Annotated in this window: 105 protein-coding genes, 1 other RNA gene and 5 pseudogenes (2 of these 111 running past the window's edge); 55 read left to right on the plus strand and 56 right to left on the minus strand. The window is 70.6% G+C overall.

Annotated elements, in window-relative coordinates; translation table 11 throughout:
* Together QF037_RS32905 and QF037_RS32910 are read left to right on the plus strand one after the other, a co-directional pair.
* A protein-coding gene (locus QF037_RS32905; RefSeq protein ID WP_266893136.1) for a steroid 3-ketoacyl-CoA thiolase crosses the window boundary here: on the plus strand, positions 1-782 show its 3' portion. It extends 388 nt beyond the left edge of the window; the window shows 782 of its 1,170 coding nt (coding positions 389-1,170); its start codon lies beyond the left edge, outside the window; its stop codon occupies positions 780-782.
* Positions 783-820: 38 nt separating this feature from the next.
* On the plus strand, positions 821-1,045 hold the full coding sequence (locus tag QF037_RS32910) for a hypothetical protein (RefSeq protein ID WP_307031531.1): 225 nt from the start codon (positions 821-823) through the stop codon (positions 1,043-1,045).
* On the opposite strand, the gene QF037_RS32915 is transcribed toward QF037_RS32910, so the two are convergent.
* Both QF037_RS32915 and QF037_RS32920 read right to left on the minus strand, forming a co-directional pair.
* Entirely contained in the window at positions 1,046-1,306 is a 261-nt protein-coding gene (locus tag QF037_RS32915; protein WP_307031533.1) for a DUF397 domain-containing protein, read from the minus strand. It lies immediately after the preceding gene.
* Positions 1,284-2,114: a helix-turn-helix domain-containing protein gene (locus QF037_RS32920; RefSeq protein ID WP_307031535.1), complete on the minus strand. Its 831-nt coding sequence runs from the start codon at positions 2,112-2,114 to the stop codon at positions 1,284-1,286. Before QF037_RS32920 ends, QF037_RS32915 begins: the two co-directional genes overlap by 23 nt.
* Before the next feature lie 74 nt (positions 2,115-2,188).
* Here QF037_RS32920 and QF037_RS32925 point away from each other — a divergent pair, with 74 nt between their 5' ends.
* From QF037_RS32925 to QF037_RS32940, 4 genes are all read left to right on the plus strand, one after another.
* Positions 2,189-2,620: an ATP-binding protein gene (locus QF037_RS32925; protein ID WP_307031537.1), complete on the plus strand. Its 432-nt coding sequence runs from the start codon at positions 2,189-2,191 to the stop codon at positions 2,618-2,620.
* A gap of 16 nt (positions 2,621-2,636) precedes the next feature.
* Positions 2,637-3,056 carry a hypothetical protein gene (locus QF037_RS32930; protein WP_307031540.1) on the plus strand — a complete coding sequence of 140 codons (420 nt, stop codon included), beginning with the start codon at positions 2,637-2,639 and terminating at the stop codon, positions 3,054-3,056.
* A 69-nt stretch (positions 3,057-3,125) separates the two neighbouring features.
* A complete protein-coding gene (locus tag QF037_RS32935) occupies positions 3,126-3,578 on the plus strand; it encodes a hypothetical protein (protein WP_307031541.1) in 453 nt (150 codons plus the stop codon).
* Positions 3,575-4,045, plus strand: coding sequence for a pyridoxamine 5'-phosphate oxidase family protein (locus QF037_RS32940; RefSeq protein ID WP_307031543.1), 471 nt, complete (start codon positions 3,575-3,577; stop codon positions 4,043-4,045). Before QF037_RS32935 ends, QF037_RS32940 begins: the two co-directional genes overlap by 4 nt.
* Here the strand turns inward: QF037_RS32940 and QF037_RS32945 are convergent.
* Entirely contained in the window at positions 3,951-4,664 is a 714-nt protein-coding gene (locus QF037_RS32945) for a Fic family protein (protein ID WP_307031545.1), read from the minus strand. The genes QF037_RS32940 and QF037_RS32945 overlap by 95 nt on opposite strands.
* An 83-nt stretch (positions 4,665-4,747) precedes the next feature.
* Positions 4,748-5,551, minus strand: coding sequence for a hypothetical protein (locus tag QF037_RS32950; protein WP_307031547.1), 804 nt, complete (start codon positions 5,549-5,551; stop codon positions 4,748-4,750).
* An 81-nt stretch (positions 5,552-5,632) separates the two neighbouring features.
* On the opposite strand from QF037_RS32950, the gene QF037_RS32955 reads away from it, so the two are divergent.
* Complete coding sequence (locus QF037_RS32955; RefSeq protein ID WP_307031549.1) at positions 5,633-5,905, plus strand: hypothetical protein; 273 nt, start codon at positions 5,633-5,635, stop codon at positions 5,903-5,905.
* Positions 5,906-5,933: 28 nt separating this feature from the next.
* Here the strand turns inward: QF037_RS32955 and QF037_RS32960 are convergent, their stop codons facing one another.
* The 7 genes from QF037_RS32960 to QF037_RS32990 all read right to left on the minus strand — a co-directional run bounded on the left by QF037_RS32960 (position 5,934) and on the right by QF037_RS32990 (position 13,022).
* Positions 5,934-6,626, minus strand: coding sequence for a YoaK family protein (locus QF037_RS32960; RefSeq protein ID WP_307031550.1), 693 nt, complete (start codon positions 6,624-6,626; stop codon positions 5,934-5,936).
* Between the two features lie 96 nt (positions 6,627-6,722).
* A complete protein-coding gene (locus QF037_RS32965; RefSeq protein ID WP_307031552.1) occupies positions 6,723-7,142 on the minus strand; it encodes a transglycosylase SLT domain-containing protein in 420 nt (139 codons plus the stop codon).
* Positions 7,143-7,450: 308 nt separating this feature from the next.
* Positions 7,451-8,254 (minus strand): ECF transporter S component, encoded by an 804-nt coding sequence (locus QF037_RS32970; protein ID WP_307031554.1) that lies wholly within the window; start codon positions 8,252-8,254, stop codon positions 7,451-7,453.
* Positions 8,251-10,020, minus strand: a complete 1,770-nt coding sequence (locus QF037_RS32975; RefSeq protein ID WP_307031556.1) for an ABC transporter ATP-binding protein — start codon at positions 10,018-10,020, stop codon at positions 8,251-8,253. Before QF037_RS32975 ends, QF037_RS32970 begins: the two co-directional genes overlap by 4 nt.
* Complete coding sequence (locus QF037_RS32980) at positions 10,017-11,108, minus strand: energy-coupling factor transporter transmembrane component T (RefSeq protein ID WP_307031558.1); 1,092 nt, start codon at positions 11,106-11,108, stop codon at positions 10,017-10,019. Before QF037_RS32980 ends, QF037_RS32975 begins: the two co-directional genes overlap by 4 nt.
* Positions 11,098-11,781: an SCO2322 family protein gene (locus QF037_RS32985; RefSeq protein ID WP_373463848.1), complete on the minus strand. Its 684-nt coding sequence runs from the start codon at positions 11,779-11,781 to the stop codon at positions 11,098-11,100. Before QF037_RS32985 ends, QF037_RS32980 begins: the two co-directional genes overlap by 11 nt.
* Positions 11,778-13,022 (minus strand): prenyltransferase/squalene oxidase repeat-containing protein, encoded by a 1,245-nt coding sequence (locus QF037_RS32990; RefSeq protein WP_307031560.1) that lies wholly within the window; start codon positions 13,020-13,022, stop codon positions 11,778-11,780. The genes QF037_RS32985 and QF037_RS32990 overlap by 4 nt, the downstream gene beginning before the upstream one ends.
* Positions 13,023-13,320: 298 nt before the next feature.
* Between QF037_RS32990 and QF037_RS32995 the strand changes: the two genes are divergently transcribed.
* The gene (locus tag QF037_RS32995) at positions 13,321-13,965 is read left to right on the plus strand and encodes a phosphotransferase (RefSeq protein WP_307031562.1); all 645 of its coding nucleotides are present in this window, start codon (positions 13,321-13,323) and stop codon (positions 13,963-13,965) included.
* Between the two features lie 105 nt (positions 13,966-14,070).
* Positions 14,071-16,143 carry an ATP-binding protein gene (locus QF037_RS33000; RefSeq protein WP_307031565.1) on the plus strand — a complete coding sequence of 691 codons (2,073 nt, stop codon included), beginning with the start codon at positions 14,071-14,073 and terminating at the stop codon, positions 16,141-16,143.
* Here QF037_RS33000 and QF037_RS33005 read toward each other — a convergent pair.
* Positions 16,128-16,583 carry a nuclear transport factor 2 family protein gene (locus tag QF037_RS33005; protein ID WP_307031567.1) on the minus strand — a complete coding sequence of 152 codons (456 nt, stop codon included), beginning with the start codon at positions 16,581-16,583 and terminating at the stop codon, positions 16,128-16,130. The two genes, QF037_RS33000 and QF037_RS33005, sit on opposite strands and share 16 nt — an antisense overlap.
* Before the next feature lie 42 nt (positions 16,584-16,625).
* A complete protein-coding gene (locus QF037_RS33010) occupies positions 16,626-17,651 on the minus strand; it encodes an MBL fold metallo-hydrolase (protein ID WP_307037498.1) in 1,026 nt (341 codons plus the stop codon).
* A gap of 186 nt (positions 17,652-17,837) precedes the next feature.
* Between QF037_RS33010 and QF037_RS33015 the strand changes: the two genes are divergently transcribed.
* From QF037_RS33015 to QF037_RS33025, 3 genes are read left to right on the plus strand one after another with little or no spacing between them, the layout of a single operon-like run.
* Complete coding sequence (locus QF037_RS33015; RefSeq protein ID WP_307031569.1) at positions 17,838-19,295, plus strand: aldehyde dehydrogenase; 1,458 nt, start codon at positions 17,838-17,840, stop codon at positions 19,293-19,295.
* Between the two features lie 6 nt (positions 19,296-19,301).
* Positions 19,302-19,535, plus strand: a complete 234-nt coding sequence (locus QF037_RS33020; RefSeq protein ID WP_307031571.1) for a ferredoxin — start codon at positions 19,302-19,304, stop codon at positions 19,533-19,535.
* A gap of 48 nt (positions 19,536-19,583) precedes the next feature.
* The gene (locus QF037_RS33025) at positions 19,584-20,357 is read left to right on the plus strand and encodes a tetratricopeptide repeat protein (protein ID WP_307031573.1); all 774 of its coding nucleotides are present in this window, start codon (positions 19,584-19,586) and stop codon (positions 20,355-20,357) included.
* A gap of 300 nt (positions 20,358-20,657) precedes the next feature.
* Here QF037_RS33025 and QF037_RS33030 read toward each other — a convergent pair whose 3' ends face one another.
* Positions 20,658-21,275 (minus strand): TetR family transcriptional regulator, encoded by a 618-nt coding sequence (locus QF037_RS33030; protein ID WP_307031575.1) that lies wholly within the window; start codon positions 21,273-21,275, stop codon positions 20,658-20,660.
* A gap of 208 nt (positions 21,276-21,483) precedes the next feature.
* Here QF037_RS33030 and QF037_RS33035 point away from each other — a divergent pair, with 208 nt between their 5' ends.
* From QF037_RS33035 to QF037_RS33045, 3 genes are read left to right on the plus strand one after another with little or no spacing between them, the layout of a single operon-like run.
* A complete protein-coding gene (locus QF037_RS33035) occupies positions 21,484-22,881 on the plus strand; it encodes a glycosyltransferase family 4 protein (RefSeq protein WP_307031577.1) in 1,398 nt (465 codons plus the stop codon).
* Positions 22,875-23,609, plus strand: a complete 735-nt coding sequence (locus tag QF037_RS33040) for a class I SAM-dependent methyltransferase (protein ID WP_046260928.1) — start codon at positions 22,875-22,877, stop codon at positions 23,607-23,609. Before QF037_RS33035 ends, QF037_RS33040 begins: the two co-directional genes overlap by 7 nt.
* A complete protein-coding gene (locus QF037_RS33045; protein WP_307031580.1) occupies positions 23,606-24,676 on the plus strand; it encodes a prenyltransferase/squalene oxidase repeat-containing protein in 1,071 nt (356 codons plus the stop codon). The genes QF037_RS33040 and QF037_RS33045 overlap by 4 nt, the downstream gene beginning before the upstream one ends.
* Positions 24,677-24,690: 14 nt before the next feature.
* Here the strand turns inward: QF037_RS33045 and QF037_RS33050 are convergent, their stop codons facing one another.
* From QF037_RS33050 to QF037_RS33070, 5 genes are all read right to left on the minus strand, one after another.
* A complete protein-coding gene (locus QF037_RS33050; protein WP_307031582.1) occupies positions 24,691-24,981 on the minus strand; it encodes a hypothetical protein in 291 nt (96 codons plus the stop codon).
* Positions 24,982-25,076: 95 nt separating this feature from the next.
* The gene (locus tag QF037_RS33055) at positions 25,077-27,689 is read right to left on the minus strand and encodes a DUF6185 family protein (RefSeq protein WP_307031584.1); all 2,613 of its coding nucleotides are present in this window, start codon (positions 27,687-27,689) and stop codon (positions 25,077-25,079) included.
* A gap of 170 nt (positions 27,690-27,859) precedes the next feature.
* Positions 27,860-28,870, minus strand: a complete 1,011-nt coding sequence (locus QF037_RS33060) for an LLM class F420-dependent oxidoreductase (RefSeq protein WP_307031585.1) — start codon at positions 28,868-28,870, stop codon at positions 27,860-27,862.
* Between the two features lie 107 nt (positions 28,871-28,977).
* A complete protein-coding gene (locus QF037_RS33065) occupies positions 28,978-29,784 on the minus strand; it encodes a DUF5336 domain-containing protein (protein WP_307031587.1) in 807 nt (268 codons plus the stop codon).
* Between the two features lie 167 nt (positions 29,785-29,951).
* Positions 29,952-30,923 (minus strand): N-acetylmuramoyl-L-alanine amidase, encoded by a 972-nt coding sequence (locus QF037_RS33070; RefSeq protein WP_307031589.1) that lies wholly within the window; start codon positions 30,921-30,923, stop codon positions 29,952-29,954.
* Positions 30,924-31,140: 217 nt separating this feature from the next.
* Here QF037_RS33070 and QF037_RS33075 point away from each other — a divergent pair, with 217 nt between their 5' ends.
* The gene (locus QF037_RS33075) at positions 31,141-31,251 is read left to right on the plus strand and encodes a chaplin family protein (RefSeq protein WP_307031591.1); all 111 of its coding nucleotides are present in this window, start codon (positions 31,141-31,143) and stop codon (positions 31,249-31,251) included.
* A gap of 13 nt (positions 31,252-31,264) precedes the next feature.
* Here QF037_RS33075 and QF037_RS33080 read toward each other — a convergent pair whose 3' ends face one another.
* Positions 31,265-31,915: a class I SAM-dependent methyltransferase gene (locus tag QF037_RS33080; RefSeq protein ID WP_307031594.1), complete on the minus strand. Its 651-nt coding sequence runs from the start codon at positions 31,913-31,915 to the stop codon at positions 31,265-31,267.
* A gap of 119 nt (positions 31,916-32,034) precedes the next feature.
* The gene (locus QF037_RS33085) at positions 32,035-33,771 is read right to left on the minus strand and encodes an MFS transporter (RefSeq protein ID WP_307031596.1); all 1,737 of its coding nucleotides are present in this window, start codon (positions 33,769-33,771) and stop codon (positions 32,035-32,037) included.
* Positions 33,772-33,985: 214 nt separating this feature from the next.
* Here QF037_RS33085 and QF037_RS33090 point away from each other — a divergent pair.
* The 3 genes and pseudogenes from QF037_RS33090 to QF037_RS33100 form a co-directional block, all read left to right on the plus strand.
* Positions 33,986-34,193: pseudogene (locus QF037_RS33090) on the plus strand (MFS transporter); the annotation flags it as partial.
* Between the two features lie 57 nt (positions 34,194-34,250).
* The gene (locus QF037_RS33095; RefSeq protein ID WP_307031600.1) at positions 34,251-34,790 is read left to right on the plus strand and encodes a SigE family RNA polymerase sigma factor; all 540 of its coding nucleotides are present in this window, start codon (positions 34,251-34,253) and stop codon (positions 34,788-34,790) included.
* On the plus strand, positions 34,790-35,608 hold the full coding sequence (locus QF037_RS33100; RefSeq protein ID WP_307031602.1) for a hypothetical protein: 819 nt from the start codon (positions 34,790-34,792) through the stop codon (positions 35,606-35,608). The genes QF037_RS33095 and QF037_RS33100 overlap by 1 nt, the downstream gene beginning before the upstream one ends.
* Positions 35,609-35,852: 244 nt before the next feature.
* On the opposite strand, the pseudogene QF037_RS33105 reads toward QF037_RS33100, so the two are convergent.
* A pseudogene (locus QF037_RS33105) lies at positions 35,853-36,486 on the minus strand (response regulator).
* A 91-nt stretch (positions 36,487-36,577) separates the two neighbouring features.
* On the opposite strand from QF037_RS33105, the gene QF037_RS33110 reads away from it, so the two are divergent.
* On the plus strand, positions 36,578-37,069 hold the full coding sequence (locus QF037_RS33110) for a nucleotidyltransferase domain-containing protein (protein WP_307031604.1): 492 nt from the start codon (positions 36,578-36,580) through the stop codon (positions 37,067-37,069).
* Between the two features lie 571 nt (positions 37,070-37,640).
* Here QF037_RS33110 and QF037_RS33115 read toward each other — a convergent pair.
* A complete protein-coding gene (locus QF037_RS33115) occupies positions 37,641-38,948 on the minus strand; it encodes a sensor histidine kinase (RefSeq protein WP_307031606.1) in 1,308 nt (435 codons plus the stop codon).
* Positions 38,949-39,201: 253 nt separating this feature from the next.
* Here QF037_RS33115 and QF037_RS33120 point away from each other — a divergent pair, with 253 nt between their 5' ends.
* Genes QF037_RS33120 through QF037_RS33130 form a run of 3 tightly spaced genes read left to right on the plus strand, consistent with a single transcriptional unit; the run spans position 39,202 to position 42,116 of the window.
* Entirely contained in the window at positions 39,202-40,059 is an 858-nt protein-coding gene (locus QF037_RS33120; protein ID WP_307031608.1) for a MaoC/PaaZ C-terminal domain-containing protein, read from the plus strand.
* 29 nt (positions 40,060-40,088) lie between these two features.
* A complete protein-coding gene (locus tag QF037_RS33125; protein ID WP_307031610.1) occupies positions 40,089-41,165 on the plus strand; it encodes a Zn-dependent alcohol dehydrogenase in 1,077 nt (358 codons plus the stop codon).
* Positions 41,166-41,177: 12 nt separating this feature from the next.
* A complete protein-coding gene (locus tag QF037_RS33130; RefSeq protein ID WP_307031612.1) occupies positions 41,178-42,116 on the plus strand; it encodes a 3-oxoacyl-ACP reductase in 939 nt (312 codons plus the stop codon).
* Between the two features lie 334 nt (positions 42,117-42,450).
* Here the strand turns inward: QF037_RS33130 and QF037_RS33135 are convergent, their stop codons facing one another.
* Positions 42,451-43,707: a hypothetical protein gene (locus QF037_RS33135; RefSeq protein ID WP_307031614.1), complete on the minus strand. Its 1,257-nt coding sequence runs from the start codon at positions 43,705-43,707 to the stop codon at positions 42,451-42,453.
* Positions 43,708-43,895: 188 nt separating this feature from the next.
* Here QF037_RS33135 and QF037_RS33140 point away from each other — a divergent pair, with 188 nt between their 5' ends.
* From QF037_RS33140 to QF037_RS33150, 3 genes are read left to right on the plus strand one after another with little or no spacing between them, the layout of a single operon-like run.
* Positions 43,896-44,756, plus strand: a complete 861-nt coding sequence (locus QF037_RS33140) for a Nif3-like dinuclear metal center hexameric protein (RefSeq protein ID WP_307031616.1) — start codon at positions 43,896-43,898, stop codon at positions 44,754-44,756.
* Positions 44,753-45,496, plus strand: a complete 744-nt coding sequence (locus tag QF037_RS33145) for a zinc ribbon domain-containing protein (RefSeq protein WP_307037500.1) — start codon at positions 44,753-44,755, stop codon at positions 45,494-45,496. The genes QF037_RS33140 and QF037_RS33145 overlap by 4 nt, the downstream gene beginning before the upstream one ends.
* A gap of 12 nt (positions 45,497-45,508) precedes the next feature.
* Positions 45,509-46,861, plus strand: coding sequence for a bifunctional RNase H/acid phosphatase (locus tag QF037_RS33150; protein ID WP_307031618.1), 1,353 nt, complete (start codon positions 45,509-45,511; stop codon positions 46,859-46,861).
* Here QF037_RS33150 and QF037_RS33155 read toward each other — a convergent pair.
* Both QF037_RS33155 and yaaA read right to left on the minus strand, forming a co-directional pair.
* Positions 46,833-47,495, minus strand: a complete 663-nt coding sequence (locus tag QF037_RS33155) for a bifunctional 4-hydroxy-2-oxoglutarate aldolase/2-dehydro-3-deoxy-phosphogluconate aldolase (RefSeq protein WP_307031620.1) — start codon at positions 47,493-47,495, stop codon at positions 46,833-46,835. The genes QF037_RS33150 and QF037_RS33155 overlap by 29 nt on opposite strands.
* Positions 47,496-47,554: 59 nt before the next feature.
* Complete coding sequence (gene yaaA, locus QF037_RS33160; RefSeq protein ID WP_307031622.1) at positions 47,555-48,337, minus strand: peroxide stress protein YaaA; 783 nt, start codon at positions 48,335-48,337, stop codon at positions 47,555-47,557.
* Between the two features lie 102 nt (positions 48,338-48,439).
* Between yaaA and QF037_RS33165 the strand changes: the two genes are divergently transcribed.
* Positions 48,440-49,867 carry an RNB domain-containing ribonuclease gene (locus QF037_RS33165; RefSeq protein WP_307031624.1) on the plus strand — a complete coding sequence of 476 codons (1,428 nt, stop codon included), beginning with the start codon at positions 48,440-48,442 and terminating at the stop codon, positions 49,865-49,867.
* Here the strand turns inward: QF037_RS33165 and QF037_RS33170 are convergent.
* Together QF037_RS33170 and QF037_RS33175 are read right to left on the minus strand one after the other, a co-directional pair.
* Positions 49,815-50,423, minus strand: coding sequence for a hypothetical protein (locus QF037_RS33170; protein WP_307031626.1), 609 nt, complete (start codon positions 50,421-50,423; stop codon positions 49,815-49,817). The genes QF037_RS33165 and QF037_RS33170 overlap by 53 nt on opposite strands.
* Positions 50,420-51,169 (minus strand): MerR family transcriptional regulator, encoded by a 750-nt coding sequence (locus QF037_RS33175; RefSeq protein WP_307031628.1) that lies wholly within the window; start codon positions 51,167-51,169, stop codon positions 50,420-50,422. Before QF037_RS33175 ends, QF037_RS33170 begins: the two co-directional genes overlap by 4 nt.
* Before the next feature lie 195 nt (positions 51,170-51,364).
* Here QF037_RS33175 and QF037_RS33180 point away from each other — a divergent pair, with 195 nt between their 5' ends.
* The 8 genes and pseudogenes from QF037_RS33180 to QF037_RS33220 all read left to right on the plus strand — a co-directional run bounded on the left by QF037_RS33180 (position 51,365) and on the right by QF037_RS33220 (position 58,421).
* Positions 51,365-51,808: a DUF4260 family protein gene (locus QF037_RS33180; RefSeq protein ID WP_307031630.1), complete on the plus strand. Its 444-nt coding sequence runs from the start codon at positions 51,365-51,367 to the stop codon at positions 51,806-51,808.
* Positions 51,801-52,322 (plus strand): TetR/AcrR family transcriptional regulator, encoded by a 522-nt coding sequence (locus tag QF037_RS33185; protein WP_307031632.1) that lies wholly within the window; start codon positions 51,801-51,803, stop codon positions 52,320-52,322. Before QF037_RS33180 ends, QF037_RS33185 begins: the two co-directional genes overlap by 8 nt.
* A gap of 84 nt (positions 52,323-52,406) precedes the next feature.
* Positions 52,407-53,231, plus strand: a complete 825-nt coding sequence (locus QF037_RS33190; protein ID WP_307031634.1) for an AraC family transcriptional regulator — start codon at positions 52,407-52,409, stop codon at positions 53,229-53,231.
* 82 nt (positions 53,232-53,313) lie between these two features.
* Positions 53,314-54,027, plus strand: a pseudogene (locus QF037_RS51070) (DMT family transporter); the annotation flags it as partial.
* Positions 54,028-54,142: 115 nt separating this feature from the next.
* An RNA gene (rnpB, locus tag QF037_RS33205) (RNase P RNA component class A) lies at positions 54,143-54,549 on the plus strand.
* A 1,326-nt stretch (positions 54,550-55,875) separates the two neighbouring features.
* Positions 55,876-56,404, plus strand: a pseudogene (locus QF037_RS33210) (NUDIX domain-containing protein).
* Positions 56,405-56,507: 103 nt separating this feature from the next.
* On the plus strand, positions 56,508-57,575 hold the full coding sequence (locus QF037_RS33215) for a DNA adenine methylase (RefSeq protein ID WP_307031640.1): 1,068 nt from the start codon (positions 56,508-56,510) through the stop codon (positions 57,573-57,575).
* Between the two features lie 6 nt (positions 57,576-57,581).
* Positions 57,582-58,421, plus strand: coding sequence for a hypothetical protein (locus QF037_RS33220; protein WP_307031642.1), 840 nt, complete (start codon positions 57,582-57,584; stop codon positions 58,419-58,421).
* 265 nt (positions 58,422-58,686) lie between these two features.
* Here the strand turns inward: QF037_RS33220 and QF037_RS33225 are convergent, their stop codons facing one another.
* From QF037_RS33225 to QF037_RS33250, 7 genes and pseudogenes are all read right to left on the minus strand, one after another.
* Entirely contained in the window at positions 58,687-60,357 is a 1,671-nt protein-coding gene (locus QF037_RS33225; protein ID WP_307031644.1) for an AIPR family protein, read from the minus strand.
* Positions 60,358-60,508: 151 nt separating this feature from the next.
* Positions 60,509-60,670, minus strand: coding sequence for a hypothetical protein (locus QF037_RS33230; protein ID WP_307031646.1), 162 nt, complete (start codon positions 60,668-60,670; stop codon positions 60,509-60,511).
* Between the two features lie 478 nt (positions 60,671-61,148).
* Positions 61,149-62,405 carry a TIGR02679 family protein gene (locus tag QF037_RS33235; protein WP_307031648.1) on the minus strand — a complete coding sequence of 419 codons (1,257 nt, stop codon included), beginning with the start codon at positions 62,403-62,405 and terminating at the stop codon, positions 61,149-61,151.
* Positions 62,402-66,547 (minus strand): TIGR02680 family protein, encoded by a 4,146-nt coding sequence (locus QF037_RS33240; RefSeq protein ID WP_307031650.1) that lies wholly within the window; start codon positions 66,545-66,547, stop codon positions 62,402-62,404. Before QF037_RS33240 ends, QF037_RS33235 begins: the two co-directional genes overlap by 4 nt.
* Positions 66,547-67,041 (minus strand): TIGR02678 family protein, encoded by a 495-nt coding sequence (locus tag QF037_RS51075; protein ID WP_373463849.1) that lies wholly within the window; start codon positions 67,039-67,041, stop codon positions 66,547-66,549. The genes QF037_RS33240 and QF037_RS51075 overlap by 1 nt, the downstream gene beginning before the upstream one ends.
* A 106-nt stretch (positions 67,042-67,147) precedes the next feature.
* Positions 67,148-67,777 (minus strand): annotated as a pseudogene (locus tag QF037_RS51080) (TIGR02678 family protein); the annotation flags it as partial.
* On the minus strand, positions 67,774-69,369 hold the full coding sequence (locus tag QF037_RS33250; RefSeq protein WP_307031652.1) for a TIGR02677 family protein: 1,596 nt from the start codon (positions 69,367-69,369) through the stop codon (positions 67,774-67,776). The pseudogene QF037_RS51080 and the gene QF037_RS33250, both read right to left, overlap by 4 nt.
* A gap of 239 nt (positions 69,370-69,608) precedes the next feature.
* Here QF037_RS33250 and QF037_RS33255 point away from each other — a divergent pair, with 239 nt between their 5' ends.
* A complete protein-coding gene (locus QF037_RS33255) occupies positions 69,609-71,285 on the plus strand; it encodes an SWIM zinc finger family protein (RefSeq protein ID WP_307031654.1) in 1,677 nt (558 codons plus the stop codon).
* A gap of 210 nt (positions 71,286-71,495) precedes the next feature.
* On the opposite strand, the gene QF037_RS33260 is transcribed toward QF037_RS33255, so the two are convergent.
* From QF037_RS33260 to QF037_RS33275, 4 genes are all read right to left on the minus strand, one after another.
* Positions 71,496-71,840: a MazG-like family protein gene (locus tag QF037_RS33260; protein WP_307031657.1), complete on the minus strand. Its 345-nt coding sequence runs from the start codon at positions 71,838-71,840 to the stop codon at positions 71,496-71,498.
* Between the two features lie 65 nt (positions 71,841-71,905).
* Positions 71,906-72,538, minus strand: coding sequence for a DUF305 domain-containing protein (locus tag QF037_RS33265; protein WP_307031658.1), 633 nt, complete (start codon positions 72,536-72,538; stop codon positions 71,906-71,908).
* Positions 72,539-72,608: 70 nt separating this feature from the next.
* On the minus strand, positions 72,609-73,016 hold the full coding sequence (locus QF037_RS33270) for a DUF6153 family protein (RefSeq protein WP_373463850.1): 408 nt from the start codon (positions 73,014-73,016) through the stop codon (positions 72,609-72,611).
* Positions 73,017-73,056: 40 nt separating this feature from the next.
* Positions 73,057-73,665, minus strand: a complete 609-nt coding sequence (locus QF037_RS33275) for a DoxX family membrane protein (RefSeq protein ID WP_373463851.1) — start codon at positions 73,663-73,665, stop codon at positions 73,057-73,059.
* Between the two features lie 100 nt (positions 73,666-73,765).
* Here QF037_RS33275 and QF037_RS33280 point away from each other — a divergent pair, with 100 nt between their 5' ends.
* Together QF037_RS33280 and QF037_RS33285 are read left to right on the plus strand one after the other, a co-directional pair.
* Positions 73,766-74,089, plus strand: a complete 324-nt coding sequence (locus tag QF037_RS33280; protein WP_307031664.1) for a nuclear transport factor 2 family protein — start codon at positions 73,766-73,768, stop codon at positions 74,087-74,089.
* Between the two features lie 71 nt (positions 74,090-74,160).
* A complete protein-coding gene (locus tag QF037_RS33285; RefSeq protein ID WP_307031666.1) occupies positions 74,161-75,141 on the plus strand; it encodes an aldo/keto reductase in 981 nt (326 codons plus the stop codon).
* A gap of 294 nt (positions 75,142-75,435) precedes the next feature.
* Here QF037_RS33285 and QF037_RS33290 read toward each other — a convergent pair whose 3' ends face one another.
* The 4 genes from QF037_RS33290 to QF037_RS33305 form a co-directional block, all read right to left on the minus strand.
* Positions 75,436-76,149: an ABC transporter ATP-binding protein gene (locus tag QF037_RS33290; protein ID WP_307031668.1), complete on the minus strand. Its 714-nt coding sequence runs from the start codon at positions 76,147-76,149 to the stop codon at positions 75,436-75,438.
* A gap of 88 nt (positions 76,150-76,237) precedes the next feature.
* A complete protein-coding gene (locus tag QF037_RS33295) occupies positions 76,238-77,710 on the minus strand; it encodes an ABC transporter permease (protein ID WP_307031670.1) in 1,473 nt (490 codons plus the stop codon).
* Positions 77,711-78,054: 344 nt separating this feature from the next.
* Entirely contained in the window at positions 78,055-78,813 is a 759-nt protein-coding gene (locus QF037_RS33300) for an SDR family oxidoreductase (protein ID WP_307031673.1), read from the minus strand.
* Positions 78,814-78,873: 60 nt separating this feature from the next.
* A complete protein-coding gene (locus QF037_RS33305; RefSeq protein ID WP_307031675.1) occupies positions 78,874-79,863 on the minus strand; it encodes a Gfo/Idh/MocA family protein in 990 nt (329 codons plus the stop codon).
* An 88-nt stretch (positions 79,864-79,951) separates the two neighbouring features.
* Between QF037_RS33305 and QF037_RS33310 the strand changes: the two genes are divergently transcribed.
* The 4 genes from QF037_RS33310 (at position 79,952) to QF037_RS33325 (ending at position 84,433) form a co-directional block, all read left to right on the plus strand.
* A complete protein-coding gene (locus tag QF037_RS33310; RefSeq protein ID WP_307031677.1) occupies positions 79,952-81,247 on the plus strand; it encodes a multidrug effflux MFS transporter in 1,296 nt (431 codons plus the stop codon).
* Positions 81,199-82,389, plus strand: coding sequence for a serine hydrolase domain-containing protein (locus QF037_RS33315; RefSeq protein WP_307031680.1), 1,191 nt, complete (start codon positions 81,199-81,201; stop codon positions 82,387-82,389). Before QF037_RS33310 ends, QF037_RS33315 begins: the two co-directional genes overlap by 49 nt.
* A 52-nt stretch (positions 82,390-82,441) precedes the next feature.
* Positions 82,442-83,428: a small ribosomal subunit Rsm22 family protein gene (locus QF037_RS33320; RefSeq protein ID WP_307031682.1), complete on the plus strand. Its 987-nt coding sequence runs from the start codon at positions 82,442-82,444 to the stop codon at positions 83,426-83,428.
* 390 nt (positions 83,429-83,818) lie between these two features.
* Positions 83,819-84,433 carry a TetR/AcrR family transcriptional regulator gene (locus QF037_RS33325; protein WP_307031684.1) on the plus strand — a complete coding sequence of 205 codons (615 nt, stop codon included), beginning with the start codon at positions 83,819-83,821 and terminating at the stop codon, positions 84,431-84,433.
* Here QF037_RS33325 and QF037_RS33330 read toward each other — a convergent pair.
* On the minus strand, positions 84,412-85,275 hold the full coding sequence (locus tag QF037_RS33330) for a glycerophosphodiester phosphodiesterase (RefSeq protein WP_307031685.1): 864 nt from the start codon (positions 85,273-85,275) through the stop codon (positions 84,412-84,414). The two genes, QF037_RS33325 and QF037_RS33330, sit on opposite strands and share 22 nt — an antisense overlap.
* Positions 85,276-85,453: 178 nt before the next feature.
* Between QF037_RS33330 and QF037_RS33335 the strand changes: the two genes are divergently transcribed.
* Positions 85,454-86,182, plus strand: coding sequence for a bifunctional DNA primase/polymerase (locus QF037_RS33335; RefSeq protein ID WP_307031687.1), 729 nt, complete (start codon positions 85,454-85,456; stop codon positions 86,180-86,182).
* A 48-nt stretch (positions 86,183-86,230) separates the two neighbouring features.
* Here the strand turns inward: QF037_RS33335 and QF037_RS33340 are convergent, their stop codons facing one another.
* The 4 genes from QF037_RS33340 to efeO are packed head-to-tail and all read right to left on the minus strand — an operon-like array spanning position 86,231 to position 90,515.
* Complete coding sequence (locus tag QF037_RS33340) at positions 86,231-87,235, minus strand: hypothetical protein (protein ID WP_307031689.1); 1,005 nt, start codon at positions 87,233-87,235, stop codon at positions 86,231-86,233.
* The gene (efeU, locus tag QF037_RS33345) at positions 87,195-88,067 is read right to left on the minus strand and encodes an iron uptake transporter permease EfeU (protein ID WP_307031691.1); all 873 of its coding nucleotides are present in this window, start codon (positions 88,065-88,067) and stop codon (positions 87,195-87,197) included. The genes QF037_RS33340 and efeU overlap by 41 nt, the downstream gene beginning before the upstream one ends.
* A 2-nt stretch (positions 88,068-88,069) precedes the next feature.
* On the minus strand, positions 88,070-89,344 hold the full coding sequence (gene efeB, locus QF037_RS33350) for an iron uptake transporter deferrochelatase/peroxidase subunit (protein ID WP_307031694.1): 1,275 nt from the start codon (positions 89,342-89,344) through the stop codon (positions 88,070-88,072).
* Between the two features lie 16 nt (positions 89,345-89,360).
* On the minus strand, positions 89,361-90,515 hold the full coding sequence (gene efeO / locus QF037_RS33355) for an iron uptake system protein EfeO (RefSeq protein ID WP_307031697.1): 1,155 nt from the start codon (positions 90,513-90,515) through the stop codon (positions 89,361-89,363).
* Between the two features lie 322 nt (positions 90,516-90,837).
* Here efeO and QF037_RS33360 point away from each other — a divergent pair, with 322 nt between their 5' ends.
* The gene (locus tag QF037_RS33360; RefSeq protein WP_307031699.1) at positions 90,838-91,725 is read left to right on the plus strand and encodes a hypothetical protein; all 888 of its coding nucleotides are present in this window, start codon (positions 90,838-90,840) and stop codon (positions 91,723-91,725) included.
* Entirely contained in the window at positions 91,718-92,362 is a 645-nt protein-coding gene (locus tag QF037_RS33365) for a PhzF family phenazine biosynthesis protein (RefSeq protein ID WP_307031701.1), read from the plus strand. Before QF037_RS33360 ends, QF037_RS33365 begins: the two co-directional genes overlap by 8 nt.
* Here QF037_RS33365 and QF037_RS33370 read toward each other — a convergent pair.
* The gene (locus QF037_RS33370) at positions 92,359-93,006 is read right to left on the minus strand and encodes a biliverdin-producing heme oxygenase (RefSeq protein WP_307031703.1); all 648 of its coding nucleotides are present in this window, start codon (positions 93,004-93,006) and stop codon (positions 92,359-92,361) included. The two genes, QF037_RS33365 and QF037_RS33370, sit on opposite strands and share 4 nt — an antisense overlap.
* A gap of 114 nt (positions 93,007-93,120) precedes the next feature.
* Positions 93,121-93,978 carry a type I methionyl aminopeptidase gene (map, locus tag QF037_RS33375; RefSeq protein WP_307031706.1) on the minus strand — a complete coding sequence of 286 codons (858 nt, stop codon included), beginning with the start codon at positions 93,976-93,978 and terminating at the stop codon, positions 93,121-93,123.
* 58 nt (positions 93,979-94,036) lie between these two features.
* On the opposite strand from map, the gene QF037_RS33380 reads away from it, so the two are divergent.
* Positions 94,037-94,267, plus strand: coding sequence for a hypothetical protein (locus tag QF037_RS33380; RefSeq protein ID WP_307031708.1), 231 nt, complete (start codon positions 94,037-94,039; stop codon positions 94,265-94,267).
* Here the strand turns inward: QF037_RS33380 and QF037_RS33385 are convergent, their stop codons facing one another.
* Both QF037_RS33385 and QF037_RS33390 read right to left on the minus strand, forming a co-directional pair.
* Entirely contained in the window at positions 94,268-95,578 is a 1,311-nt protein-coding gene (locus QF037_RS33385) for an MFS transporter (protein WP_307031710.1), read from the minus strand.
* Positions 95,579-95,913: 335 nt separating this feature from the next.
* A complete protein-coding gene (locus QF037_RS33390) occupies positions 95,914-96,516 on the minus strand; it encodes a hypothetical protein (RefSeq protein ID WP_307031711.1) in 603 nt (200 codons plus the stop codon).
* 392 nt (positions 96,517-96,908) lie between these two features.
* On the opposite strand from QF037_RS33390, the gene npdG reads away from it, so the two are divergent.
* On the plus strand, positions 96,909-97,613 hold the full coding sequence (npdG, locus tag QF037_RS33395; RefSeq protein WP_307031713.1) for an NADPH-dependent F420 reductase: 705 nt from the start codon (positions 96,909-96,911) through the stop codon (positions 97,611-97,613).
* Positions 97,614-97,673: 60 nt separating this feature from the next.
* On the plus strand, positions 97,674-97,853 hold the full coding sequence (locus tag QF037_RS33400) for a hypothetical protein (protein WP_307031715.1): 180 nt from the start codon (positions 97,674-97,676) through the stop codon (positions 97,851-97,853).
* On the opposite strand, the gene QF037_RS33405 is transcribed toward QF037_RS33400, so the two are convergent.
* Positions 97,843-98,640 carry a site-2 protease family protein gene (locus QF037_RS33405; RefSeq protein ID WP_307031717.1) on the minus strand — a complete coding sequence of 266 codons (798 nt, stop codon included), beginning with the start codon at positions 98,638-98,640 and terminating at the stop codon, positions 97,843-97,845. The two genes, QF037_RS33400 and QF037_RS33405, sit on opposite strands and share 11 nt — an antisense overlap.
* A gap of 104 nt (positions 98,641-98,744) precedes the next feature.
* Between QF037_RS33405 and QF037_RS51085 the strand changes: the two genes are divergently transcribed.
* Positions 98,745-98,831, plus strand: coding sequence for a DUF6578 domain-containing protein (locus QF037_RS51085; protein WP_373463980.1), 87 nt, complete (start codon positions 98,745-98,747; stop codon positions 98,829-98,831).
* 110 nt (positions 98,832-98,941) lie between these two features.
* Positions 98,942-102,286, plus strand: coding sequence for an AfsR/SARP family transcriptional regulator (locus QF037_RS33415; protein WP_307031720.1), 3,345 nt, complete (start codon positions 98,942-98,944; stop codon positions 102,284-102,286).
* A 21-nt stretch (positions 102,287-102,307) separates the two neighbouring features.
* Here QF037_RS33415 and QF037_RS33420 read toward each other — a convergent pair whose 3' ends face one another.
* The 3 genes from QF037_RS33420 to panB form a co-directional block, all read right to left on the minus strand.
* Complete coding sequence (locus QF037_RS33420; protein WP_307031722.1) at positions 102,308-103,138, minus strand: ABC transporter permease; 831 nt, start codon at positions 103,136-103,138, stop codon at positions 102,308-102,310.
* Positions 103,135-104,160: an ATP-binding cassette domain-containing protein gene (locus QF037_RS33425; RefSeq protein WP_307031724.1), complete on the minus strand. Its 1,026-nt coding sequence runs from the start codon at positions 104,158-104,160 to the stop codon at positions 103,135-103,137. The genes QF037_RS33420 and QF037_RS33425 overlap by 4 nt, the downstream gene beginning before the upstream one ends.
* 304 nt (positions 104,161-104,464) lie before the next feature.
* The gene (gene panB / locus QF037_RS33430) at positions 104,465-105,331 is read right to left on the minus strand and encodes a 3-methyl-2-oxobutanoate hydroxymethyltransferase (protein WP_307031726.1); all 867 of its coding nucleotides are present in this window, start codon (positions 105,329-105,331) and stop codon (positions 104,465-104,467) included.
* A gap of 217 nt (positions 105,332-105,548) precedes the next feature.
* On the opposite strand from panB, the gene QF037_RS33435 reads away from it, so the two are divergent.
* The 5 genes from QF037_RS33435 to QF037_RS33455 all read left to right on the plus strand — a co-directional run.
* Entirely contained in the window at positions 105,549-107,144 is a 1,596-nt protein-coding gene (locus QF037_RS33435) for an MFS transporter (protein ID WP_307031728.1), read from the plus strand.
* 559 nt (positions 107,145-107,703) lie between these two features.
* Complete coding sequence (locus QF037_RS33440) at positions 107,704-108,375, plus strand: TetR/AcrR family transcriptional regulator (protein ID WP_307031730.1); 672 nt, start codon at positions 107,704-107,706, stop codon at positions 108,373-108,375.
* A 187-nt stretch (positions 108,376-108,562) separates the two neighbouring features.
* Positions 108,563-109,612: an endonuclease/exonuclease/phosphatase family protein gene (locus QF037_RS33445; protein ID WP_307031732.1), complete on the plus strand. Its 1,050-nt coding sequence runs from the start codon at positions 108,563-108,565 to the stop codon at positions 109,610-109,612.
* A gap of 86 nt (positions 109,613-109,698) precedes the next feature.
* Positions 109,699-110,925, plus strand: a complete 1,227-nt coding sequence (locus QF037_RS33450) for an MFS transporter (RefSeq protein ID WP_307031734.1) — start codon at positions 109,699-109,701, stop codon at positions 110,923-110,925.
* Between the two features lie 579 nt (positions 110,926-111,504).
* Positions 111,505-111,900 carry the beginning of an ABC transporter substrate-binding protein gene (locus tag QF037_RS33455; RefSeq protein WP_307031736.1) on the plus strand. The gene runs 1,119 nt beyond the window's last position, so 396 of the gene's 1,515 nt are visible here — the first part of the coding sequence; it begins with the start codon at positions 111,505-111,507; the stop codon falls past the right edge of the window.

A 111,900-nucleotide genomic window follows, 5' to 3' on the forward strand; every position in this document is an offset into this window, starting at 1 on the left:
AGCACGGACCGGGCAAGCCGTTCCCCGACGAGTGGAACGTCGACCTCCCCAACCAGTTCGAGGCGGCGGAACGGATCGCCCGCCACCGGGGGCTGACGAGGGAGAACGTCGACTCGCTGGGCCTCATCTCGCAGGAGCGGGCCGCTGTCGCCTGGAGCGAGGAACGCTTCAAGCGCGAGACGTTCGCCGTTCAGGTGCCGACGACGGAGGACGAGCAGCACGCCGGGCAGGGCATGTGGCGGCTGGTGGACCGGGACGAGGGGCTGCGCGACACCTCCATGGAGGCGCTGGCGGGCCTGAAGTCCGTCATGCCCACCGCCATCCATACGGCGGGCAACTCGTCCCAGATCAGCGACGGCGCGGCGGCGATCATGTGGGCCTCGAAGCGGATGGCGCGGGCACTGAAGCTGCGTCCGCGCGCCCGGATCGTCGCCCAGGCGCTGGTCGGCGCCGACCCGCACTTCCACCTCGACGGACCGATCGACGCGACCAAGGCGGTGCTCGGGAAGGCCGGGATGTCCCTCAAGGACATCGACCTCGTCGAGATCAACGAGGCCTTCGCGTCCGTGGTGTTGAGCTGGGCGCAGGTCTTCGAGCAGGACCTGGAGAAGGTGAACGTGAACGGCGGCGCGATCGCGCTCGGGCACCCGGTGGGGGCGACCGGGGCCCGGCTCATCGCCACCGCACTTCATGAACTGGAGCGTGTGGACAAGGAGTTCGCGCTGGTGACGATGTGTGCGGGGGGTGGCCTCGCCACCGGCACGATCATCCAGCGGATATAAGCTCGACAGAGGTTGACGTGGCCTGATCAACTTGCCCGATGTTTCTCAACCTCATCCTCCGCGTCCTGCCCTTCTACCTCCGCGAACCGCTGGTCATCGGCATCTGCCTCACCATGGCCGGCGCGTGCTTCTACTGGTTCGTCCAGGTAGGGGGCTTGGGCAGGGGCGGCTTCGGGCTGCTGTTCCTGGCGATCGCCGTCCTGCGTGCGTATCTCTTCCGCAAGGAGTGGAGAGCGCACCAGGCGGCGAAGGCGGCGGTGTAGTCACACCGCAGGTGTAGCGCCGCTCCAGGAGACGAAGTGGTGGAAGGCGGCGGGGGCGATGGTGAGGATCGGTCCCGCCGGGTTCTTTGAGTCGCGGATGGCGATGGTGGGGGGTGCTTCGGCGATCTCTACGCAGTTGCCGCCCTGATCGCTGCTGTGCGTGGACTTGCGCCAGGCGAGTTGGCCGCGCGGCGCGCATTCAATGCAGTTGCCGCCCTGGTCACCGCTGTAGCTGGACTTACGCCAGTTGCTGATCTCCATAGCGTTCCTCCATCACACGCCGGATCATTGCCACCGACTCTTTGAGGGAGAGTGCGGCAGCCTGCAGATGATCGTAACGGAGTGTGCAGTCATTGACCGTGTCCGGATTCGCGGTCGGATGCGCGCTGTTGTAGCCCTCGGTGTAGACGATGTTCGGGTCGCTGGCGAAACGGTAGACGTCGAACGAGCCTTGCATGCCTGCGTGAGCTCCGGCTGTGAACGGCAGGATTTGGATGTTGATCCGGGGGTTGGCCTCGAAGGCCAACAGGTGGGCCAGTTGGTTCCGCATGGTGTCCGGGCCGCCCATGTTCTGGTACAGCGCGGACTCGCTCAGCACCGCCCAGAAGACGGGCGGCTTCTCCTTCTCGAAGATACGCCGACGTGCGAGCCGTACGGCGGTGCGGTCGTCGAGGTTGGTGGCGTCCAACGCGCTGAGCACGGCACGGGCGTAGCCCTTGGTCTGAAGGAGTCCGTGGATCATGTGCGTCTCGAAGGAGTAGATCTCGATGGCCCGTGCTTGAAGTTCGGCCACCTGCTGGAACCAGGCCGGGAGTTGGCTCCGCAGCACCAAGTCGACCAGCCGGGACAGTAGACCGTCCGTCCCCAGCGCCACATCCACCCGCTCGCTGAACTCCGGTGTCGGAACCTTCCTCGCCGTCTCGATCTGCCCCACCAGTGACGCGGTGTAGTTGACGATGTCCCCGAGCTGCTTCTGCGTCAGCCCAGCCGCCTCCCGTAGCCGCCGCAACTCGAAGCCGTAGTAATCGAGCGGCGAGGCCCCCGGGTCGAGGACGTTGATGTGCGTCACGAACTGCCCCCACTACAGAGCTGGTTGTGTTCGGCCTGTAGCCCAGCGTAGTTGCGCCAGTTCAGGCTCGTACCGTGAACGCATACTTTCCCCCCATCCTCCTGGGTCCCCTCTCCACCCAGTACCGCATGCGCCTCACCGTGGGCGAACACTCGGTCCGGTACATCCGCCGTATCGTCCGCTCGCTGCTCACCGACTGGGAACTGGCCGGGCTGACCGACGCCGTGGAGCTCGGGGTGACGGAGCTGGTCGCCAATGTCGTACGGCATGTCCCGGGCCGGCGGTGTGAGGTGGTGGTGCTGCGTCAGGTGGCCGGGGTACGGGTGGAGGTGGCGGACGGGTGTGCTCAACGGCCGGTACCGCGAGGTGAGTTGTCGCCGGACGCGGAAGGGGGGCGTGGGCTGCTGCTCCTGGAGGCGATCGTGGATAAATGGGGTGTGACGGGGGTGCCCGGGGGTGGCAAGGTCGTGTGGTTCGAATGCGGGGCGTCCGCGACTGTGTGCTGAAGGACGGGGTGGGGGAGTGATCCGGTCGGCGGAGGAGTTCATCGCTCTGCGCTACAGCGATGACCTTGATGAGCAGAGACGGGCGAGCGTGGAGTCGGCCTCCCTGGAGGTGTGGACGGAGGTCATCGAGCGCTACCCGGATGCTCGGGTCTGGGTGGCGCACAACAAGACGGTTCCGCTGGAGATCCTGCGCGTGCTGGCGAGCGACCCCGACTCCGCTGTGCGACACACGGTGTCCATGAAGCGCAAACTGACTCCCGACATCCTGGAGGGCTTGGCAGCCGATTCGCACGAGTCCGTCAGATTGCAGGTCGCCCGCCACCGGCGGACTCCACGATCCGTGCTGGAGAGGCTCCTGGCGGACGACTGGAGCGAGGTGCGCGACCTCGCGCGCGGTCGGATCGAGAACGACGACCGATCCGCAACCTCGGACTGACCCGGCCGATGAGTTTCCTCCGCCGCCGCGGTCATCACTGTCGTCAGAGGCGACGAGGAGGTGTCCGCGATGGGCGGATCGGCGGGGCAGGAAGCGTTGGAGCGGCTGGGGGTGCTGGTCGGGGAGTGGGCGGTGGAGGCCGATCTTCCCGGGGCGGACGGGCCGCCCGCGCGGTGTGTGTTCGCGTGGGATCTGGACGGGCGGTTTCTGGTGCAGCGGACCGAGATCCCGGTCGAGGGGGCGCCGGACAGTATGGCGATCATCGCCGTCGATCCGGAGTCGGGGGCGTACACGTACCACTACTTCGACACGCGCGGTGTCGTACGGACGTACGCAATGAGCTTCGACGGCGAGGAGTGGCGGCTGCTGCGCGAGACGCCGGACTTCTCGGCGCTGTCCTTCCGGCAGCGGTTCTTCGGGCGGGTGGAAGGCGATGTCATCCGGGGTGCCTGGGAGCTGGCCAAGGGTGAATCGGAGCCGTGGGAACGGGACTTCGGGCTCGTCTACCGGAGGACTCGGTGACGGGGCGCGGTGAGATCGCGCGGGGGATCGTCGACGGGAACCGGTACATGGTGCTGGCCACCGCCGACGCGGACGGGCGGCCGTGGGGTTCGCCCGTCTACTTCGCGCACGAGAGGTACCGGGAGTTCTTCTGGGTGTCCTCGCCGGAGGTCACGCATTCACGGAACATCGCGGTACGGCCCCAGGTGGGGATCTCGGTCTTCGACTCGTCGGTGCCGATCAGTACCGGGCAGGCGGTGTACATGGCCGGTGCGGCCGAGGAGGTCGTGGACGAGGCGGCGGCCGAGCATGCGCTGGAGGTCTTCTCCCGGCGTTCCGTGGAGCACGGGGGGCGGGTCTGGACCCTCGACGACGTGCGGGGCGGCTCCGGGATCAGGCTGTACCGCGCGGTGGCCGACGGTCACTCGATGCTGGCGAAGGACGGCAAGCCGGATCACCGGGTGTCCGTCGACCCGCTGCGGCCGTGATGAGGACGGCGAGCAGGTCGGCGAGTGCGAGGGCGCCCTCGGGGTCGTCGGCGCGGCGGCGGATCCGGCGTACGGGGCCGACCTGGTCCAGGGAGACGCCGGCCCGGGCCAGGACGAAGGTCAGGGTGAGGAACGCGGAGCGGGCGTTCCCGTCGTCGAATGGGTGGAAGAAGCAGACGTCGAGGTAGGCGCGGGCGGCCCGGGCGGTGGGGGGGAGTACCGGACCGTCGGCCCGGTCCTGGGTTTCGGCGAGGCATGCGTCGAGGAGGGCGGGGAGGTCCGGTCCGGTGCCGTAGCGCTCACGGCCGGACTTGGCGTGGGCAGGGTCGCCGCGGAAGGGCGGGGGCTCGGGGGTGCCCAGGACGTGGCGCTGCCAGCCGGCGAGCAGGGCGAAATCCAGGGGTGCCGCGGAGGCCGCGTCGGCGCGGGCCCGGGTGAGGGCGGCGAGGAGGCGTTCGGCGCGCTGGGGGGAGCGGGCGTGGTCGTGGGTGCGGATGTCGTGGGCGGCGCCGTCCCGGGTGGGGGTGACGGGGTGGGGGGCCGTGCGGGCTCGGTGCCAGGGGATGGTGGCGCGGAGGGTGAGCCAGGTGCGGAGGTGGTCGGGGGCGGGGGTGCTCATACGGCGGTCATCCGTCCACGGCGTTCGTTCGGCTTCGGCGGCTGTTTCGCTACGGCGGCTGTTTCGCTACGGCGGCTGTTCGGCTACGTCAGGCGTTCGTCGAGGTACGTCTGGAGGTGGGCGGACGTGTACCGGTACGTCTCGACGTCGGCCGGGGGCTCGGTGCCCGGCTCCAGTGCGCCGGCGAGTTGCTGCGCCACGTCGGTCACCAGCTTCCCCTCCGGTGCGGTCCAGCTCTCGAAGCGGCCGCCGATCGCCTCCTCGACCAGGGTGTCGGCGGTGTCCGGGGGCACCTCCCAGCGGGTGAGGAACCAGGTCAGGACCTGACGGCAGTGGCCGTACCAGGCGTCTCCGGAGCCGGTGCGGTCCAGGACCTGGATGATCAGGTGGTGGGTGGCGCGCTCCCAGGCGTCCCGGCGGTCCTCGGCGGAGAGGCCGGCCAGGGGATGGGCGTCGAAGCGACGGTCCAGGTACTCCAGCCAGTCCCGCCACTCGCACAGCGAGGCGGCGACCCGTTCCAGGGTCTCCTCGGGGGTGGTGATCGAGTGCAGGGTGCAGCACCAGGCGCCGACCGGCCCGCCGCCGAGGTCGCCCTCGTCGACGGCCCAGCGCCAGCCGGTGCTCCAGCGGCCGTAGCGCGCGACGAGATCCTCGGTCATGGCTTTCGCCCAGTCCGCGCCTTCGGTGTTGGACCAGTGGCAGAGCCTGGCGTACTCCGCGGAGGCCTCGTCCGGATGGGACGTGGGCTTCCTGGCCGGGCGGACGGGGGTCCGGCTCGCGGCGCCCAGGGTGCGGACGGCATCGAGTGCGTCGCCGCTGTCGAAGGGGTGGCGCCGGGGGTCGACGTCGGGCCAGGTGAGGTCGTAAGGGAGGAGTTCGCGGGACACCGTACGAATGCTCTGTCACCCGGGGTTCCGCCTCAACCAAATATCGTCGCCCGGATATGGGCTCCCGCATAGGGTCTTCGCATGGAGAACGAGACGGAGACCGTCTGCCGGGTCTGTGGCCATGACGGCTACGAGGTGTTCTGGGAGGACGGCTGGCCCACGGCGGAGATCTGCTCGTGCTGCGGCAACGAGTCCGACGTCGGGGACAACGGTGTCCTGGGTGTGCGGGGCTACCGCGGCTACTGGGTGGGGCAGGGCGCCCCGTGGCGCAGTCCGTCGGCGGAGCGCAAGCGCAAGAGCGAGGGCTGGGACCTGCTGCGGCAGCTGGCGAACATTCCGCCGCGGTGGCGCTGAGCCGGTCCCCGAACGCGACGGCCCCTTTCTACTCCCGCCCTGACGCCACCACCGCCAGTACCCCCACCAGTACGGCCGTGACCAGCAGCGGGATGCCCAGTCCGTGGTGGAGCACCAGCCACGCCCCGAGTGCGGCGCCCACCACCATCGCGACGACCGCGGCCGAACGGCGGGGAGAGCGTGTCCCCGGTCCGCCGCCCGCGCGGGAGTCGGCGGCGAGGCCGGTCAGGGTCATGGTGAGGACGGTGGTCGTGATGTCGGGGACGCCGAGTCGGCGGACCGTGGCGTTGCGCAGCCCCATCGCGAAGGCCGTGACCGCGATGAGGGTGTAGACGGTGGCCGTGTCGTCGGGCGCGACGAAGGCGACCACCGCGGACGCGGCCAGCAGGGCCGCCTCCGCGGCGAGGGTGAGCCGGGCCCACCTGCGGCGGGAGCCACGGCCGAGACGTACGGCGGTCCGGCCGCCCACCACCGCGCCCGCCAGGAACGAGGCGAGCGAGGTCACGGTGTGCGGTACCGAGAAGCCGGGAGCGCCGGCCGCGGCGAAGCCCAGCACCACCACGTTGCCGGTCATGTTCGCGGTGAAGACGTGCCCGAGGCCGAGATAGCTGACGGCGTCGATCAGACCGCTGACCAGGGTCAGCGCGAGCAGTACCGGCACCAGGCGGAGTCCGCGGTCCTCGGGGGCGGACTCCGTGGGCTCCTCAGTCTTTGTGCTCACCGGCCCAGTGGACCATGAGCGCTCCCTGAACGACGAAGGCGGCGGCCCCCTCGGAGGGGGCCGCCGCCTTCGTACGTCAGTCTGCTGTCAGCCGGCTCAGTACCAGCCGTTGGCCTGCCAGAACGCCCAGGCGCCGGTCGGGCTGCCGTAGCGCTCGTTCATGTACTTCAGGCCCCACTCGATCTGGGTCTCGGCGCTGGTCTTCCAGTCGGAGCCGGCGGAGGCCATCTTGGAGCCCGGCAGGGCCTGGACCAGGCCGTAGGCGCCGGAGGAGGCGTTGGTGGCGTCGACGTCCCAGCCGCTCTCGTGCTCGACGATCTTGCTGAACGCGTTGTACTGGGCGGCGTTCGGGATCATCTGATGCGCGATGGACTTGGCCTCGGCGGCCGAGGAGGTCGTGGCCGCCTGAGCGGGCGCCGCGGTCAGCACCAGACCGGCGGTGGCGGCGGCCATCGCGACGGTGGTGATGGCCTTCTTCGGGGAAGCGATGCGGCGAACGATGCGGGAGACGGACACGGAGAACCTTTTCTTCGGGGACAGGGAGTCGCGGGTATGTCGTGACCGTGTTGAGCGGCTCTGACATGCGTTGGCGCCGAGGCCCGTGGGGCGGGTCGGCGCCGTGCGACGTTGTCCAGATAAACAGGCTCGGCGCCCGTCCGCAATGACCCCTTTTGCTAGTTGTGGTCGTATGTGCGGCGAGAGGGGGTGGTGTGATCTGGCTCTCAAAGCGCAGGTCAGAGGCTGTTATGGCGTGAACATGGCGTCCGAAATGTACTACTAAGGCGGTTAGTTCGTGATGTGGGTCATGTGGGGTGCTTCACCGCTCAACGAGGTTCGAATGTGACCGCGCTCTCGAAGGCCGCGCGCCGGGTGGCTCTGCGTAGCGCCCTGAGCACGGCAGGACCGAGCAGGAACGTCAGGGCGACCGTGCACACCGCCCGGCCCAGGTCCCAGCCGAGGGACGTGGCCAGGCAGTAGGCGAGGAAACGGGCCAGGTTCTCGGGGACCGGGTCCCCGGGGACGAAGGCGATGTTCGACGCCAGCGCGCCCATGAAGGGCCAGCCCGCGAGGTTCATCGCCGTGCCGTAGGCGAAGGCCGCCAGGAAGCCGTACAGAGCGAGCAGCCGCAGCTCCGCCCGACCGCGGACCCGGCCCGGCAGCAGGCCCGCGCCCATCGTGAACCAGCCCATCGCCATCATCTGGAACGGCATCCACGGGCCCACCCCGCCCGTCAGCAGCGCCGAGGCGAACATCGTCGTCGAGCCGAGCGCGAACCCGAACCCGGGGCCGAGCACCCGGCCGCTCAGCACCATCAGGAAGAACATCGGCTCGATCCCGGCGGTCCCGGCACCGATCGGCCGCAGCGCGGCGCCGGTCGCGGCCAGCACGCCCATCATCGCCACCGCCTTCGGCCCCAGCCCCGCCTCCGAGATCGCCGCCCCGACCACGGCCACCAGCAGCAGCAACAGCCCCGCGAACAGCCACGGCGCGTCCTGCGTATGCGTCCCGACCCGCGAGGTCGGCGGCGCGAGAAACGGCCACCCGAAGGCGACGACACCGACCGCCCCGGCGAGGCCGAGGGCGGCGAGGGAGAAGGGACCGAGACGGATGGCCTTCACGGTCTTCACGCGAGGCCCCCCTCGACGCCCGCCTCGAGTGCCTCCCGTACCTGTGTCACCGTGAGCCACTTCTGTGGGGCCAGGATTTTGCTGACCTGGGGGGCGAAGGAGGGGGAGGCGACGATGACGTCCGCTGCGCGGCCGTCCGCGATCACCTCGCCGTCGGCGAGGAGGATGACCCGGTGGGCGATCTCCGCGGCCAGTTCCACGTCGTGCGTGGCCAGCACGATGGCGTGGCCGTCGGCGGCGAGCGCGCTGAGGAGGGTGGCCAGCCGGGCCTTCGCCGCGTAGTCCAGTCCGCGGGTCGGCTCGTCGAGGAGGAGCAGGGGAGGGCGGGCGGTGAGCACGACGGCCAGGGCGAGCGCGAGCCGCTGGCCCTCGGAGAGGTCGCGCGGGTGGGTGTCGTCGCTCACGCCCGGGAGGAGCTCGGAGACGAGGGAGCGGCAGGTGCGGGGTGCTGCGCCGGCGTCGGTGTCGGCGGCCTCGCATTCCGCGGCGACGGTGTCGGTGTAGAGGAGGTCGCGTGGTTCCTGGGGGACGAGGCCCACGCGGCGTATGAGGTCCTTGGGAGCCGTGCGGTGCGGTACGGCTCCGCCTACCCGCACGGAACCGGAGGAGGGTTCGACGAGGCCGACGAGGGTGTTGAGCAGCGTGGACTTGCCGGCGCCGTTGCGGCCCATGAGGGCGATGGTCTCGCCGGGGGTGACGGTGAGGGTGATGTGGCAGAGGGCCTGGACGTGAGCGCGGCGGACGGAGACGTCGTGGACTTCGGCGGTGTGGGGGGACGGGGGGCGTGGGGTGGAGGTGGTGCGGGTGAACCAGCGGCGGCGGGTGGGGGCGCCCAAGAGCTCGGGGGGTGTGGGTTGTTGGCGGGTGCGGGCTGTTTGTGGCTGATCGCGCCCCGCGGCGGAGCCGCTGATGGATGCAGCCCCGCGCCCCTTGGCGGCGTCGGCCGACCCCGCGTTCAGACGTTCGCGCAGGTCTCCTGCCCGCCGGCGCGCATCCCTCACCGTCAGGGGCAAGGGGGACCAGCCCGCCAGGCGCCCCAGGTCCACCACCGGCGGGTACACCGGGGAGACGGCCATGATCTCGGCCGGGTCGCCCAGCACCGGGGGTGCTCCCTGGCCTGGCAGAAGGGCGACCTGGTCGGCGTACTGGATGACCCGCTCCAGGCGGTGCTCGGCCATCAGGACCGTCGTCCCCAGATCGTGGACCAGACGCTGGATGACCGCGAGGACCTCCTCCGCGGCGGCCGGGTCCAGCGCGGAGGTCGGTTCGTCGAGGACGAGGACCTTCGGGTGCGGAGTGAGGACCGAGCCGATCGCCACGCGCTGCTGCTGGCCGCCGGAGAGGGTGGTGATGGGCCGGTCCCGGAGGTCGGTCAGACCCAGGAGGTCCAGGGTCTCCTCCACCCGGCGGCGCATCACGTCCGGTGCGAGGCCCAACGACTCCATGCCGTAGGCGAGTTCGTCCTCGACCGTGTCCGTCACGAAGTGGGACAGCGGGTCCTGGCCCACCGTCCCCACCACGTCGGCGAGTTCACGCGGCTTGTGGGTACGGGTGTCACGGCCGGCCACCGTGACGCGGCCGCGTAGGGTGCCGCCGGTGAAGTGCGGGACGAGACCGCAGACGGAGTTGAGGACGGTCGACTTGCCGGTGCCGGACGGCCCCACGAGCAGGACGAGTTCACCCTCGGGGACCTCGAAGTCGACGCCCCGGACGGTCGGTTCGGCCGTCCCGTCGTACGTCACGGAGACATCCTCGAAGCGGATCACGACGGCTCCTTGTGGGGGACGTTCGGGGCGATGAAGGCCGGGAGCAGCCCGACGAGGATCGCCGCCGCGGGCCAGAGGGGCAGGGTGGGGGCGACCGGCGGGATCACACCGGGGCGCAGGGCGGCGGGGTCCGCCTTGGCCGCGAGGAACAGTGCCACCGCCGCCACCGCGCCGGAACCGGCGACGAGGAACGCGCGCGCGTTCCAGCGGTCCGGCCGGTAGCGGGTGCGCGGGGTGCGCCGCCCGCCGAGGCGCAGGCCCGCGAGGGCGGCGGCCGCTCCGCCGAGGAGCACGGGCAGGCCGTACGTGCCGCCTTCGGCGGTGAGCAGGCCGTACGTACCGGCGCAGATGCCGAGCAGACCGCCGAGGGTGAGCGCGGTCGTCGTACGGCGGACCCGGGGCGGGACGTCGGCGGTACGGCCGTACCCGCGCGCGTCCATCGCGGCGGCGAGGGCGACGGAACGCTCGAGGGCGCCCTCCAGGACCGGGAGTCCCACGTGCAGCAGGCCCCGCATGCCCTTGTCCGGACGGCCGCGCAACCGGCGGGCGGCGCGCACGCGCTGGACGTCGGCGATGAAGTGCGGCGCGAAGGTGAGGGCGACGACGGCCGCCACGCCGATCTCGTAGAGGGCGCCCGGCAGGGACTTGAGGAGCCGGCTCGGGTTCGCGAGGGCGTTCGCCGCGCCCACGCAGATGAGGAGGGTCGCCAGCTTCAGCCCGTCGTAGAACGCGAAGAGGAGCGTCTCGCCGGTGACCTTGCCGCCGAGCCGGATGCCCTGCGCCCAGTCGGGGAGGGGGAGTTCGGGGAGGGTGACGATCACATGGGTGCCGGGGAGCGGGGAGCCGAGGGTGACGGCGAAGACGAGGCGGATGAGGAGAACGGCGAGAGCGAGCTTGACGAAGGCGGAGTAGGAGCGGGACCAGGGGGCGTCGGGGCGGCAGGTCACCACGACGTAGGCGGACGTGGCGATGAGGAGGGCGTGCAGGAGGGGGTTGGTGGTGCGGGTGGCCGCGACACCGAGGGAGAGGGCCCAGAGCCACCAGGCGGCGGCGTGCAGGTTCCGTGGCCGCGGAAGGTCAGCGCGCATTCCCGCGCCGCCTCGCCTGCCACACCGCCGCCGCGCCCAGGGCCGCCACGGCGGCCGCCCCCGCGAACAGGCCCACCGAGGGACCGCCGGAGTCCTTCTTCTCTGCGGACGGCTTCTCTGCGGACGGCTTCTGTGCGGCCGTCTTCTGCGGGGACGTCGGTTCCTTCCCTCCCGCCACCTGCTCCCCGCACCCCGCCTCCGGGTACCCGGCGATGGCGCACAGCAGCGCGTTCGTGCCGTACCGCAACGGCTTCGCCACCGTCGCCAGCGCCTCCGCCGTCGTCGCGTCCTGCGACACCACCGCGCAGGCCGTGCGGGTCGCGGGTGGGGTCTCGCCGGAGGGCGCGTCCTGTGCCGTACCGAAGTCGATGACCAGCGCCACGCGCTTCCTGCCCTCCGCCGCCGGGGTCCGCGCGCAGACCGTCGCGAAGGACGCCGTGCCACGGGGCTTCGTCGCGTCCGCGGAGTCCTCACTGACGGCGAAACGGAACCCCTGCACATCGCCGTCGGCGGGGACGGCGGTGGCGGGGCCCTGCGTGGCGTAGGTCCAGGTCGTGCCCGTGCGGTCCCAGAAGGACCAGTAGCGGTAGCCGGCGGCGTGGGCGGCCTGGGTCGCGAACCCGAGGAGGAGGAACGCGGCCAGCATCAGGGGGAAGGTGCGACGGCGGGTCACTGGCCGCGCTTCCGGCCGCGGAACATCAGGGCGGAGCCGATGAGGGCGCCGAGGAGGAGACCACCGCCGACGGTCCAGGCGACGGTGAGGGCGCCGTCGTTGTCGTCGGAGGCTTCGGTGGTGCTCGCGGAGGCGGTGGGCATCGTGTTGACGCGCTCGGGGGTCGGGCCGGTCGCGTTCAGCAGGGTGACCAGGTCCTTGCCGCCGAAGTCGTGGACGTCACCGCCCTTGACGACGTCCGCCGCGAGGATCAGCTGGGCGTAGGCGGCCGGGCCGCTCTGCTCGGCCCACTTCAGAGCGTGGCCCTCCAGCCAGCGCAGGGACGCGACGGCCTGGTCGTTGAAGCCGGCGGAGGACAGGGCGACGACCGCGTCGGCCGTGTTGCCGTAGTCGGGCTGGTCCTCGGCACCGGGCAGCGCCGACTTCAGGTACCCGTCCTTCGCGAGGGTCTTGGCGAGCCAGGCGGCGCCATTGTCGCCGGCTTCGTCGGCCAGGCCGTCGTCGTTGGCCGGCTCGCAGTCCGCGGGGGACCCGGCGTCGTCCTCGGGGCTCCCCACGAGGGTCTCGCCGTACGCCCCGAGCACGGCGGCGGCGGTCGCGTCCGCGTTGGCGGTCAGCTTCCCCTTCTTGTCCGGCTGGTAGGCGAAGGCACCCGCGTCCGGGCCGTCACAGGGCAGCGCGAGTTTCAGCAGTCCGTCGAGCGGGGTCTTGCCCTCCTTGTTGTGGAGGTTCGGGATCGTCACACCGGCCTCCGAGAGCGCGCCGATGACGACGGAGGTGGAGTTCGCGTCGCTGGCCCCGCCGGGCAGGTATCCCCAGCCGCCGTCCTTGTTCTGGACGGACTTCAACCAGGTGACAGCCTTCTTCACCTGGGCGTCGTAGGAGGTGGTGAGCGTCGAGAGCGCCTGGACGGCGACCGCGGTGCTGTTGGTGTCGACCATCACCTTGGCGTCGCAGGCCTTGGAGGTGTCCGCGCGGAAGGCGGGGAAGGCGCCGTTCGCGCACTGCTGCCCGACCAGCCAGGTCAGCGCCTTCTCGGCGGGGTCCACACCCACGGTGTGCTGTGCCAGCAACGCCAGCGACTGCCGCCACACCCCGTCGTACGCCGGATCCCCGTCCCCGTACAGCCCCTCCGGTATCGCCACCGACGGCGACGGAGAGGGACTCGCGGCGACGGCCGGGGCGGCCGTACCGATCACTGCGGTGGCGGCCAGGACCGCGGCCCTGCGGCGGACGTTCATGATCGGCGGGTGCCTCTCCCTGCGGGGGAGCCTGGCAGCACGGGACACCCCGGCGGCTCGGCTCCGTATACCTCGACGGTGCCGTGCACCGGCCGGTTGCCGGTGCACGTGAGCCGGTCACAAGTACCGACACGGGGCGATCCGGCTCGCCGCTCCCGGCGGGAGACGGCTCACGGTTGCGGGTCAGCGCCGGAATTGCACCGGCTTCCCCCCGTACGGGTGTGATGACGACCCGGCCACTCTACCGGCCCGTAGGAAAGCCCCCGAGGGGTGCCTGTGAGCCCGGTAGGTTCCCGGCATGGGGATCATCACGGGGAGACTGATCGGCTCGGGGCGGGCCTCGGACGTGTACGAGATCGACGAGGCGTGGGTGCTGCGGCGGGCCCGGGACACCTACGGCGACGCGCTCGCCGAGGCGGCCGTCATGGAGCGGGTGCGCGGGCACGGGTATCCGGTGCCGCGGGTGCGCGTGGAGGACTGCTCGTCCACCGAGCTGGTGATGGAGCGGCTGCACGGGCCGACGATGCTGCGGGCCTTCGCCGCCGGACGGATCGACGCGGAGGAGGCAGGGGTCGTACTGGCCCGTCTCCTGCGGCGGCTGCACGCCCTGCCGGGCCGTGTCATCCATCTCGATCTGCACCCGGACAATGTCATGATCACCCCGGCCGGGCCCTATGTCATCGACTGGGCCAACGCCGAGGAGGGCGACCCCGGTCTCGACTGGGGCATGTCGGCGGTGATCCTCGCCCAGGTCGCCGTGGGGGAGGAGACGTTCGCCGAACCGGCGCGCGCGATGCTGGCCGCGCTGCTCGCCGACGCCTCGTCCCTGACCGACGTCGGGCTGGCGGAGGCGCGGCGTCGGCGGGCGGTCAATCCGACGATGAGCCGGCGGGAGGTCGAACTCCTCGGGGCGGCGGAGGACTTGATCCGGTCGCTGATCTAATCGAGTTCGGTCGTCAAGTGGCTCGGTGCGGCCACTTCAGGTGATCAGTCCGTCCGGTTCGGTCGGACGGCGTGGGCGTGTGGCGCCACGGTCACACTGTTGCCCGTGTCCAGCGAGAAGACCCTCCCCGGGAACCTGCCGCCCGATCCCGGCGGCTTCGTCGGGCGGCAGCACGAACTCGGCTGGCTCGCGGAGAAGTTGGCGCCCTCCGGCGAGCGCCGCCCGGTGACCCTGGTCGGGGTGGGAGGGGTGGGCAAGACACGGCTCGCGCTGCGGGCGGCGGAGCGGGCGGGAGCGGCGTATCCCGACGGGGTCTGGCTGGTGGAGTTGTCGCCGCTGCGGGCCGAGGGGCAGGTGCCGCTGGCCGTGATGGAGGCGCTGCGGCTGGCCGATCGGACCGCCGGGCCGGTGGCCCAGGCACTCTGCGCCTGGGTGCGGGACAAGCGGCTGCTGCTCGTCCTCGACACCTGCGAGCACCTGCTGGCGGAGTGCGCGGCACTGATCGCGGACCTGCTCGCCGTCGCTCCGGGGGTGCGCGTCCTCGTCACCAGCCGCGAGCCGCTGGACATGCCGGGGGAGCGGACGCTCGAGGTCGCCCCGCTGCGGAAGCCCGACGCCACGGCGCTGTTCGCCCAGCGGGCCGTCACCGTCACCCCGGGCTTCGTCCTCGACGCCACGGCCCGGCGGCAGGTCGGCGACCTCTGCCGGATCCTCGACGGCATCCCGCTCGCCATCGAACTCGCCGCCGCACGGCTGTCGTCGCACTCCCTGGACCAGCTCCACGCACTCCTCGGCGACCGGCTGCGCTCCCGCTTCGACGTGCTCGCCTGGGAGGGGACGGCGGAACAGGGGGCGCCGCGGCACGGGACCCTGCGCACGGCCATCGGCTGGAGCCACGAGCTGTGCGCCCCGCTGGAACGGCTGTTGTGGGCGCGGCTGTCGGTGTTCGCCGGCTCCTTCACCCGGCGGGCCGCCGAGTGGGTCTGTGCGGGCGGGCCGCTCCCTGCCGACCAGATCGAGAACCTGCTTCTGCGCCTGACCCGGCAGTCGGTGGTGCTGCGTCATCCGGCCGACTCGGACCGCTTCCGGCTCCTCGACACGGTGCGCGAGTACGGCGCCGACTGGCTGAGGGAGTTGGGGGAGGGGAAGGCCGTACGGCGGCGGCACCGGGACCACTACCGGCGGTTCGCGCGGGAGGCCTGCTCCGACTGGAACACCGGCCGCCAGGTCGCCTGGTGCGAACGGGTCTTCGCCGAGCAGGCCGACCTCCGCGCCGCCGTGGACTGCGCGCTGGAGGACCCCGGCAGCCGGGTCGCGCTGGAGACGGCGGGGAGCATCGGGTTCCTGTGGCGGCACTGCGGCATGCTGCGCGACGCCCAGCTCGCGCTCGACCGGGTGCTCGCCGTCGAGCACGAGCCGGGCGAGGGCCTGCTGCTGGCGCTGTGGAGCCGGGCGGCCGTCGCGGTCACCCAGGGGCACCCGGAGGCCGCGGTCCCCTGGGCGGAGCGGTGCATGGCCCTCGCGCGGGAACTCGGCGATCCGGCCGCGATCGACGCCACCGGATACGTCACCCTCGGCCCCCTGGTCCTGACCGGCCGCACGGCCGCGACGATCAAGGCGCTCTCGGACCTGCCGTTCGTGCCCGTCGTGTCGGACTGGCGCGGCTCGGGGCAGCTCCAGATGCGCGCCATGCGGCCGCTCGCCCATCTGATGAGCGGCGCGTACGCCGAAGTCGACGAGTCGGCCGCGGAACTGCGCGCGCTGTGCGCCGGGAGCGGCGAGCTCTGGACGGGCGCCTTCGTCGACGCCTTCATCGCCGACGCCGATCTCGCCCAGGGCCGCACCGTGGCCGCCCTGGACCATGCCCGGGCCGCGCTGGCCGGGCATCGGCTGATGCACAACACCGCCGGGGTCGCCTTCGGTATCGACGCCCTGGTGGCCGCCGAGATCGGGGGCGAAGGCGGAGACGGCCGCCGTGCCGCCCGGCTGCTCGGCATCAGCCGTCGTGCCTGGGAACGCGTGGGCAAGGAGCAGTTCAGCCTGCCCGGCCGCGTCGCCGCCCGCGAGGCCCGCGAACGCCTCCTGCGCGACCGGCTCGGCGACCAGGCGTACGAGGAGGCGTACGCGCGGGGCATGGCGATGGCGTACGACGAGGGCGTCGACTACGCGCTCAGCTGAGGCGTCGGCCCCCCGAACGGCAGATGCAGCGCCCGCGACGCCAGCAGCCAACTCCCGTCCGCCGAACGCCGGAACGTGTCCGCGTAGTGCCCGACCTGGACCGGCGCCCCCGGCGGCACGATCCCGCCGTGGTACCCGTCGACCCGGTACGTGGTGAAGTACGAGGTCGCCGTCGCCGTGTCCGAGGAGACCGCCGTGACCAGGACGTTGGACATCACCCGCCGTGACAACCGGTCCCCGGGCCGGGACCCGAAGTACTCCCGCAGCGCCTCGCGCCCGTCGTACCGCCGTCCGTCGCCCGGCGAGGGCCACTCCCAGCTGCCGTCCTCGGTGAACAGCTCGGCCACGGAGCCCGGGTCCCCGATGTCGAGCCGGCGGACGAAGTCGAGGATGAGCCGTTCACAGGCGCGCTCGGCGAGGAGTTGCTCCAGAGGGTCCATGGACCAGTGGTACCAGGGGCGGATCACGGCCCGCGACCCGATTCACACCGCGACGTAGGTCACCGGCTCGCTCCCGGCCACGGCCTCCGCCCGCCCCAGCTTCACCAGCCGCCGCAGATGCGCCTCGGCCTCCGAGACCGCGATGGTCCGTGATCCGTAGGGGATCTGGTCCCACGGGCGGTTCCACTCCATGCGCTCGGCGAGCTGCCACGGTGTGAGGGGTTCGACCAGCAGCGTCAGCAGGTCGGTGAGGCGTTCCTCGTGGTGCGCGAGCAACTCCCGTACGCGGGACGCCGCGTCGGTGAAGACGTGCTGGTGGGCGGGGAGGACCTCGGCGGGGGTGAGACGGCCGACGCGTTCGAGGGAGTCGAGGTAGTCGCCGAGCGGGTCGGTGACGGTGGCGTCGTCCGGGTCCTCGTAGAGGCCGATGTGCGGGGTGATCTCGGGGAGCAGGTGGTCGCCGGAGAACAGGCGTCCGTTGCCCGGGAGTTGGGCGGGGTGGCTTTCCTCCAGGTGGAGGCAGACGTGGCCCGGTGTGTGGCCCGGCGTCCAGATCGCGCGCAGACGGCGGCCCGCCAGGCCGAGGAGTTCGCCGGGGACGATCTCGCGGTCGGGGACGGCGGGAGAGAAACCGGGGAGCTTGCGGTCACGGGCGGTGCGCAGGGGCGCCACATGGGACTCCGGGGCGCCTGCGGCCTCCAGCTTGGCCGTCATATAGGAGAACCAGCGCTCCGGTCGGGTCTCGCGGGTGCGTCGGACGATGGCCGCGTCCGCCGCGTGCATCGCGATCCAGGCGCCGGAGACCTCGCGGACCTTGCCCGACAGACCGTGGTGGTCGGGATGGTGATGGGTGATCACCACCCCGTGGACCTCGGTGGCCGAGGTGCCGCAGGCCCGCAGCCCCTCGGCGAGCGTGTCCCAGGACTCAGGGTCGTCCCAGCCCGTGTCGACCAGCACCGGACCGCCGTCGGTGTCGACGACGTACACCAGCGTGAAGCCCAGTGGGTTGTCGGGAATGGGGACCCGGATCGACCGGACGCCTCCGCCGTGGTCGCCGACCTGTGGCATGAGCTGAGTCATGGGGCCCCCTGTCGCCGCGTTCTCGCCACTATAACTAGAACGCGTTTCGATGGGAGCCCAAGTCATCCTTCAGCCTCGGCGCGGCTGTGAGCTCTGTGGACTCCTCCGAAGGGAACTGGTATCAGTTCCCGTATCTGATGAACCGTCAGAGCCAGTCCCGGGGAGGCAGTCGCCATGACCGAGCTCGTGGAACACGGACAGCTGTTCATCGGCGGGGAGTTGACCGACCCCCTGGGCAAGGACGTCATCGAGGTGATCTCCCCGCACACCGAGGAGGTCATCGGACGGGTGCCGCACGCCTCGGCCGGGGACGTGGACCGGGCGGTCGCGGCGGCGCGCAAGGCGTTCGACGAGGGACCCTGGCCGCGGATGACGCTCGACGAGCGCATCGAGGTCGTCTCCCGCATCAAGGACGGCATCCTCACCCGGCACGAGGAGATCGCCCGCGTGATCTCCTCCGAGAACGGCTCGCCGTACTCCTGGAGCGTCCTCGCCCAGGCACTCGGCGCGATGATGGTGTGGGACGCGGCGATCACGGTCGCACGGAACTTCACGTACGAGGAGCAGCGCGACGGCGTCCTCGGCAAGATCCTGGTGCGGCGCGAGCCGGTCGGTGTCGTCGCCGCCGTAGTCCCGTGGAACGTCCCGCAGTTCGTCGCCGCCGCCAAGCTCGCGCCCGCGCTGCTCACCGGCTGCACGGTGGTGCTGAAGCCGTCGCCCGAGTCGCCGCTGGACGCGTACATCCTCGCCGAGATCACGCGCGAGGCCGGGCTGCCGGAAGGTGTGCTGTCGATCCTGCCCGCCGACCGGGAGGTCAGCGAATACCTGGTCGGGCACCCGGGCATCGACAAGGTCTCCTTCACCGGGTCGGTGGCGGCCGGCAAGCGCGTGATGGAGGTGGCGTCACGCAATCTGACGCGCGTGACACTGGAGTTGGGCGGCAAGTCGGCGGCGGTCGTCCTGCCGGACGCGGACATCGACACGTCCGTCCCCGGCATCGTGTCGGCGGCCTGGATGAACAACGGCCAGGCGTGCGTGGCCCAGACCCGCATCCTCCTGCCGCGCTCGCGCTACGACGAGTTCGCGGACGCCTTCGCCGCCGCGGCGAGCGCGCTGGTCGTCGGCGACCCGCTGGACCCCGCCACACAGGTGGGCCCGCTGGTGGCGCGGCGCCAGCAGCGCAGGAACCTCGACTACATCCGTATCGGCCAGGAGGAGGGCGCCAAGATCCTCACGGGCGGCGGCCGCCCGCCGGGCCTGGACCGCGGCTGGTACGTGGAGCCCACCCTCTTCGGCGACGTCGACAACTCCATGCGGATCGCCCGCGAGGAGATCTTCGGCCCGGTCATCTGCCTCCTTCCCTACGGCGACGAGTCCGAGGCCCTGAAGATCGCGAACGACTCGGACTACGGCCTCTCCGGCAGCGTCTGGACGGCCGACGTGGCGCACGGCATCGACGTCGCCCGCCAGGTCCGTACGGGCACGTACTCGGTGAACACCTTCAGCCTCGACATGCTGGGCCCGTTCGGCGGCTACAAGAACTCCGGCCTGGGACGGGAGTTCGGCCCCGAGGGCTTCGGCGAGTACCTGGAGCACAAGATGATCCACCTCCCGGCCGGCTGGGAGGGATGAACGGCCATGGGTGACCGCTGGCAGGTCGAGGTCGACCGCTCCATCTGCATCGGCTCGGCCCAGTGCATCCACCACGCCCCCGACGGCTTCCACCTCGACACCGGCCGCCAGTCCCACCCCGTCGACCCGGAAACGGACGCCAACGAGAAGGTCTTGGCGGCCGCGGAGAGCTGCCCGGTGGAGGCGATCACGATCACGCTGCTGGGGAGCGGGGAGCCGGTGTTCCCGCCGGAGGAGTAGGGGCTTACGTTCCAGCGGTCGTCACAGGACCGATCCGGGCAGGGGAACGTGCACAAGAGCCAGGCCAGGCAGCTGATCGAGCGGGCGTACCAGGCGTGGGACGCCGAGGAGTGGCTGCGCGCCGCCGAGCTCTTCGAGCAGGTGCTCGCCCACTTCCCGGACGAGAAGCCGAGCGCGGAGTGGTGGTACGACGCCGCGCTCGCCCGCAAGTTCCTGCGCAACTGGCAGAAGGCGTACGAGCTGGGGCGCGAGGCCGCCGCCCGCGCCCCGCGCGGCGAGGGCGAACCGGCGTTCTGGAACCTCGGGATCGCCGCGACGATCCAGCGGGAGTGGGCGACCGCACGGGACGCCTGGGCGGGCTTCGGCATCGAACTCCCCGACGGGGAAGGCGAGATCGACGCCCGCTTCGGGAACGCGTGCGTGCGCCTCGACACCGGCGGACTACAGGAGGTCGTGTGGATCGAGCGGCTCTGCCCGACGCGCGGACGGGTGGTCAACGTGCCCGTCACCGGCGGGCGGCGCTACGGCGAGATCGTCGTCCACGACGGCGTGCCGAACGGCGAGCGCATCGTCGACGGCACGATCTGTCTCCGACGAGTACCGCGCGCTCCCGGAGGGGTGGTCGAGGGCAGCTTCACGACTGCGGATTGTGGGGGCTGGTCGCGCAGTTCCCCGCGCCCCTGGGGTGTTGTCGTTGCCCTGCATGAGACGACGCACCGCCGGCGGGTGCGGACCCCGGGTGGGGTGCCCGGCAGGTCTCTCCGGTCACCCCGGAGGGCGCGGCGCGGCGGTTGCTGGAGCAGTGGGCCGGGGAGGCCGTGATCGGCCGGAGCTGGAGCGGGCTGGGCTCCGTGGGATAGGCATCTCGTTCGGTTTTGTCCAGAAAAATATGCTTTCGGGAGGTGCTATTGCCGCACGGAGGTTCTATTCTGGAAATAGGCCTACGGGACGAGTGAGGGAGTTCGAACCGGAGTAGCCGACTCTGGCGGAAAGCAACGCTTACGCCGGTGCCGACGTCGACGGTCCGGGCTGAGAGGCCAGAAGGCAGCAGTCAGGCCGGAAGGCGACCCCTAGAACCTGATCCGGGTCATGCCGGCGCAGGGAACCCGTCTCGTAGGTCCTTCATGTGCCCTCCGGCGCCGTCAGGTCGATCAAGCGGCACACCGTCTCGATGTCGATCTTCACCTGGGCGATGGAGGCGCGACCCGAGAGCCAGGTGATCAGGGCCGAGTGCCAGGTGTGCTCGATGACGCGGACCGCGGAGAGCTGGGCGGGGGTCGGGTCCTCGATGCCCATCGCGTCCAGGATGATCACCGTGGTCTGGCGGGAGACCTGGTCGACCTCGGGGGAGACGCTGCGGTCGGCGAAGGTGAGGGCGCGGACCATCGCGTCGGCGAGATGCGGCTCGCGCTGGAGTGCGCGGAACGCGCGCATCAGGGTCTCCGCCACCCGCTCGGCCGCCGTCTCGCCCTGCGGCGGCTTCTTCCGCAGGGTGCCGTGCATGTGCTCCAGCTGATCCTGCATCGTGGCGACCAGCAGATGGATCTTGGACGGGAAGTAGCGGTACAGCGTGCCCAGCGCCACCTGCGAGGACTCCGCGACCTCCCGCATCTGCACCGCGTCGAAACCGCCCCGGCTCGCCAGCTGCGCGCTCGCGTGCAGGATGCGGCGACGACGGGCCTCCTGCCGCTCCGTGAGGGGCGCAGAGGCGGGGCGCTGGGTGATGGCTTCCGCAGGCATGGGTCCCGTCCGTGACAGTCGGTGAGGGCGAGTGATCACACAGCATGTCAGGGGTGTCGGTGGTGGCGTGAATCACCTGATCCACTGCTCACAGTGCCCCTACCTGCCGGTAGATTCAGAGCCTCTTGAACGATCAAGTCTGAAACTTGTTCTAGATTAGCGTCCCGGCGTAATCTCGCGGGAAATAGCAGGGAGAAGGGGGCCCGGAGTGACCGCTGAGGCCAGTCGGGCGGGTTCCCAGGAGGACCCGGCCGCGGACGGCGAGCGACCGCTCAACATCGCACTCCTCACCTACAAGGGAAACCCGTTCTGCGGCGGCCAGGGCGTCTACGTCCGCCACCTCTCCCGCGAACTGGCCCGCCTCGGCCACCGCGTCGAGGTCATCGGCTCCCAGCCCTACCCCGTCCTCGACGAGGGCGACGACATCGACGGCCGGTTGAGCCTCACGGAGCTCCCGAGCCTCGACCTGTACCGGTCCCCGGACCCCTTTCGCACCCCCAAGCGCGACGAGTACCGCGACTGGATCGACGCCCTCGAAGTGGCGACGATGTGGACCGGCGGTTTTCCCGAGCCGCTGACGTTCTCCCTGCGCGCCCGCCGCCATCTGCGCGCCCGGCGCGGCGAGTTCGACGTCGTGCACGACAACCAGACGCTGGGATACGGCCTCCTGGGTGACCTCGGCGCCCCCCTGGTCACGACGATCCACCACCCCATCACCGTGGACCGCCAGTTGGAGCTGGACGCGGCCGAGAGCTGGGGCCAGCGCCTGGCCAAGCGGCGCTGGTACGCCTTCACCCGCATGCAGAAGCGCGCGGCACGCAGACTCCCCTCCGTCCTCACCGTCTCCGGCACCTCCCGCCAGGAGATCGTCGACCACCTCGGCGTCCGCGACGACCGCATCCACGTCGTCCACATCGGCGCCGACACCGACCTTTTCTCGCCGGATCCCGCGGTGGCCGTGGTCCCCGGCCGGATCGTCACCACGTCCAGCGCCGACGTCCCCCTCAAGGGCCTGATCTTCCTGGTCGAGGCCCTCGCGAAGGTCCGCACCGAGCACCCCGACGCCCACCTCGTCGTCGTCGGCAAGCGCGCCGAGGACGGCCCCGTCGCCCAGGCCATCGAGCGCTACGGCCTCGAAGGTGCCATCCGCTTCGTCAAGGGCATCACCGACGCCGAACTGGTCGACCTGGTCCGCTCGGCGGAGGTCGCCTGCGTGCCGTCCCTGTACGAGGGCTTCTCGCTCCCCGCGGCGGAGGCCATGGCCACCGGCACACCGCTGGTCGCGACGACCGGCGGCGCGATCCCGGAGGTCGCCGGGCGCGACGGGGAGACCTGTCTGGCCGTACCGCCGGGGGACTCCGGGGCACTCGCGACCGCCCTGATCCGACTGCTCGGCGACCGTGACCTCCGGGCGCGGCTCGGTCGCGCGGGACGTGAGCGGGTCCTGGCGCGGTTCACCTGGGCCCGGGCCGCCGAGGGAACGGCGGCCCGGTACCGCGAGGCGATGGCCCTCCCGCCCGCAGCCCCGCACGCCGGCCGCGTCGCACCCGCGGCCGAAGAAGTTGTTGACGTTGAATCCGATCGCGAAAGCAGGGCCACGTGCTGACCGTCGACTTCTCCCGGTTCCCGCTAGCCCCGGGCGACCGCGTCCTGGACCTCGGCTGCGGAGCCGGCCGGCACGCGTTCGAGTGCTACCGGCGCGGCGCGCAGGTCGTCGCGCTGGACCAGAACGCCGAGGAGATCCGCGAGGTCGCCAAGTGGTTCGCGGCGATGAAGGAGGCCGGCGAGGCCCCCGAGGGCGCGACGGCCACCGCGATGGAGGGCGACGCCCTGGCGCTGCCCTTCCCCGACGAGTCCTTCGACGTCGTGATCATCTCCGAGGTCATGGAACACATCCCGGACGACAAGGGCGTACTCGCCGAGATGGTGCGGGTGTTGAGGCCCGGCGGCCGGATCGCCGTCACCGTCCCGCGCTACGGCCCCGAGAAGGTCTGCTGGGCGCTGTCCGACGCCTACCACGAGGTCGAGGGCGGCCACATCCGCATCTACAAGGCGGACGAACTCCTCGCGAAGATCCGCGAGGCCGGCCTCAAGCCGTACGGCACCCACCACGCGCACGCCCTGCACTCGCCGTACTGGTGGCTGAAGTGCGCGTTCGGCGTCGACAACGACAAGGCGCTGCCGGTGAAGGCGTACCACAAGCTGCTGGTCTGGGACATCATGAAGAAGCCGCTGGCGACGAGGGTCGCCGAGCAGGCCCTCAACCCCCTGATCGGCAAGAGCTTCGTGGCGTACGCGACCAAGCCGCACCTGCCTGCCGTGGATGCGCGGTGACCACTCCTCGTACCGAACACCTCGTCCTGTCCGGCGTCCTCACCGCAGAGGAGGCCGCCGCGACCGTCGCCGGCGTCCTCGCCGCGCAGCGCGCGGACGGGGCGATCCCGTGGTTCCGCGGCCACCATCTCGACCCCTGGGACCACACCGAGGCCGCGATGGCCCTGGACGCGGCGGGCGAGCACGAGGCCGCCGAGCGGGCCTACGACTGGCTGGCCCGGCACCAGAACGAGGACGGTTCCTGGTACGCGGCCTACCAGGACGGGGCGTTCGACGACGTCACCGACCGGGGCCGGGAGACGAACTTCGTCGCCTACATAGCCGTAGGCGTATGGCACCACTACCTCTCGACGGGCGACGACACCTTCCTCGACCGCATATGGCCGACGGTTTACTCGGCGGTGGAATACGTCCTGCGGCTCCAGCAGCCCGGCGGCCAGATCGGCTGGAAGGGCGAGGACGACGGCACGTTCACCACGGACGCGCTGCTGACAGGTTCCTCGTCCATCCACCACGCGCTGCGGTGCGCGCTCGCCATCGCGGAACAGCGCGAAGAGCCGCAGCCGGACTGGGAGTTGGCGCTGGGCATGCTGCGGCACGCCATCCGCCGCCACCCGGAGCGGTTCCTGGACAAGGACCGCTACTCCATGGACTGGTACTACCCGATCCTCGGCGGCGCGCTCACCGGCCCGGAAGCCAAGTCCCGCATGGAGGCGGACTGGGACCGCTTCGTCGTACCCGGACTCGGGGTGCGCTGCGTCGCCCCCAACCCGTGGGTGACGGGAGGCGAAAGCGCCGAACTCGCCCTCGCGCTCTGGGCGATGGGCGAGTCCGACCGTGCGCTGGACATTCTCCAGGCGATCCAGCATCTGCGGGATCCGGAGAGCGGCCTGTACTGGACCGGGTACGTCTTCGACGACGGCGCCATCTGGCCCCGGGAACTGACCACTTGGACGGCCGGGTCGCTACTTCTGGCGGTCGCCGCGCTGGGTGGTCATGAGGCTACGTGCGCTGTGTTCGGCGGGGACCGCCTGCCGAGCGGGCTGGACCCGGACTGCTGCGCCTGAGAGTTCGGGTGGGTTCAGTGGCGGTGGACCCGGTTGGCGATGGCGTGTCCGATGAACAGGTAGACCACCGCTGCCAGTCCATACCCGGCGACGACCCGCGCCCACGCCTCGTCGAACGTGAACAGGTCGTGGCTCCAGCCCGCCAGCCAGCGAGCCGCGTCGTGGATGAACTGCACGAAGTCGTTCGCGCGGTTCGCGTCCAGCAGGTACATCAGGATCCAGAGGCCCAGGATGAGGGCCATGATGTCGGCGACGATCGCTATGACCGTGCCGGCCGAGTTGGCACCGCTATATCGAGAGGACATAACCATCGGGTTGCCGCTCAATCCTGTATGAAACCCGAAGGGGTTCGCCCGAGCGGCGCAGCGGTACGGCACGGGGTCCTCCGGGGCGACGCCGGCTAATTCCCGGAACCGCTGCCGCTGCTCGCTCCCTCGGTGGGGTCCCGCTCGATCAGGATCATGGGGTCGGCGCCCTTCATCTGCTGCCAGATGGTCACCAGCGCCACGATCTGCCCCACGAGGAAGGCCACTTGGATCGAGGCCGTCCGCCACTGGTACACGGACAGGAGCAGACCGGCCTTCGTGGGCCAGTAGTGGGCCTCGCGGCGGAACGTGTCGATGTCCATGGCCACCCCGGTCAGGGTGAGCACGAGCAGCGTGAGGCTGAGGTTGAACGCCCAGGTGCCGAAGGGCTGGTCGACGAACCTGATGCCGACCCAGTGCACGAGCACCGGAGCCGCGTACACGAGGGACAGCCAGAAGGCCCGGGTCGGTCCGCGACGACCGGGCAGTTCGCGCCACAGGGCGCCCAGCACGAAGCCGGCGCCGGCCCAGATGACTTCCATCGCGATCAAGGACATCGCCGCGTCGGCGAAACCGAAGCGGTCCAGGAACTTGTCGCTCCACACGGAACCCCGGACGTGGTCGACCCAGAACTGGACAAGGCCGGCCGGTACGGCGATCAGCGCGGCGAACAGCGCCGCCCTGCAGGCGTTCTCCCACCACTGGGCTCTCGGTCCCCAGGCCAGGGCCAGTTCCACCGGGCCGACGGAGTGCGGCAGACGCACCCAGCTGTTCGGCAGGCCCGGCGGCGGGGAGGGGTTCGGCAGCCGGTTCAGCCGGTCCAGCTCATATTCCAACTGACCCCGGACACCGTCCTCCTGGCCCTGCTCGAGGCGGCGCAGCTGGGCGTGCAGCTCGCGATGGCGTCGCGCGTCCTTGAGCAGCCTCTGCCGGCTGTATCCCTTGGCCACCTCGTGCAGCGGTACACCGGGCAACAGTTCCCGGTACAGGACCGAACGCTTGCGGCCGACGGCCAGCAGGGCGGTGAGGGCGCCCCAGAGCGCCAGCAACGGAAGCCAGGACAAGGGGACACCGGCGTACCAGCCGACGACCGGCGCGACACACACGATGAAGAACGCCTTCAGCGCCCGTATCTCCGGCGCCGACGGGAACAGGGCCGGCGGGACGGAGGAAGCGGCTCGCACCCGGAGCGCGGCCACGATCGCCAGGGACGGGCCCCACCACCAGAAGTAGGTGCCGTTGACCCAGTCCAGCCAGCCCGACGGGAACCAGCGGAGATCGTTGAACACCTCCGCCTCGTGCCACAGGCCGTACCCGTCGGAGTAGTGCGGGCTGAGCCAGCTCCGCTGCTCCCACGTGTTCTGGGCGGTCCAGATCCCGACCGCCGGGATCACCACCGACACCGCCACGAGCCCGCCGAGGACGGCGAAGGGAAAACGGCCCCGGTTGGAGCCGGGCGCCGGGGCCCCGCAGGACCGCCACAGCCGAAGGAAGGACGCGGTGGCCCCCACGAGCCAGACCAGGACGACGCATGCGCAGGCCAGGACGAACGCGTACTTGCCTTGGGCCTGCTGGAACCAGACCACTTCGTCCGGGTTGTTCTCCCAGTCCAGCCACAGGTGCGACGGCAGCCCGAACCACCCGGGTCTGGCCACCACCGCGGCGACGTAGCCTACGGCGGCCGCGAGGAGGGGGACGACGACCCCCAGCTGCCGGCTGCGGATGGTGACGGCGCATTGCGGTCTGCCGAAGACGCACAGTGCCAGCCCCGTGAGCAGGGCGAGCGTGAGATGTACGGCCGTCCGATGCCGGTCGGTCCAGAACAGAGCCACATCGTCGTTGGCGAAATGACTGAGAAGGGCGTCGTCGAAGTACTGGACGACCGTGAAGACGAACGTCAGCACACCCATGGTCCGCACATGGCGGACCGTGTCCTTCTCCGCCTCGGTGCGCGGCGAGGAGACAGGAGCGAGGCGCAGGGCGCGCGACGCGGCCAGGATCAGGACGAGCATCGCCACGGTCCAGGGCATCCAGGCCAGTGGATCGAGCACATACCCGGGGTCCTCGCTCCACCGGGCGGCCGAGGCCTTGGTCGCGGGCGGCTGGAGAGTGACCCGCAACTCGGGCGGGTGGCCGCCGGCCTTCTCTCTGGCCCAGGTCAGCTTGTCCGTGGCTCCCGCGGTCGGTGGCATGGAGACACTGCGCGCCGCCCGACCGCCCAGATCGACGGTGATTGCCTGCCACCAGGCCTTGTCCAGGGCGGGCGGGCGCAGCAACTCCAGGGTCCACCACCGTTTGCCCTCAGTGAGGCGCCAGGTTCCGAAGTCACGCTGCTGGAGGTCGACGACCCAGGTCGTGACGTGCTGCTCGACCGTCACCCACTTCTTCTGGACGGTCACGTGGGGCGGCCGTGCGCGCCCTTCCGTGTCCCGGTAGAAGACGGCGTCCCGGGGGTCGCGCAGCAGACACCGCATGGCCGTCCGGTAGTTCTCGGTGTCCCCGTTCAGCAGCAGATCCGCCGCCAGGCGCCAGGACTTGGGCACCTTGACGGTGAGAACGGCGTCCGCCTTCGTGTAGTCCTCGCCCTCGTGTTTGAGCCGCACCGACGCCGTGACGCGCGCGGCCTTCAGTTGCCCGGGCGAGCATTCGTCGTCCGCGGCCTGTGCGGCTTCGCCGAGCATCGCGGCGAGCAGCAGAGTCGCGGACACCAGAACGAGAACGCTCCGCAACACGCGTCCCAAAAGCCCCCCTTGTAGCCCCACCCCCTGCGCAACCCGCGGCTCCATGGGAGCGCGTGTCGCGTGCACCACAGACATATACCTCGGGCGTAGGCGCCACGCCTCCGAAATACCCGTTCCCGCCAAGGGCTGGGCGAGATCTAGGAGTTGAGCTCCGCGAGTACGCGCAGACTGTCCCGGTCCGGCGCGAGCGCCAGCAGGTCCGTCACCGGGCCCTTGCGCCACAACTCCAGGCGTTCGGCGATGCGTTCGCGCGGACCGACGAGGGAGATCTCGTCGGCGAAGGCGTCGGGGACCGCCAGCACCGCCTCCTCGCGGCGGCCTTCGAGGAAGAGGCGCTGGATGCGGCGGGCTTCTTCCTCGTATCCCATGCGTGCCATCAGGTCGGCGTGGAAGTTGCGGGCCGCGTGGCCCATGCCGCCGATGTAGAAGCCGAGCATGGTCTTCACGGGGAGCAGGCCCTCGCGTACGTCGTCGCAGACCCGGACCTGAGCCATGGGGGCGATGAGGAAGCCGTCCGGGGCGTCGGCGAGGGAGGCCTCGTAGACCTCGGGGCGGGTCGGGGACCAGTAGAGGGGGAGCCAGCCGTCAGCGATGCGGGTCGTCTGGGCGACGTTCTTCGGGCCCTCGGCGCCGAGGAGGACGGGGAGGTCGGGGCGCAGGGGGTGGGTGATCGGCTTGAGGGATTTACCCAGGCCTGTGGCGTCCGAGCCCCGGTAGGGGTGGGAGTGGAAGCGGCCGGCGAGTGCGACGGGGGCGTCGCGCCGTAGGACTTGGCGTACGACGTCGACGTATTCGCGCGTCGCGGTCAGCGGTGACTTCGGGAACGGGCGGCCGTACCAGCCCTCGACCACCTGCGGGCCGGAGAGTCCCAGACCGAGCATCATGCGGCCCCCGGAGAGGTGGTCCAGGGTGAGCGCGTGCATCGCCGTGGTGGTCGGGGAGCGGGCCGCCATCTGGGCAACCGCCGTGCCCAGCTTGATCCTTGAGGTCTGGGCGGCGATCCAGGTCAGGGGGGTGAAGACATCCGAGCCCCAGGACTCGGCCGTCCACACGGAGTCGTAGCCGAGCCGCTCCGCCTCCTGCGCCAGCGGTACGTGGTCGGGGTTGGGGCCGCGGCCCCAGTAGCCGAGTGCGAGACCGAGCCGCATAGCCGCCTCCTGACGGTGTGTCAGTTCGCCGGTCGAGGGAGGCGACTGTACGACAACGGCCCCCCGCCCGGAAGGGCGAAGGGCCGTGCGTTGATGTCGCTTCGGGATCAGCCGCGCTGGATGCCCGAGGTGTCCTGCAGTACGCCACGACGGCCGTCCTGCGTCTGCGCGACCAGGTTGGCGCCGCGCTGCTCGACGGCCAGGTACCAGGTACCCGGGGCGAGTTCGGCGATCGGCGACTGCGAGCCGTCCTCCGCGAAGAGGGGGCGCGCCACCGGCACCGCGAACCAGAACGGGGAGAAGTCCCCGGCCGGCTGGGGCGCCTGGGGCTGCGGCTGGCTCGGACCGGGCTGCGGCTGGGCGCCGTACGGCTGACCCGGCTGCGGCTGACCACCGTAGGGCTGCGGCTGACCCGGCTGCGGGGCGCCCGGGTAGCCGTAACCGCCGGGCGGCTGGGCGCCGTAGGGCTGCGGGGCGGCGGGGCGGGGGGCCGGGAGAAGTGCCGCGTTCAGGGCGGGGACCAGCGGCGCGGCGATCGCGCCGGCTGCGAGGACCAGCGCGGCGATCATGCCGAGGATGAGACCAGCGCCCGCGCCGTCCGAGTCGATCGTCCACCACAGCAGCGCCCAGGCGGCCGCGACTGTCAGGACGACACCGACCGTTCCCAGGTCCAGGCCCGCCACTTTGCGAGGCTGGGGCTGGAGGCGGGCAACCACGATCAGCGCACCGCCGACCACACCGGTCATGTACGTACCGAGCCCGAGGCCAAGGCTCATGCCCCAGGCGTTCGGGACGTCGACAGCGCCGCAGTAACTGCCGTCGCAGCTGGCAACGTCGAGGAGCGACGCGATGAACAGCAGTACCGCTGCTCCGATCACCACGCCGTCGCCTCGAGTGAGGGAGCGGATATTCACTTCTAGGTCCTTCGGTTCAGTCGTCTCGTCATCGGCTTCGTTGGAGGCGTCGCTGTCACCATGTCGCCGTCAGGCCCCGGTGTGAAGCGCGGGGGTGGCCCCTCATCGTAAAGACGACCTTATCGTCCGTCCGACGAGGCTGTCCCCGGGGATCAACCCGCGGACCACTACCCGCGCAGGAAACTCACGATTCCCTCAGAGATCCCTTGCGCCGCCTTCTGTCGCCAGGCACCGCTGGTCAACTGTGCCGCGTCCTTGGTATCGCGCATGTTGCCGCACTCGATGAACACCTTGGGAACCGTTGACAGATTGAGACCGCCGAGGTCCTTACGCGTGACCAGACCGGTGCCGTCGCCGACGTAGTTGGAGGGGGCGCTCCCCGTGACGCGGACGAAGTTGCCGGCGATGCGCTCGCCGAGTTCGGCGGAGGAGGCGACGATCGGGCCGGTGTCGGCGCTGCCCGCCTTGACCTTGCCGGGGAGGATGACGTGGAAGCCGCGCTGGCCGGCGCCCGCGCCGTCCGCGTGGATCGACACCACGGCGTCCGCGTCCGCCTTGTTGCCGATGCTCGCCCGCTCGTCGATGCACGGGCCGAACGTCCGGTCGCCGTCCTGCGTCAGCTTCACCGTGGCGCCCTGCTTCTCCAGCAGGGTGCGCAGCCGGTGGGCGACGTCGAGGGTGAACTTGGCTTCCGTGTAACCGGAGTTGGTGGAGGTGCCGGTGGTGTCGCACTCCTTCCAGCCCGTACCGATGTTCACCTTGCGGTTGATGTCGGCGGTGTGCTGGAAGTTGTTCGGGTTGTGGCCCGGGTCGATGACGACGACCTTGCCTTTGAGGGGACCGGTGGCGGCGGGTGCGGAGGAGGTGGGACCGGTGAGCGAGGGCGTCGCGCTGGGGCTCGGCTTCTTGTCGTCGTCGGTGGGGCTCTCGTCGGGGCTCTCGGCGGGCGTGAACAGACCGCCGGACGCCGAGGACGCCCCCACGGGGCTGTCCGGGCCGCCATCCGATCCACCCACCGCCTCGTACACCAGCCACCCGAGCAGCGCGCCCGGGACGAGCGCGGCGAGCGCGACAGTGAGAAGGCGGCGCCGGGGACGGCGGGGCTGGGGAGGATCGAAGTCCGGGCCTACGTACGACACGACAGCCACCCTAGCGGCGGGTCACCGACACGGCAGGCCGGTGGGTGCGGAGCGGGTCGCTTCATCCGAACGGCACCGTCGGTGTCGCTCACGGCTGGGTGATATGCCGATAATCGCCCATGAGTTCATATATGCGTGTCATGGCGAGCATTCTCAGCGCCGTCGCCGGGGCGGTCGTACTGGGAGCGCCGACAGCCAGGCCGCCGCGTTCCCCTGCGTGCCGCCGGAAGACGTCTGTGCCGTCGACCACGTCTACGGTCAGCCGGGCGTCGGCACGGGCAATGTCATCCAGACCCCGGTCGACATCGACATCAACGTGAAGCCCTGAGACCCGCGGCGCCTCAGATCCCCGCACCCACCCGCCGCAGCACGCGCAGCGTGTCCGTGGCGGACACCTCCGTGAACGCCCCCGACTCCAGCGCCCGCAGATAGATCCGGTACGGCGCCTGGCCGGTGAACTCGTCCTTGGGGGCCGGGTGCACGTCGTGGATGAGGAGCAGCCCGCCCTCCGCGACGTGGGGCGCCCAGCCCTCGTAGTCGGCGCTCGCGTGCTCGTCGGTGTGGCCGCCGTCGATGAAGACGAGGGCGAGGGGGGAGTTCCAGATCTTCGCGATCTGCGGGGAACGGCCGACCAGGGCGACGATGTGGTCCTCCAGGCCCGCCTTGTGCAGGGTCCGGCGGAACGTCGGCAGGGTGTCCATCAGGCCGATCTCGGGGTCCACCGTCTCGGGGTCGTGGTACTCCCAGCCGGGCTGCTGCTCCTCGCTGCCGCGGTGGTGGTCGACGGTCAGTGCGGTGACGCCGGCCGCGCGGGCCGCGTCGGCGAGCAGGATCGCGGAACGGCCGCAGTACGTCCCGACTTCCAGGAGCGGCAGCCCGAGAGCGCCGGCCTCGACGGCGGCCGTGTAGAAGGCGAGGCCCTCGTCCACCGGCATGAATCCCTTCGCCGCCTCGAACGCGGCCAGGATCTCGGGCTTGGGTGCCGCGGTCATGGGCGGGGGCCTTCCGGTCGTACGGGTCTGTGGGCGCCTCCATGCTGCCGTACCCCCTGGTCGGCGGGCGACAGGGGGTATGGCGGGGTGGGACCGGGGCGCGTCGGCGAACCCTACGCTCAGGGTGCGGAGACCGTCTCGCCCGGCAGCGACAGGTCCAGGGCGACCGCGCTCTCGTCGCCCGCGTGGGTCGCGGACGAGGCGAGCGGTCCGTGGCCGGTGGCGCGGGCGGCCAGGACGTACGCGCCCTGGGCCGGGACCGCGAGGGCGTAACCGCCGTCCTCGTCGGAGAGCGTCGCGCCCGCCTGGCGGCCGCGGCGGTCGATGAGCGTGACCTTGGCGCGGGGGACCGGGGTGCCTTCGGCGTCCAGGACCCGGCCGCGGAAACCGCGCAGGGCCTCCTCGGCGCGCGCCAGGTTGTCCTCCTCCTCGCTGCTCGCCCGCAGTTGGGGCGCACGGTTCGGCTTCGGCAGGAACAGGGCCATCAGCAGACCGACCGCCACCGCTCCGGTCGCGATGAGGAAGGAGACGCGGAAGCCGTGCATGGTCGGGATCGCGACGCCGTTCACGGTGTTCGCCGTGTTGGCCAGCACCATGCCGATGACGGCGCTCGACACCGACGTACCGATGGACCGCATCAGCGTGTTGAGGCCGTTGGCCGCGCCTGTCTCCGAGGCCGGGACCGCGCCGACGATCAGGGCGGGGAGTGAGGAGTAGGCGAGGCCGATGCCGGCGCCGAGGACAACGGCGATGACCAGGCTCTGCCAGGCGGCGCTCATGAGGCCCAGACCCGCTCCGTAGCCGATCGCGATGATCAGCATGCCGAGGATGAGGGTGGTCTTGGGGCCGTACTTGGCGGACAGGCGGGCGTAGACCGGCGCCGTGAACATCATCGTCAGGCCCAGCGGGGCGACCAGCAGGCCGGCGACGACCATCGACTGGCCGAGGCCGTAGCCGGTGGCCTTCGGGAGCTGGAGGAGCTGGGGAAGGACCAGCGAGACGACGTAGAAGCTGACCCCGACCATGATCGACGCGAGGTTGGTGAAGAGGACGGCCGGGCGGGCCGTGGTGCGCAGGTCGACGAGCGGCGCCTTGGTGCGCAGCTCGAAGACGCCCCACAGGAGCAGCACGAGGGCCGACGCGGCGAACAGGCCGAGCGTGGTGGCCGAGGTCCAGCCCCAGTCGCTGCCCTTGGTGATGGGCAGGAGGAAGAGGACCAGGCCGGTGGAGAGACCGAACGCGCCGAGCCCGTCGAAGGAGCCCTCGGCGCGCATGGAGGATTCCGGTACGACGAGGAGGGTGAGGACGATGGAGAGCACGCCGAGGCCCGCGGCACCGTAGAAGAGGGCGTGCCAGTCGGCGTGCTGGGCGATCAGGGCCGCGAGCGGCAGGGCGAGGCCGCCGCCGACGCCGATCGAGGAGCTCATCAGGGCCATCGCCGAGCCGAGCTTCTCGCGCGGCAGCATGTCCCGCATCAGGCCGATGCCGAGGGGGATCGCGCCCATCGCGAAGCCCTGGAGGCTACGGCCGGCGATCATGACGATCAGGTCGCTGGTGAGGGCGCTGACCAGCGCGCCGACCACCATCACCGACAGGCTGACGATCAGCAGCCGCCGCTTGCCGTACAGGTCGCCGAGGCGGCCCATGATCGGCGTGGCCACGGCGCCCGAGAGAAGCGTGGAGGTCAGGACCCAGGTGGCGTTGCTGGGCTCGGTGTCGAGGAGCTGGGGCAGGTCCTTGATGACCGGGACGAGCAGGGTCTGCATCACCGCGACGACGATGCCCGCGAACGCGAGCACCGGGACGAGGGCGCCGCTCGCCGGGCGGCTGGGCTGATCGGTCGGCGTAGATCTCATGTCAGTGGCCAACCCGGTGTGCTGGGGCAACTATTCCGATGCTTTGGCCAGCTAACGAATTCTTTATCTTCTCTTGAAGAAGAGGCAGGCCCAGGCCAGGCCTAGACGATGACGGCCATGCTGGAAGCCGCCGCAGTAACCCGCGCCCTCCGCCCACATACGACGCCTCCCGTCTGGCTGGTCGTGGCGCTCGCGTGCGCCGGACAGTTCCTGGTCGCTGGCCACGTCGGGGGCGGCGCCCGGGGGGGCGGGACTGATGTCGGGACTGGTCAATACCTCGCGCACCGATGGGCGGCTCGCTGGGACTCGCGGTGATGTCGACGCTGGCGGCGGCGCGGACGGCGGGGAAAGTGAGTCCTGGGGCGCTGACGGAGGGGTATGCGCTGGTGTTCCGTGCCGGCGAAAAGATTTCCGCCGTCTGAGGCAACGGTCTGGGCGGCCCATGGACTCCTTTAGACATCTAGGAGGTGGAGGTGCCCATGGGGGATCGCAAGGAGGCTCGGGACGAGGAGTTCCAGAGCTTCGTCATCGGCCGCTGGCCGCGGCTGATGCGGACGGCATTTCTCCTCACGGGGGAGCAGCACGGCGCGGAGGACCTGGTCCAGTCGACCCTGGAACAGGTCTACGTGGCCTGGCGCAGAGTCGGTTCGGCCGACGACCCGGAGGCGTATGTACGGCGCGTGATGATCAACGCGCACGCACGAAAACACCGTCGACGGCTCCGGGAGTTCCTGGCGCCCAAGGACGACTCGGGTCTGGTGCGCGAGATCGCCGACACCGGCGACCGCATCGCCCAGGCCGATGACCGCAGCGCCCTGCTGAAGGCGTTGTCCCAGTTGCCGCCACGGCAGCGCGAAGCGGTCGTCCTGCGGTACTGGGAGGACCTCACCGAGACACAGACCGCCGAGGCGATGGGCTGTTCCGTCGGCTCGGTGAAGAGCAACGCGGCCAAGGGAATCGCGAAACTCCGCGCCATACCGGGGCTGGCGGACGTCGTGACGCAGGGAGGGCGGAAGTGATGAACGCGGACCGGGAGACGAACCACGACATGACGAACGGTGACATCGCCTCCATGCTGGCCGGAGCCACGGACGAGGTCGAGATCGGTATAGCCCCCTACGAGGCGGTCATCCGCGGCGGCCGTCGCCGCAAGGCCCGCCGCTGGGCGGTCGCCGCGGCCACGGCCCTGGTACTCGCCGGTTCCTCGGCGACGCTCGCGGTGGCGGGACTGCCGGGCGGGGGCGGGACGGTGGTACCGGCGGCGACCGGGTCGGCGACGCCGGCACCCGACCTGTTCACCCCCGCCCGGACGACCCTCGCGACCGGAACTGAGAACGGCAAGGAGTGGTGGGTCGCCATCGACGTCTGGGCCGCGCCGCGGACCGAGGCGCAGGCGGCGGGGCAGCTTGAGGCGATGGGCGAGTATGGCGATGCCCCGGCGGGGGGCGGGACCAAGGCCTCCGACCTGATCGGCAAGAGTTCGTACGTCGTGTACTTCAGCGACGGCGACAAGCGGCGGAAGACGTTCGAGGACGTGTTCACGAAGGACGACACCATGTCGGGCACGGACCTCCAGACCGCCTCGATCCCCTTCGCCGTCGACCCCGACGGCCCGCAACGCCTGGTCATCGGCCAGGTGAGCAAGGAAGCCCAGCAGGTCACCTGCACATGGAAGGACGGCACCACGACCAAGGCGGACCGGGCCCCGGCAAACACGGAAATCGCCACCGACCAGCCGACGATCCGCCCGGCGGAGGGCTCCCAGGTGGACTGGTTCGTCTGCCTGGCCCCGAAGGGAACGGAGTACAAGTCGGTGGAGGTCTCAGCGGTGAGGTAGGGGCAGGGCGTGATGGGCGGAATTGGCGAGAAGGTGCCCTCGGGATCGCCGGTACAGGCCTCCTGGGGGTCCGCCGGCCGGGTGTCGTCGCTGTTTCGGCCCGGTCCTGGAGTGATGGGTGACGGGCGACGGTCCGGGCCCGGCACGCTGCTGGTGGCGGCGTTCGCGCAGTGCTGCCGAACCACGGCGGAGTTCGCCCGACCCGCTTGGCGGGCAGGCCGCCACCGGGTTGCGGGCATCGCGCCTACAGCCACCCTTGCTGCCGGGCCTCCCGCAACGCCTCCGTCCGGTTCCGGGTGCCGGTCTTGCCGATGGTGGAGGAGAGGTAGTTGCGGACGGTGGACTCGGAGAGGTGGAGGGCGGAGGCGATGTCGGCGACGGTCGCCCCGTCCGCCGAGGCACTCAGTACGTCGCACTCGCGGGAGGTGAGGGGGTTGGGGCCGGCGCTGAGGGCGGCCGCGGCGAGAGCGGAGTCGATGACCGTCTCACCGTTCAGGACGCGGCGGATGCAGGAGGCCAGTTCCTCGACGGGGGCCGTCCTTCACGAGGAAGCCCGCGGCGCCTGCCTCCATGGCCCGGCGGAGGTAGCCGGGGCGGCCGAAGGTGGTGAGGATCAGGACCCGGCAGTCGGGGACCTGGTCGCGGAGCTCGGCGGCGGCGTCGAGGCCGCTCTTGCCGGGCAGTTCGATGTCGAGGAGCGCGACGTCCGGGCGGTGGATCAGCGCCGCGTCCACGATCTTGTCACCGGCCCCCACCTGGGCAACGACCTCGATGTCCGCCTCCATGCCGAGCAGCAGCGCGAGCGCGCCCCGCATCATCCCCTGGTCCTCGGCGAGCAGAACCCTGATGGACTTGGCGGACCGGTAGTCCCGGGGCATCTCGTTCACGGCCCAAGGGTAGGGCGCGGGGGCCGGGTGCGCTCGGTGCGGAGTCGTGCCGGTGTGCCTTGCACCTAACATGCTCCAAGTGATGTCGGCCGATGACGTGTTGTCCGTGCTCGCCCTGTTGCGCCGGGCGCGTGTGGAGGTCTGGGTCGGTGGAGGCTGGGGCATCGACGCGCTGGTCGGTGAGCAGACCCGGGACCATCGCGACCTCGACCTGATGCACCGCCTGGAGCAGGAGCCCACCGTCACGGCGGCCCTGTCCGGGGCCGGGTACGTGGAGAGCCTCGACCAGCGCCCCGTCCGCTTCGTCGTGACGGCCCCGGACGGCAGGGAGATCGATCTGCACCCCCTCGCCTTCGAGGAGGACGGCTCCGCGACGCAGGCTTCCTTCGACCCGGAGAACCCCTTTCGCTACCCCGCCTCGGCTTTCGTGACCGGCACGATCGGATCCACCCCGGTCCCCTGCCTCTCCGCCGCCCAGCAGGTCCACTTCCACCAGGGCTACGAGCCGACGCCCCGAGACCGCCACGACATGGCACAACTCCGCCGCACCTTCGACATCCCGACACACTTCTGACCCACCCCCATCCGGCAGCTCGGCAATCGGCAGATCCGTCCCAGCCTCCAGCCCACCCCACCTGCACGTTTCCGCTCCAGGCCTGGGACACATCTGCCAACCGCCCCCACTCTCCATCCCTCGCGCCGGGCCACTTGCCCTCGGTCCTGGCCCTGAGCCCCTCGTGCCGGGCGCCTCGCCCCGACCCTCGCCCCGGGCGCCCCGCACCCCGGACCTCTCGCCTTGGGTCCTTCACCCCGGCCTCTCGCCCCCGACCCCTCACCTCGGGGCCTCCCGCCGGGCCTCTGGCCCCCGCCCCTCGCCTCGGGCGCCGCACCCCGGACCCCGGACCTCTCGCCTTGGGTCCTTCACCCCGGCTGCTCGCCCCCGGCCCCTCACTTCGGGCTTCTCGCCGCTCCCGGCCCCTCACCTCGGGCCCCTCGCCCCGGCCCCGCACCCCGGGCCTCTCGCCTTGGGTCGTTCACCCCGGCCTCTGGCCCCCGACCCTCGCCCCGGGCCCCTCGCGCAGGGCCTCTGGCCCCCGACCCGCACCCCGCCCCCCGCACCCCCGCACCCCGCACCCCCGGCCCCCTCACCCCACCGCCGCCACCTCCCGCTCCAGCACCCCCACTGGCAGCTCCGCCGTCACCACGAACCCGCCCCTCAGGCCCGGGCCCGCCTCCAGTCGGCCGCCCGCCGCCGCGAGGCGTTCCGCCAGGCCCTTCAGGCCGGTGCCGGCGGAGCCCATCGCGCCCACGCCGCTCACCGCATCCACCCCTCCCGCCCCGCTCACCGCACCCACCACCCCCCGCCCGTCATCCACCACCCGCAGCCGCACCCGCTCCGTCGTCCCCTCCACCGCGATCTCGCACCGTGAAGCCCCGCTGTGTCGCACCGCGTTGGTGACGGCCTCCCGTACGACCCAGCTCAGCAGGGTCTCCATGTGGGCGGTCAGGGGTGGGCCGGAGTGGCGTACGACGGGTTCGATGGACGCGGCCTCCAGGGCCGAGCGGGCGCGGTCCAGTTCTGTGCTGAGGCTGCCCTCGCGGTAGCCGGTGACGGCCTCGCGGATCTCGGTGAGTGCCTGGCGGCCGACGGACTCGATGTCGGTGATCTGGGCGAGGGCCGCGTCCATGTCGCGGCGGGCCAGACGGCGGGCGGCCTCCGACTTGACCACGATCACGGACAGGGTGTGGCCGAGGAGGTCGTGGAGGTCGCGGGAGAAGCGCAGGCGCTCCTTCTCGACCGCGCGCCGGGCCAGTTCCTCGCGGGCGGCGCGCAGTTCCCGTACCGCCTCGGAGAGGGACAGGATTGCCGCGGTCACCATCGTCGACAGGAAGGTGGCGTATCCGATGTTCACCGCGTCCCAGCCGTCCTGGACCGCGGAGACGGCCACCGCGAGTGCGGTGAGGCCGAGCCCGGTCCGGCCGAGCCAGGGGCCCCGGGTCACGGCGCCCGTGGCCAGGCCGAGCAGGGGGAAGAAGTACAGCCAGTTGCCGCCGTAGCCGATGGCCAGGGCGCAGGTGACCACGCCCATCAGGACGAGCGCGACCCGGGTCGAGCGGGCCTCGCGCTTCTCCTTCACGAAGGCGCGGAAGACGACGTAGATGTAGAGGGAGTTGAAGGCGAGCAGGCCGAGGGCGCCGAGCCATGGCTGGGGTGTTCCGGCCTGGAAGATGTTGGAGAAGGCGCCCATTCCCATCAGCAGCCAGGGCAGGAGGGAGAAGCCGGTGGGCGGTGGGCCCGGGTCCTCGACCGGCACGCCGGTTTCGCGGGCGGTGCGCTGGTCGGCCTTGAAGCGTTCCATGTCCGACTTCCAGTCCGCCCGCGCCGCCTGCCACGCGTCCGTACGGCACGACGCCTTGCGCCACCACGACCGGTTCCCGCTGCCTTGTGTCATGGCTCCCACGCTACGAACCCGCCCACGTGCGCGGCAGAGGGACATGTACGGAATCCGGCAGTACAAATGTCACGGGCCCCGGCATCTGACATGCCGTCAGTAGTCTTCACAACTTCTGAGAGCTGGGCTATACAGGGGTCGCCGTACTGGAACGCGTTCTAGAACGAGCGCGGAGGCACGGACCCGTGAACGACCTCGGTGCGGCCGACGGTGCGGACGGTCGCACCGAGGTCTCTGAGCCCCCAGGAGCCCCATGCCCATCGACGCCGCAAAGGCAGTGGCCGCCGAACCCCGGACGGGCGAGATCGCCTGGAACTCCAAGGACGTGCAGCTCTACCACCTCGGCATCGGAGCAGGCGTCCCGGCGACGGACCCGGACGAGCTGCGCTACACCCTCGAGTCGAGGCTGCACGTCCTGCCGAGCTTCGCCACCGTCGCCGGTTCCGGCTCGCCCGGTGTGATCAGCGGTCTGTCCATGCCCGGCATCGAGGTCGACCTCGCCAAGGTCCTGCACGGCGGCCAGTCGCTGACCATCCACCGCCCCCTGCCCGCCGAGGGCACCGCCACCGCCACCGGCCGTATCGCCGCGGTCTACGACAAGGGCAAGGCCGCCGTCCTCGTCATGCGCACCGAAGTCGCCGACGCCGACGGCCCGTTGTGGACCAACGACGCGCAGATCTTCGTACGGGGGGAAGGGGGCTGGGGCGGCGACCGGGGGCCGTCCGGCCGCCTCGACCCGCCCTCCGGCGAGCCCGACCGGGTCGTCGAGCGGGCCGTCCGTGCGGACCAGGCCCTGCTCTACCGCCTCTCCGGCGACTGGAACCCGCTGCACGCCGACCCCGAGTTCGCCAAGGTCGCCGGGTTCGAGCGGCCCATCCTGCACGGGCTGTGCACCTACGGCATCACCCTCAAGGCGGTCGTCGACACCGTGCTGGGCGGCGACGTGGCGCGGGTGCGGTCCTACGTCACCCGGTTCGCCGGGGTCGTCTACCCGGGGGAGACCCTGCGCATCCGGATGTGGGAACAGCCGGGCGCCGTACGGGTCGCCGTGAGCGCTGTGGAGCGGGACGACGCGCCCGTCCTCGCCGACACCGTCGTCGAACACACCTGAGCACACCAGCCGTTGAGGGGAGCCGCACCATGCGCGCAGCCGTACTGCACGAGATCGGCCAGGACAAGCTGGAGGTCCTCGACGACGTCGAGGCGGTGGGGTTCGGTCCCGGAAAGGTCAGGATCAGGGTGCGGGCCGCGGGGCTGTGCCACTCGGATCTGTCCGGGATGAGCGGCGTGCTGCCGCAGCCCGCGCCCTTCGTGCCCGGTCACGAGGGCGCGGGGGAGATCCTCGAAGTCGGGGAGGGCGTCGGCCACTTGAAGGCCGGTGACCGGGTCGTCGTCTGCTGGCTGCCCGCCTGCGGCGCGTGTCCGGCGTGCAAGCGCGGCCAGACCGAGCTGTGTCTGGCCGGGTTCATGAACGCCGGCACCCCCAACTTCAGGCGCCCCGCCGGAGACGTCTTCGGCATGGCCGGCACCGGCACCTTCACCGAGGAGGTCGTCGTCGACGCGGGCTGCGCGGTGCCGATCCCCGACGACGTGCCCTTCGACATCGCCGCGCTGATCGGCTGCGGAGTCACCACGGGCCTCGGCGCCGCCCTCAACACCGCCGACGTACAGGCCGGTTCGTCCGTCGCCGTCATCGGCTGCGGCGGCGTCGGCATCTCCGCGATCCAGGGCGCCCGGCTCAAGGGCGCGGCGGAGATCGTGGCCGTCGACCCGGTGCTCTCCCGCCGGGAATCCGCCCTCAAGTTCGGTGCCACCAGGGCCGTTTCCCCCGACGAGCTGGCCGACGCCAAGCAACAGGTCACCGCGGGCGAGGGCTTCGACTACGTCTTCGAGGTCGTCGGGAAGTCGGCCACGGCACGCACCGCGTACGACACCACCCGGCGCGGCGGCACCCTGGTCGTCGTCGGCGCGGGCGCCATGGACGACAACCTCCAGCTCAACATGTTCGAGCTGTTCTTCGACGAGAAGCGGATCCTGCCGTCCATGTACGGCGGCGGTGACGTCATGACCTCCTACGAGCGGACCATCGCCCTGTGGCGGGCGGGCCGCGTCGACCTGGCGGGCCTGATCACCCACCGTGTCCCGCTGTCCGACATCAACGAGGCCCTGGACCAGATGCGCACCGGCACCTCGCTGCGCACCTGCATAGAGATCTGAGGAACTCCGGGTATGACACTGCCACTCGAGGGGCTCTCCGCGATCGTCACCGGCGCCGGACGCGGGCTCGGCCGGGCCGAGGCGCTCGAACTCGCCCGGCTCGGCGCCGCCGTGGTCGTCAACGACTACGGACAGCCCGGCCGGGACGGCTCCGGCGAGGCCTCCGCGGGCCCCGCCGAGGAGGTCGCCGCCGAGATCCGCGCGGCGGGCGGCAAGGCGCTCGCCCACACCGGGGACGTCTCCGACTTCCCCCAGGCCCAGCGGCTCGTCCAGTCGGCCGTCGAGGAGTTCGGCAAGCTCGACATCCTCGTCAACAACGCGGGCATCCTGCGCGACCGCATGGTCTTCTCCATGACCGAGCAGGAATGGGACGCGGTGATCCGGGTCCACCTCAAGGGTCACTTCAACACGACCCGCTTCGCCGCCGCGCACTGGCGGGAGAGGTCCAAGGCGGCGGGCGGGCCGGTGTACGGGCGGATCGTGAACACCTCGTCGGAGGCGTTCCTCGCGGGCTCGGCCGGACAGCCCAACTACGCCGCCGCGAAGGGCGGAATCGTCGGGCTCACCACCTCCACGGCCCTAGCCCTCGCCAAGTACGGCGTCACCGCGAACGTCATCTGCCCGCGCGCCCGCACCCGGATGACCGAGGACGTCTTCGCGGGCCTCGACGCGCCCGACGCCGGGCTCGACCCGCTCGCCCCCGAGCATGTCGCCCCGCTCGTCGGTTACTTGGCCTCACCCGCCGCCGCCCGCGTCAACGGCCAATTGCTCGTCTTACACGGGGGGATGGTCGCCGTCGTCGAACGACCGCGGGTGCAGGCCAAGTTCGACAGCAAGCAGGAGACCTTCACGTACGACGAACTGGACGCGCTGCTCACCCCGCACTACGCGGCGCGGCCCTCGGGGGAGACGTTCGCGGCGGCGGAGGTGCTGGGGCTCAAGCGGGAGTAGACACACGGGAGCAGACAAACGGGAGTGGACATACGGAAGGGGTCCGCGTGTCAGCCGACACGCGGACCCCTTCGTCGTACCGTCAGGCAGCCTTTTCGGCTTCCTCGACCGGCTTGCGGTGTCGGCCACGAGGGGCCGAATCGCCGTCGTGAGCCGAGACCTGCCCCCGGTGCCGGCCGTGGCCGGACGTCTGCTGGACATCGGTGCGCGGCGGCTGAATCGTGCTTGCGTCGCTCATCGGAAGAACTCACCCCGTCAACATGATCTTTCTAACAGCCGGGCGAGTTTAACCAACCGACCACGGGGCGAATCCAGGCGGCCACGCCAACCGGCACTAGTTCGTTACAAGACCACCCAACGGCGTTTTCCCGAGGCCCTTCGACGCCACTTTCCCGAGCGCCTCCAACGGCGCCTTCCCGAGCGGCACCGGTCTCAGTACGGCGGGCTCCGGAGGATCCGGTGGCGACGGCCCGTCCGAGTCCGGCCGCCTCCCCGGCGTCGACTCGTCGGCCGTCGCGTCCCGGACCGGATCCCCCGGGCCCGCGTCCCCCGTCCTTCCCCCGCCCCCCGCTTCCCCCGTGGGCACCGTCAACTCCGCCACCCCGCACGGCACTTCGTCCGTCGAGTACGGCAGCCGCAGCACCCCGTCCCGCGTCCACAGCCCGGCGCCCGTCAACCACCCCATGGGCGCCGCGAGATGGTGCACCTGCCGCCCGTTCGGCCGCCACATGCCGACCCAGCTGCCGGTCGGCCCGTCGATCCGCAGCGCCACCGCACAGTTCTCCGGCGTCAGCACCTGCCCCGGCTGGGCGGCGAACGGCGTCACCGCGCACTCGGGCAGCCGCAGGCTCTCCGGGAAACGCACCGGCAGCGTGCTGCCGAGCACCCCCCAGCCGAGCCGCTCCTCACCGGGCGCGTCCGAGCGGATCAGCAGCAGCCCGCCGTCCGGTTCGGCGAGCAGCAGCCGGTCGTCACTGCCGGCGGAGATCTGCAGCAGCGGCGACATCTCACCGCCCCGCTCCAGATCGACCACGATCGTCTTGGTGCACCCCCCGACCTCCCGGTCGAGCGCCAGCATCCGCCCCGCCCGGTCCAGCCATACCCCGCCCGAGCAGCGCCCGGGGATCTCCGCGAGATGCTCGGGCCCGAAAGCGCCCCCCGCCACCAGCCACACCGCGGTCGAGTGCCGGCCCGCGGCGAGGGCGTACGCCTTCTCGCCCCCCGGCGCGGGCGCCAGCAGCCACAGCCGGGTGCCCTCCTCGGGGCACTCGACCGCCCCGAGCGGCAGCTCGCCGGTGGCGGGACCGGTCGGGTAGAGCAGCGAGAAGTTGTGCCGCCCGTCCGCGAACCGCCTGATCAGAACCCGTCCGTCGCCCATCGGCTGCACCTCGGTGCCCGGCTCCTCCGGCTGGTTGCCGGGCAGCGGTACCGCGTACGGCTCGGGGCCGTCCAGCGTCCAGCGCTCCGGGAACCAGGAGTCGCCGTCCAGTGTGAGGCGGGCGGCGTACGCGCCGTCCGCGGTGATCGTGCAGCCAGCCTGCGGCGTACCGTCCTCGTCCGCCGCCGTGGGCTCGATCGCACAGGCCGTCATCGTTCGGTCACCTCCGGCCACGAAGCTAGTTTTCGCACGCGCGGACGTGGGAGGGGCCGACGACCACTTCACACAAAGAGGTGGCCCAGGAACGATTCGCCTGAGGAAAACGGGACGATTGTGCTGGGCGGGGTCATCGGGAGCCGGACCGGTACATCGGCACAGACCAGCCAGGTAGCCTTTGCCCCGTGCCCCGTCTGTCTGAAGTCATCACCGCGCTGGAGAACCTGTGGCCCGCCGAGCGGGCCGAGTCCTGGGACGCGGTCGGCACGGTCGTGGGCGACCCCGACCAGGAGGTCTCACGGGTCCTGTTCGCCGTCGACCCGGTCCAGGAGATCGTCGACGAGGCCGTGAAGCTGGGCGCCGACCTGCTGGTCACCCACCACCCGCTCTATCTGCGCGGTACGACGACGGTCGCGGCGACCCACTTCAAGGGCCGCGTCGTCCACACGCTCATCAAGAACGACATCGCCCTGCACGTGGCGCACACGAACGCGGACACCGCGGACCCCGGGGTGAGCGACGCGCTCGCGGGCGCGCTGGACCTCCGGGTCGTACGACCGCTGGTGCCGGACCCCTCCGACAAGGACGGCCGCCGAGGCCTCGGCCGGATCTGCGAGCTGGACCACCCGCTGCCGCTGAAGGACTTCGCGGCACGGGCCGCCGCCCGGCTCCCCGCCACCGCGCAGGGCATCCGCGTCGCCGGCGACCCCGAGGCGGTCGTCCGCACGGTCGCCGTCAGCGGCGGCTCCGGCGACAGCCTCTTCGACGTCGTACGCGCCGCGGGCGTCGACGCCTTCCTCACCGCGGACCTCCGCCACCACCCGGCATCCGAGGCCCGCGCACACACCTCTGTCGCGCTGCTCGACGCCGCGCACTGGGCCACCGAATGGCCCTGGTGCGAGCTGGCCGCGACCCAGCTCGACGAGATCTCCGACCGCCACGGATGGGGCCTGCGGGTCCACGTCTCCAAGACGGTCACCGACCCCTGGACCGCCCACGCGGCGTCCGCCACCGACACCATCAACTCACTGGGAGCCCCCAACTGAACGCCGCGCCCGCCGACCAGATCCGCCTCCTCGAGGTCCAGGCCCTCGACGTCCGCCTCCAGCAGCTCGCGCACAAGCGCAAGTCGCTGCCCGAGCACGCCGAGATCGAGTCGCTGACCAAGGACCACACCCAGCTGCGTGACCTGCTGGTCGCCGCGCAGACCGAGGAGAGCGACACCGCCCGCGAGCAGACCAAGGCCGAGCAGGACGTGGACCAGGTGCGGCAGCGCGCCACCCGCGACCAGCAGCGCCTGGACTCCGGGGCCGCCACCTCCCCGAAGGACCTGGAGAACCTCCAGCGCGAGATCACCTCCCTCGCCAAGCGCCAGGGCGACCTGGAGGACATCGTCCTGGAGGTCATGGAGCGCCGGGAGTCCGCGCAGGAGCGGGTCGCCGAGCTGACCGAGCGGGTCGGCGCGGTGCAGGGCAAGGTCGACGACGCGACGGCCCGCCGCGAGGCCGCGTTCGAGGGCATCGACAACGAGGTCGCCACCGTCACCAAGGAGCGCGAGGTCATCGCGGGCACGATCCCCGCGGACCTGCTCAAGCTCTACGACAAGCTGCGTGAGCAGCAGGGCGGCATCGGTGCGGCGAGGCTGTACCAGCGGACCTGCCAGGGCTGCCGCCAGGAGCTGGCGATCACCGACATCAACGAGATCCGCGCGGCCGCGCCGGACACGGTCGTCCGCTGTGAGAACTGCCGCCGCATCCTGGTGCGTACGTCCGAGTCCGGCCTGTAAGGAGCGTCGCGCGTGCGGGAGTTCATCGTCGAGGCCGACGGCGGGTCCCGGGGCAACCCCGGACCCGCGGGCTACGGCTCCGTGGTCATCGACGCGGCGACCGGCGAGACGCTGATGGAGCGGGCCGAGTACATCGGCGTCGCCACCAACAACGTCGCCGAGTACCGGGGCCTGCTGGCCGGCCTGCGCGCCGCGCACGAACTGGACCCCGCCGCCTCGGTCCACGTCCGCATGGACTCCAAGCTCGTCGTCGAGCAGATGTCGGGCCGCTGGAAGATCAAGCACCCGGACATGAAGCCGCTCGCGATGGAGGCGGGGCGGGTGTATCCGGCGGAGCAGGTGACGTACGAGTGGATCCCGCGGGAGAGCAACAAGCACGCGGACCGGCTCGCGAACGAGGCGATGGACGCGGGGAAGCGGGGGGAGCAGTGGTCGGCGTCGGACTCGACGGCGGAGCTGGACGCGGCCGCCGCCGCTGCGGCTGCGGCTGCGGCTGCGGCTGCGGTGCCTGAGCCTGTAGGTCCGCCAGGGGATGCGGTCGCCGGTGCGGCGAAGGTGCGGGCGGCGTTGGGGTCCGCTGCTGCCGGGGGTTCCCGGTCCGCCTCTGCCGCGTCTTCCGCCGTCGCTTCTTCGCGCCGCGGAGCGGTGGAGGTCCAAGGCGGCGGAGCCGCTGCGGCCGAGGCCGATGTGCGTGCCGCGAAGGTGGTGGCCGGCCCCGGGTGGGCGCCGGCCGACATGGGGGCGCCCGCGACCTTTGTGCTGCTACGGCACGGGGAGACGCCGTTGACCCCCCAGAAGCGCTTCTCCGGTAGCGGAGGGACCGATCCGTCCCTGTCCGACGTCGGGCGTGAGCAGGCCGAGCGGGTCGCCGCCGCGCTCGCCCGGCGTGGCACGGTCCAGGAGATCCTCGCCTCGCCCCTCACCCGTACCCGGGAGACCGCCGCCGCCGTGGCCGAGCGGCTCGGGCTCGACGTGACCGTCGAGGACGGGCTGCGGGAGACCGACTTCGGGGCGTGGGAGGGGCTCACCTTCGCCGAGGTACGGGAGCGCTACCCCGACGACCTCAACACCTGGCTCTCCGACCCGGACGCCGAACCCACCGGTGGCGGCGAGAGCTTCGCGGCCACCGCCACCCGTATCGCGGCGACGAGGGACAAGCTGGTCGCGGCGTACGCGGGACGCACGGTCCTGCTCGTCACGCATGTCACGCCGATCAAGACGTTCGTACGACTCGCGCTCGGCGCCCCGCCGGAGTCCCTGTTCCGGATGGAGCTGTCGGCCGCGTCCCTGTCCGCCGTGGCGTACTACGCCGACGGCAACGCGAGCGTACGGCTCTTCAACGACACGTCCCACCTGCGTCCCTGAGCCCCGACGCCGCGCGGGCCAGCCCTTCGATCCGGTCCCAGTCCCGCGCGGCGACCGCATCCGCGGGCAGCATCCACGTCCCGCCCACACACCCGACGTTGGGCAGGGCCAGATACTCCGGCGCGTTCGCCGGACCGATACCCCCCGTAGGACAGAACCGCGCCTGAGGCAGCGGCCCGGCCAGCGACTTCAGATACGCCGTTCCGCCCGCCGCCTGCGCCGGGAAGAACTTCATCTCCCGCACCCCGCGCTCCAGCAGCGCCACGACCTCCGACACCGTGGACACCCCCGGCAGGAACGGCACCCCGGACGCCCGCATCGCGGTGAGCAGCACGTCCGTCCAGCCCGGGCTCACCAGGAACCGCGCCCCGGCCTCCACACACCGCGTCACCTGCTCCGGCGTCACGACCGTCCCCGCGCCGACCACCGCGCCGGGCACCCCGTCGGCGATGGCCCGGATCGCCTCCAGCGCGACCGGCGTCCGCAGGGTCACCTCGATCGCGGGCAGCCCTCCGGCGACCAGCGCCCGCGCCAGCGGCACGGCATCGGAGGCGTCCTCGATGACGACGACGGGCACGACGGGTGCGAGGTCGAGCACGGAGGCGTACGGCGAGGAGGGAAGCGGCGAGGTCATGGCCTCATCGTGCCCAAGGGAAGCGACAGCTGCAACGAGCGTTGCAGATGCTGCAACCGTCAGTGGATCTCGTCCACGAGAACGTCCAGCGTCCAGGCCTTCCCGGCCCCCTTCGGCGGCGCCGCCTCCACCACGTACCCGAGGTCCCGCAGCGCCTCCACCAGCTGGGCAGGCCCCGCCGGCGCGATGCCCGCCGACAGCAGACTCCGTACGATCCGCCCCTTGGTCGCCTTGTTGAAGTGACTGACCACCTTCCGCGTCGGCGCGTGCAGCACCCGCACACTCGCCGTCCGCCCGGCCACCTCGCCCTTCGGCTTCCACGCCGCCGCGTACGCCGAGGACCGCAGATCCAGCACCAGCCCGTTCCCCGCGGCCTCGGGAAGCGCCGCCGCCATCGGCGTGCGCCAGTGCGCGCCCAGCGCTCCGAGGCCGGGCAGCTTCACACCCATGGAGCACCGGTACGAGGGGATCCGGTCCGCGACCCCTACAGCACCCCACAGCCCGGAGAAGACGAGAAGCTGACGGGAGGCCCGCCTCTTGGCGGCCGGGTCGAGGGAGGACAGCTCCAGAGCGTCGTACAGCACACCGGTGTAGATCTCCCCGGCGGGCCGTGCCCCGGCGGTCCGCAGCTCGGTGTTCTTGGCGACCTCGCCCCGCAGCCCCTCACTCAGCCCGAGCACCTCGCGCGCCTTGCCCTCGTCACCGGCGCACAGCTCGACGAGCTCGCCGAGAACGGCCTCACGGGCCTCGGTCAGCCCCGGCAGCGACAACGACTCCAGCTTCAGCGGGGCGCCACGACCGGAGGAGGCCTTGCCTTCGGATGGCGGCAGCAGGACAAGCACGAGCGGGATCTCCTTCGTAGCGGCTGAGACGGCTGTAGATCCTGTACAGCTCTCGACAGCGTACGGCGTGCTCCCCGGGGTCCCCGGCCCTACGCTCGCTGTATGCCTCGCCGCCACATCCGCGTGACCGGCGCCCCCGAAGCCCCCCTCCGGGCCGCCCTCACAGCGCTGCGCACCGAACTGGGGGTGCCGCAGACGTATCCGCCGCAGGCCTCGGCGGACGCCGGGACACCTCCCGTCCTCCCGTCCTACGACGCCACCGACATCCCCCTGTTCACGATCGATCCGCCCGCCTCCACCGACCTCGACCAGGCGATGCACCTCTCCCGCCGGGGCACCGGCTACCGCGTCCGGTACGCCATCGCGGACGTCGCCGCCTTCGTCGTCCCCGGATCGGCCCTCGACGCGGAGACGCACCGCCGCGTGATGACCCTCTACTTCCCGGACGAGAAGGTCCCCCTGCACCCCGTCTCCCTCAGCGAGGGCGCGGCCAGCCTGCTCCCGGACCGGACGCGCCCGGCCGCCCTGTGGACGATCGACCTCGACGCGGACGGCCGTACCGTCTCCGTCGACGTCCGCCGCGCCCTGGTCCGCAGCCGGGCCAAGTTGACCTACGAGGGCATGCAGAAGGAGATCGACGCGAAGACGGCCGAGGAGCCACTGGTTCTGCTGGAGGTGATCGGACGGCTGCGGGAGGCGCTGGAGGTGGAGCGGGGCGGCATCTCGCTGAACGTCCCCGAACAGGAGATCGTCGAGCGGGACGGGACGTACGAACTGACCTACCGCGCCGCGCTCCCCGCCGACGGCTGGAACGCCCAGATCTCCCTGCTGACCGGGATGGCGGCGGCGGACCTGATGCTGGCGCACGGCACCGGCGTCCTGCGCACCCTCCCCGCCGCCCCCGACGGCGCTGTCGGCCGCCTGCGCCGCACGGCCCACGCCCTGCACATCGACTGGCCGCACCACATGTCGTACGCGGCGCTGATCCGTTCCCTGGACCCGCATGTCGCGCACCACGCGGCGTTCCTCCAGGAGTGCACGACGCTGCTGCGGGGCGCGGGTTACACGGTCTTCCGGGACGGCGTACTGCCCGACATCACCACCCACGCGGCGGTCGCCGCGCCCTATGCCCACTGCACGGCACCACTGCGCCGCCTGGCCGACCGGTACGCGTCGGAGATCTGCCTCGCGGCGATGGCGGGGGAGCCGGTGCCCGACTGGGTCCTGGCCGCGTTCGACGCGCTGCCCCGCGAAATGGCCGAGGGCGGTCGGCGCGCGGGCGCGGTGGAGCGGGCCTGCGTGGACATCGTCGAGGCGGCCCTGCTGAAGGACCGGGTGGGGGAGGTGTTCGACGGGTGCGTGGTGGAGGTCGAGGAGCGTCGACCGACGGTGGGCGTGGTGCAGTTGGAGTCACCGGCGGTGATCGGACGGGTCGAGGGCGCCGGTCTGTCCCTGGGCGAGCGGCTGCGGGTCCGCCTCACACAGGCCGACCCTGAACCTGCTCCGACGGTGCGTTTCGTGCCTGCGTGACCGCGCGTACGAGCTCGTCGGGTTCGTCGGCGTGGAAGCGGACGAGGCGGATCTGCTTCGGGCGTCCGAGGAAGGTGAAGTGGCGGACCGGCTGGGCCAGTTCGAGGGTGACGGTGGTCCGTGCGCCCATGGCGAGGTCGAGTTCGCCCTCGGTGCGCTGGTGGGTGGCGCGCAACTCGAGCCGTACGCCGGTGATGTGGTGCAGGGGTATGCGGAGGTCGACGTGCGCGGCGCGGCGGATCCGGAGGGAGTCGGCGTCGAGCACGTGGGGCCGTACGACGTCGGCCGCGTGCATGCCGACGACAAAAACAACGGTATAGACGTCCAGCACGAGGACCGGCGTGTGTACGGCGGGCAGATCCCGCAGCAGCACGGACATCGTCACCGACTCGATCACGCACACGAACGCCAACCCGAACATCAACGGCCCCTCGCCACGGGCGTATCCGAATCCTTGTCCGTGGCCGGTCTGGTGCGTCCGCCGGGCCATCCACAGCGCGAGGCTGACGAACAGCCGCAGTTCATGCCGTACGAGGGCGGAGGCCGCTGTCTTCATGTCTCCTCCGTGAGGATGCGCATGGCCCGACGGATGGCCTCCGCCTGGGCCGGGGCGAAGTCGGCGTAGAAGGCGCGCAGGAAGCTGCTGCCGTGGTCCAGGGAGACGGCTTCGGGGAGCAGTTCGCGGGGTGTGCTGTCGGCGAGCTTGCGGGCGGCGTCGTCCACGCGAGGATCGTCGACGGAGGCCTCGGCGAGGGCGTCGAGGAGCGCGTAGGCCTCGTTGGCCCTGGCCACCCCTTCGGGCGAGGCGAGCACGGAGTTCACCGCCGACAGCATCCGCTCCCGCTCCGCAGGGCTCGCGGCGGCCTCGATGAGGGCGAGCACCTCACGGTCCTTGGCGGCCATGGGGGAGTCGGAGAGCGGGGCCATCTCACTGAACAGCGCGGCGAGTTCGGGGGAGACGGGCCCTTCGGCGGGCAGTTCGTCGGCGTCCAGCAGCGCGCGCAGCCGTACCCGGCGCTCCCGGATCGCCGCCTCCTGCCGGGCGAGATCCTCGTCCAGCTCCTGGAGGATCTCCGTGAGCTCTTTCGCCGTGTCATCGGCCAGTACGTCCCGCACTTCCGCGAGCCCGAGCCCCAGCTCGGTCAGCCGCCGGATCCGCGCAAGTACGACAGCGTGCCGCAGGGTGTAGTTCCGGTACCCGTTGCCCAGCCGCTCCGGCTCCGGCAGCAGCCCCTGATGGTGGTAGTGCCGCACGGTCCGCGTGGTGACGCCGACGGCCGCGGCGAGTTCTCCGATCCGCATGGGATCAGTAGAGACGTTGACGCTGCGGCAGGGTCAAGCGGCGGCGCGCCGTGGGTGGTGTCGGCGCGGTGGCCGGTGCCCCCTCTTGACGGCTAACGCCGTTAGCCGTACCTTCGTGGACATGGGGATAACGGTGTTAGCCACCCATCGAGTCCCATCCAGCGATCGAGCCATCGACCCGTCCCGGAGGCAGCCATGAGCACCGTCACGAGCACCACCACGCACCGCTCGGTCCGCTCCCTCGCCCGCCGCAGCGCATGGCTCGCCAACGCCCTGTTCTGGTCCGCCTTCGCGATCCTGGAGGCCGTCAACCACGGCTGGCTCGCCGGCACCCTCGCGCTCGCCTTCTTCGTCCTGCCGGACCTGACCTTCGTGGTGGCCCTCGACGACGCGCCCCGGATGGCGAAGGGGCAGCTGCCGCCGCGCGCGGTGCCGTACTACAACGCCATGCACCGGGCCCTGATCCCGCTGGTCCTGCTGCTGGCCTACGCCTTCCAGCCCTTCTTCGCCTGGGCCCCCGCCTTCGCGGCCCTGTGCGGCTGGCTCGCCCACATCTCGTACGATCGCGCCTTCGGCTACGGACTGCGTACGAAGGAGGGCTTCCAGCGTGGAACCAAGGAGGGCTTCCAGCGTGACTGACCGTCTCACCCCCCGAGCCCGCGAGATCGCGACGGCCGCCCGGACCCTCCTGGAGGAGTCCGGGCCCACCGCACTCACCCTGCGGACCCTCGCCGACCGCCTCGGCATCAAGGCGCCCTCCCTCTACAAGCACTTCCCCGACAAGCACGCCGTGGAGGTGGAGCTGATCGCGCAGATGCTGGAGGAGTCGGCGGCGGCGATGGAGGCGGCGGAGGAACGCGACCCCGGTTCCCTCCTGACCCTGGCGGAGGCCTACCGCACCTACGCCCTGGACCACCCCCACCTCTACTGCCTCGCCACCGAACGCCCCCTGCCCCGCGCCGCGCTGCCCGCCGGCCTGGAGGAACGAGCCGCGACGCCGCTGATGCGGGTGTGCGGCGGCGACCTCGACCTGGCCCGTTCGGTATGGGCTTTCGCCCACGGGATGGTGGTCCTGGAGATCCACGGACGGTTTCCGGACGACGCCGACCTGGGGGCGGCATGGAAACGAGGCCTGAAGGCGTTCCACCCCTGAGAGTTGTCCCGTGACCGACTCATGGGCGGGCCGAGCTCGGTGGGAAGGCTCGGTGGGAAGGCTTGGTGGGAAGGGGGGCGTCGGATGGGTGAGCAGGCCTTGTGGACAAGGGCCCGGCTGGGCCGGTGCGGACCGTCCCTGGACCTTCTGACCGCCCGCTTCGACAAGCATGTCTACGCCCCGCACGCCCACGACGAGTTCACGGTCGGCGTCTGCGTCGACGGCACCGAGGTCATCGACTACCGCGGCGGCCACATCCGCACAGGCCCCGGCTCCATCGTCGTCCTCGCCCCCGGCGAGGTGCACACGGGCGGCCCCGGCAACGCGACCGACGGCTACGCCTACCGCGCGCTGTACGCGGAGACCTCACTGCTGACGGAAGGAACGCCGGGCGGCGTCCCGCACTTCCGCGAGCCACTGATAGACGACCCCGAACTGGCCTCGGCGATCCTCCTCACCCACACCGAACTGGGCGCCCGCCCCGACCCCCTGGAGACCGAGTCCCGCCTGCCCTGGCTGCTCACGGCCCTGGCCCGCCGCCACTCCACGGCCCGGCCCACGACGGACACGATCCCGGGCGCGGACCGCATCGCTGTAGCCGTACGGGACCGCCTGGCCGACGAACTCCTGGACCCCCCGTCACTGGCGGCGCTGGCCGCGGAACTGGGCCTGTCCCGCTACCAGTTGCTCCGCGCCTTCCGTACGACGATGGGGCTGCCGCCGTACGGCTGGCTGGCCCAGTACCGCGTCACCCGCGCCCGCCGCCTCCTGGACACGGGCCTGCGGCCGGCGGAGGTCGCGTCACTCGTCGGCTTCGCGGACCAGGCGCACCTCACCCGCTGGTTCCGCCGCGTCCTGGGCGTGACCCCGGCGGCATACCGCAACAGCGTTCAAGACCGCAGGCCCTGATCCGGCCGACAGTGTGTGCATGACTGCACGCGGCTGGTTCCTGTTCTCCCTGATGGGAGTGGTCTGGGGCATCCCCTACCTGATGATCAAGGTGGCGGTGGAGGCCCCGCTGTCCCCGTCGGTGGTGGTGTTCACGCGATGCGCGCTGGGCGCGGTGCTGCTGCTGCCGTTCGCGGCGAGGGGCTTGGGTGGGACGGTCAGGCGGGCCTGGAAGCCGATGCTGGCCTTCGCGTGCATCGAGATCATCGGCCCGTGGTTCACGCTGACGGACGCCGAACGCCACCTGTCCAGCTCGACGGCGGGTCTGCTGATCGCCGGGGTGCCGATCGTGGGAGTGGCGCTGGCCCGCTTCTTCGGCGACACGGAGCGGCTCGGGGCGAGGCGGGTGACGGGCCTGGGGCTGGGTCTGGCGGGGGTGGGAATCCTGACGGTCCCGCACCTGACGGGCGGGGACGCCCGCTCGCTGGCGGAGGTACTGGTCACGGTCGTGGGCTACGCGACGGCCCCGCTGATCGCGGCGAGGTGGCTGAGGGACGTCCCGTCGTTGCAGCTCACGGCATCGTGCCTGGGCCTGGCGGCACTGGTGTACGCAACGCCGGCCGCGATGACCTGGCCCGCTGCCATGCCCTCGGCCTCAGTGGTGCTGGCGCTGGTCGGCCTGGGAGTGATCTGCACGGCGGTGGCCTTCGTCGCCTTCCTGGAACTGATCAAGGAGGTCGGTCCGACGAGGTCGACGGTGATCACGTACGTCAACCCGGCGGTGGCGGTGGCGGCGGGGGTGCTGTTCCTGGACGAGAAGCTGACGGTCGGGGTGGGGGCTTCGTTCGCCCTGATCCTCGCGGGCTCGGTGCTGGCGACAGCGGCCGGTCCTGCGAGGGATGAGGGCCCGGTAACATGGTCGACACGGCAGACGAGCCGGGCGGACGGCCGCGTGGAGTCCCCTTGACGGGGGCTTCCCGAGGAACGTCCGGGCTCCACAGGGCAAGGTGGTGGCTAACGGCCACCCGGGGTGACCCGCGGGACAGTGCCACAGAAAACAGACCGCCGGGGACCTCGGTCCTCGGTAAGGGTGAAACGGTGGTGTAAGAGACCACCAGTGCCCAGGGTGACCTGGGCAGCTAGGTAAACCCCACCTGGAGCAAGGTCAAAAGGAGCGCCGTCAAAAGCGCTCTGCGGGGACGTTCGAGGGCTGCCCGCCCGAGTCCCTGGGTAGACCGCACGAGGCCGGCGGCAACGTCGGCCCTAGATGGATGGCCGTCTCCCCGGCCGCCGCGAGGCGGTCGGGCGACAGAACCCGGCGTACAGCCCGACTCGTCTGCCGCTACCCGCGGTTTTGCCGCGGAAATGGTCTCCTATCTGCGACGGAGGTGCTTTCTAACCTTTCGGGGGCTTGCCGCGTTAAGCAGCGAAAAGTCCCTCAAAAAGTCCCTCGGACAGAGCTGAAGTTCCCTGAAAAGTCCCTGGAGCGGAGGATCATGCCTCTGAGCTGGTTCGGGGCGATGGGACATCACGTTGTTGCTCTGTCCACAGTTTGCAATTGCCGTGAGGTGGGAGGTGGTCCGCGGCGGAGCGTTCGTGGGAGCAGACCAGCTTGCAGAGGAACTCCTCGCTTACCTCGAGCCGACGGCGTCGCGATCAAGTTCAGGCTCTGGAGATCTCCGCGGGGCTATGTTGCGATATCCCGGCGACTTCAACGAGAAGGAGAGCAGACCTTCCAATCGGGCAAGAGGATCGCCCGGGACCTCCCCTTGCCCAAACTGAGAGCCCGCTTGGAAGCCGTCATACCCAAAGAGCACCGCCCCACTGCCTGCCCGCTGCAACAAGCCGACCACCCCCTGGCAGCAGGCCATCGACGCCCTTCACGCTTAACTCACCGACAGAGGCGACGGGCGTCCCAGGCCCACATCGTCGCCCTCGGTGAACAATCGAAGCCACCGCCCAACGGGCGCCGGTCAACTTGCGTGCCGAACTCAACGCCACAGTAAAGGCGTTCGCCCACGCTTACAGATCCGGGTCGAAGACTGTGATACCGACGCAGTACGCATTGCAGCCCGAGGCATCGTCCACACTGCTATTTGCCCTGGACGGTAGTGCCCTCGACGCCCTGCTCGCCGCCCTTGTCTGGTCCGCAGTTTTCTAGCGGCGCTGACACGAGGCCAAGCAGCACGCCCACCAAGCCCGTCTCATCAGTCAGACCGTCCACCATCTACACGCCGTCACTGACCAAGCCATAAGCCCCATGCTTGCCGAACTGGGGAATCGCTAGCCCAAGGAACAGCTCCGTCTCACCCTGGCCCAGCGATTTACGCGCCGCCCGTCCCCGACTATGCCGCCCGTATCCTCGTCGACCTCAGCTGGCCCACCCTGGCCACTGTCCTCGCCGACGCCGAAGCGCGCGACCATCAACCCCGCCAGCACCTCAAGGACGCCGCTGCACAACGCGAATGGACACCGCTCGCCAGCCCGCCCGCGTTCTGACCACCCTCATCTAGCACACTGGCCGAGATCCGGTACCTAACGGGCGCGCCGAAGCCGCTGGCCGACGTCCCATCATCGCAGGCTTGGGTTTCTACCCAGCAGAGCCGTAAACCCCAGTCGGAGCAGCCGAACTCGCCCGCCGCACACGCGAAGCATTGGCCTAAAGCTGCCCACCAACCGGCCGACGAAAGGACACGAACCGCGGCTCAGCGGACAACCGATGCCAGCCCCCAGCACTGCCGCCCGCCCTCGAATCCATGACCCTGCTGATCGCCACCGTCATCGTCCACGACCAGGCCACCAACCGCGTCGTCTTCCTACAGCGCATCCAAAACGGTCAAATTTACCCAGGGCACGTGGGACCTCCCCGTCGGCAAGAGTGAGCCTGGCGAGCCCGTCACCGAAACCGCCGTACGCGAGCTGTACGAAGAGAGCGGCCTGACCGTGGAGCCCGAGTCCCTCACAGCCGTCCAGATCATCCACGGCGCTCGAGGCGTCGAAGTCCCCAACGGCTTCCTCACCGTCGTCTTCGTCGCCCAATGGACCGGCGAGCCCGGAACCGCGAGCCTCGAAAGCATGCTCAGGTCCGGTGGGCGAAGACGCTGTACCTGAGCTGTTGTTGACACGACTGCAGTGCACTCCATCACTACTTGCGTGGCGGAGCGCAGGTGTCGTTGGCCGACTGGCCGGCCTGAGCGCCGAGATCCTCTGGCGCCTGGCGCAGAAAAACTGTGAGAATTTCGACCGACCTCGTACATGCATGCTTGGTTGACCCCTCTTCCTTGTAGGGTGATCGGCATGAGCCTCATGGTGCCCGAGTGGACTCGGGAGACGACGACCCCGACTCTTGCCGCATGTAAGGCGGCAAACTTCCCACGACTGCGCTACATGGGGTCCAAGTACAAATTGGTTCCACAGTTGGCGGAGACCTTTGCTGAGATTGGTGGGACTAGAGCCCTCGATGCCTTCAGTGGTAGCGGGGTCGTCTCATACTTGCTCAAGGCCATGGGCTACTCGGTGACATCGAATGACTTCCTGAACTTCCCTACCGTGATCTCTCGTGCTGCCGTCGCAAATCAAAGCGAGGTGCTCAGTGACGCAGATATTGATCTCATCACGGGTCCGGCGGCTGATGATCGCGACTTTATTCAGTCGAAATTTAAGGGAATGTATTTCACGGATGAGGACAGGATTTTCCTAGACGCAGCATGGTCGCATATCGACAACATGTCCGGGGCTAAGCGTGACCTGGCAATTGCTGCCCTAGTTTTGTCTGCAGCTCGTAAACAACCGCGTGGCGTTTTTACATTCACGGATCTTCGGTATGACGATGGCCGACGCGACCTGCACCTCCCCCTGCGTGAACATTTCCGCGAGCGTGCCGCAGAGTACAATCAGGCAGTATTCGACAATGAGATGGATTGTAACGCCGTCACAGGGGAGGTATTCGATATCTCCGCCGACGGATTTGACCTCGTCTATCTCGATCCCCCGTACGCGCCACCCAAGGACGATAACTGCTATGTAAAGCGGTACCACTTCCTGGAAGGGCTCTCCGTTTACTGGAGAGGGCAGGAAATCATGGAGAACACGAAAACCAAGAAATTGGTTAAGAAGTTCACCCCTTTCTCCTATAAGAAGACTATCGAAGATGCCCTGCTGCGCACGTTCGATAGGTTTTCAAAGTCGACCATTGTCCTCTCCTATTCATCAAATGCTGTCCCGGACGTGGAAACGATCAAGCGGATTCTTTCTGAAGTAAAATCTGATGTGGAGGTAATCTCGATTAACCATAAGTATTCATTTGGTACGCACGCCACAGCGGCTCGTCGAAATGCTTCAGAGTACATTTTCATCGGACGGTAGGGTTCAGTGCCTGATACTTCCACTTTTGACGATTACCTCAACTCTCTTACGCGTCTGACGGAGCATGTTGATCCGACGCTAGATACCTTTGACTCGGCGCTTATCAAACAGGCCGGAAATTCGCTAGACAGTCTTCCGGAAATAAGCAGAGAATCTCTTGCGCTATGGGTTTCTACCCATAGCGATTGGGGGCATGTTCTCGGGCTTGCTGTAGGGCTTCCGCAGGAGAAGTTTAAGAACAACCTGAAACAGTTGTTCGGGACGAGTGGTTGGGTCACTCTCGCGCGGCGATCTCCAGATGAACTTGTAAAGAAGCTGGATGAGGAGTTCGGCCTCGTGGCCGCTATTGAGGCGCAGCGAGGCCGCTCGTACAGCTTCGGTGATCTACTGGCTGAACGCGGTGGCGGTCGACGTAGTGCTGCACGTGCCGGAAATTCTGGGAGAAGTCTCGAAGATAGAATTGAGGAAATCGCTAAAGAACTAGGCTTGCAGTACAGCGTGCGAACGCGCTTTGTTGGCGTTGGAAACCAGACTGCTCCTTGTGACCTAGTGCTCCCGAATGGCCTTAATGCAGAGATTGCCGTGGCGGCAAAGGGTTTCGATTCAACAGGGTCAAAACTTACGGACGCGGTCAGAGAGATTAAAGAAATGGCCGACGTGAGAATGCCTAGGCAGTTCATCTTTGCGGTGGTGGATGGGATTGGATGGCTGAGCCGTCAAGCCGACCTGCGCAGTCTCCATCAACTTTGGATGGAGCGTAAGATCGACGGTTTGTACAATGTGGCCAGCCTTGCTCAGTTCAGGGATGACCTTGAGGACGCTGCCCGACGAACGCGACTTCTGTAGTCGATTCGTTCATATTTGCCACGATAAGCGAGGCTCTGGCGGGGCTGGGATGATCAACATCATGCTTGGTCCTGCTGCTGAAATTGGCGCTGGAGGCGTTCGCGAGGGCTAACGGACCTCAGTTGGGCAGTCATGAGCCAAGAGGCACAGAAGTGAAAGTAAAATCCACCGCCTGATCCGCAGAATGAGGATCAGGCGGTGGTGATTCTGTCGAGTGCGCAAATACTTTCTCCTCGCGCTCGATAGTTTTAAATGCCCCCTTTCGTCATACCTTCTTGGAGTCGAGTTCCTGCAGCAAGCGTGTGCCCAGGTCCCGACACTTCGTCTGGTTTTTAAAGAGAGGCTGCGGGTACGCCTCGGGATAGTGTCTGCTGACAAGGGACACCAGAAGTTCGGCTGCTCTGAAGGTCGTTTGGCGGATTCTTTCCTCCGTGAATGGAGAAGTGAAGTTGTGCGACCCCTGCACGGCCTGCAGCTTGAGATGCTTCATGACCGCCCAAAGCATAAGACGGTTTCCGTGAACCACTACAAGCCGATCGCGGCCGTCGCGTGCCTCGCGTTGCTCCTCTAGCGCCCGGTCCACTCCCCGCATGAGTTCTACGGCTGCCCACAGCCGAGATCCGGAGACTGACGGGTTAAAAAGGGCCTTGTATGGAGCTCGGGAAGTGTCCTCCCAAAGGCGACTGATTTCTCGCTTCGCCAGAACGGCTTCGGTGACACCATATGCGCAGGACAGAGCGATGGTTGCGTCAGTGAGATCGCATCCCTTGGCTGGGTCGGTGACCGACTCCCCCGACCGGTATGCATAACGCAGACCGGAGACAGCGAATTCCATCCTCAAGCGTTCCTGTTCCGGATCCAGGGCGACAAATTCCCTTCCTCCGACACGGTTTTGTGTGTTCGTTCGCCTGGTTACAAGTCGGGCGAACTCTCCATCTGGATCTTCGAGGGTGACGAACCTGACGAATACATCAGCCGATTCGAGCAGCTCAGGATTGGTGGCCGCTGCTTTCGTCAAGGAGCTGACGGTCTGCGCACCGTTGACGACGCTCGCTCGGCGGAAACTAAAGTTCCCAGACTTTTGGTTTACGTGAGGGGCCTGTTGAAATGACTCTGAGATGACTGTGATCCCGTTGCTGAAGAACCAGAATCGTGACGAATCTGTGCGCGCGGTGGACATGATGGCTTCGTTGATATCGGTTCCGACAAGTGCTCCGCGAATATTGCGTGAGAAGAGCAGGTCGCCGTGCTCTTGGTACCACTTCACCACTTCCTGGGCAGAGGCAGTTCCGTAGTAGGCGATGCAACCAGCTTCCTGGTAGATACCCCAGTTGCGAAGATTCACGGACAGGTCAATCTGTGCATTGCGTGATGCAGCGACACTCGAATACAAACGTTCTTGGTTGAGATATACCCAGCTGGCGATTTCCGTTGCGTCATTCATCTGTGCGCAGAATTCGTCCAACGCCTTTTTCTGATGTTCTGCTAGCTCCGAAGTACCGGTCGTCGATACAACGAGTTCCAGACGAGTTCCAGGCTGGAAGAGAATATCCTCGATTTCTGCCCGCCGGTCCCTAATCGGCCCGCCAAAACTGTGCCAGTCGTTATTGATGAGCTGTCGGACGCCTTGAATGAACTTCAGAACGTCACCTTGCTCGATGCCCGTATTTGCTACCCCTGTCCACTTGCTCTGCACGAGAACCAGCGTCGCGCGATCAGCCGCGTAGGCGATCCCGTCGATGCCGCCATCAAGAGCGTGATCCGTTACAGATTTACCTGATGTGTTGTCGGACAGTCCCGTGCGCTCCGAAATGCTTAGGGCTGCAACGGCCCGGGAGAGTTGGTGGTGCTCTTGCTTAGCGCCGTCGATGTCTACATGCGGGAGGAAACTTGCCTCCAAGTGCCGACGGATCTGTGCGAGGTGCAGTTCGCTCATGAAGCAACGCTACTGGCGGACCTCTCATTGGGACAGTACTTTTGACCATCTCCAGCGGGTGTGCCTGAGTGGTTCGGCGGCTTTTCCTGAGGCAGGGCCTACGAGTGGATGTGGTGCGTACGTCCGGCCCGGGGCAGGGTGACACCGTCGATCAGCCCTTCATCTCGTAACTTCGCCGGACGGTGCCTGGTCTGCTCGATACACACCTCGGGGGGCGATCACCCCGGTGCATCTGCTCGGCGGTGGCCATCCGGTACTGCACCAGCACCGCCAGTGCCAGCCGGTCGCCACCGCCGGCATCCACGTCCGTCATGGTGGACTCACCTCTCCTGGACGGGGTGGCGCCGTCCTGTCCGGCGCTACGCGTAGCAGTCACCTCAGCAGCCGACCCCGACCGCACCAGCGACCACGAAGCCCCGACCACGGTTACGATGTGGCAACACCGCCTACGACTCGACCGGCATCAGCACCGACATCCGCACCGACAGCGACACGTCCCTCCCCGCCGCGGTCGGCATACTCACAGGTCAACGCGGCTTCGCCGGCGTGGTCGGCAGGCCGACATCCCCCTCTGCACACCCCGCGCTCGCCCCCAAGAAAGAAGAATGGGGGCAGGGGACTGCGGGTGGACGGGCGGTGCGTGCCGCCGGGGATCGGGGCGGCGGTTTTTCACGTTGTGTGTCGGCGGCCGCCTCCGCGCTCGGGCGCCGCGGCAATGTCGCGCACATCAGCAACAACGTCCGGCACGCCGGGCGCGGATCCGATGGACATGGTCTTCCGGCGCTTCGACCTCAGGGGGCCAGGTCGGCGAGGAGCGGATCGAGGACGATCTCCTCCTCGATCCGCACCCCCAGTTCGGTCAGAGCCACCGGCAGGGCGGGGTCCCACGCCGCGGTGGCCGGTGTGCCGGTCAGCGGTGGTGCCAAGGGTGTGGCCGCGGCCGCCGTGAGGTAGTCGGCGGCCGTGTAGCGCCACGGCTGCCACGGCACGCGCCGCAGCAGCGCCCCGGCAATGCGCAGCCCGCCCCAGTCGAAGTCACCGTGGTAGCAGAGCCGGGACCCCTGGCTGTGTAGGTGACGCAGCAGAGTGAGAGCGGCGGCCGAAGGCTGGCCCTGAAGGCAGATCAGCGGCGCGCAGGCAGGCCCGTAGGTGTCGGCTGCCGTGGCCAGGACTGTCGGGTTCTCGCAGACGTACACGACCGGAGGCGCCGTTCGCGGCGGGCTGTGGGTGAGCTGGCGCAGGGTCAGGACGGTCGGTTCGCCCGCATCCGTCATCCAGTCCAGGGCGGGGGTGCCGCGCAGGCCCAGGGTGAGGACGGTGGAGGACAGGGCGTCCCGGAGCAGACCGGCCGAGGCCCAGGCCTCGCGCCGCCACTCGGCGCCGCTGCCGTCCGGGAAGCCCGTCAGGGCGCGTACCCCGGACAGGACGACGGTGGCCAGTGGGGTGCCGTCGTCGAGGGCGTGGGCGTCGCCGAGTGCGGTGGCCGCGAAGGCGGGCAGGGATACGGCGGGGGCGGCAGGTAGCGCCCGTAGCGCCGTCGCCGCTTCGGTGAGCAAGGTCTTCGCCGCTTCGGGGGTGCGGGCGAGACGGCGTAGAAGACCTTCCCCGCGCAACCGATCTGCCCAGGACGACAGTTCGGGCCGCAGCGTTGCGAGTGGGGTGTACGCGTCCTGCCACGCCGCCGCCTCACGCGCGCGTATCTCGGCCAGGCGGTCGACCGGGCCGGTGAGCGTGGTGACCGCCGGGGCGAGGCCGTCGGGGCTGATGCCGGAGCGGCGCAGCATGTCGTCCACCGCGTCCAGGCGTACGGTCAGTGAGCGGCCGGTGCCGGGGCTTCGGCCCAGCAGGCGTTCGGCGGCCGCGCGCTCGGCGGTGGTGGGGGCCGCCAACGTGACCGGGCCGGTGAGCGGCTCGTCCCGCTCCATGCGGCGGCGTATCCGTTCGACCAGCCAGACCAGGTCGGGGTCGCCGAGCAGGCGGCCGAGGCGGTCCCGGTCGACGCGCGCGACGGGTTCTCGGACGAGGTCGGGGTGTTCGGGGCCGCTCACGGCCACAGCCCTTCCTGGTCCGAGCCGGGTGCCATCGCCTCAACCGTGGCGGTCGAAGGTCCCGTCTGGGCCGGAAGTACCGCAAGGCCATGCTCCGGCTCGCCGCCTCGGACACGCTCGGCCCCGTCCCACTCCCAACGGGTCACCAGCACCGCCGCGATCTCGTCGACGCGCGAGAGCTGAGCGATGGCGATGCCCGGGACCTGGGGGTAACAGGCCCATTCGCGTTCGCTGGTCATCACCACGTCCAGGTCGAAGGCGTGCAGCAGGCCCAGGCACTTGGCGCGGGAGTCGTCGTCCACGCCCGCGAACGCCTCGTCCAGGGTGACCAGGCGCGGGGCGTCGGGGGCGGCCGTGGCGTAGTGCGAGGAGGCGGCGGCGAACAGGGGGACGGAGACGGCCAGGACGCGTTCGCCGCCGGAGGCGGGGCCGGTGGCCGGGACCCAGGTGCCGTGCTGGTGGCGTTCGATGCCGAACTCGTGCCAGGCACGGTAGTCGAGCGCCGCGGTGAGGACCTCCAGCCAGCTGCCCGCCGCGTCGTCGGACTGCCGGCGGGCGATCTCGGCCTGCAGGAACTCCCCGACGGCCGTCCGGTCCTCGGGTGCCCAGGCGTCCGCGGACTGGCGCAGGCGTTCGCGTGCCTGGGCCAGGCCGGTCGGTGCCTTGCGCGAGGGGCGCCACACCAGGCGCAGTCGCATGCCGGTGGAGGTGGGGCGTTCCTGGAGTTCGGCGTTCATGGCCCGTACCTGGCGTTCGGCGGCGGCGATCAGTTCCTGCAGGGTGCCGGCGACCTCGGTGAGCAGGTGGGTTTCGAGGATCTCGCGTTCGTGCGCGGACAGGATGCGCGCCAGTTCGGTCGTCTCGGTGGTGAGGGCCGCGGCCAGTTCGGGCACGGTCCGGCGGCGGCCCTGGTAGACGATGTCGACGACCATGCCGTCCTCGACCATGCGGGCCGTGGCGGTGTGACCGCCTCGGGAGAGGGCGTCCTGGAGTTTCTTGTACTCCTCGCTGAGCCGCTTCTGCACGCGTTCCCAGGCGCCGTCGGAGTCGTCGGTGCCCGACGGGCCCGACAGCTGGGCCTCGATGGTACGGGCGAGTGCTACGGCCGGGGTGGCCGCCCATGGGCCGTCATCCGGCGGGGGAACGGCCGTCTCGGGAAGGGCTACGGTCAACAGGCCGGTGGCCGCGAAGCGTTGGAGCGCGGCGATCGCCTCGGCGCGCGAGGCGGCGGCGTCGTGTACGTCCTTCTCCAGCTGCTCGATACGGCCCTCCGCATGGCCCACGCGCCGGCCGGCGGCGGTGTGTTCCTCGCGGGAGGTGCGTTGGTCGCGCTCGCACGTGGCCAGGGCCTCGGCGGTGGCGGCAAGGCGCCGCTCCAGCTCCGCGACCGCGGTGCCGACGGTGGAACGCAAGGTGGTGTGGCGTTCGTCGGCGGTGGCCGCCAATCGGGCCGACTCTTCCGCGCGCAGGGCCAGTTCGGCGACCCGCGTGCCGGCTTGTTCGGCTTCCGTGCGCTCGGCGGCCGCCATGCGCCCGGCTTCGGTTCGCTCGCGCAGGGCGGGCCACAGTGCGGCGAGGACGGCGGTGTAGTCGGCCAGTGCCTGGCGGACGGCTGTCAGGTGCGGCCGGTCGGTGGGCAGGTTCACGGCGGCCGCGGTGTCGGTGAGTTCGGTGGTGGCCTCGGCTTCCTTCCCGGCTGCTGCGGCCAGTTCGGCGGCGCGTTCGTCCTGGCGGGTGCGGGCCCGGTGGGCGGCGTCCGCGGCGGCCGCGGCCAGCGCGTGCGCGTGGCGCAGGGCGGCGTCGTCGGGGACGGCGGCCAGTTCGGCGTCCAGGGTGCGCCGACGCCGGGTCACCGTGACCCTTTCGGCCTCCACTTGAGTCAACTCGCCTGCCAAGTCGTCGAGTTCGCCATGCAGTACGACCATCCGGGCCCGGCGCGCCTCCTCGCGGGCGCCCTCGCCGACGTAGACGGCCGCCTGCTTCGACCAGCTACCGGTCAGCGCCCCGATCCGGAAGTGACCGTCCACCGCCACCCATGTGCCGCCGGAACTGCCGGGGCCGAGCCCCACCGCGGTCAGGAGGCGGGCCACCGTCTGTTCGCCCACCGCCACCGCCCGTGCGTCACCGTGGTCCACCGCGGGGCGCAGCACGTCAGCGAGTACCGGGCCGGCCTGCGGCGCGCCGGGTGACAGCAGAACGTCATGCCCGTCGGCAGCCACCGTCGTACCGTCCGCACGCACCCAGGCGTCCAGCAGACCGGAAGCCTCCAACGCGGCTTCCAATCCAGCGCGTTCATCCGGCGTGACGTGGTCGTGGAAGTCGACCAGACGCCACAACGGCGCCCCGGGTGCCTGCTCGCGCACGCCAGGAGTACGCGTGTGGGGGGCCGCGGGAGCACGCTGGCCGCCCGCCTCCAGGTCCGTCAGCTCCCGCTCCGTCTCGGCTCGCCGGGCGGTCAGTTCCGTCAGGCGTTGGCCGAGGGCGGCCGTCCGGTCGGCCAGGTGAGCGGCCCGGGTGCGATGGGCGTCGGCGGTGTGCACCCGCGCGGGCGAGGGCCCTTGCAGGTGTGTGACCCAGTCCTGCAGGCCGTCCAGCAGGCCCGTCGGATCCTGGGGCCGCAACTCCTCGCACACATCGAGGTGTTCGCGTACGGCGGCCACCAGCTCCCGGCCCGCCTCGGTGGCGGCGGCCTCCGCCTGGGCCCGCCGCTCGGCGGTGTGCCCGGCCTCGGTCTGGGCCTCGTCCAGTCGGCGGGCCGCGGCGCGCCGTTCGGCCGCAGCCTGCTCGGCCCGTGACGCCAGTTCCTCCACGTGATCCAGGGTGCGCCGTCTGCGCGCCACCGACTCCCCGGCCACACGGCGCAGTTCGGCCTCCGGGGCACCCTCGGCGCGCAGCTCGCCGTCCAGGTGCGCGGCCGCAGCCGCCTCCCGCTCGCGCGCCAGCATGTCCGCGACCTGCTCCTCGGCCGCCGCCAGACGCCTGCCCGCGCTCTCCAGACGACCCAGGGCGCGGGTATGGGCCTGGGCGGCCTGCTCCCGGTCCGCCTCGGCGCGGGCCACATCGGACGCTGTGCGGCGGGCGTCGGCCGCAGCCTGCTCCAGCTCGCGCGCGCTGCGCATCTCCGGGCCCTCGCGCAGCGCGGCCTCCTGCGCCTTCAGCCGTGTGGCACGCTCCTCCAGCTCCATCAGCCGTACGGCGATCCGTTCCCGCTCCTCCTCGGCCTGGGACCGCGCGCTCTGGGCCTGCGCGAGGTCGCGGCCCAACTGCTCGTAGCGGGCGTGCTCGTGGCGGGGCAGCCGGGCTCGGCGGCGGGTGGCGACACGGGCGTAACGGCGGTAGTGATCCAGGAAGGCGGATGCCGCCCGCTCGGCCTCGGTGGCCGCCCGCAGCTCCTCCTTCTCCTCGTCCAACGACCGGAACGCCTCGGCCACATCGGCGATCACCGCCTGGTCCATCGGCGGCAGCGCCTCGGTCAGCGCACGCGACAGCGCCGCCTCGTTGGGCCGCTTCGACAGCTGCGGCTGGCGCAGCTGGATCAGCAGGTCCACCAGGGCCGCGTACCGCCGCTCACCCAGCCCGAACAACGCCTCGTCCACCGCCCTGCGATACGCGGTGGCGGTGTCGTACACCATGCCGCGTCCGGCGAGCGCCTCCGCAAGCCGGTCCCGCGACAGGGCGGTGCCGGTCGCGTCGAGCAGGCTCAGTTCGGCGCCGATGCGCTGGTCGGTGACGGCGTACCAGTGACGGGCGATGCCGCGTCCCGCGACCGCCTTCAGTCCGCAGGCCAGGGTGATGAAGCGGTCCTGTCCGGTGGCCTCGTCGTGGCGGCCGAACTCGATCCAGGTGTAGCCCAGCCGCTCGGGGTGCGGGTGCTGTCCGCCTAGCAGCAGGTTCCACTCCATGCGCTTGCCCGGGTCGGCGTCGGGCTCCACCCGCCGCGCGGACAGGTCGCCGTCGAGGAGGAAGGGCAGGGTCAGGGCGAGGACCTTGGACTTGCCGGTGCCGTTGTTGCCGCGCAGCAGCAGTCGGCCGTCGCGGAACCAGAACTCCTCGGTGTCGTAGTAGAACAGGTCCACCAGGCCGACGCGCAGTGGCCGCCACCGGCCGGGCGTGGGGGCGGGCAGGGCGGCGGTCACGGCCATCACGTCTTTCGCTCAGAGGTGCGGGGGCGGGGGACACCTGGTTCTTGTACGACGGTCTCGCCGACCGCGTACCGGGCCAGCGCCGGCAGCGGGACGATGCCGCCGGGTACGGCGGTGACCAGGCCCAGTGCGGTCAGCTTGGCCAGTGCCTGATCCACCAACTCGCTTTCCGCGCCGGGCTGCTTTGCGCTCTTGGACCAGAACCCGCCGTGCTCGATGGCCAGTTTCCGCACCCTCTCCTCCAACTCCGCACGGCTGACGGCACCGTCCGCGCTCGCGAGGTGCTCGGCGAGCAGCAGCGTGACGTGCCCGTGGGTGCCTTGCTCGGGCATGCGGACGTCGGTCAGGTCGTCCAGCGGGTCGACCATGGCGATGCCCTCGGCCCGCACCTCCGCGACCAGGCCGGTGAGTTCGGTGATCCGTGCGGTGATGAAGGCACGCTGGCGGGTCAGGTAGGCCAGTTCCTCGTCGGTCAACTCCTCGTAGTACAGCACCGGATCGTCCAGCAGGCGCCGGGTCAGCCGTTGGCGGATGGCGCGGAAGCGCAGGTCGTCGCTGTCCAGGGCGCTTTCGGCGGTCAGTTCGGACAGCGCGGTCCTCGAAGCTGTCGGCGCCGATCATCGACGGTCCCTGGCGGGCGGCGAGCAGCCCGGCCAGCACCCGGCGCTGGACGTCGTAGAGCACATCGCCCGCCCCGCTGACGTAGGCCTCCTCGTCCCCGGCCACCCGGCGCAGCACCCCGTAGCGCATGAGCAGCCGTACCACCGCCGCCAGATCCAGCCGCTCCTCGCGTCGCTCCAGCGTGAACTCGATCCCCGCGGCGGCCAGTTGGGGATCGGCGGCGTCCAGGACCACCTGCTCGGCGAGCCGGCCGAGCGCGATCTGCGCCTCGCCCCGCTCCAGCGCGGCCAGCGCCAGGCACAGCAGCACATAGCGGCGGCGGGTGAAGGGGGCGCGGGCGCGGGAGGCCTCGCGGGCCGGATGGGTGGCGTCGGTCAGGGTGCCAGGTGTCCGGCCCAGCCGGGCAGCCTCCGCGTCCACCCGCAGCGGCCAGCCCGTGTTGCGGTCGAACCAGTCGCGCAGGTCGCCGGCGTGGCGGCGTACCAGGCGGAACTCCTCGGCGTACGGGCCGTGCGCCAGCAGCAGCGGCTCCTTCAGCAGGGCGCGGGCGGCCTTGTGGAACTCGGCGGCGCGCCGGCTGTCCAGCACCTCGCCCAGGGGTGTGGTCATCGCTCCCCTCCCGTGGGAATGCCGTCGGCGCGCACCTGACCGGTCTGCGTGAGATCGGTGATCTCGACCAGGTGGTCGGGGCCTCGGAAGGTGCCGCCGGGGGTGTGGATCTCGGCCGTCGTCCCGTCCGCCAGAGCGGTCAGCCGGATCTCCATCGTGCCGTCGTTGCTGGTCGCGACGGTGGTCGTCATGCCCGGCCGCCAGGTGGCCAGGGCGTCGCCGAGCAGTTGCAGACAGAGACCGAAGGCGAGTGGGTCGAGTGCGCCCAGTGCGGAAAGCCGTGTGGTGCCGTCCGTCGCGAGGCGGGCGCGAGCGGCCGCGATCTCCTGCGTCTGCCGGGCGGCGATCTCGGCCAGGTGCCTGCGCTGCTCGGAGCGGTCCTGGACCCGGCGGGTCTTGCCGCGCCGTTCGTAGCTGCCGGTGCGGCGCAACTGCGGGCTGATCCGCAGCGGTTCGGCCTCGGCCCACGGGGTGGCGGCGGCCACCGGGCGGGCGGCACGCTGTTCGAGGGTGTCGGCGTCGACGGTGAGGTGCCGTGCCGGATACAGCCCGAACGCGGCACGCCACAGTCGGTGCCGCGCCGCGTCGTCGGGGGCCTCGGCGAACCAGCGGGCCAGGGTGCGGAAGTCCGCCGACCGGTCCGAACGCCCGGCCCGCCGCTCGTTCAACTGCCGCACCACCGCCAGCAGTTGCGGGATCGCGCCGAGAGCGCGCCCGCGCAGCAGGCGGGCCTGCGACTCGCGGCCGTCCGCCGACACGAACCAGGCGGCCAGCCCCGACCAGCGGGCCACCCACCGCGCGTAGGCCTGTGCCTCGGCACTCTCGGTCTCGTCCGGGGCGGCATCGGCGGCCTCCCGCGCCGCCGCCAGCCGCAAGAGCGCGTCGACCCTCTCCTGGTCCTCCAACTCACCGATCAGCAGGGCGATCCGCCCGCCCAGGGTGATCAGGTCCTGGATGAACCGCTCCAGGTACTGGATGAGGCGATCCTTGTAGGCGAGGAACACCTCGACCTCCACATCGTGCAGGTCGATGGTGCGCTGCAGGGAGCCCATGAACGCCCGCGCGTTCTCCGCCAGCGCCTCGAACCGGCTCGTCAGCGCGGACAGCGCCAGATGGGCCTTGGCCGCGTCCGGTTCGCCTTCCTCCTGTTCGGCGGCGATCACCAGCAGGGCCCGCAGCTGTGTGACGATGTCGTGCAGGGCCACCGCCTGCAGCGCGCCGCGCCGCCCCAGCGCCTCGTCGTACGCCGACAAGGCCAGCTCGGCGGCCTCACCGGCCTGGGTGAGCTGGTAGATGAAGCGCTTGCGGTAGAAGTCCTCGACCGCGGTGACCCGGGAGGTGTCCGGATCCGCCCGCAGATTGCCCCACTCCACGAGACTGTCCAACGCCTTGACCACCGCCTCCGGCTCGGCGGGCCGGTGCTCCGGCGGCAGCGCGGCGAACACGTCCTCGGGACGCAGATGCACCGCGAAGCGCTCCTTCGCGGCCAGGAACGCGCTCATCACCCGCCGGTACAGGGCGGCGTTCGGCACGGTGAGGTGGGCGAAGGGCGCGTACCCGGCCCGTGCCGGTCCGGAAGGCGTCGACGTCATCGTTGGGTATTCTTCCCGACAAGGGCCCCGGTTCGGCAATTCTCGCCTGACCTTCACGCAGCGTCGTCATCGACCGGGGGAGGGAGCCGCGACGGCGGTGGTGGTCGGCGACGCACCTCCTGGCTCGCGCCGGCGTCCGGTTCGTACCGGCGAACTGCGCGACGTGCCGCCGACATTCGCCCGGAGCTAGGCTGACGCACCGCAACCGCAAGTGCACCACCGCAGCAGGGCGGAAGACCATGAACGGCATCCTCACCGAAGCGAAACTCAAAGCGCTGGCCGGTACCCGCTCTTTCGAACGTGGGCGGGGGTATCTGGACGCGGTGACCGGCGTGGACATCGGCGACGGATGGATCACCGCGAGCGTCCACGGCACGGAACGCTACGAAGTGGAACTGAGCCTGGAAGGGCCCCAGGGGGCAACCGGCGCATGTGACTGCCCCTACGGGCTGGAAGGCAACTTCTGCAAGCACCTGGTCGCCCTCGGTCTCACCGTGCTCGCCCAGCAGGACACCCTGCCACGGCAGCGCGAGTCGGCCCGGAACCGGGCACAGAACCTCGACGCCTGGCTGTCCGCCCTGTCGAAGGACGAGTTGCTGGCTCTGGTCCGTGAACAGGCCGACCAGGACCGGCAGTTACGACGACGTCTGGAGGTGCGGGCCGCGAGCGCCCGCGGGGATCTCGCCGGGGTCCGGGCGCGCATCCGCGAACTGCTCGACATCGGTCCGTTCGCACAGTACGGATACGTCGAGTACGCCGATGCCCGTGCCTTTGCCGACCAGGCCGCGCAAGTGGTGTCCGCCATCGACGCGGTGACCGACTCGGGGCAGGCAGACGAAGCGATCGACATGGCGGTCGAAGGGATGCGGCTGCTGACCGAGGCAGCTGACAGCATCGACGACTCCGACGGTCGGCTCGGTGAGGTCGGTGCCGGCCTCGTCGACGCCCATCTCCACGCCTGCCGCACGGCGCGCCCCGACCCGGAGGTACTGGCCGGCTGGCTGGTCAAGCACACACTCAGGGACCTCGACAGCATCTGCGACATCGACCCGCTCGACTACGAGGACGTCCTGGGCGAGCAGGGAATGACCGCCCTGCGGAAACTGGCAGTCGCGGCATGGCGGAAGAGGCGCACCGGCTGGGCCGAGAAGTCGCTGATGCAGCGGCTGGCCAAGGCCGGAGGCGACATCGACATGGTGATCGCCGTACACGCGGCGGACCTGGCGTCCAACGGGCATACGCACCTGGTCATCGCCCGCGAGCTGGACTCCGCGGGACGATCCGATGAGGCCCTGCGCTGGGCGGAACGCGGCATTCGGGAGACGCCGGATCTCGCCGCTGTCGACACCGCCCTCGTCGACCACCTCTGCGAACGCTACGCACAGGCCGCCAGGCTCGCGGACGTCGTCACCCTGCGCCGCGAACACTTCGGCGCCCGCCGCTCCCTGCTCGCCTACCAGAAGTTGCGCGCCGCAGCCCGGTCCGCCGAATGCTGGCAGGAGGAACGCCCAGGGGCCCTCGCCCTGCTGCGCACCGAGGCGGAACGGGGAACCCCGAGGAGGTACGGCGGGACCGTCCTGGTCGACGCCCTCCTCGACGACAAGGACGACGAAGCCGCCTGGGACGCCGCTTCCCACTGCGGCGCCGACGACCGCCAGTGGCTGGCGCTCGCCGACCGGGTCCGCGCGGCCCGTCCCGCCGACGCGCTCGCCGTCTATCTGCGCCTGGCCGAGCCCCTCATCGGGCCGACCGGCAACGCGGTCTACGAAGAGCTCGTCGGCCTGTTGGTGAGCATCCGCGAATGCCATCGCCTGCTGGGCACGCAGGATGAGTTCACCGCGTACGTCACCGCCCTGCGTGGCGCCCACGGACGAAAGCGGAACCTGATGCGCCTGATGGAGCAGCACGGCTTGTGAGCCGGACCGGTCCCACGAGGAAGCGGTCGGCCAGAACGTGACCGAAGCCGGCCCCCGCAGGCCGGCTGTAGGAAGGCGCACCGCTGTCGTGTACCGCTTGGGCCAAGCGCGCCGGGCTCGCGGCCTCCGGGACCGGTATGACTCGTTGTCCCTGTCCGTGATGATCCGAGGGTTGCTGACGCCTTCCGGGCGCCGAGGAGATCCCCGTGGTCAACGGGTCTGCGTCGGCCCCTGTGACCGCTCCATGACCCGGTTCAGGTGTCGGTCGAAGACCTCCCGCGTATCCGGCGTCAGCGTCCGCAGCGCCACGAGCGCCGTGATCACGACATCGCAGAGCTCTCCCTGGACGTCGTCCCAGGTGTGGGTGGTGCCCTTGCGCGGGTTCTGGCCCGTCGCTCCTATGACCGCCTGGGCGACCTCGCCGACCTCCTCCGACAGCTTCAACATCCGTAGGAGGAGGGCTTCTTGGCCGTTCAGGGGTTGGCTTGTCTCCAGCCAGGTCCACAGGGCGTCGATGCCCGCCCAGACGTCGGCCGTCGTGTCGCGATCACTCATGGACGCAGCTTGGCATGCGCCACTGACACCCGGGGGAGGCCGTCGACCTCCCCCGGTTCACCAGGTCAGCTCTTGCCGAGGAGCTTGTTCATCTCGGTGATCTCAGCGGTCTGGCCCGTGATGATGTCGTCGGCCATGGCGGTCGCAGCGGCGTACCGCCCCTTCGCCTTCTCCGTCTCCGCCATGTCGATCGCGCCCTCGTGGTGCTCGACCATCATGGTCAGGAACATGGTGTCGAAGCCCTTGCCGGAGGCCTTCCCCAACTCCTCCATGTCGCCGTCGTCCATCATGCCGGGCATCCCGGACTGCGAGCCGTGGTCCATGCCGGGCATCGACGCGCCCGCCTCCGGGACCTCCTCGCCCCAGGACTTCAGCCAGCCGGACATGGTCTTGATCTCCGGGTCCTGTGCCTTCTCGATGCGTGCGGCGAGGTCCTTGACCTGGGCGGACGAGGCCCGGTCGGCGGCGAGTTCCGCCATCTCCAAGGCCTGGCGGTGGTGGGGGATCATGCCCTGCGCGAAGGAGACGTCCTGGGCGTTGTGGGCGGCGGCGGTGTCGGCCGAGGGGGACGACGAGGTGCCGTGGCTGCTCCCATGGCTCGCGTCGTCGCTGTCGTTGCCGCCACAGGCCGCCAGGACGAGCGTGGCGGTGACGGTCGCCGCCATGAGGGCAGCGCGGCGGGTACGGGTGGTGCTCATGCGTGAACTCCTGCTGGATGAAAGGGATCTGGACATGCCGAGGCGCACACCGAGGTGCGCGGCGTGGTGTCTAGATCCGCAGGAGTTGGAGTTCCGCCAGGGACGGGGGAGCGCGGGCGCCTTCCGGGTCGGAACCGGCGTACGCGCGCGGTGATTCGTCTCGTACGACGACGGCGACCGGGTCGGGCACGAGCGCGGGCAGCGTCGGCCCACCGCTCACCGCGGCCGCCGCGCAGGTGGCGTCGGCGTGCGAGACGTGGCCCGAGCCGCAGTGGCCCTCGCCCGCGCATCCGTCATGGACGGCGGCCACAGAGACGGCGGCCACGGGTGGGTGCGGGTGGTCGTCCGCGACAGCGGCACCGGGAGCCAGGGCGTGCATGCCCATGAGCCCCGCCAGCAGAGCCAGCACGAGCAGCGCCCGCCACCGCCACCGGGGCGGTCGTGCGAGGTGGTGCTCGGGGCCGGTCACGGGGGCCATCCTAGGACGGCGGGCGCCTGGCCCGCGTAGGGGGCACTCCCTACTCCCCGAACAACGCCTCCTGGTCGTTCAACTGCTCCGCCTGCTCCTGCCGCTCCTTCTCCTGGAGCCTGCGGTTGCGTGCCCCCACGACCGCCGCCGTGGCCGCCGCCGTCACGGCTAGGGCGGTCGGGACCATCCAACCCCTGTCGAACACGTGCCCGATGGCGTGGTCGAGGGACAGGCGTCCGGGACCCGCGATGGCGAGGCCCGTCGCCGCCAAGCCCAAGCTCGCCGCGTACTCGAAGCCGCCCTCGGCGTTGAAGAAGCCGTTGGGCGTGTGGACGGTGGACGCCCCCGCCATCGCACCGGCCGCCGCCGCGCCCGCCGCCGGTGTCGCCAGGCCCAGCGCCAGCAGTGTGCCGCCGCCGGCCTCCGCGAGGCCCGCCGCGGTGGCGCTCGCCTTGCCGGGCGAGTAGCCGACCGACTCCATGAACTGGCCGGTCCCCTCGATGCCGTGGCCGCCGAACCAGCCGAACAGCTTCTGCGCGCCGTGGGCGGCCAGCACGCCCCCGGTACCCAGCCGGAGCAACAGCAGGCCCAGATCGCGTCGGTCGTAGGAAGAGGCGTGTGAGGTCACGATGGCTCCCGTAAGAGATGGACGGAACATCCCCCTCGCGTTTCCACCGTCGCACTCCTGACACCTCCCGGAGTCACCCGCGCCGCCGTTCGGGTGGCGGGCCCGGGGGAGCGGTGTGAGTCTGGCTGCCATGACGATTCAGACCGGCAAACTCAGCGACCCCGCGGTCCGCGCCTTCGTCAACGCCGTCAACGCGCACGACCGCGACGGCTTCATGGCCCTCCTCGCCCCCGGCGCGACGATGTCGGACGACGGCTCGGACCGTGACCTCGACGACTGGATCGACCGGGAGATCTTCTTTTCCCACGGTCACATGGAGGTCGACAACGAGTCCCGCGGCGGCCGCGACCTCATCGCCCGCTACAGCAACGACACCTGGGGCGAGATGCGCACCAAGTGGCACTTCGAGGTCGACGGCGACAAGATCACCCGTTTCGAGACCGGGCAGGCATAGCGAGGCCCGGCAGACAGGTTCCGAGAAAGCCCTTGCCTTGAAGTGCGCTCCAAGCCCTAGCGTCTCGACCCATGGAGACGAACAGGACTTTGGGCCGTAGCGGCATAGAGGTCAGCCCCCTCGGCTTCGGCTGCTGGGCCATCGGCGGTGAGTGGTCCGACCTCGGCGGACAGCCGCTCGGCTGGGGCAAGGTCGACGACGACGAGTCCGTACGGGCGATCCGCCGCGCCCTCGACCTCGGCGTGACCTTCTTCGACACCGCCGACGTCTACGGCACCGGGCACAGCGAGCGGATCCTCGGCCGCGCCCTCGGCAAGCGCCGCGCCGACGTGGTCGTCGCCACCAAGTGGGGCAACCTCTTCGACGAGGACACCCGCATCCTCAACGGGCAGGACACCTCCTCGGACCACGCCCGCAAGGCGCTGACCGCCTCCCTCACCCGCCTCGGCACGGACTACGTCGACCTGTACCAACTGCACCTCTCCGACGCCCACCCCGACCAGGGCGCCCGACTCCGCGACCTGTGCGAGGAGTTCGTACGCGAAGGCCTCATCCGCGCCTACGCCTGGAGCACCGACGACCCGGCCCGCGCCGCCGTCTTTGCGGAGGGCGAGCACTGTGCGGCCGTACAGCACGCGCTGAATGTCATGCAGGACGCCCCTGAAATGCTGGCGCTGTGCGAGGAGTTGGGGCTCGCGAGTATCAACCGCAGCCCGCTGGCGATGGGATTGCTGGCCGGGAAGCGTCAAGGGCCGCAGGACGCCGGCGATATCCGCAGCAAGCCGCCGGCCTGGCTCCCGGGCTTCGGGGACGGCTCCGAGGCCGACCCGCAGTGGCTCGCTCGGATCGACGCGCTCAAGGACATCCTCACCAGCGACGGACGCACCCTCGCCCAGGGCGCCCTGGCCTGGATCTGGGCCCGCAGCCCGCGCACGATCCCGATCCCGGGCTTCCGCTCGTTGGCTCAGGCCGAACAGAACGCGGGCGCAATGGAGAAGGGGTCGCTGACCGCCGTTCAGCTGACCGAGATCAACCAAATCCTGGAACGGTGAGCGGACCCCACCCAGGGGCGCGGGGCTGTATCGATATGCGGCTCAGCCGCGTGGGCGCGACCAGCCCCCGCACACCCGCAGACGAACGACGACTAGTGCCGCGGCAGGCAACGTTTGCCCGTCAAGGAGCGGCGTCGTGGGGGAGCGTGCTCTCGGCGTGCCGGCCGGAAGCCCTCGTACTGGACGTACTTGGGCTTTCGGCCGGTGCGGCGAGTGGGGGCCCCTCCCACGCCCTCAAGGCAGTGGGGGAGCGTGCCGGGCGTCGCGACGGGGCAAACGTTGCCTGCCGCGGCACTAGTACCCCTGCCCGCCGAACTGCTGCGCATACTGCTGCCGCTGATCCGTCAGCGTGATCTGACCCGCCTTGATGGTGGCCAGACGCGGGGACTTCTTGGCGATCGACGAGTCGTGCGTGACCATGATGAAGGTCAGCCCGTACTCGTGCCACAGCCCTTCCAGCAGCGCCATGATGTCGTCACGGGTGCCCTCGTCGAGGTTGCCCGTGGGTTCGTCGGCGAGGAGCACCTTCGGCTTCTTCACCAGCGCGCGGGCGATGGCGACCCGCTGCTGCTGGCCGCCGGACAGCTCGGACGGCGCGTGGCCGAGCCGCTCGCCGAGGCCGACCGAGCGCAGCGCCTCGGCCGCCCGGTCGCGCCGCTCGGCCGGCTTCACGCCGAGCGGGACCAGGGCCGTCTCGACGTTCTCCTGGGCGGTGAGCGTCGGGATGAGGTTGAAGGACTGGAAGATGATGCCGATCTTCTCCGCCCGCAGCCGGGTCAGCTTCGCCTCGCTGATCTTCGCGAGGTCGACGCCGTCCAACTCGACACTGCCCTCGGTCGGCCGGTCCAGTCCGCCGATCATCTGGAGCAGGGTGGACTTGCCGCCACCGGTGGGGCCCTGGATGACGAGCTGGTCGCCGTCCTCGATGGTGAGGTCGACGCCGCGCAGCGCCTCCACCGTGTCCTTGCCCCGCGAGTAGCGCTTGGTGACGCCGGTCAGTCTGTACATGAGGTGCTCTCCATCAGTAAGGGGGGTGGGGTGCCGCGGTCCGGGGGAACGGACGCGGCACCCCAGCTCAAGGGGGTCGGGCCCGGCTCTACGACACGCTGCGCAGCGCGTCCGCCGGCCGCATCCTGGAGGCGCGCCAGCCGCCCATCGCGCCGGCGATCAGACCGCCGGTCACCGCCAGGCCCACCGCGAGGGCGATGGTGGTCAGCGAGACGGGCGCGGACAGCGCGATCTCCATGGTGTTCTGCGTGGACTGCTGGCCCGGACCGCCACCGCCACCGGGGCCGCCGCCCATGCCGCCACCGCCGGAACTGCCGAGCTGCGCGGTCAGCTTGGGGCTGATCGCGGTGACGGTGTACGCGGCGGCGAGTCCCAGGCCGATGCCGAGGGCGCCGCCGATCAGACCGTTCACCATCGACTCGCCGACGACCTGCCGGGTCACCCGGCGACTCGGCCAGCCGAGTGCCTTCAGCGTGCCGAACTCACGCACCCGGCGGGACACCGCCGAGGACGTCAGCAGCGCGGCGACCAGGAAGGCGGCGGCGAGCACCGCGATGGACAGCCATTTGCCGACGCTGGTCGCGAGGTCGGAGGCGGTGGACAGGGAGCCGGATACGGTCTCCGCGAGGTCGGCCGAGGTCGTCACCGTCGTACCGGAGATGTTCTTCTGGATCGTCGACTTGACCGAGTCGATCTGCTGCGAGTCGGTCGCCTTGACGTAGATCGTGGTGACCTGGTTCTTGGCGTCGGCCAGCGTCTGGGCCTGCTTCAGCGGCAGGTAGACGTCGGTGGTGGACTCGCTGCTGGAGGCCGTCGCGATACCGATGATCGTGTACTTGGTGCCGGAGATCTTGAGGGTCTTGCCGACCTTGTACGAGTTCTCCTTGGCGTACGACTTGCTGAGCACCACGACCTTCGCGTTGGTCTGCGAGGCCGTGAAGGTCTTGCCGGAGGTGATCTCCATGCCGGCCAGCGGGCCGAGGGTCTGGTCGGTGACGTCGACGCCGGCGACCGAGTAGGAATTCACGTCGAACGAGGCGCCGCCGCCCTGCACCTGGGGGGCCGCCGTGCTGGTGCCGCCGCTGCCGCCACCGGGGCCGCCCTGGCCCTGGGACTGGCTGCTGCCGGTCGTGGACTGCGCCTTGCCCTGGGTGAAGGAGCCGTCGACCTTGGTGACGTTCAGGGTGATCGCGCCGACCGCGTTCGCCACGCCCTTCTGCTGGGCGACCTTGGCGACGAGCGCGGCCTTGAGGGCCTGGCCGCCCTGCGTCATCACGCGGTCGGAGCTCTGCTGGTCGTCGCTGTCGTTGGAACTGGCGTCGAATTCGAAGTTCGGTCTGCCCGAGCTGTTGTCGGTCGGTGCCGACCTGGCCTTGGTGACCGTCATGTCGGTGCCGAGGCCGTACAGCGACTTCAGGACCTTGTCCTGAGCCTGAGACATGCCGGCCGACACCGAGTTGACGGTGATGACCAGCGCGATACCGAGCGCCAGACCCAGTGCGATCACCAGGGCGGCCTTCTTGCGCCGACCCAGCTCGCGCTTGAGATAGATGCCAAACATCCCGTTCCTCAGAGGTTCTTGGCGCCCGCTGTGGGCGCTGCCTCAAGTTAGGGACCTTGCATTGCGGAGCCGTGAGTAAGCGATGTGCAAGGCCTGAGAAGGGATGTGCGAGAGCTGAGAAAGTGCACGGCAGTCGTTCCATCCACCGGCGTGTACTCCGCGGTCCCGCGCGGAGCCCACCCCCATCCGGTGCGGTGGAACGACTGCCGTCTCCCCCCTCGGTTTTGGTCTGCGGAAGCGCTCTGTTCCAAATGTGAAGCTCTGATGGAGGAGGTGTAGAGCATAAGTCCGCCACCGGCCCAGATGGGCCGGATGTTCTTATTCCGGTTGTGCAGATTGAACCCTCAACCGCGTCCGACGTACGGCATCGCCGTCGCCAGCACGGTCGCGAACTGCACGTTCGCCCCCAGTGGCAGCTCCGCCATGTGCCGCACCGTGCGCGCGACATCCGCGACGTCCATCACGGGCTCGGGTGCGACCTCGCCGCTGGCCTGCAACGCACCGGTCTGCATCCGCGCGGTCATGTCGGTGGCCGCGTTCCCGATGTCGATCTGCCCGACCGCGATGCCGTACGGCCGCCCGTCCAGGGACAGCGACTTGGTGAGGCCGGTCAGGGCGTGCTTGGTCGCGGTGTAGGCGACGGAGTGCGGACGCGGCGTATGGGCGGAGATCGAACCGTTGTTGATGATCCGCCCGCCCTGCGGATCCTGCTCCTTCATCTGCCGGTACGCCGCCTGTGCGCACAGGAACGCCCCGTTGAGGTTGGTGTCCACCACGTGCCGCCACGCGTCGTACGGCAGCTCCTCGACGGGCACCCCGCCGGGACCGAACGTCCCCGCGTTGTTGAACAGCAGGTCCACCTGCCCGAACCGCTCCACGGTCGCGGCGAACAGCGCCGCCACGTCGTCGGGTCGCGCGACATCGGCGCGCACGGCGAGGGCGGCGGCCTCGGGTGCGAGCGCCGCCGTCTCCTGAAGCGTCCCGGTGCGGCGCCCCGCCAGCGCCACGGACCATCCTGTCCGCAGCAGTTCCACGGCGACGGCCCGCCCGATCCCCGAGCCGGCGCCGGTCACGACGGCGATCTTCGATCCACGTTCAGTCATGGCAGGGAGCGTACGAGGTCCATCCGTGATGCGGAATCAATAGTCCGCGATGCGGATGTCTCACTCTCCCGGGTAGTGGACCCCGACGCGCTCGCGGACCGTGTCCATCGTCCGCATCACCGCGAGCGTGCCGTCGAGCGGGACGAGCGGCGACTCGCTCTCACCGGCCCGCAGCGCGCGCATCACCTCGACGGCCTCGTGCTTGAGGCTGTTGCGGGGACCGGCCTCGGCCTTGAACTCCTCGGGGTCGCGGCCGTCCCGGTGCAGCACGAACCGGTCCGGGAAGAAGAAGCCGTACGGCACGTCGATACGGCCCAGCGAACCGGTGACCGACGCCGAGGTCGCCGTACCGCCGATGATCGAGCAGTGCACCGAGGCGAGCGCGCCGCTGTCGTAGGAGAGCAGGGCGCCCGTCTGGAGGTCGACGCCCTCGTCGGAGAGCGTCGCGCGGGCCGCGATGTCCGACGGCTCCCCGAGCAGCAGCTGGGCGAACGACACCGGGTACACACCGAGGTCGAGGAGCGCGCCGCCGCCCTGTGCCGGGTCGCGCAGACGGTGGCTGGGCGGGAAGGGGCCCGCCAGTCCGAAGTCGGCCTGGACGCTGCGCACCTCGCCGATCGCGCCGTCGTCCACCAGCGCCTTGAGCTGCCGTATCAGGGGATTGCAGTACATCCACATGGCTTCCATCAGGAAGCTTCCGCGCTCCCGTGCGAGCCCGACCAGTTCCTCCGCCTCGCGCGCGTTCAGCGTGAACGCCTTCTCGCACAGCACGTTCCGCCCGGCCTCCAGGCACAGACCGGCGGCCGCCCGGTGCGCCGAGTGCGGGGTGGCGACGTAGACGACATCGATGTCCGCGTCCTCGGCCAGCGCGCCCCACTCGCCGTACGCCCGCTCGATCCCGAACCGCTCCGCGAACGCCTTCGCCGACTCCTCGCTCCGCGAGGCCACCGCCACGACCTCCGCGTCCGGCAGATCCACCAGGTCGGCGGTGAACGCCGCCGCGATCCCACCGGTCGCCAGGATTCCCCAGCGCACCCTCTGCTCCGTCATCCCCGCGTCCATCCTCGCTCGCGTGACACTCGCCACCGTGTACGAGCTGAGAGCATAGGTGGCGGATCGGATTCAGAGGGAGGGGCACATGCCCGACAGCGGGGCATCGACATCGGACCTGGAACAGGCGGCTGCGGCACCGGCGCAGCCGCCCACTCGTGCCGTCCGCCGCACCGGCTGGGTCGTCACCCTCACCCTCGGCGGCCTGACCGCCACGCCTCCGCTGGCGATGGACATGTACCTCCCCTCGCTCCCAGAGGTCACGAACTCCCTGCACGCGTCCGCCGCGACCGTCCAGCTCACCCTCACCGCCTGTCTGCTCGGCATGGCCCTCGGCCAGCTCGTGGTCGGTCCGATGAGCGACCGCTGGGGCCGGCGGCGCCCGCTGCTCGCCGGGCTGGTCGTCTATGTCCTCGCCACCGCCCTGTGCGCCCTGGCGCCCACCGTCGAGACCCTGGTCGCCTTCCGGCTGACACAGGGGCTGGCGGGGGCGGCCGGGATAGTGATCGCGCGGGCCGTCGTACGCGATCTCTACGACGGTGTGGCCATGGCCCGCTTCTTCTCCACTCTGATGCTGATCGGCGGGGTCGCCCCGATCGTCGCGCCCGTCATCGGCGGACAGATCCTGCGGGTGACGGACTGGCGGGGCGTGTTCGTGGTGCTGACGGTCGTCGGCGCGCTGCTGGCCGTGCTGGTGTGGGCCCGGCTGCCCGAGACCCTCCCGGTGGAGCGGCGCCATGTCGGCGGGGTCGGTGCGGCCCTGCGGTCCATGGGCACCCTGCTCGCCGACCTCCCCTTCACCGGCTTCATGCTCGCGGGCGGCTTCGCCTTCGCCGCGCTGTTCGCGTACATCTCGGCCTCGCCGTTCGTGATCCAGGAGATCTACGGGGCCTCGCCGCAGACCTTCAGCCTGCTCTTCGGGCTGAACTCGGTGGGTCTGGTCGTCGTCGGCCAGATCAACGGCAAGGTGCTGGTCGGCCGGGTCAGCCTGGAGAAGGTGCTGGGCGCGGGGCTCGCGATCGTCATCGCCGCCGCGACCGCGCTGCTGCTGATGTCCCTGGGCGTGTTCGGCGAGCCCGGTCTGGTGGCCGTGGCCGCCGCTCTCTTCGTCCTGATGTCGGCGATGGGCATCACCCTCCCCAACGCCCAGTCCCTCGCCCTCCTGCGCACCAAGCACTCCGCGGGCTCCGCCTCCGCCCTGCTCGGCACCTCCTCCTTCCTCATCGGGGCCATCGCCTCCCCGCTGGTCGGGATCGCCGGGGAGGACACTGCCGTACCGATGGCCGTGGTCCAAGTCGTGTCGGCACTGGTAGCGCTTGCCTGTTTCATGGGAATGTGCCGTCCTTGGAACAGACGTGCGAGCGCGGAGGGGGCAGAGAGCTGAGCGCGCCAAGACTGCGCAGCGACACACCGGAACGGGCCGGACTCGACCCCGGAGAGCTCGAACACCTCGCCCAGGAGGTCCACGACCTCACCACCGGCGAGCGCCCCTGGGCGGCCGGCACCGTCGTCGTCGCCGGACGCGGCCCCGTGATCGCCGTCGAGGCGGCGGCGGGCTGGGCGGTCCGGTACGCCTCCTACGACCCCGAGGCCGACGCGGGCGTGGAGCTGCCGCGCAAGGCACGCGTCCCCATGACGGTCGCGACCCCCTTCGACCTCGCCTCCCTCACCAAGCTGTTCACCGCGGTCGCCACGATGCAGCAGATCGAACGCGGCACCCTCGGCATCGACGCCCGGGTGGGCGCGTACCTGCCGGACTTCCGGGCGGCGGCCGAGCACGGGGTGACGGTACGGGAGCTGCTCACGCACACCTCCGGGCTCCGCCCCGAACTCCCGCTGTACGACTGCGCGGACGACGCCGAGCGGCTGGAGCTGCTGCGGTCCGAGCCCCCCATCGGCGTACCCGGCACCTACACGTACTCGGATGTGAACCTGCTCCTCCTCCAGCACGTCCTGGAACGCATCACCGGCCGGGGCCTGGACACCCTCGTCCACGACGGCATCACCCGGCCGCTGGGGATGACGGCCACCGGGTTCGGGCCGTGCCCCGGGGCGGCGGCGACGGAGTACCAGCGGCGGCCCTGGGCCAAGGCGGACCGGGGGATGCTGCGGGGAGTCGTCCACGACGAGAACGCGTGGGCGCTGGGCGGCGTGGCGGGCCACGCCGGTCTCTTCTCCACCGGCCGCGACCTGGCCGTCTTCTGCCGCGCCCTGCTGGCGGGCGGCTCCTACGGCCCCGCCCGCATCCTCGGCCCCGACTTCGTCGAACTCATGCTGACCCCGCCGGGCCTGGGCTTCGCCATCGACCAGCCGTGGTTCATGGGCGAACTGGCGGGGCGGGGGGCCGCGGGCCACACCGGCTTCACCGGGACCTCGCTGGTCCTGGACCGCTCGACGGACACGTTCCTGGTGCTGCTGTCGAACGCGGTCCACCCCCGAAGACGGCCACCGGACAGCAGACCGAGAGCGGCGGGGGCCACCCGTCTGGCGCGCGCGGTCCGGCCCACCAGTCTGTCTGGCGGGTGAGGGTGAGGGCGAGGGCGTTCGGGGCGGGTTCCGGGCGACCTAGAATCGCCGGGTGAACGCCCCCGTATCCCCGGCCGAGACCCTTCGCGCCACCCTTGCCACCGTCCTCGACGGACTGCCCCCGAAGCAGGCCGCGCAGGCCGTCGACCGGCTGATCGCCACCTACCGCGGGGCCACCCCGACCGACGCGCCCATCCTCCGGGACCGGGCGGACGTCGCCGCGTACGCCGCGTACCGGATGCCGGCCACCTTCGAGGCGGTGCGCTCGGCGCTGGACGCGTTCGCGGACGCGGTGCCGCGGTGGGTGCCGGCGAGTCATGTGGACGTCGGCGGGGGGACCGGGGCGGCGACCTGGGCGGTCAGTGCCACCTGGTCCGGTGCGCGGTCGGTCACGGTCCTCGACTGGGCGGAGCCCGCGCTCGCCCTCGGCCGGGAGATCGCCGTGGCGAACCCGGCGCTGGAGGGTGCGACGTGGCGACGCTCGCGGATCGGATCCTCCCTCGCGCTCGAGAGCACGGACCTCGTCACGGTGTCCTACGTCCTGAACGAACTCACTCCCGGCGACCGCACCGCCCTCGTCGACGCGGCCGCGGGTGCCGCGCAGGCGGTGGTGATCGTCGAGGCCGGTACGCCGGACGGTTACGCCCGGGTCATCGAGGCCCGCGACCGTCTGATCGCGGCCGGCTTCCATGTCGCGGCTCCCTGTCCGCACAGCGCGGCCTGCCCCATCGTCCCCGGTGAGGACTGGTGCCACTTCTCGACACGGGTCAGCCGCTCGTCCCTGCACCGGCAGGTCAAGGGTGGCTCCCTGCCCTACGAGGACGAGAAGTTCAGCTACGTCGCCGCGGCCCGCTTCCCGGTCACCCCGGCGGTGTCCCGCGTCATCCGCCGCCCCCAGATCCGCAAGGGCCAGGTCCTGCTGGACCTCTGCGAGACGGAGGAGCAACTGTCCCGCACGACGGTGACGAAGCGCCACGGTGACTTGTACAAGGCGGCAAGGAACGCGGCTTGGGGCGACCCCTGGCCCCCACTGCCGTAGCACGGGCCTTTCCTCGCCCCCGCCGCCCTTACCCGTCCCGTCCCTGGGGGCTGCCGCCCCCAGACCCCCGCTTCGGCCCTGAACGGGCCTCGTCCTCAAACGCCGGACGGGCTGGAAGATGCGGACCGGCGTCGAGAAGCGAAGCCCCCCGCGGGTGGGCGGGGGTTCGGGACGGCGACGGCGTCAGCCTGGTCCTGGGATGTCGGAGGGGCTGAGCTCAATTCAGCCTCTCCGGCGTTTGAGGAGCGGGGGTTCCAGGGGGCAGCGCCCCCTGGGAGCGGGGTTGAAGGGGCGGCAGCCCCTGGGGACGGGACGGGTAGGGGCGGCGGGGGCGAGGAACTCTCGGGTTCGACGAGACGGGGCGTCTCACTCGCCTGCTACCGTCGGCCCATGGTCAAGCAGCCCGCCCCCGACACCACTCGCCGCAGCGAGAAGTCCCGTCGCGCCATCTATGACGCCGCCCTCGCACTCGTCGGCGAGGTCGGTTACCCCAAGACCACCATCGAGGGCATCGCGGCCCGCGCAGGCGTCGGCAAGCAGACGATCTACCGGTGGTGGTCGTCGAAGGCGGAGGTGCTGATGGAGGCCTTCCTCGACCTCGGCGAACAGTCCGCACGCGAGGCCGGCCAGGAGTCGTACGCCTTCCCGGACACGGGCGACCTCGCCGCCGACCTGAAGGCCGTACTGCGCGCCACCGTCGACGAGCTGAGGGACCCCCGTTTCGAGGTGCCGTCAAGGGCGCTGGCCGCGGAGGGCGTCGTCAACGAGCAGCTCGGCCGGGAACTGGTCGCCAAGCTGCTCGAACCCTCGCTCCAGCTCTACGTCGACCGTCTGCGCACCGCACAGGACACCGGCGAGGTACGCCAGGACATCGACCCGCGCATCGCCCTGGAGCTCTTCGTCTCGCCCCTGGCCCAGCGCTGGCTCCAGCACACCGGCCCCATCGACCACACGTACACCGACACCCTCGTCGACTACGCCCTCTACGGTCTCGCCCCCCGCTGAGGCCCCCGCCGAGGAGCCCGCCGAGGAGCCCGCGCCAGCCGCCCCGGCGTATCCGTGATCACCCCGTCGCAGCCCAGCCCCAGCACCCGGTCCCGCTGCGCCGACGTCACCACGGTGTGCGCCCACACCCGCCGGACACCGGAGTTCACCGCCCGGACCAGGTCCGCGTCACGCGCCTTGTAGTCGACGTCCAGGACGTCCACGAAGGACCGCCACCGCTCGGGGCGGTCGGTGCGCAGCTGTTGCGCCGAGCGCCACAGGCAGGTCAGCAGACCCAGACGATGGGCTCGCCGGGCCAGTGCCGGGTCGTTGGAGTTGACGACGACCGAGCGGGTCAGGCCCCGGGAGCGGAGCAGTGCCGCGAGCGGGGCCACGCTCCGGGGGTCCTTCGCCTCCAGCATCAGCACGACCCGCCCGCCCAGCAGATCCAGCACCTGGGCCACGGTGGGCGGCCGCTCCGACCGCCAGCTGCCGGGGAGGGAGGCCTTGGGACGCACCCGTACGCCCTGCCACTCCCGCACGTTCAGCTTGTGCACCTCGCCGCCCAGATACGTCGTGCGGTTCAGCAGCGGATCGTGCATCACGACGAGCGTGCCGTCGCTCAGCATGCGGGTGTCGAAGTCCAGTACGTGGGCCGTACGGCGTCCGTAGGCGGCCATGAGCCCCGACAGGCTGTTCTCGGGCACCTCACGGGCGCCGCCACGATGGGCGACGTATGTCACACGCGGCAGCGAGTCCACTGTGAGCGGTCCGGGTCCCCACTCCAGCGGGATCGTCGGTCCCAGCAGCGAGACCAGGGAAGCCACCGAAGCCAGGCCCGTCAGCGCGATCCTCGTGACCATGACGACCACGGTAGGGACGCCTGGTCCTTAAATCCTGCCAAAGCGGAGGATTTCACCCGATCCTCCTCCCCGGTACGCCCTGTCCCGCCTACCCCGGTTGTCGGCTCCGGCCACCGGGAGCGCAGGATGGTGGGACCATAGAGCATGCTGTCCGCACCACAGCGAGGCGAGGCGATACATGAGCCAGGAGTTCGGCGGCCGGACCGGCCGGCAGGGCAAACTCACCCAGTGGCTGCGTGGACGCCGCCCGAAGGACGCCGCCGACGACGGCGGCCGTGAGGCCCTGCTGCTGGCCGCCGCCGGGGCGGGACTGCCTCTCGCGCCCGCCGCGCACCCGGCCGGCTACCGCTGTTCCTGCGACCGCGTCGGCTGTCCCACGCCCGCCCGGCACCCCGTCTCCTTCGCCTGGCAGACGCAGTCCACCACCGACCGCACCCAGATCGAGCGCTGGGCCCGGCACCAGCCGCAGGCCAACTTCATCACCGCGACCGGCATGGTGCACGACGTCCTGGACATGCCCCTCGACGCCGGCCGCGAGGCCCTGGAGCGGCTGCTCGCCTCCGGTATCGAGGTCGGCCCGGTCGCCGAGACCGACGGCCGGCTGATGTTCTTCACCCTCACCCGCGGCACCCCCGAGGACGAGGACGAGTGGTGGCCGTGCGAGCTGGACTGCCACCCCGAGACGATGGACGAGCACCCGGGGCTTCGCTGGCACTGCCGCGGGTCCTACGTCCTCGTACCGCCCGCCCGGCTGCCCGGTGACGGTCGGACCGTGCGCTGGGTACGCGGCCCGGAGCACCCGCTGCCCGACCCGCTGAGCCTGCTGGAGATCCTCACCGACGCTGGCGCCCGCTGGGCCGGCGAGAACCGGGACCACGCCTCCACGGCCTGGCCCTCGCGCGGCTGAGGCACCTCCTCCTGAGAAGAAGAGGCACCTCCTCGGGGAACGAGGGGGCTACTCGCCCTTCGCCGCCGTCAGTCCCTGGATCCGTCCCAGCACCGACACCTGCCCGCCGTCCGCACCCTTCGCCGGGTCCAGGGCGACCTCGTTGGAGACGAACTCCATCGTCAGCGACTGCTTGACCTCGCCGGTCGTCAGGGCGTCGACGGCCGCGTTCTGGTCGGGGAGCGTGGTGCCCGCGTAGGCGGTCTGCTTCATGAAGTGCCGCGTGGTGAAGAACACCAGGGCGCCGCCGTCCTTGGTGCGCAGCGCCAGCGGGGCGTAGTCACCGTTCGTCAGCGACTCGTCGATGTACTGCGTGGCCCGCCCCGGCTTCTTGGCGTCCTTCGTGCGCTGGGTGCGCCATCCGCTGGTGTGCGCGCCCGCCGCGAAGGTCTTGCCCTCGCCGTTCTGCAGATACGTCGCGTAGTCCTGGCTCAACTGCTGCGGGGCGACGGACAGTTCCGTCGAGTTCGCGGGGACGGCCTCCGCCCAGCCGTCCGTGTCCGTCTTGAACTGCGGTACGTCGTCCGGTGCGACCAGCGTCAGATACGCCACCTGGAACGGCTCGTCCAGGCCGTCGCGCGTGAAGACGAACAGCCAGCGCGCGCTGCCGCCCTTGTTCGCGGCGGTGTCGGCGACGAACCAGCGCGGCCAGCCCGCCTTCTTGGGGATGGTGTACTTCGCGTCGGACAGCTTCAGCGGGGTGTGCGCCGCGTTGCCCTGCGGGCTGTTGGCCCGGCCCGCCTTCAGCCGTGCCGCGTCGATGTCGGCGAGAGGGCCGGTGACGTGGTCCGCGTCCAGGGAACTGTCGTACGCCTTGTCGGCGTTGTTGTACGCGGTCGTGAACTCCCGGAGCGCCTCGGCGGCTTCGGCCCTGGTCGTCGCGGGGAGCACCTCGCGCTCCCCGTGGACCACCACGCACCCGCTCGCCGTCAGCGACAAAGCGGTCACCGAGGCCGCTATCAGCACCCTCCGGTCAAGACTGCGGAGCCTTCGAGGGCTGCGATCCCTGCTCATCGGATGCCTTCACCTTCCCCTTCCCGGAGGCGAACCCTACCGGGGCGAGGAACAGCGCGAGCGTCGGGATCAGGTACAGCAGCCACACCGTGACCTGGAGCACGGTCGGGTCCGGCTGGAAGTTGAAGACGCCCTTCAGCAGGGTGCCGTACCAGCTGTCCGGCGGGATCGCCCCGGAGATGTCGAAGGCCTTGTCGTTCAGGCCCGGCAGCCAGTCGGCCTCCTGGAGGTCGTGGAAGCCGTACGCCAGCACGCCCGCCGCCACGACGACCAGCATGCCGCCGGTCCACGTGAAGAACTTGGCGAGGTTGATCTTCAACGCGCCCCGGTAGAACAGCCAGCCCAGCACGACCGCCGTGGCGATGCCGAGCCCCACACCGATCAGCGGGCGCGGCGTCCCGTCACCGGCCGCGTGCACCGACGCCCACACGAACAGGGACGTCTCAAGACCCTCCCGGCCGACCGCGAGGAACGCGGTGGCGACCAGCGCGCCGGTGCCCATCCGCAGGGCCGCGTCCAGCTTGCCGTGCAGCTCCGCCTTCAGGTGCCGGGCGGTGCGCCGCATCCAGAAGACCATCCACGTCACCAGGACGACCGCGAGGATCGACAGGGAACCGCCGAGCGCCTCCTGCGCCTTGAACGTCAGCTCCTGGGAGCCGAATTCGAGGGCGCAGCCGAAGCCGAGCGCGATCGCGACCGCGACGGCGATGCCGATCCAGATGGGCTTCAGCGCGTCCCTGCGCTCCGTCTTCACCAGATAGGCGATGAGGATGCAGACGACGAGAGAGGCCTCCAGGCCCTCGCGCAGACCGATCAGGTAGTTGCTGAACACGGCTACGCCTCCTTGGAGAACAGCGTGCTGCCCCACCAGTCGTCCTTGCCACGGACGCCGGGCGGGACGGCGAAGACCGCCGAACCCACGTGCTGGATGTACTCGTTGAGGGCGTCCGGGGCGAGGTTGCGCTGGATCTGCACGAATCCCTTGCGCACATCGCGCTGGTACGCGAGGAAGAACAGCCCGGCGTCGAGCCGCCCGAGCCCGTCCGTGCCGTCGGTGAAGGAGTAGCCGCGGCGCAGAATGGTCGCCCCGTGATTGGAGTCGGGGTGTGCGAGGCGGACGTGCGCGTCGGGCTTCATCGCCTTCAGGAACGGCTTGTCGCGCTCTTTGGCCTTGCCGACCGGGGCGCCCTCGCCCTTGTCGCGGCCGAAGATGTCCTCCTGCTCCTGCAAGGAGGTGCGGTCCCAGGTCTCGATGTGCATCCGGATACGGCGGGCGACGAGGTAGGAGCCGCCGACCATCCAGTCGGGCCCGTCCTGGTCGGAGACCCACACGAACTTCTTCAGCCGGTCCGTCTCGGTCCCCGCGATGTTGCGGGTGCCGTCCTTGAACCCCATGAGATTGCGCGGGGTCTGCTCCTCCGGCGTCGTGGACGAGGTCTTCCCGAAGCCGAGCTGCGACCAGCGGATGACGACCTTGCCGAAGCCGATACGGGCCAGGTTGCGGATGGCGTGCACGGCGACCTGGGGGTCGTCGGCGCAGGCCTGGATGCACAGGTCGCCGCCGCTGCGGTTCTTGTCGAGGGCGTCCCCGGCGAACTTGGGCAGCTCGAAGAGACCCTCGGGCTGTTCGCCCTCGAGCCCGAACTTCCGGAACAGCGACGGCCCGAAGCCGATGGTGAGGGTGAGCCGCGAGGGCTTGAGGCCCAGCGCCTCACCGGTGTCGTCCGGCGGCGCCTCGGCCAGCCCGCCGAAGGCGCCCTCGCCGACCGCCTGCCCGCCGGTCATCCGCCGCGCGGCCGCCGTCCAGTCCTTGAGCATCCGCACGAACTCGGCGCGGTCCTCGGTCTTCACGTCGAACGCGGCGAAGTGCAGCCGGTCCTGCACGGGAGTGGAGATACCGGCCTGATGGCCGCCGTGGAACGCGACGGCGGCCCCCGCCTCGGCGCCCGCGGGGTCCACGTCGTTGCCGGTCCGGGTCATCGCCACCGCCCCGCCGGCCGCGGCGGCACCGAGCGCGAGCCCGGCACCGCCCCAGCCGATCAGGGAACGGCGGGACGGGGAGGGCGAGTTCTCGGTGGTGGAGGTCTCGCCCGTCGAGTTCTCGGTCATGAGGGTTTTCCCTGCTTCACTTCGCGACGACGGCGGCGGCGAGCTTGGACAGCGGCTCCGCGAGGGCGTTCACCGCGTCCGACAGTTCCTTCTGCTGGTCCTCGCTGACCTTGTCGTACGAGGTGAAGTCGTACGACGTCTTGTCGGCGCGGTACTTGTCCAGCAGCGTGTTGAGCGCGGCGAACTGCTTGTCGAGCTCGGTCGTGAGCGCGGCGTTGTTCTCCTTGGCCACCGACTTCAGCAGCTCGTACGACTTCTCCGCGCCCTCCACATTGGCCTTGAAGTCGACGAGGTCGGTGTGCGAGTAGCGCTCCTCCTCGCCGGTGACCTTGCCGGTGGCGACCTCGTCGAGGAGCTCCTTGGCGCCGTTGGCCATGGAGGTCGGGGTGATCTCGGCCTTGCCGACCCGGTTCTGCCAGTCCTTGAGGTCGGTGATCAGCTGGTCGGCGAGCTCGGAGTCACGGGCGGTGAGCTTCTTGTCCTTCCACAGCGAGCGCTCCAGGCGGTGCCAGCCGGTCCAGTCCTTCTCCGGGTCCTGGCCGTCCTCCAGACCGTCCTCGCGGACGTCGACCTTCGGGTCGATGTCACCGAAGGACTCCGCGACCGGCTCGGTGCGCTCCCAGCCGATACGGGAGGGGGCGTAGGCCTTCTTCGCGGCCTCGATGTCTCCGTCCTTGACCGCCTTGGCGAAGGTCTCGGCGAGCGGCAGCGTCTCGTCGGCCTGCGCCTGCACGTAGGTGCGGTAGGCGGCGACGGCCTTGTCGAGGCGGGGGTCGCGCTTGGCGGCGGTGCCGCCGGTGGCCTTGACGTCCTGGCGGATGCCGTCGCCCTTCATGCCGGGCTTGCAGGCGATCGTGTAGTCGCCGGCCTTCACCTCGGCGGTGACGGTCTGCTTGGTGCCGGGGCCGATGTTCTCGCGTTCGGTCACGACCCGGTCGTCCGGGAAGAGGATGTAGACCTCGGTGACCTTGGAGCCCTTGTTCTCGATGGCGAGCTCGACGTGGCCGGCCGGGAACTCCTTCTTCGACACATCGCACTTGCTGTCGGTGGCGGTCACGCTGATCACGCGGTCGCTGTCCCCGGAGCCGCCTTTCTCGGTGCACCCGGTGAGGGCGGTCAAGGCCGCCACGGTGGCGGTGGCGGTGACTGCGGAGAGTCTGGCGGCTCGCATGCGGGCTCCCGGGCGATGGCTGAAAAATCACGTGACAGGGCTCACAGGGTTCGGTGAGGCTCGCCTAACTTATCCGAGCCTTACCTGCGTGATACCCCACCGTCCCGTGATTCACCTCTCATAGACGGTGTAAGAGCACGAGCCGATCACGGTGACTCAAAACGGACCCCAAGTAACGGTCAAAGAAGATTCAAAGGTTCCGCTCAGGGCCCGGCACGCAGGACCGCGACCCGGTGCGCGTACGCGGCGGCGAGCCCCAGAGCCTTGCCCGTCCGGAAGTCATCGATGCGCGGGCGCCGTACCGAGGCGTAGAACTGTCCTCGTGAACAGGGGACACAGGGAACTGCTGGGGCCGGAGCGGCTGGTGCTGACCGTGTCGGCCCGCCCCGGTCCGCCGGCGTTGCGCTTCGAGACGACGGGTGACGGGCGGCTCCTGCTGCGGCAGGGGGAGCGGCCCGTACTGCTGGGCCGCACGGGCGAGGGCTGTTGCCGCGAGCTGCACCTGCACCGCCTCGACGGCTACCGCTCCCCGCTGCCGCCACTGCGCTCGGCGGACATGCGGTCGAACGTCAACTGGCCGCACCGGTACGCGCGTTGGCTGGAGGACGCGGACGGCACCCCGTTGCTGGACGGACGCTGGGAGCTGGCCCTGCAGACCGAGTTCCCGCCGTACGTCTGGACCGAGGAGTTCGTGAAGGTCTGGCCGGGCGGCCGGTTGGAGCTGTACTGCGGTGGCGGCTGGAACGGCGTTCTCCCGCTCCGCCGCCTATCGCCACCGGATGCCGGGCGGGTGAAGGCGTACCGCAGACACGCCCGCGAGGGAACGCTCGCGCCCGTCCTGCTGTGGTCGGTGGCCTTCCTGGACGGCTGCGTGATCCTGGACGGCCACGACCGGGCGGTGGCCGCGCTGGCGGAGGGTCGGACGCCGGAGTGTGTGCTGCTCAACCGGGTGCCCGACGACGACAAATGGCGCCAGGCCGCCGCGAAGGCGACCCACGACCACGAGGAACGGATGCGGCAGCTGACGGCGCGCCCCGACGACCCGGGCCACACACGCCAACGGGCCGCCATGGAGCGGGGGCACGCCGAGCTGATCGCCTCGCTTCCGTACGGCAGGCATGCCCCCACCGACTTCTGGCCCCTCCCCGGCGGAGCGAGGGCCTGGGACGAGCCCGCCGACCGCGCGATGCTTCAATTCCCCCGTGACTGACTACGACGTACTGCGCGTCTTCTGCGCGCCGAACGGCGGATACGGCAATGAACTCGGCGTCGTGCGCGAGGGATCCGTGATGCCGGACCGCGAGGAGCGGCAACTGTTCGCCGGGAAGCTCGGGTTCAGTGAGACCGTGTTCGTGGACGACCCGGAGCGCGGGGTCATCGACATCTACACGCCGACGCTGCGGCTGCCCTTCGCCGGCCACCCCTGCGTCGGCACGGCGTGGCTGCTCGACGTGCCGGAGCTGGTCACCCCGGCCGGTGTCGTGGGCACCCGGCTCGACGGTGAGTTCAGCTGGATCGAGGCGCGGGCGGAGTGGGCGCCGCCGCGGACGCTCAGGCAGTACGGGACGGCCGCCGAGGTCGACGACCTGGAGGTGCCGCCGAAGGGGGAGTGGATCTACGCCTGGGCCTGGGAGGACGAGTCCGCGGGGCGGGTGCGCGCGCGGGCGTTCCCCGGCCGTGACGACGGGATCGACGAGGACGAGGCGACCGGCGCCGCCGCCCTCCTGCTCACCGAACGCCTGGGTCGCGCCCTGAACATCACCCAGGGCGCGGGCTCACAGATCCTCACCGCTCCCCAGCCCGGCGGCTGGGTGGAGATCGGCGGCCGGGTGTACCTGGAGCGCTAGGCGCTCAGGGGGAACTCCTCGCCGAGGGCGCGGAAGACCGCCGTGTTGAGCGCGAACGCCCTCTTGCACTCCGTCACGATCCGCTGCTTCTCCAGGTCGTCGACCCGCACGCCGTCCAGCAGCTCCCGGTAACCCCGCTTGAACGCGGCGGGGTTGGCGATCCCCTCGAAGACGTAGAAGCGCACTCCGTCGCCCTTGCGCTCGAAGCCCCATGTCCGCTCCGCCTTGTCGCGGATGATCTGGCCGCCGGAGAGGTCGCCGAGGTAGCGCGTGTAGTGGTGGGCGATGTAACCGGCCGGCCATTCGGTGGCGCACTCCCGGACCCGGTTCGCATAGGCCCGCGTGGCCGGCAGCGCGGTCAGCCCGGTACGCCAGCCGGCGCCCCGCAGATGCTCCAGGTCCCGCTCCAGCGCGCCCAGTCGGTACAGCTCGGGCTGGATGAAGGGCCCGGTCACCGGATCCGCGGCCAGCCGCTCGGCCCCGCTCTCCAGCGCCTCGTACACGAACCACAGCTGCTCGGTGTAGCGCGCGTACGCGTCCACGCCCAGCCTGCCGCCGAGCAGGTCACTCATGAACGACGAGGTCTCCGCCTCCACGTGCTGCTCATGGGAGGCGGTGCGGATGACTGTCGAGAAGGAGTCCATGCAGTGCATCCTCTAAAGTAAGGCTTACCTAAGTCAATAGGTTTGCCGACGCCCTGTCGGTAAAAGCGTACAAGAAAAGACCCGCCCCCATCAGGGGGCGGGCCCTCGGGCTTGCTACGGCAGCGTCAGGATCTCGGCGCCGCTGTCCGTCACCACCAGCGTGTGCTCGAACTGCGCCGTGCGCTTGCGGTCCTTCGTGACGACCGTCCAGCCGTCGTCCCACATGTCGTACTCGTGCGTCCCCAGCGTCAGCATCGGCTCGATCGTGAAGGTCATGCCGGGCTGGATGACCGTCGTCGCGTGCGGACTGTCGTAGTGCGGAATGATCAGCCCGGAGTGGAACGACGAGTTGATCCCGTGCCCCGTGAAGTCCCGCACCACCCCGTACCCGAAGCGCTTGGCGTACGACTCGATGACCCGGCCGATGATGTTGATCTGGCGTCCCGGCCGGACCGCCTTGATCGCGCGCTCCAGCGACTCACGCGTCCGCTCGACCAGCAGCCGGCTCTCCTCGTCGACGTCCCCGACCAGGTACGTCGCGTTGTTGTCGCCGTGCACCCCGCCGATGTACGCCGTCACGTCGAGGTTGACGATGTCGCCGTCCCGCAGCACCGTCGAGTCCGGGATCCCGTGGCAGATCACCTCGTTGACACTGGTGCACAGCGACTTGGGGAAGCCGCGGTAGCCGAGCGTCGACGGATAGGCGCCGTAGTCGCACATGTACTCGTGCGCCACCTTGTCCAGCTCGTCGGTGGTCACACCGGGGGCGATCAGCTTCGCCGCCTCCGCCATGGCCCGCGCGGCGATCCGGCCGGCGATCCGCATCGCCTCGATGGTCTCCGGAGTCTGCACCTCCGGCCCGGTGTACGGCGTCGGCCCCGGCTTGCCGACGTACTCAGGACGACGGATGTTTCCGGGCACGGAACGGGTGGGGGACAGCTCCCCTGGTACAAGCAGCGACTGGCCAGACATGCCAGCGAGTCTAACGAGCCGCTGTGGGGGAACATGTCGGTGGCGAGAGGAGCTGGTCATGGCCCTGTTCAAGAAGCGCACGGTCGGCAAGCCGGGCGAGTGGTACTACTGCCTGGAGCACAAGAAGGTCGAGGAGGGGCCGGACTGCCCCGGCAAGGACCGTTTCGGGCCGTACACCTCCCGGCAGGAGGCCGAGCACGCGATGGAGACCGCCCGCGAGCGCAACCTCGAGTGGGAGAACGACCCCAAGTGGCACGACGCCTCGGCCCGTGGCGGCGACGACGACTGATCAGGCGACCGTGGGTGCGGCGGCGGCCCGCTGCTTCCGCACCCGCGCCGCGTGCTCGTCCGTCCGCGCGTCGTACGTCATCAGCTTCGGCAGACACAGCGCCAGCAGGCCCACCGCGCCGACGCACAGCAGACCGCCCGACCACACCGACGTCCGCACACCCCACCACGCGGCGAAACCGCCCGATCTGACCTGGCCCAGGGTCGGACCCACGGAGTACGACAGCAGCTCGATCCCCGCGAGTCGGCCCCGCAGCTCGTCCGGAATCGTCTGGTTCCACATGACCCCGCGGAAGATCCCGCTGACCATGTCGCAGCCGCCGGCCACGGTCAGGAACAGCAGCACCAGCCACAGGTTGCCGACGATCCCGGCCGCCGCGATCGCCACGCCCCACAACGCGGCCGACAGCACCACCATCCGGCCGTGCCGGTGGATCCGCGCCGTCCAGCCGCTCGTCACACTCACCAGCAGCGCCCCGAGCGGGACCGTCGCGTACATCAGACCCAGCGCCCACTCGGCGTCCAGCTCGTCCGCGAGGAACGGCAGCAGCGCCAGCGGCATCGCGAGGAACATCGCCGCGAGGTCGACCGCGTAGGTGCCGAGCAGCTCCTTGCGGCTCCAGGCGTACCGGGCGCCCTCGGCGATCGCCTTCAGCGACGGTTTCGCCGCCTCGTGCGCGGCCGGGGAGGAGGCGATCGGGATGATGAGCGCGACCGAGACCACGAAGGTGGCCAGATCCGCCGCATAGGCCAAGCCGAGCCCCGCGTACGCCACCACCACACCCGCCACCGCCGGGCCCGCGACCCCGCCGACCGTCCAGCGGAAGGTGTTCAGGGAGGCGGCGGCCGGCAGATGCTCATGGGCCACGATCCGCGGCCACAGCGAGTCCAGCGCGGGGCGCTGCACCGAGACGAGTGCGGAGGACAGGGCGGCGACGAGATACAGCGGCCACACCGCCGGGTTCGGCATCAGCGCGTTGACCAGCAGCACCGCGCTGAGCACACCCTGCCCGGCCTCGGTCCAGATGATCAGCCCGCGCTTGTCCAGGGCGTCGGCCAGCGCACCGCCGTACAACCCGAAGACGATCAGCGGAATCAACTCCACCGCACCGATCGCACCCACCGCCGCCGCGGACTCCGTCAACTCCTTGATCTGCACCGGCAGCGCGACGAACGTCAGAAAGCTCCCGAAGTTCGAGACCAGCCCCGACACCCACAGCCGCCGAAAGTCGGCCGAGGCCCGCCACGGGGTGAGATCGGGCAGGACGGAGCGGAGACGGGAGACAGGGGGAGCGGAGTCGTCATCGGCCACGACGGGCCATGGTCGGCCGCGGCGGCGGGCGGGGCAAGCGAATTTTGGGGCGGGGGAGTGGAGGGGCGAGGGAGCGAGTGCCGCACGGGCCCGCGACCTCGGGCGTGGTGTGGGCGAGGTCTGTCGTGGCCCTGGTGGCGGGTTGCGGGCCGGTGGCCCCGGGGCGTCATCTGTGCCGGGGCGGCCACGGCCTTGCGTTCTGCGTCGGGGGACGGAGTCCCGCGTCGTACGGGGGTAATCTCGCGGCGGATCGCCTACTCGTGCCCCGTCGGTGACAGCCTTGCGCTGCGCGTCGGCGATCACCTTTCCCCACCTGCGGACCAGCCTGCGCCGTCCTACCAGCGCGCCGGCGGCGGTGCCGTCAGATGGTCCGTCAGGCGGGAGAACCGGTCCCTGAAGCGGTGACGTGTTCGCGGGGTCGGGAGGGTGTTCTCGCCCGCCGCCGCGCTCACCAGGTGCTGGACGGTGTCGAGGTCGAGATCGGGGCCGTTCGGGACGGCGAGGGATTCGTGGGCCATCGCCCCGAGGTCGCCGTCGTCGGGGCCGAGCGCCAGTACCGTCGCACCGGCCCGGCGGGCGTCGTGCACACGCTCCAGGAGCGGGGCGTCCGGGACCGCCGGGGACACCACCAGCAGCGTCTCCCCGCGCCGTGCCGCCGCCAACCGCCCGAGGCCGACGGCCAGATGGGCCGGGTCCGAGAGCTGCGCCTCATGCCGTACGAGTGTGGGGGCCAGCTCCGGCGTGCCCGACCAGGCCGCCTCGTCCACCAGATGGGCCGCCAGATGCCACGGCTCGTACTCCGGCGTGCCGACCAGCAGCAGGCCGCCTCCGTGCGAGACCACCGAGCCGCGCAGCACCCCGCCGAACCTCCGGGTCGCGCCCAACCACTCGGTCCCGGCGAGCACTTCGCGCAGCAACGCGACACGTACGGCATCCATGCGGCCGCATCCTGCCGCAAGCGGCCACCCGTGACCTGGAGTTCACCACGAATTCGCCCGAACCGGGCATGAGGAACGACCTGCCACCAGGAGTCCTCAACACCGGCAGCGTCTCCCCGCACCCCGGTGACCGGGCCGACGCCCACTCGAACGTCGGTGGAAAAGCCCTCCAGGCCCCGACAACAGCGCCCTGATGGCCATCCGCGCCCGCCCCGACAGCGGCACGACATGGCACGCCCGCCACACGACCGACGTCCCCCGCGGCCTGCTCCGACCTGGTTCGCACCGGCACCGGCGACTTCGGCGCCCGCGAGCGGATCGCTTCCGGCGGGTGCCCGTGACGCGGCTCACCTGACCGGACGGCGCTCGCCGGGCGCACGTAAAGTCGGCCCATGACCTCTACCGACAGTGCACAGAAGGCCCCCGCGAAGGACCCCTGGGACCTTCCCGACGTCTCCGGGCTCGTCGTCGGCGTGCTCGGCGGGACCGGCCCCCAGGGCAAGGGCCTCGCCTACCGGCTCGCCAAGGCCGGCCAGAAGGTGATCATCGGCTCGCGCGCCGCCGACCGCGCCCAGGCCGCCGCCGACGAACTCGGGCACGGCGTCGAAGGCGCCGACAACGCCGAGACCGCGCGCCGCAGCGACATCGTGATCGTTGCCGTGCCCTGGGACGGCCACGGCAAGACACTGGAGTCGCTGCGCGAGGAACTGGCCGGGAAGCTGGTCGTCGACTGCGTCAACCCGCTCGGTTTCGACAAGCAGGGCGCCTACGCGCTGAAGCCCGAGGAGGGCAGCGCCGCCCAGCAGGCCGCCGCCCTGCTGCCGGACTCCCGGGTCACCGCCGCCTTCCACCACCTCTCGGCGGTCCTGCTGGAGGACCCGGAGATCGACGAGGTCGACACCGACGTGATGGTCCTCGGCGAGGCACGGGCCGACGTCGAGATCGTCCAGGCCCTGGCCGGCCGTATCCCCGGCATGCGCGGCATCTTCGCGGGGCGCCTGCGCAACGCCCACCAGGTCGAGTCGCTGGTCGCCAACCTGATCTCCGTGAACCGCCGGTACAAGGCGCACGCGGGTCTGCGCGTCACGGACGTATGAGCCGATGGGGGACACTGGACGACGACGTCACCAGTGTCCCCCGACAGGAGAGCCGCTCCCATGCCCCGCCTCGCCCTCTACGCCCTGATCGTCTGTCTCCTCGCCGTGGCGGCGGCGGTCGTGTCCTTCTCCCGGGGCAGCCTCCTGGGGATCGTGTGGGTGCTGATCGTGGGGCTGTCCAGCAACATGTGCTGGTACTACGTGAAGCGTGGCAAGGCGGAGAAGTCCGTCAGCCGCTGACCGAGCAGAAGTCGCTCGTCTGCCAGAAGCGGTAGAGGTCCTGACCGCAGTACGTCTCGAAGTCGTTGATGCCGAGCGAGGCCAGGATCGAGTCGATCACGTCGAAGAACGCGCTGTTGACCGCCGGCACCCACAGCAGCGCGAAGACGAACAGCAGGCCGAACGGCGCGAACGGCTCCACCTGGCGCTTGATCTTGTACGACAGCCAGGGCTCGATGACGCCATAGCCGTCCAGGCCCGGAATCGGCAGGAAGTTCAGGATCGCGGCCGTCACCTGGAGCAGGGCGAGGAAGGCCAGCGCGAACCGGAAGTCCGCCGGCACCCCGTCGAGCGCGTCCAGCCAGAACGGGGCCGTGCACACGATGGCGAACAGCACATTGGTGAGCGGCCCGGCCGCCGAGATCAGACTGTGCTTCCAGCGCCCCCGGATCCGCCCGCGCTCGATGAAGACGGCACCGCCCGGCAGACCGATCCCTCCCATGATCACGAAGAGGACGGGGAGGACGATGCTGAGCAGCGCATGGGTGTAGTTCAAAGGATTGAGCGTGAGGTAACCCTTCGAACCCACGGTGATGTCACCGCTGTGCAGGGCGGTACGCGCGTGTGCGTACTCGTGCAGACACAGGGACACGATCCAGGCGGCCGTCACGAACAGGAACACGGCCACGCCGGGCTGCTCGGCGAACCCGGTCCAGGTGGCCCAGCCGGTCACCGCGGTGACGGCCAGGATGCCCACGAAGACAGGGCTGATCCGCCGGTCGCTGTTGCGGGCGGCTGTGGTGGTCATGGGGTTCCCCCGACTCTCGTACACGCTCTGGGCCTGCCCGACCGTACCGGGCGTACGACGAAAACGTCTCGCGGTACCTCATCGGTTCCGGAGAAGGTGGGGCCATGGGGCTTTGGCACGTGTTCTATGAGAACCGGCAGATGGAGTGCTGCGGTACGCCCTTCTCGGTGGGGGCTCGTCGTGATCCTTGAGGTACCGGACACGGCGCGCGGCCGGCCCACCTGATCCGTCGGCCACCGGAACCGACACGGCGCCCGCCCCCGCCCGATCCCCGTGACTGCCCCCGAACCCACCAGAGACAATGGACCCCGTGCGCTATCGCATCCTCGGCACCACCCAGGTACTCCGTCCCGACGGCACCCCGCTCCCCGTCGGCGGCGCGCGGCTGCGTGCGCTGCTGACCGTGCTGGCGCTGCGGCCCGGCCGTACGGTCGCCGTGAGCCTGCTGGTCGACGAGGTGTGGGACGGCGACCCGCCCGCCGACGCGCTGGGCGCGGTGCAGGCGCTGGTGGGCCGGCTGCGGCGGGCCCTCGGCGCGGACGCGGTCGCCTCCGCGGACGGCGGGTACCGGCTCGTGGCCGCGCCCGACGACATCGACCTGCACCGCTTCGACCGGCTGACCGGCGAGGGCACGCGCGCGCTCGCCGACGGCGACCCCGCGAAGGCGGCCGGCGTCCTCGACGACGCCCTGGCCCTGTGGCGCGGTCCCGTCCTCGCCGACCTGCCGGACCGCACCGGCGAGGCGGCCCGCTGGGAAGCCCGGCGCCTGGACGCCCTGCGCGCCCGCCATACCGCCGCCCTCGCCCTCGGCCAGGCCGGGCAGTCCCTCCCCGAGCTGACCGCGCTGTGCGACAGTCACCCGCTGGACGAGCCCCTCCAGTCCCTGCGCCTGCGCGCCCTGCGTGATGCGGGCCGTACGGCCGAGGCGCTGGCGGCCTACGAGGACGTACGACGCGTGCTGGCCGAGCAGTTGGGGGCGGACCCCGGTCCGGAACTCCGGGCGCTGCACGGGGAGTTGCTGCGACCGGGGGTGCCGGGCGGGCAGGGTCCGGGTGCGGTGGGTCCGGCCGCTTCCGCTTCAGCCGTCAACAGCGACCCGGACTCGCGGGCCCCCTCCGTCGAGCCCGCCGCCCTCGGCAACCTCCGTGCCCGCCTCACCTCCTTCGTCGGCCGTGAGACCGACATCGAGGCGATCCGCGGTGACCTCGCGGCGGCGCGGCTCGTGACCCTGCTCGGGCCCGGGGGTGCGGGGAAGACGCGGTTGTCGCAGGAGGCGGCCGAGACCGTGCGGTACGCCGCGCGGGACGGGGTGTGGCTGGCCGAGCTCGCCCCGGTCGACGATCCGGAGGGGGTGCCGGAGGCCGTGCTGACCGCCGTCGGCGCCCGGGAGACCGTGCTGTACGGCGCGGGCGCGGAGGCGATGCGGGCCGGGAACGAGCGGCACGCCGACCCTGTCGAGCGGCTCGCGGAGCACTGCGGCAAGCGCCGGATGCTGCTGATCCTCGACAACTGCGAGCATGTCGTGGACGCCGCCGCCCGGCTGGTGGAGGAGCTGCTGGCGCGCTGCCCGCAGCTGACGGTGCTGGCCACCAGCCGTGAACCGCTGGGCGTACCGGGGGAGTTGCTGCGGCCCGTGGAGCCGCTGCCCGAGCCCGTCGCGCTGCGGCTGCTCGCCGACCGCGGGGCCGCGGCCCGGCCAGGGTTTTGGGTCGAGTCCGACGAGGAGACCGCCGCGGCCTGTGCCGAGATCTGCCGGCGGCTGGACGGACTGCCCCTCGCCATCGAGCTCGCGGCCGCCCGGCTCCGCATGTTGACGCCACGTCAGATCGCCGACCGGCTCGACGACCGCTTCCGGCTGCTCACCTCCGGCAGCCGTACGGTTCTGCCCCGGCAGCAGACCCTGCGGGCCGTCGTCGACTGGTCCTGGGAACTGCTCGTCGAGGACGAACGGGACGTCCTGCGGCGGCTGTCGGTCTTCGCCGGCGGCTGCGACCTGGCCGCCGCCGAGGCCGTCTGCGGTCCCGTCGCACTGGAGGCGCTGGGCTCGCTCGTCGACAAGTCCCTGGTCGTCGCCGCGCCTTCGGGCGAGGGCGGCGAGATGCGCTACCGGCTCCTGGAGACCGTCGCCGAGTACGCGGGCGAGCGGCTCGACGAGACCGGCCGGCGCGCGGAGGCGGAGCGTGCGCATCTGACGTACTACCGCGAACTCGCCCGCACCACCGACCCGTTGCTCCGCGGGCCGAGCCAACTCCTCGCCATCGAACGGCTGGAGCGCGAGTACGAGAACCTGCGCACCGCCCTGCGGCACGCCATCGCCGAGCGCGACGAGCAGGAGGCGCTCTGTCTGGGGCTGTCGCTGGCCTGGTACTGGCAGCTGCGTGACGTCCGTATCGAGGCCCGCAACTGGTACAGCGAGATCATGGCCCTCGGCCCCGACCCGTTCACCGAGCCGGTGCGCCGCGCGGCCCCCGTCCACCAGCGCTGCACCGACGCCCCGCCCCCGCTGACCGGCGAACTCCTCGCCGAGGCCCGGCGCGGTATCCACCTCGCCCATCTGGCCTGCATGGACACCGAGTTGGACGCCTGGGAGACCCCGCAGGCCAAGGAGAAGCTGCGCATCATCACCGAGGTCTACGAACCCGGCCTTCCGCAGGTCTGCCGTCCCCCGGGCATGCTCTGGTTCTACGCCGTGATGCTGAGCGGCGGCGCGGAGCGGCTGGCCGGGATCCTCGACGCCGCGGTCCGCACCTGCCGTGCGACGCCCGGGACCGAGTGGGAGCTCGCGGGCACCCTTCAGATCCGCGCCAACATCCTCGCCAACCGGGCCGACTGGGCGGGCGACGCGGCGCGCGACGCCGACGAGGCGCTGGAGATCTTCCAGGCCCTGGGAGACGCGTGGGGCACCGCGGAGGCACTGTCCGCGCGCGGTGAGGCCCGGGAGCGCGCGGGCGCCTGGCTGGATGCCGCCGCCGACTATGAGGCGGCCATGGAGCAGGCCGACCGGCTCGGCGCCCGCGCCCAGAACGCGGTGCTTCGCGCCCGGCTCGGCAGCGCGCTCATGGAGGCGGGCCAGAGCGAGCGGGCCGAGCGGATCCTGCGCGAGGTGATCGCTCAGCAGGAGGGCGGGGTCAACGGGGCCCTGCCCGCCGCTCGGATGTTCCTCGCCGCGCATCTCTCCGTCACCGGCCGGACCTCGGAGGCCCGCGAGCAACTTCGGTTGCTGCGCGAGGAGTTCAACATCGCCCATTTCGTCGTCTTCGACGCGTTCATCCTCGGCTCGGAGGCCTGGACGGAGGCGGCCGACGGCTGCTACGAGGCCTGTCTGGACAAGGCCCGGCAGGCCCTGGCCAAGGCCGACGACCCGCTGTCCGAGGCCATCGCCCCGTACATGCGACCGCTGTACCTGTCGATCGCGGCGATCGCCCTGGCCGTACCCGACGGCGCGAACAGGCCCGCGGACGCGGCCCGTGTCCTCGGGACCGCGCGCGCGATGCTGCCGACCGGCCATGTCGCGACCTCCATAGAACGCGAGACCTACGACCGGGCCGAGCGTCACGCGCGCGCCGCGCTCGGCGACGAGGCGTTCGAGGCGGCGCACGCGGAGGGCGGCGGCCTCTCCCCCACGGAGGCCACCGCCCTGATCTGACGCGCACCGGCGCAGCGGATGTCAGCTCTTGGTCTTGAACTTGTGGATCGCGACCGGCGCCATGACCGCTGTGATCGCCACCGACCAGGCGAGCGTCACCCACAGGTCGTGGGCGACCGGGCCGCCCACCATCAGTCCGCGCGCCGCGTCCGCGAGCGTGGACAGCGGGTTGTAGTCGGTGAAGGCCTGGAGCCAGCCCGGCATGGAGCCGGTCGGCGCGAAGATCGACGAGCCGAACTGCAGCGGGAACAGCACCAGGAAGCCCATGGCCTGCACGGACTGCGCGCTCTTCATGATCACGCCCAGGGTGAGGAACACCCACATGATCGACGAGGCGAACGCGGTGGACAGGGCCACGGTCGCGAGCAGCCCGGTCCAGCTGGTGATGTCGAACCCGACCAGGACGGCGACGATCATCAGGACGGCGGTCGCGAACAGCATCCGGATCAGTTCGACGGAGATCTTCGCGAAGAGCACCGAGCCGCGTCCGATCGGCAGGGACCGGAAGCGGTCCATGACACCGGAGTTGAAGTCCTGGCTGAAGCCGGTGCCGACGCCCTGCGAGAGCGTCATGCTCATCATCGCGATCATGCCGGGGATGACGTACTGCACGTACTGGTCCTGCCCGCCGCCCAGCGCCTGCCCGATCGAACCGCCGAAGACGAACACGAACAGCAGCGTGAAGATGACCGGCATCAACAGCGCGTCGGCCATCGACTCCGGGTCCTGGCGGATCCAGAGCAGATTGCGGCGAATGAGGGCGCTGGTGTGCCGCAGATGCCCGCGCAGCGGAATGCGGACGTCGTCGGAGGCGGAGGCGGCGACGGGTGTGGTGACGGTGGCGGCGCTCATACGGCGACCTCCTCGCGGTCGTCGGCGGGCACGGCGTCCTGCGGGGCGCTCGCGCGGTGGCCGGTGAGGGACAGGAACACCTCGTCCAGGCTGGGGAGTTCGGTGGTGATGGAGGAGATCGTGACGCCGCGCGCGGTGACCGCGCCGACCACCGCCGTCAGCTGCTCGTCGCTGAGGATCGGCACCAGGAGGGAGCCGGCGTCGGGGTCCACGGTGGTGGTGGCGAGGCCGGTGATGCCGAGGCCGTCGAGGTAGGAGGCGAGCGGCCGCAGTTGCAGCGGGTCCACGGGCCGTACCCGCAGGGTCCGCCCGCCGACCTTGGCCTTCAGCTCCTCGATGCCGCCGCCGGCGATGACCTTGCCGCGGTCGACGACGGTGAGCTCGTCGGCCAGCTGCTCGGCCTCCTCCATGTACTGGGTGGTGAGCAGGACGGTGACCCCGTCCCCGACCATCCGCTTGACCTCGTCCCACACCTCGTTGCGGGTACGGGGGTCGAGGCCGGTGGTCGGCTCGTCGAGGAAGAGGACCGCGGGCTGTCCGATCATGGACGCGGCGAGGTCGAGCCGTCGCCGCATGCCGCCGGAGTACGTGCTCGCCGGCCGCTTGGCGGCCTCGGTGAGCGAGAAGCGCTCCAGCAGCTCGTCGGCCCTGCGGCGGGCCTCCTTGCGGGGCAGGTCGAGCAGCCGCCCGATCATGTACAGGTTCTCCCAGCCGGGGAGCTTCTCGTCGACGGAGGCGTACTGGCCGGTGAGGCCGATGACCCTGCGCAGCTGGCGGGGCTGCCGTACGACGTCGTAGCCGGCGACGGTGGCCTGTCCGGCGTTCGGGGCGAGCAGGGTGGACAGGATGCGGACGAGGGTGGTCTTCCCGGCACCGTTGGGCCCGAGCACCCCCATCACGGTCCCCTCCCGCACATCCAGGTCCACACCGTCCAGCGCCTTGGTGTCGCCGTAGTGCTTCACCAGCCCCCGCACGGTTACGGCGATGTCGGCGCCGTTGGGGTTCTTGTCGATTCGCGTCATGGGGAAGACGGTGCCAGCCCCGACCGACAGACCACCGACAAGTCACCGACACCACCGACAGCCACCCGACAAGCGGTTCTCGCCCCCGCCGCCCCTACCCGTCCCGTTCCTGGGGGCTGCCGCCCCCGGACCCCCGCTGTCGGCCCTGAACGGGCCTCGTCCTCAAACGCCGGACGGGCTGGAATCCTGGACCGGCGTCAGTCCCCTGGGGACGGGACGGCTAGGGGCGGCGGGGGCGAGGCAAACGGCGGCAGCCCCGCCGACGGGGGAAGATCGGCGGGGCTGCCCTGGTGCCACAGTGGCTCTAGTGGACGCTGTGCTCCTCCAGCGGGAAGGTGCCTCCCACCACGTCCTCCGCGAACGCCTTCGCCGCGTTGCCCATGACCTCGCGCAGGTCGGCGTACTTCTTCACGAACTTCGGGACCCGCCCGGGGGTGAGGCCCAGCATGTCGGTCCACACCAGGACCTGCGCGTCCGTCTCCGCCCCGGCACCGATGCCGACGGTCGGGATGTGCAGCGACCGGGTCACCTCGGCGGCCAGCTCGGCGGGGACCAGTTCGAGGACGACCGCGAACGCGCCCGCGTCCTGCACGGCCTTGGCGTCGCGCAGCAGCTGCGCGGCCGCCTCCTCGCCACGGCCCTGGACGCGGTAGCCCATGGCGTTGACGGACTGCGGGGTCAGACCGATGTGCGCCATCACCGGGATGCCGGCCTCGACCAGCAGCCGGATCTGCTCGTAGGACCGCTCGCCGCCCTCCAGCTTGACCGCGCCGGCCCCGGCGTCCTTGATCAGCCGGGTGGCGGACCGGAGCGCCTGTACGGGGCCCTCCTGGTACGAGCCGAAGGGGAGGTCGGCGACGATCAGGGCACGGGAGGTGCCGCGGACCACGGCCGCCGAGAGCATCGTCATCTGGTCGAGGGTGACGGGCACGGTCGACTCGTACCCGAGGTGGCAGTTGCCCGCGGAGTCGCCGACGAGCATGACCGGGATGCCGGCCTCGTCGAAGACGGACGCGGTCATCGCGTCGTACGCGGTGAGCATGGGCCACTTCTCGCCCCGCTCCTTGGCGAGAGCGATGTCGCGAACAGTGATACGGCGTGTGCCCTTCCCCCCGTACAACGCTTTGCTGCCGTCGGAGGGCTTCGTCTGGGCAGCCGAGAGCTGCGTCATGGAACTGCTCCTAACACGTCATCTCGAGGCGCCCTCACGGCGTCCCCGGATCACCTCCATGGTGGCACTTCGTGTCACGCTCGGCCAGAGGGGGGCGCGGGACTTGGGTCACGGCTCCAGCGACGTACGTCCAGGGGCCTAGGGCTGTTCTTAAGGTCTCCGTAAAGAATTCCAATACGAGACGGTGCCGTATCGAAATAGGTCTAGGGTCGGTCGTATGACTTCTCCTGCCGACCCTGCCCTCCCCGGCTCCCGCATCCCGGAAGCCGTGCACCGGCGCCGCTGGGCGATCCTCGGCGTGCTGATGCTGAGCCTGTTGATCGTGGTGCTCGACAACTCGATCCTGAACGTCGCGATCAAGACGATCTCGACCCCCGCCCCCACCGGCCTGGGCGCCACCCAGAGCGAGCTGGAGTGGGCGATCAACTCCTACACCCTCGTCTTCGCGGGGCTCCTCTTCAGCGCCGGTCTGCTGGGAGACCGGCTCGGACGCAAGAGGGTGCTCCTCGGCGGGCTCGCCGCCTTCGGTCTCGGGTCCGCCCTCGCCGCCACCGCCGGGTCGCCGACCGAGCTGATCGCGTTCCGCGCGGTGATGGGCCTCGGCGCCGCCTTCGTGATGCCCGCCACCCTCGCGGTGCTCATGAACGTCTTCGAGCGTGAGGAGCAGCCCAAGGCCATCGGTATCTGGGCCGGTGGTGTCGGGCTCGCCATCGCCATCGGACCGATCACCGGCGGTGTGCTTCTGGACCACTTCTGGTGGGGGTCCGTCTTCCTCATCAACGTGCCGATCGTGCTCATCGCCGTCGCGCTGATGATCTGGCTCGTGCCCGACTCCCGGGACCCGAACCCCGGCCGTATCGACCCGATCGGTGTGGTGCTGTCCGTCGTGGGCCTGGTCCTGCTGGTCTACGGCATCATCAAGGGCGGCCAGCTCGCGGACTTCACGGACGCGACGGTGCTGTCGACGATCGGCGCGGGCCTCGCCGTACTCGTCGCCTTCGTCGTCTTCGAGAAGCGCAGCGACCATCCGTCCATCGACGTGACGTACTTCAAGAACAAGGTCTTCTCCGCCGCGATCGCCGCCATCGCGCTGGTCTTCTTCGCGCTGATGGGCGTGACCTTCTTCTCGGTGTTCTACACCCAGAGCGTGCGCGGGTACTCGCCGCTGCAGACCGGTCTGCTGATGCTGCCGCTGGCCGCCGCCCAGATGATCTTCGCGCCGCGGGCCCGGCTGGTCGTCGACCGGTTCGGCAACAAGGCCACCACCACGGCCGGGCTGCTCGTCATCGCCGCGACGCTCGCCGCGTTCGCCGGGTTCGAGGCGGACACGCCGATCTGGATCCTGGAGGTCGTGTTCTTCCTGATGGGTGCCGGCATGGCGCACATCATGACCCCGGTGAGCGTCGTCATCATGCAGGCCCTGCCCCGCGAGAAGGCCGGCTCCGCCTCCGCCCTCAGCAACACCTTCCGCCAGCTCGGCGGCGCCCTCGGTATCGCCGTCCTCGGCTCGGTGCTGTCCACGGCGTACCGCAACGGCATCGAGGACAAGCTCGACCTCCTCCCGGCCGGGCTGCGCCACACCGCGGGCGAGTCCATCGAGGCCACCCTCGGCGTCGCCGACAAGCTCGGCCCCCGGGGTGACGCGCTCATCGGCCCCGCCCACGACGCCTTCCTCCACGCCATGCACGTCACCGCCCTGTGGGGAGCGGGCGTCGCGGTGGTCGGCGCGATCGTGGTCGCCGTGTTCCTGCCGGGCAGGCCGCCGACCGCCCAGAAGGACGAGGAGGGGCGGAAGTTGGTGGCGGCGGAGTAGGAGGCGGCATGCGAGCGCATCCTGCACCGGGTCTGCGGGTGACTCCTGGGCCGGGGCTGCACGGGCCCTCCTTGCACCGGGGTTGCGGGCGCACCCCCGTAGGGTGGCGGGGAGCGCCTTCCGGAGCGACTCCGGCGCAGCCCCTGGTGGCTTGCGGAGAGGCCTGGCGCAGTCCGGCGGCTCGGGGAGGGCTTCGCCGGGGCCTGCCCTCCACCGGCAGTGGGCTACAGCCCGTAGCGGCCCGCCCGGGTGTGGTCCCCGGCGGCGCCCCGGTACCGCTCTCAGGCGCCGCCTTGGGACTCCGGCGCAGGCCCGGTGGGCTTCCGGCGGTGCCCCGGGCGCGGGCGTCGGCAGCTCAGGGGGGCTTCGTCGGGGCGTGCCCCCACCAGCATGCAGCCACTGCCCCCAGCGGTCCGCCGGGTGCAGCCCCCGGCGGCGTCCCAGTACCGCTCTCAGGCACCGGTCTGGAACGGGTCCGGCAGGTGCGGGTCTTGCCGGCTCCCCGGTGTGGCCTCCGGCGGGGGACAATCGTCCCAGGACACAGAAGGGATCCAGCGACGTGAGCAGCCTCGCCGAAGGTCAGCCCCGGCAAGCGGGCCCCGTGCGGGGCCGGCCCCGCAGTGAGGCCGTGGAGCGTGCCATCGTCGAGGGTGTGATGAAGCTGCTGGAGGAGGGTGTGCCGCTCGCGGAGCTGTCCATCGAGCGCATCGCCCGTACCGCCGGCGTCGGGAAGGCGACCATCTACCGCCGCTGGAGCGGCAAGGAGGAGCTCTTCGTCGATGTCGTCCGCAGCGCCGAACCCCCGGATCCCGAACTCCCCGGCACCTCCATGCGCGACGACCTCGTCGTCCTCCTGGAGTCGCTGCGGCAGCGCGGACTGGTCAGCCGTTCCTCGGTGATCCTGCACAACGTGCACGCCCAGATGAAGAGCAGTCCGAAGCTCTGGGAGGCGTACCACAACCTCGTCATCGCGCCCCGGCGCAGGCTCGGGATGGAGGTCCTGCTGCGAGGGCAGGTGAACGGCGAACTGCGCGCGGACGTCGACATCGAACTGCTCAACGACATCTTCGTGGGCCCCATGTTGCTGCGTTCCGTCATGCGCCCCGACGCCGACCTCCCGGACGGTCTGTCCGAACAGATCGTCGACACGATCCTCGAAGGACTGAGCCCCTTCGACCCGGAGAACCTACGGCCCGTCAGCTCACCGACCGTCAGTTCGACTGCTTCGTAGCCCTACTGTGCGCGTTTCGTCACAGAGGGCGCTTTCTGTCTTCGTGTACGGAACTGACGGCACCGACTTGTTCGTGCTCGTACGGGTACGGCCGTCATCGGACGGCGAGAACGGAACCGATCATCCCCTAGGGTCTTGAGACACGGGGGGACGGACGGATGCACGGCGGGCAGTGAGGCGACGCGGTATGGCGCAGCAGGCGTACATGGAGGAGACGGACAACGGCGGCTCGGGACCCGAGCGCCAGAGCTCCAGGTTCCGGCGCCTGCTCGACCGGCTGCTCACCGGATGGAGCGGCGACCCGAGAATCTGGCGCCGCGGCCTGGTCGTCGCCGCGCTGGCGGTGCTCCTCGCGCTGGTGATGCTGGTGCACTCGCGCATCCCCAACCGCATCGGCAACCTCGGCAGCCTGATCGAGACCTTCCTGCCCTGGCTGGGCCTCTTCGTGCCGGTGCTGCTGGTCCTCGGCGTCGTACGCAAGTCGGCGACCGCCCTGATCGCCGTGGTGCTCCCGGCGGTCGTCTGGCTCAACCTCTTCGGCGGTCTGCTCACCGACAAGACGGGCTCCGGCGGCGATCTCACGGTGGCCACGCACAACGTCAACGCCGACAACCCCGACCCGTCCGGCACCGCCCGTGACGTGGCCGCGTCCGGGGCGGACGTGGTGGCGCTGGAGGAGCTGACCGCGGGCGCGGTGCCGACGTACGAGAAGGCGCTGGCGGCGACGTACAAGTACCACTCGGTGCAGGGCACCGTCGGGCTGTGGAGCAAGTACCCGCTGACCGGCGTCGGGCCCGTCGACATCAAGCTGGGCTGGACGCGCGCCATGCGCGCCACGGTGGCCACGCCCGAGGGGCAGCTCGCGGTCTACGTCGCCCACCTGCCGTCGGTCCGCGTGAAGATGGAGGCCGGGTTCACGGCCCGGCAGCGGGACAAGAGCGCCGACGCGCTCGGTGAGGCCATCGCCGACGAGCCGTTGCAGCGGATCGTGCTGCTCGGCGACCTCAATGGCACGATGAACGACCGCGCCCTGAACGCCGTCACCTCCCAGATGCGCTCCACGCAGGGCGCGGCCGGCAGCGGGTTCGGGTTCAGCTGGCCGGCGTCGTTCCCGATGGCGCGGATCGACCAGATCCTGGTGAAGGGTGTCGAGCCGGAGAGCTCGTGGACGCTGCCGGGGACGGGGAGCGACCACCTTCCGCTGGCTGCCCGTGTGAAGGTCGACACCTCTTCCTGACCGCATGGAATACTGAGCCCGAGAGGCTTTGTTCCGCAGGTGAACATAAGCACCGCGGAACTACCTTCGAAAGGCACAGGCACGTCATGCCCCTGGCCCTGCTCGCCCTGGCCGTCGGCGCCTTCGGCATCGGCACCACCGAATTCGTGATGATGGGGCTGCTGCCCGAGGTCGCGGACGATCTCCACATCGCCATCCCCACCGCCGGGCACCTGGTCTCGGCGTACGCACTGGGTGTCGTGATCGGCGCCCCGCTGCTGGCCGCCGTGACCGCGCGGATGTCCCGTCGTACGGTCCTGATCGGGCTGATGGCGCTGTTCATCGTCGGCAACGCGGCCTCCGCCTTCGCCGCCGACTACCACTGGCTGCTCGCCGCCCGGTTCCTGAGCGGTCTGCCGCACGGTGCCTTCTTCGGTGTCGGTGCCGTCGTCGCCACGAGCATGGTCGCGCCGGAGCGCAAGGCGCGGTCCGTGTCCCTGATGTTCCTCGGTCTCACCGTCGCCAACGTCGCCGGCGTGCCCGTCGCCACGCTCATGGGGCAGCACCTCGGGTGGCGGGCCACGTTCCTCGGTGTCAGCGCGATCGGGCTGGCCGCGATCGCGGCCCTCGCCTCGCTGATCCCGCACGACCGGGGGGTCGCGGGCTCCGGTGCCGGGCTGCGTGGTGAGCTCGCGGCGCTGAAGTCGCTTCCCGTCTGGCTGGCGCTCGGTACGACCGTCGCGGGCTTCGGGGCGCTGTTCGCCGCGTACAGCTACGTCACGCCGATGCTCACCGACTCCGCCGGGTTCGCCGACGGGAGTGTGACGCTGCTGCTCGCGCTGTTCGGGGTCGGGGCGACGGTGGGGAACCTGGTGGGCGGGCGGCTGGCCGATCACGCGATGCGGGGGACGCTGTTCGGGGGGCTGGTCTCGCTGGTTGTGGTGCTGGCTCTGTTCCCGGTTCTGATGGGTGCGCAGTGGAGTGCCGGGGTGGCCGTGGTGCTGCTCGGTGTGGCCGCCTTTGTCACGGGGTCGCCGCTTCAGCTGATGGTGATGGAGAAGGCCTCGTCGGCGCCGTCCTTGGCCTCGTCCGCCAATCAGGCCGCCTTCAACCTGGCGAACGCCGGGGGTGCGTGGATCGGTGGGCTCGCGTTGGCCGCGGGCTTCGGGGTGACGTCTCCGGCGGTCGCGGGTGCGGTGCTCGCGGTGCTGGGGCTGGGGGTGGCCGGGGCCGCCTCTGTCGTGGATCGGCGGCGGGTGGTTGTGCCGGGGAGTGGGCGGGAGCGGCTGGTTGCGTCTCATGTGCCTGAGCGGGGGGAGGCTGTGCGGGTCTGAGGGGGCGGGCGTGCGATGCCTGCGGCGGCCCGTGGCGGCTTCGGTGGGGGTTCGCGTTGCGCACTGCTCGTCGTTGGGGGTCGGTGCCGCACCGGGGGGTGTCCGTCCTCGGTCGGGCGGTGCTGTGGGCTGGGGATGTGCTCTTGGTCGGTCGCCCGACGCTGCGGGCGGACACCCCCCCGGTACGTCCCCTTCTCGCCGTTGCGCAGGCGCGGGCCCGTCCCGCCTGGGGACGGTGCGCCAGTGCGCCGCTGCGGGTACGTCCCGCCTGGGGACAGTGCGGCGGTGCGGGTGCGTCCCCGCCTGGGGGCGGTGCGCAGGCGCGGGCTCGTGCCGCCTGGGGGCGGTGCGGCGGTGCGGGTGCGTCCCGTCTGGGGGCGGTGCCTCGGTGTGGGTGCGTCCCGTCTGGGGGCGGTGCTTCGGTGTGGGGGCGTCCCGTCCGAGGTGGGTGGTCTCGGTCGTTGAGGATTCATCTACCCGGTGAGAGTTCGGTAAGGCTTGCCTTATAAGGTGGCGGGGTCCTTGCTGCCGGGTCCGGTGTGCGGGGCGTGAATTTCTCCCGTACGACAGGAACCCCCCATGCGCCCCACCCCTCGCCGTCTGTTCGCGGTGCTTGCTCTCGCTCCTTTGCTGGCCGGATGTTTTGTGTCCGGTGAGGACGGATCGGACGCGGGCGGCTCCGGTGCTCGGTTGAAGGTCGCTCTCGCGGTGCCGCCGGTGCAGGCGCTGTCGCCGTACAGCAATGACGCGACCGTGCTGAGCAAGCTCTCCGTGGCCGAGGGGCTCACCGCGCTGGACGAGGACGGGGTCGCCGTGCCCGCGCTGGCCAGGTCCTGGAAGCAGAAGAACGCCACCACCTGGGTCTTCGAGCTTCGTCAGGCCACCTTCCAGGACGGCACCGAGGTCACTGCCGAGTCGGTCGTCAACGCCCTCGACCATGCCGGTGAGGCGGAGACCAAGCCCCGCGTCCTGAGC

The sequence above is a fragment of the Streptomyces canus genome, from assembly GCF_030815415.1.
Classification (GTDB): domain Bacteria; phylum Actinomycetota; class Actinomycetes; order Streptomycetales; family Streptomycetaceae; genus Streptomyces; species Streptomyces canus_F.

What these genes read in the sequence shown, in the direction of transcription:
- QF037_RS32910 (WP_307031531.1), top strand. Translation starts at nt 821, where the DNA reads ATGTTTCTCAACCTCATCCTCCGCGTCCTGCCCTTCTACCTCCGCGAA.
- QF037_RS32915 (WP_307031533.1), bottom strand. Translation starts at nt 1,306, where the DNA reads ATGGAGATCAGCAACTGGCGTAAGTCCAGCTACAGCGGTGACCAGGGC.
- QF037_RS32935 (WP_307031541.1), top strand. Translation starts at nt 3,126, where the DNA reads ATGGGCGGATCGGCGGGGCAGGAAGCGTTGGAGCGGCTGGGGGTGCTG.
- QF037_RS32945 (WP_307031545.1), bottom strand. Translation starts at nt 4,664, where the DNA reads ATGAGCACCCCCGCCCCCGACCACCTCCGCACCTGGCTCACCCTCCGC.
- QF037_RS32955 (WP_307031549.1), top strand. Translation starts at nt 5,633, where the DNA reads ATGGAGAACGAGACGGAGACCGTCTGCCGGGTCTGTGGCCATGACGGC.
- QF037_RS32980 (WP_307031558.1), bottom strand. Translation starts at nt 11,108, where the DNA reads ATGCGCGCTGACCTTCCGCGGCCACGGAACCTGCACGCCGCCGCCTGG.
- QF037_RS32990 (WP_307031560.1), bottom strand. Translation starts at nt 13,022, where the DNA reads ATGAACGTCCGCCGCAGGGCCGCGGTCCTGGCCGCCACCGCAGTGATC.
- QF037_RS32995 (WP_307031562.1), top strand. Translation starts at nt 13,321, where the DNA reads ATGGGGATCATCACGGGGAGACTGATCGGCTCGGGGCGGGCCTCGGAC.
- QF037_RS33005 (WP_307031567.1), bottom strand. Translation starts at nt 16,583, where the DNA reads ATGGACCCTCTGGAGCAACTCCTCGCCGAGCGCGCCTGTGAACGGCTC.
- QF037_RS33010 (WP_307037498.1), bottom strand. Translation starts at nt 17,651, where the DNA reads ATGCCACAGGTCGGCGACCACGGCGGAGGCGTCCGGTCGATCCGGGTC.
- QF037_RS33015 (WP_307031569.1), top strand. Translation starts at nt 17,838, where the DNA reads ATGACCGAGCTCGTGGAACACGGACAGCTGTTCATCGGCGGGGAGTTG.
- QF037_RS33020 (WP_307031571.1), top strand. Translation starts at nt 19,302, where the DNA reads ATGGGTGACCGCTGGCAGGTCGAGGTCGACCGCTCCATCTGCATCGGC.
- QF037_RS33030 (WP_307031575.1), bottom strand. Translation starts at nt 21,275, where the DNA reads ATGCCTGCGGAAGCCATCACCCAGCGCCCCGCCTCTGCGCCCCTCACG.
- QF037_RS33050 (WP_307031582.1), bottom strand. Translation starts at nt 24,981, where the DNA reads ATGTCCTCTCGATATAGCGGTGCCAACTCGGCCGGCACGGTCATAGCG.
- QF037_RS33060 (WP_307031585.1), bottom strand. Translation starts at nt 28,870, where the DNA reads ATGCGGCTCGGTCTCGCACTCGGCTACTGGGGCCGCGGCCCCAACCCC.
- QF037_RS33080 (WP_307031594.1), bottom strand. Translation starts at nt 31,915, where the DNA reads ATGACCGCGGCACCCAAGCCCGAGATCCTGGCCGCGTTCGAGGCGGCG.
- QF037_RS33085 (WP_307031596.1), bottom strand. Translation starts at nt 33,771, where the DNA reads ATGAGATCTACGCCGACCGATCAGCCCAGCCGCCCGGCGAGCGGCGCC.
- QF037_RS33095 (WP_307031600.1), top strand. Translation starts at nt 34,251, where the DNA reads ATGGGGGATCGCAAGGAGGCTCGGGACGAGGAGTTCCAGAGCTTCGTC.
- QF037_RS33100 (WP_307031602.1), top strand. Translation starts at nt 34,790, where the DNA reads ATGAACGCGGACCGGGAGACGAACCACGACATGACGAACGGTGACATC.
- QF037_RS33110 (WP_307031604.1), top strand. Translation starts at nt 36,578, where the DNA reads ATGTCGGCCGATGACGTGTTGTCCGTGCTCGCCCTGTTGCGCCGGGCG.
- QF037_RS33115 (WP_307031606.1), bottom strand. Translation starts at nt 38,948, where the DNA reads ATGACACAAGGCAGCGGGAACCGGTCGTGGTGGCGCAAGGCGTCGTGC.
- QF037_RS33120 (WP_307031608.1), top strand. Translation starts at nt 39,202, where the DNA reads ATGCCCATCGACGCCGCAAAGGCAGTGGCCGCCGAACCCCGGACGGGC.
- QF037_RS33125 (WP_307031610.1), top strand. Translation starts at nt 40,089, where the DNA reads ATGCGCGCAGCCGTACTGCACGAGATCGGCCAGGACAAGCTGGAGGTC.
- QF037_RS33130 (WP_307031612.1), top strand. Translation starts at nt 41,178, where the DNA reads ATGACACTGCCACTCGAGGGGCTCTCCGCGATCGTCACCGGCGCCGGA.
- QF037_RS33135 (WP_307031614.1), bottom strand. Translation starts at nt 43,707, where the DNA reads ATGACGGCCTGTGCGATCGAGCCCACGGCGGCGGACGAGGACGGTACG.
- QF037_RS33155 (WP_307031620.1), bottom strand. Translation starts at nt 47,495, where the DNA reads ATGACCTCGCCGCTTCCCTCCTCGCCGTACGCCTCCGTGCTCGACCTC.
- QF037_RS33165 (WP_307031624.1), top strand. Translation starts at nt 48,440, where the DNA reads ATGCCTCGCCGCCACATCCGCGTGACCGGCGCCCCCGAAGCCCCCCTC.
- QF037_RS33170 (WP_307031626.1), bottom strand. Translation starts at nt 50,423, where the DNA reads ATGAAGACAGCGGCCTCCGCCCTCGTACGGCATGAACTGCGGCTGTTC.
- QF037_RS33175 (WP_307031628.1), bottom strand. Translation starts at nt 51,169, where the DNA reads ATGCGGATCGGAGAACTCGCCGCGGCCGTCGGCGTCACCACGCGGACC.
- QF037_RS33180 (WP_307031630.1), top strand. Translation starts at nt 51,365, where the DNA reads ATGAGCACCGTCACGAGCACCACCACGCACCGCTCGGTCCGCTCCCTC.
- QF037_RS33190 (WP_307031634.1), top strand. Translation starts at nt 52,407, where the DNA reads ATGGGTGAGCAGGCCTTGTGGACAAGGGCCCGGCTGGGCCGGTGCGGA.
- QF037_RS33215 (WP_307031640.1), top strand. Translation starts at nt 56,508, where the DNA reads ATGAGCCTCATGGTGCCCGAGTGGACTCGGGAGACGACGACCCCGACT.
- QF037_RS33225 (WP_307031644.1), bottom strand. Translation starts at nt 60,357, where the DNA reads ATGAGCGAACTGCACCTCGCACAGATCCGTCGGCACTTGGAGGCAAGT.
- QF037_RS33230 (WP_307031646.1), bottom strand. Translation starts at nt 60,670, where the DNA reads ATGACGGACGTGGATGCCGGCGGTGGCGACCGGCTGGCACTGGCGGTG.
- QF037_RS33240 (WP_307031650.1), bottom strand. Translation starts at nt 66,547, where the DNA reads ATGGCCGTGACCGCCGCCCTGCCCGCCCCCACGCCCGGCCGGTGGCGG.
- QF037_RS33250 (WP_307031652.1), bottom strand. Translation starts at nt 69,369, where the DNA reads ATGACGTCGACGCCTTCCGGACCGGCACGGGCCGGGTACGCGCCCTTC.
- QF037_RS33255 (WP_307031654.1), top strand. Translation starts at nt 69,609, where the DNA reads ATGAACGGCATCCTCACCGAAGCGAAACTCAAAGCGCTGGCCGGTACC.
- QF037_RS33260 (WP_307031657.1), bottom strand. Translation starts at nt 71,840, where the DNA reads ATGAGTGATCGCGACACGACGGCCGACGTCTGGGCGGGCATCGACGCC.
- QF037_RS33265 (WP_307031658.1), bottom strand. Translation starts at nt 72,538, where the DNA reads ATGAGCACCACCCGTACCCGCCGCGCTGCCCTCATGGCGGCGACCGTC.
- QF037_RS33270 (WP_373463850.1), bottom strand. Translation starts at nt 73,016, where the DNA reads ATGGCCCCCGTGACCGGCCCCGAGCACCACCTCGCACGACCGCCCCGG.
- QF037_RS33275 (WP_373463851.1), bottom strand. Translation starts at nt 73,665, where the DNA reads ATGTTCCGTCCATCTCTTACGGGAGCCATCGTGACCTCACACGCCTCT.
- QF037_RS33280 (WP_307031664.1), top strand. Translation starts at nt 73,766, where the DNA reads ATGACGATTCAGACCGGCAAACTCAGCGACCCCGCGGTCCGCGCCTTC.
- QF037_RS33285 (WP_307031666.1), top strand. Translation starts at nt 74,161, where the DNA reads ATGGAGACGAACAGGACTTTGGGCCGTAGCGGCATAGAGGTCAGCCCC.
- QF037_RS33290 (WP_307031668.1), bottom strand. Translation starts at nt 76,149, where the DNA reads ATGTACAGACTGACCGGCGTCACCAAGCGCTACTCGCGGGGCAAGGAC.
- QF037_RS33295 (WP_307031670.1), bottom strand. Translation starts at nt 77,710, where the DNA reads ATGTTTGGCATCTATCTCAAGCGCGAGCTGGGTCGGCGCAAGAAGGCC.
- QF037_RS33300 (WP_307031673.1), bottom strand. Translation starts at nt 78,813, where the DNA reads ATGACTGAACGTGGATCGAAGATCGCCGTCGTGACCGGCGCCGGCTCG.
- QF037_RS33305 (WP_307031675.1), bottom strand. Translation starts at nt 79,863, where the DNA reads ATGACGGAGCAGAGGGTGCGCTGGGGAATCCTGGCGACCGGTGGGATC.
- QF037_RS33310 (WP_307031677.1), top strand. Translation starts at nt 79,952, where the DNA reads ATGCCCGACAGCGGGGCATCGACATCGGACCTGGAACAGGCGGCTGCG.
- QF037_RS33325 (WP_307031684.1), top strand. Translation starts at nt 83,819, where the DNA reads ATGGTCAAGCAGCCCGCCCCCGACACCACTCGCCGCAGCGAGAAGTCC.
- QF037_RS33330 (WP_307031685.1), bottom strand. Translation starts at nt 85,275, where the DNA reads ATGGTCACGAGGATCGCGCTGACGGGCCTGGCTTCGGTGGCTTCCCTG.
- QF037_RS33335 (WP_307031687.1), top strand. Translation starts at nt 85,454, where the DNA reads ATGAGCCAGGAGTTCGGCGGCCGGACCGGCCGGCAGGGCAAACTCACC.
- QF037_RS33340 (WP_307031689.1), bottom strand. Translation starts at nt 87,235, where the DNA reads ATGAGCAGGGATCGCAGCCCTCGAAGGCTCCGCAGTCTTGACCGGAGG.
- efeB (WP_307031694.1), bottom strand. Translation starts at nt 89,344, where the DNA reads ATGACCGAGAACTCGACGGGCGAGACCTCCACCACCGAGAACTCGCCC.
- efeO (WP_307031697.1), bottom strand. Translation starts at nt 90,515, where the DNA reads ATGCGAGCCGCCAGACTCTCCGCAGTCACCGCCACCGCCACCGTGGCG.
- QF037_RS33370 (WP_307031703.1), bottom strand. Translation starts at nt 93,006, where the DNA reads ATGGACTCCTTCTCGACAGTCATCCGCACCGCCTCCCATGAGCAGCAC.
- map (WP_307031706.1), bottom strand. Translation starts at nt 93,978, where the DNA reads ATGTCTGGCCAGTCGCTGCTTGTACCAGGGGAGCTGTCCCCCACCCGT.
- QF037_RS33380 (WP_307031708.1), top strand. Translation starts at nt 94,037, where the DNA reads ATGGCCCTGTTCAAGAAGCGCACGGTCGGCAAGCCGGGCGAGTGGTAC.
- QF037_RS33390 (WP_307031711.1), bottom strand. Translation starts at nt 96,516, where the DNA reads ATGGATGCCGTACGTGTCGCGTTGCTGCGCGAAGTGCTCGCCGGGACC.
- npdG (WP_307031713.1), top strand. Translation starts at nt 96,909, where the DNA reads ATGACCTCTACCGACAGTGCACAGAAGGCCCCCGCGAAGGACCCCTGG.
- QF037_RS33400 (WP_307031715.1), top strand. Translation starts at nt 97,674, where the DNA reads ATGCCCCGCCTCGCCCTCTACGCCCTGATCGTCTGTCTCCTCGCCGTG.
- QF037_RS33405 (WP_307031717.1), bottom strand. Translation starts at nt 98,640, where the DNA reads ATGACCACCACAGCCGCCCGCAACAGCGACCGGCGGATCAGCCCTGTC.
- QF037_RS51085 (WP_373463980.1), top strand. Translation starts at nt 98,745, where the DNA reads ATGGGGCTTTGGCACGTGTTCTATGAGAACCGGCAGATGGAGTGCTGC.
- QF037_RS33415 (WP_307031720.1), top strand. Translation starts at nt 98,942, where the DNA reads ATGGACCCCGTGCGCTATCGCATCCTCGGCACCACCCAGGTACTCCGT.
- QF037_RS33420 (WP_307031722.1), bottom strand. Translation starts at nt 103,138, where the DNA reads ATGAGCGCCGCCACCGTCACCACACCCGTCGCCGCCTCCGCCTCCGAC.
- QF037_RS33425 (WP_307031724.1), bottom strand. Translation starts at nt 104,160, where the DNA reads ATGACGCGAATCGACAAGAACCCCAACGGCGCCGACATCGCCGTAACC.
- panB (WP_307031726.1), bottom strand. Translation starts at nt 105,331, where the DNA reads ATGACGCAGCTCTCGGCTGCCCAGACGAAGCCCTCCGACGGCAGCAAA.
- QF037_RS33435 (WP_307031728.1), top strand. Translation starts at nt 105,549, where the DNA reads ATGACTTCTCCTGCCGACCCTGCCCTCCCCGGCTCCCGCATCCCGGAA.
- QF037_RS33445 (WP_307031732.1), top strand. Translation starts at nt 108,563, where the DNA reads ATGGCGCAGCAGGCGTACATGGAGGAGACGGACAACGGCGGCTCGGGA.
- QF037_RS33450 (WP_307031734.1), top strand. Translation starts at nt 109,699, where the DNA reads ATGCCCCTGGCCCTGCTCGCCCTGGCCGTCGGCGCCTTCGGCATCGGC.